This is a genomic window from Shouchella shacheensis (genome assembly GCF_001484965.1).
GTDB lineage: Bacteria > Bacillota > Bacilli > Bacillales > Bacillaceae_D > Shouchella > Shouchella shacheensis.
In genome coordinates this window covers 1-115,343 of record NZ_LLYY01000011.1, presented here as the reverse complement: position 1 = coordinate 115,343, position 115,343 = coordinate 1, and the positions used below count along the sequence as shown (strand labels likewise).

Annotated in this window: 115 protein-coding genes and 2 tRNA genes (1 of these 117 running past the window's edge); 25 read left to right on the top strand and 92 right to left on the bottom strand. The window is 48.0% G+C overall.

The features are described from left to right. The 13 genes from AVZ68_RS13055 to coxB all read right to left on the bottom strand — a co-directional run. Window positions 1–44: the start of an SRPBCC family protein gene (locus AVZ68_RS13055; RefSeq protein ID WP_059105005.1), read on the bottom strand. Its footprint begins 421 nt before the window's first position; only the first 44 of its 465 coding nucleotides appear in the window; the start codon lies at window positions 42–44; its stop codon lies off the left edge, out of view. Window positions 45–113: 69 nt separating this feature from the next. After that, complete coding sequence (locus AVZ68_RS13050) at window positions 114–1,583, bottom strand: phytoene desaturase family protein (RefSeq protein WP_059105004.1); 1,470 nt, start codon at window positions 1,581–1,583, stop codon at window positions 114–116. Next, window positions 1,580–2,689, bottom strand: coding sequence for a glycosyltransferase family 2 protein (locus tag AVZ68_RS13045; protein WP_059105003.1), 1,110 nt, complete (start codon window positions 2,687–2,689; stop codon window positions 1,580–1,582). Before AVZ68_RS13045 ends, AVZ68_RS13050 begins: the two co-directional genes overlap by 4 nt. Continuing rightward, complete coding sequence (locus tag AVZ68_RS13040; RefSeq protein WP_059105002.1) at window positions 2,682–3,410, bottom strand: lysophospholipid acyltransferase family protein; 729 nt, start codon at window positions 3,408–3,410, stop codon at window positions 2,682–2,684. Before AVZ68_RS13040 ends, AVZ68_RS13045 begins: the two co-directional genes overlap by 8 nt. Further along, window positions 3,407–4,180 (bottom strand): carotenoid biosynthesis protein, encoded by a 774-nt coding sequence (locus tag AVZ68_RS13035; protein WP_059105001.1) that lies wholly within the window; start codon window positions 4,178–4,180, stop codon window positions 3,407–3,409. The genes AVZ68_RS13040 and AVZ68_RS13035 overlap by 4 nt, the downstream gene beginning before the upstream one ends. A 53-nt stretch (window positions 4,181–4,233) precedes the next feature. Then, window positions 4,234–5,742 carry a phytoene desaturase family protein gene (locus AVZ68_RS13030; RefSeq protein WP_059105000.1) on the bottom strand — a complete coding sequence of 503 codons (1,509 nt, stop codon included), beginning with the start codon at window positions 5,740–5,742 and terminating at the stop codon, window positions 4,234–4,236. Between the two features lie 17 nt (window positions 5,743–5,759). Beyond that, on the bottom strand, window positions 5,760–6,335 hold the full coding sequence (locus AVZ68_RS13025) for a methyltransferase family protein (protein WP_059104999.1): 576 nt from the start codon (window positions 6,333–6,335) through the stop codon (window positions 5,760–5,762). Between the two features lie 474 nt (window positions 6,336–6,809). Further along, window positions 6,810–7,838, bottom strand: a complete 1,029-nt coding sequence (gene splB, locus AVZ68_RS13020) for a spore photoproduct lyase (RefSeq protein ID WP_059104998.1) — start codon at window positions 7,836–7,838, stop codon at window positions 6,810–6,812. After that, window positions 7,831–8,088 carry a transcriptional regulator SplA domain-containing protein gene (locus tag AVZ68_RS13015; protein WP_059104997.1) on the bottom strand — a complete coding sequence of 86 codons (258 nt, stop codon included), beginning with the start codon at window positions 8,086–8,088 and terminating at the stop codon, window positions 7,831–7,833. Before AVZ68_RS13015 ends, splB begins: the two co-directional genes overlap by 8 nt. Window positions 8,089–8,348: 260 nt before the next feature. Next, window positions 8,349–8,696, bottom strand: a complete 348-nt coding sequence (locus AVZ68_RS13010) for a cytochrome C oxidase subunit IV family protein (RefSeq protein ID WP_059104996.1) — start codon at window positions 8,694–8,696, stop codon at window positions 8,349–8,351. 1 nt (window position 8,697) lies between these two features. Continuing rightward, window positions 8,698–9,321, bottom strand: a complete 624-nt coding sequence (locus AVZ68_RS13005; RefSeq protein ID WP_059104995.1) for a cytochrome (ubi)quinol oxidase subunit III — start codon at window positions 9,319–9,321, stop codon at window positions 8,698–8,700. A gap of 1 nt (window position 9,322) precedes the next feature. Then, window positions 9,323–11,194: a cytochrome c oxidase subunit I gene (gene ctaD, locus AVZ68_RS13000; RefSeq protein WP_059104994.1), complete on the bottom strand. Its 1,872-nt coding sequence runs from the start codon at window positions 11,192–11,194 to the stop codon at window positions 9,323–9,325. 31 nt (window positions 11,195–11,225) lie between these two features. Continuing rightward, entirely contained in the window at window positions 11,226–12,269 is a 1,044-nt protein-coding gene (coxB, locus tag AVZ68_RS12995) for a cytochrome c oxidase subunit II (protein ID WP_059104993.1), read from the bottom strand. 545 nt (window positions 12,270–12,814) lie between these two features. Here coxB and AVZ68_RS12990 point away from each other — a divergent pair. Then, window positions 12,815–13,714 (top strand): COX15/CtaA family protein, encoded by a 900-nt coding sequence (locus AVZ68_RS12990; protein WP_059104992.1) that lies wholly within the window; start codon window positions 12,815–12,817, stop codon window positions 13,712–13,714. Window positions 13,715–14,183: 469 nt separating this feature from the next. On the opposite strand, the gene pyc is transcribed toward AVZ68_RS12990, so the two are convergent. Then, entirely contained in the window at window positions 14,184–17,630 is a 3,447-nt protein-coding gene (gene pyc, locus AVZ68_RS12985) for a pyruvate carboxylase (protein ID WP_059104991.1), read from the bottom strand. A gap of 184 nt (window positions 17,631–17,814) precedes the next feature. Continuing rightward, window positions 17,815–18,081, bottom strand: coding sequence for an Fpa/YlaN family protein (locus AVZ68_RS12980; RefSeq protein WP_157404656.1), 267 nt, complete (start codon window positions 18,079–18,081; stop codon window positions 17,815–17,817). Between the two features lie 265 nt (window positions 18,082–18,346). On the opposite strand from AVZ68_RS12980, the gene AVZ68_RS12975 reads away from it, so the two are divergent. Beyond that, window positions 18,347–18,859: a hypothetical protein gene (locus AVZ68_RS12975; RefSeq protein ID WP_059104989.1), complete on the top strand. Its 513-nt coding sequence runs from the start codon at window positions 18,347–18,349 to the stop codon at window positions 18,857–18,859. Here AVZ68_RS12975 and AVZ68_RS12970 read toward each other — a convergent pair. Beyond that, window positions 18,856–20,193 (bottom strand): PhoH family protein, encoded by a 1,338-nt coding sequence (locus AVZ68_RS12970; RefSeq protein WP_059104988.1) that lies wholly within the window; start codon window positions 20,191–20,193, stop codon window positions 18,856–18,858. The genes AVZ68_RS12975 and AVZ68_RS12970 overlap by 4 nt on opposite strands. 217 nt (window positions 20,194–20,410) lie before the next feature. Between AVZ68_RS12970 and AVZ68_RS19890 the strand changes: the two genes are divergently transcribed. After that, window positions 20,411–20,614 carry a YlaI family protein gene (locus AVZ68_RS19890; RefSeq protein WP_082676587.1) on the top strand — a complete coding sequence of 68 codons (204 nt, stop codon included), beginning with the start codon at window positions 20,411–20,413 and terminating at the stop codon, window positions 20,612–20,614. Between the two features lie 19 nt (window positions 20,615–20,633). Here AVZ68_RS19890 and AVZ68_RS12965 read toward each other — a convergent pair whose 3' ends face one another. Both AVZ68_RS12965 and typA read right to left on the bottom strand, forming a co-directional pair. After that, window positions 20,634–20,975 carry a YlaH-like family protein gene (locus AVZ68_RS12965; RefSeq protein ID WP_059104987.1) on the bottom strand — a complete coding sequence of 114 codons (342 nt, stop codon included), beginning with the start codon at window positions 20,973–20,975 and terminating at the stop codon, window positions 20,634–20,636. 124 nt (window positions 20,976–21,099) lie between these two features. Continuing rightward, a complete protein-coding gene (gene typA, locus AVZ68_RS12960; RefSeq protein WP_059104986.1) occupies window positions 21,100–22,935 on the bottom strand; it encodes a translational GTPase TypA in 1,836 nt (611 codons plus the stop codon). A 217-nt stretch (window positions 22,936–23,152) separates the two neighbouring features. On the opposite strand from typA, the gene AVZ68_RS12955 reads away from it, so the two are divergent. Then, window positions 23,153–23,338, top strand: coding sequence for a DUF5325 family protein (locus tag AVZ68_RS12955; protein WP_059104985.1), 186 nt, complete (start codon window positions 23,153–23,155; stop codon window positions 23,336–23,338). 218 nt (window positions 23,339–23,556) lie between these two features. On the opposite strand, the gene AVZ68_RS12950 is transcribed toward AVZ68_RS12955, so the two are convergent. From AVZ68_RS12950 to AVZ68_RS12940, 3 genes are all read right to left on the bottom strand, one after another. Then, complete coding sequence (locus AVZ68_RS12950; RefSeq protein ID WP_245628139.1) at window positions 23,557–24,450, bottom strand: NAD(P)-dependent oxidoreductase; 894 nt, start codon at window positions 24,448–24,450, stop codon at window positions 23,557–23,559. A gap of 5 nt (window positions 24,451–24,455) precedes the next feature. Then, window positions 24,456–25,253 carry an inositol monophosphatase family protein gene (locus AVZ68_RS12945; protein WP_059104983.1) on the bottom strand — a complete coding sequence of 266 codons (798 nt, stop codon included), beginning with the start codon at window positions 25,251–25,253 and terminating at the stop codon, window positions 24,456–24,458. A gap of 578 nt (window positions 25,254–25,831) precedes the next feature. Further along, complete coding sequence (locus AVZ68_RS12940) at window positions 25,832–26,029, bottom strand: YkzI domain-containing protein (RefSeq protein WP_059104982.1); 198 nt, start codon at window positions 26,027–26,029, stop codon at window positions 25,832–25,834. A gap of 203 nt (window positions 26,030–26,232) precedes the next feature. On the opposite strand from AVZ68_RS12940, the gene AVZ68_RS12935 reads away from it, so the two are divergent. Further along, window positions 26,233–26,850, top strand: coding sequence for a YktB family protein (locus tag AVZ68_RS12935; protein ID WP_059104981.1), 618 nt, complete (start codon window positions 26,233–26,235; stop codon window positions 26,848–26,850). Between the two features lie 112 nt (window positions 26,851–26,962). On the opposite strand, the gene AVZ68_RS12930 is transcribed toward AVZ68_RS12935, so the two are convergent. Together AVZ68_RS12930 and AVZ68_RS12925 are read right to left on the bottom strand one after the other, a co-directional pair. Beyond that, window positions 26,963–27,418, bottom strand: coding sequence for a hypothetical protein (locus AVZ68_RS12930; RefSeq protein WP_059104980.1), 456 nt, complete (start codon window positions 27,416–27,418; stop codon window positions 26,963–26,965). A gap of 241 nt (window positions 27,419–27,659) precedes the next feature. Next, on the bottom strand, window positions 27,660–27,920 hold the full coding sequence (locus AVZ68_RS12925; RefSeq protein WP_059104979.1) for a UPF0223 family protein: 261 nt from the start codon (window positions 27,918–27,920) through the stop codon (window positions 27,660–27,662). Between the two features lie 68 nt (window positions 27,921–27,988). Here AVZ68_RS12925 and AVZ68_RS12920 point away from each other — a divergent pair, with 68 nt between their 5' ends. After that, a complete protein-coding gene (locus AVZ68_RS12920) occupies window positions 27,989–29,467 on the top strand; it encodes an aminotransferase class I/II-fold pyridoxal phosphate-dependent enzyme (RefSeq protein WP_059104978.1) in 1,479 nt (492 codons plus the stop codon). Between the two features lie 114 nt (window positions 29,468–29,581). Here AVZ68_RS12920 and AVZ68_RS19885 read toward each other — a convergent pair whose 3' ends face one another. Next, window positions 29,582–29,713 carry a GapA-binding peptide SR1P gene (locus AVZ68_RS19885; protein WP_082676575.1) on the bottom strand — a complete coding sequence of 44 codons (132 nt, stop codon included), beginning with the start codon at window positions 29,711–29,713 and terminating at the stop codon, window positions 29,582–29,584. Between the two features lie 327 nt (window positions 29,714–30,040). Further along, the gene (locus tag AVZ68_RS12910; RefSeq protein ID WP_059104976.1) at window positions 30,041–30,919 is read right to left on the bottom strand and encodes a polysaccharide deacetylase family protein; all 879 of its coding nucleotides are present in this window, start codon (window positions 30,917–30,919) and stop codon (window positions 30,041–30,043) included. Between the two features lie 291 nt (window positions 30,920–31,210). Between AVZ68_RS12910 and AVZ68_RS12905 the strand changes: the two genes are divergently transcribed. Next, window positions 31,211–32,860, top strand: a complete 1,650-nt coding sequence (locus tag AVZ68_RS12905) for a glycine betaine uptake BCCT transporter (protein ID WP_059104975.1) — start codon at window positions 31,211–31,213, stop codon at window positions 32,858–32,860. Window positions 32,861–33,136: 276 nt separating this feature from the next. Beyond that, the gene (locus AVZ68_RS12900; protein WP_059104974.1) at window positions 33,137–33,556 is read left to right on the top strand and encodes a hypothetical protein; all 420 of its coding nucleotides are present in this window, start codon (window positions 33,137–33,139) and stop codon (window positions 33,554–33,556) included. Window positions 33,557–33,729: 173 nt separating this feature from the next. Here the strand turns inward: AVZ68_RS12900 and lpdA (AVZ68_RS12895) are convergent, their stop codons facing one another. The 5 genes from lpdA (AVZ68_RS12895) to AVZ68_RS12875 form a co-directional block, all read right to left on the bottom strand. Continuing rightward, on the bottom strand, window positions 33,730–35,136 hold the full coding sequence (lpdA, locus tag AVZ68_RS12895) for a dihydrolipoyl dehydrogenase (protein WP_059104973.1): 1,407 nt from the start codon (window positions 35,134–35,136) through the stop codon (window positions 33,730–33,732). A 3-nt stretch (window positions 35,137–35,139) separates the two neighbouring features. Beyond that, the gene (locus tag AVZ68_RS12890; protein WP_059104972.1) at window positions 35,140–36,426 is read right to left on the bottom strand and encodes a dihydrolipoamide acetyltransferase family protein; all 1,287 of its coding nucleotides are present in this window, start codon (window positions 36,424–36,426) and stop codon (window positions 35,140–35,142) included. 149 nt (window positions 36,427–36,575) lie between these two features. Then, window positions 36,576–37,553 carry an alpha-ketoacid dehydrogenase subunit beta gene (locus AVZ68_RS12885; protein WP_059104971.1) on the bottom strand — a complete coding sequence of 326 codons (978 nt, stop codon included), beginning with the start codon at window positions 37,551–37,553 and terminating at the stop codon, window positions 36,576–36,578. Between the two features lie 3 nt (window positions 37,554–37,556). Beyond that, window positions 37,557–38,642 (bottom strand): pyruvate dehydrogenase (acetyl-transferring) E1 component subunit alpha, encoded by a 1,086-nt coding sequence (pdhA, locus tag AVZ68_RS12880; RefSeq protein ID WP_059105015.1) that lies wholly within the window; start codon window positions 38,640–38,642, stop codon window positions 37,557–37,559. 401 nt (window positions 38,643–39,043) lie between these two features. Continuing rightward, window positions 39,044–39,700: a YkyA family protein gene (locus AVZ68_RS12875; RefSeq protein WP_059104970.1), complete on the bottom strand. Its 657-nt coding sequence runs from the start codon at window positions 39,698–39,700 to the stop codon at window positions 39,044–39,046. Between the two features lie 217 nt (window positions 39,701–39,917). Here AVZ68_RS12875 and AVZ68_RS12870 point away from each other — a divergent pair, with 217 nt between their 5' ends. The 4 genes from AVZ68_RS12870 to rnjA all read left to right on the top strand — a co-directional run bounded on the left by AVZ68_RS12870 (window position 39,918) and on the right by rnjA (window position 43,211). Further along, window positions 39,918–40,109 (top strand): YjcZ family sporulation protein, encoded by a 192-nt coding sequence (locus AVZ68_RS12870; RefSeq protein ID WP_059104969.1) that lies wholly within the window; start codon window positions 39,918–39,920, stop codon window positions 40,107–40,109. Window positions 40,110–40,261: 152 nt separating this feature from the next. After that, window positions 40,262–40,813 carry a peptide deformylase gene (gene def, locus AVZ68_RS12865; protein ID WP_059104968.1) on the top strand — a complete coding sequence of 184 codons (552 nt, stop codon included), beginning with the start codon at window positions 40,262–40,264 and terminating at the stop codon, window positions 40,811–40,813. Between the two features lie 519 nt (window positions 40,814–41,332). Further along, a complete protein-coding gene (locus tag AVZ68_RS12860) occupies window positions 41,333–41,542 on the top strand; it encodes a DNA-dependent RNA polymerase subunit epsilon (RefSeq protein ID WP_059104967.1) in 210 nt (69 codons plus the stop codon). A 1-nt stretch (window position 41,543) separates the two neighbouring features. Continuing rightward, window positions 41,544–43,211, top strand: a complete 1,668-nt coding sequence (rnjA, locus tag AVZ68_RS12855; protein WP_059104966.1) for a ribonuclease J1 — start codon at window positions 41,544–41,546, stop codon at window positions 43,209–43,211. Between the two features lie 141 nt (window positions 43,212–43,352). Here the strand turns inward: rnjA and AVZ68_RS12850 are convergent, their stop codons facing one another. Then, complete coding sequence (locus tag AVZ68_RS12850) at window positions 43,353–43,808, bottom strand: redoxin domain-containing protein (protein ID WP_059104965.1); 456 nt, start codon at window positions 43,806–43,808, stop codon at window positions 43,353–43,355. A gap of 273 nt (window positions 43,809–44,081) precedes the next feature. Between AVZ68_RS12850 and AVZ68_RS12845 the strand changes: the two genes are divergently transcribed. Then, window positions 44,082–44,882 (top strand): mechanosensitive ion channel family protein, encoded by an 801-nt coding sequence (locus AVZ68_RS12845; RefSeq protein ID WP_059104964.1) that lies wholly within the window; start codon window positions 44,082–44,084, stop codon window positions 44,880–44,882. Window positions 44,883–45,080: 198 nt separating this feature from the next. On the opposite strand, the gene AVZ68_RS12840 is transcribed toward AVZ68_RS12845, so the two are convergent. The 7 genes from AVZ68_RS12840 to AVZ68_RS12805 all read right to left on the bottom strand — a co-directional run bounded on the left by AVZ68_RS12840 (window position 45,081) and on the right by AVZ68_RS12805 (window position 51,430). Next, the gene (locus AVZ68_RS12840) at window positions 45,081–45,332 is read right to left on the bottom strand and encodes a YkuS family protein (RefSeq protein WP_059104963.1); all 252 of its coding nucleotides are present in this window, start codon (window positions 45,330–45,332) and stop codon (window positions 45,081–45,083) included. Window positions 45,333–45,687: 355 nt separating this feature from the next. Beyond that, window positions 45,688–46,818, bottom strand: a complete 1,131-nt coding sequence (locus AVZ68_RS12830) for an N-acetyldiaminopimelate deacetylase (protein WP_059104961.1) — start codon at window positions 46,816–46,818, stop codon at window positions 45,688–45,690. Beyond that, window positions 46,815–48,026, bottom strand: a complete 1,212-nt coding sequence (locus AVZ68_RS12825; protein WP_059104960.1) for an aspartate aminotransferase family protein — start codon at window positions 48,024–48,026, stop codon at window positions 46,815–46,817. Before AVZ68_RS12825 ends, AVZ68_RS12830 begins: the two co-directional genes overlap by 4 nt. Before the next feature lie 69 nt (window positions 48,027–48,095). Then, a complete protein-coding gene (gene dapD / locus AVZ68_RS12820) occupies window positions 48,096–48,818 on the bottom strand; it encodes a 2,3,4,5-tetrahydropyridine-2,6-dicarboxylate N-acetyltransferase (protein ID WP_059104959.1) in 723 nt (240 codons plus the stop codon). A gap of 62 nt (window positions 48,819–48,880) precedes the next feature. Beyond that, window positions 48,881–49,777: an AEC family transporter gene (locus AVZ68_RS12815; RefSeq protein WP_059104958.1), complete on the bottom strand. Its 897-nt coding sequence runs from the start codon at window positions 49,775–49,777 to the stop codon at window positions 48,881–48,883. A 267-nt stretch (window positions 49,778–50,044) separates the two neighbouring features. Then, entirely contained in the window at window positions 50,045–51,109 is a 1,065-nt protein-coding gene (locus AVZ68_RS12810; RefSeq protein ID WP_245628138.1) for a mechanosensitive ion channel family protein, read from the bottom strand. 96 nt (window positions 51,110–51,205) lie between these two features. Beyond that, window positions 51,206–51,430, bottom strand: coding sequence for a hypothetical protein (locus AVZ68_RS12805; protein ID WP_059104956.1), 225 nt, complete (start codon window positions 51,428–51,430; stop codon window positions 51,206–51,208). An 86-nt stretch (window positions 51,431–51,516) separates the two neighbouring features. Between AVZ68_RS12805 and AVZ68_RS12800 the strand changes: the two genes are divergently transcribed. Both AVZ68_RS12800 and AVZ68_RS12795 read left to right on the top strand, forming a co-directional pair. Further along, on the top strand, window positions 51,517–52,875 hold the full coding sequence (locus AVZ68_RS12800; protein WP_059104955.1) for an MATE family efflux transporter: 1,359 nt from the start codon (window positions 51,517–51,519) through the stop codon (window positions 52,873–52,875). Between the two features lie 95 nt (window positions 52,876–52,970). Then, complete coding sequence (locus tag AVZ68_RS12795; RefSeq protein WP_180316705.1) at window positions 52,971–53,540, top strand: copper resistance CopC family protein; 570 nt, start codon at window positions 52,971–52,973, stop codon at window positions 53,538–53,540. 163 nt (window positions 53,541–53,703) lie between these two features. Here the strand turns inward: AVZ68_RS12795 and AVZ68_RS12790 are convergent, their stop codons facing one another. From AVZ68_RS12790 to AVZ68_RS12700, 19 genes are all read right to left on the bottom strand, one after another. Further along, window positions 53,704–54,153, bottom strand: a complete 450-nt coding sequence (locus AVZ68_RS12790) for a FixH family protein (RefSeq protein WP_059104953.1) — start codon at window positions 54,151–54,153, stop codon at window positions 53,704–53,706. A gap of 302 nt (window positions 54,154–54,455) precedes the next feature. Continuing rightward, window positions 54,456–55,100 carry an SDR family oxidoreductase gene (locus tag AVZ68_RS12785; RefSeq protein WP_059104952.1) on the bottom strand — a complete coding sequence of 215 codons (645 nt, stop codon included), beginning with the start codon at window positions 55,098–55,100 and terminating at the stop codon, window positions 54,456–54,458. 198 nt (window positions 55,101–55,298) lie between these two features. Then, window positions 55,299–55,955, bottom strand: coding sequence for a TVP38/TMEM64 family protein (locus AVZ68_RS12780; RefSeq protein ID WP_059104951.1), 657 nt, complete (start codon window positions 55,953–55,955; stop codon window positions 55,299–55,301). 22 nt (window positions 55,956–55,977) lie between these two features. Next, complete coding sequence (locus AVZ68_RS12775) at window positions 55,978–57,225, bottom strand: M20/M25/M40 family metallo-hydrolase (protein ID WP_059104950.1); 1,248 nt, start codon at window positions 57,223–57,225, stop codon at window positions 55,978–55,980. A gap of 122 nt (window positions 57,226–57,347) precedes the next feature. Further along, on the bottom strand, window positions 57,348–57,734 hold the full coding sequence (locus tag AVZ68_RS12770; RefSeq protein ID WP_059104949.1) for a hypothetical protein: 387 nt from the start codon (window positions 57,732–57,734) through the stop codon (window positions 57,348–57,350). Between the two features lie 170 nt (window positions 57,735–57,904). After that, the gene (locus tag AVZ68_RS12765) at window positions 57,905–59,116 is read right to left on the bottom strand and encodes an MFS transporter (RefSeq protein WP_059104948.1); all 1,212 of its coding nucleotides are present in this window, start codon (window positions 59,114–59,116) and stop codon (window positions 57,905–57,907) included. A 541-nt stretch (window positions 59,117–59,657) separates the two neighbouring features. Next, on the bottom strand, window positions 59,658–60,845 hold the full coding sequence (locus AVZ68_RS12760) for a thiolase family protein (protein WP_059104947.1): 1,188 nt from the start codon (window positions 60,843–60,845) through the stop codon (window positions 59,658–59,660). Window positions 60,846–61,031: 186 nt separating this feature from the next. Continuing rightward, window positions 61,032–61,436 carry a MaoC/PaaZ C-terminal domain-containing protein gene (locus AVZ68_RS12755; protein ID WP_059104946.1) on the bottom strand — a complete coding sequence of 135 codons (405 nt, stop codon included), beginning with the start codon at window positions 61,434–61,436 and terminating at the stop codon, window positions 61,032–61,034. Further along, entirely contained in the window at window positions 61,433–61,882 is a 450-nt protein-coding gene (locus tag AVZ68_RS12750) for a MaoC family dehydratase N-terminal domain-containing protein (protein ID WP_059104945.1), read from the bottom strand. Before AVZ68_RS12750 ends, AVZ68_RS12755 begins: the two co-directional genes overlap by 4 nt. Before the next feature lie 16 nt (window positions 61,883–61,898). Further along, window positions 61,899–62,660 carry a 3-oxoacyl-ACP reductase FabG gene (gene fabG, locus AVZ68_RS12745; RefSeq protein WP_059104944.1) on the bottom strand — a complete coding sequence of 254 codons (762 nt, stop codon included), beginning with the start codon at window positions 62,658–62,660 and terminating at the stop codon, window positions 61,899–61,901. Between the two features lie 28 nt (window positions 62,661–62,688). Further along, entirely contained in the window at window positions 62,689–63,864 is a 1,176-nt protein-coding gene (locus AVZ68_RS12740; protein ID WP_059104943.1) for an acyl-CoA dehydrogenase family protein, read from the bottom strand. Between the two features lie 91 nt (window positions 63,865–63,955). Beyond that, window positions 63,956–64,366, bottom strand: a complete 411-nt coding sequence (locus AVZ68_RS12735) for a PaaI family thioesterase (RefSeq protein WP_059104942.1) — start codon at window positions 64,364–64,366, stop codon at window positions 63,956–63,958. A gap of 20 nt (window positions 64,367–64,386) precedes the next feature. Continuing rightward, window positions 64,387–65,598: an ABC transporter substrate-binding protein gene (locus tag AVZ68_RS12730; RefSeq protein WP_059104941.1), complete on the bottom strand. Its 1,212-nt coding sequence runs from the start codon at window positions 65,596–65,598 to the stop codon at window positions 64,387–64,389. A 34-nt stretch (window positions 65,599–65,632) separates the two neighbouring features. Next, window positions 65,633–66,340 (bottom strand): ABC transporter ATP-binding protein, encoded by a 708-nt coding sequence (locus tag AVZ68_RS12725; protein WP_059104940.1) that lies wholly within the window; start codon window positions 66,338–66,340, stop codon window positions 65,633–65,635. Further along, window positions 66,324–67,103 carry an ABC transporter ATP-binding protein gene (locus AVZ68_RS12720; RefSeq protein ID WP_059104939.1) on the bottom strand — a complete coding sequence of 260 codons (780 nt, stop codon included), beginning with the start codon at window positions 67,101–67,103 and terminating at the stop codon, window positions 66,324–66,326. Before AVZ68_RS12720 ends, AVZ68_RS12725 begins: the two co-directional genes overlap by 17 nt. Then, window positions 67,103–68,101 (bottom strand): branched-chain amino acid ABC transporter permease, encoded by a 999-nt coding sequence (locus AVZ68_RS12715; RefSeq protein WP_059104938.1) that lies wholly within the window; start codon window positions 68,099–68,101, stop codon window positions 67,103–67,105. The genes AVZ68_RS12720 and AVZ68_RS12715 overlap by 1 nt, the downstream gene beginning before the upstream one ends. Before the next feature lies 1 nt (window position 68,102). Further along, a complete protein-coding gene (locus AVZ68_RS12710) occupies window positions 68,103–68,966 on the bottom strand; it encodes a branched-chain amino acid ABC transporter permease (protein WP_059104937.1) in 864 nt (287 codons plus the stop codon). 18 nt (window positions 68,967–68,984) lie between these two features. Beyond that, window positions 68,985–70,553 (bottom strand): long-chain-fatty-acid--CoA ligase, encoded by a 1,569-nt coding sequence (locus tag AVZ68_RS12705; RefSeq protein WP_059104936.1) that lies wholly within the window; start codon window positions 70,551–70,553, stop codon window positions 68,985–68,987. 205 nt (window positions 70,554–70,758) lie between these two features. Beyond that, on the bottom strand, window positions 70,759–72,450 hold the full coding sequence (locus AVZ68_RS12700; protein ID WP_059104935.1) for a sigma-54 interaction domain-containing protein: 1,692 nt from the start codon (window positions 72,448–72,450) through the stop codon (window positions 70,759–70,761). A 245-nt stretch (window positions 72,451–72,695) separates the two neighbouring features. Here AVZ68_RS12700 and AVZ68_RS12695 point away from each other — a divergent pair, with 245 nt between their 5' ends. Continuing rightward, entirely contained in the window at window positions 72,696–73,274 is a 579-nt protein-coding gene (locus AVZ68_RS12695; protein WP_059104934.1) for a DUF2238 domain-containing protein, read from the top strand. Between the two features lie 43 nt (window positions 73,275–73,317). On the opposite strand, the gene AVZ68_RS12690 is transcribed toward AVZ68_RS12695, so the two are convergent. Genes AVZ68_RS12690 through AVZ68_RS12680 form a run of 3 tightly spaced genes read right to left on the bottom strand, consistent with a single transcriptional unit; the run spans window position 73,318 to window position 76,951 of the window. Then, complete coding sequence (locus AVZ68_RS12690; RefSeq protein ID WP_059105014.1) at window positions 73,318–74,526, bottom strand: iron-containing alcohol dehydrogenase; 1,209 nt, start codon at window positions 74,524–74,526, stop codon at window positions 73,318–73,320. A 5-nt stretch (window positions 74,527–74,531) separates the two neighbouring features. Continuing rightward, window positions 74,532–76,070, bottom strand: a complete 1,539-nt coding sequence (locus tag AVZ68_RS12685; protein WP_059104933.1) for an aldehyde dehydrogenase family protein — start codon at window positions 76,068–76,070, stop codon at window positions 74,532–74,534. Between the two features lie 11 nt (window positions 76,071–76,081). After that, entirely contained in the window at window positions 76,082–76,951 is an 870-nt protein-coding gene (locus tag AVZ68_RS12680) for a R2-like ligand-binding oxidase (RefSeq protein WP_059104932.1), read from the bottom strand. A gap of 148 nt (window positions 76,952–77,099) precedes the next feature. Here AVZ68_RS12680 and AVZ68_RS12675 point away from each other — a divergent pair, with 148 nt between their 5' ends. Then, window positions 77,100–77,768 (top strand): helix-turn-helix transcriptional regulator, encoded by a 669-nt coding sequence (locus tag AVZ68_RS12675; protein WP_059104931.1) that lies wholly within the window; start codon window positions 77,100–77,102, stop codon window positions 77,766–77,768. 55 nt (window positions 77,769–77,823) lie between these two features. On the opposite strand, the gene AVZ68_RS12670 is transcribed toward AVZ68_RS12675, so the two are convergent. The 9 genes from AVZ68_RS12670 to AVZ68_RS12630 form a co-directional block, all read right to left on the bottom strand. After that, window positions 77,824–78,990, bottom strand: coding sequence for a lactate 2-monooxygenase (locus AVZ68_RS12670; RefSeq protein WP_059104930.1), 1,167 nt, complete (start codon window positions 78,988–78,990; stop codon window positions 77,824–77,826). A 64-nt stretch (window positions 78,991–79,054) separates the two neighbouring features. After that, window positions 79,055–80,422 carry a hypothetical protein gene (locus AVZ68_RS12665; RefSeq protein WP_059104929.1) on the bottom strand — a complete coding sequence of 456 codons (1,368 nt, stop codon included), beginning with the start codon at window positions 80,420–80,422 and terminating at the stop codon, window positions 79,055–79,057. Between the two features lie 38 nt (window positions 80,423–80,460). Continuing rightward, window positions 80,461–81,675, bottom strand: coding sequence for a dihydrolipoamide acetyltransferase family protein (locus AVZ68_RS12660; protein WP_059104928.1), 1,215 nt, complete (start codon window positions 81,673–81,675; stop codon window positions 80,461–80,463). Window positions 81,676–81,690: 15 nt separating this feature from the next. Further along, window positions 81,691–82,677 (bottom strand): alpha-ketoacid dehydrogenase subunit beta, encoded by a 987-nt coding sequence (locus AVZ68_RS12655; RefSeq protein WP_059104927.1) that lies wholly within the window; start codon window positions 82,675–82,677, stop codon window positions 81,691–81,693. Beyond that, a complete protein-coding gene (pdhA, locus tag AVZ68_RS12650; RefSeq protein WP_059105013.1) occupies window positions 82,674–83,738 on the bottom strand; it encodes a pyruvate dehydrogenase (acetyl-transferring) E1 component subunit alpha in 1,065 nt (354 codons plus the stop codon). The genes AVZ68_RS12655 and pdhA (AVZ68_RS12650) overlap by 4 nt, the downstream gene beginning before the upstream one ends. Before the next feature lie 90 nt (window positions 83,739–83,828). After that, on the bottom strand, window positions 83,829–84,812 hold the full coding sequence (locus AVZ68_RS12645) for a quinone oxidoreductase family protein (RefSeq protein WP_059104926.1): 984 nt from the start codon (window positions 84,810–84,812) through the stop codon (window positions 83,829–83,831). Continuing rightward, entirely contained in the window at window positions 84,812–85,603 is a 792-nt protein-coding gene (locus AVZ68_RS12640) for an enoyl-CoA hydratase/isomerase family protein (protein ID WP_059104925.1), read from the bottom strand. The genes AVZ68_RS12645 and AVZ68_RS12640 overlap by 1 nt, the downstream gene beginning before the upstream one ends. Window positions 85,604–85,633: 30 nt before the next feature. Continuing rightward, window positions 85,634–85,933 (bottom strand): carboxyl transferase domain-containing protein, encoded by a 300-nt coding sequence (locus AVZ68_RS12635; RefSeq protein ID WP_157404654.1) that lies wholly within the window; start codon window positions 85,931–85,933, stop codon window positions 85,634–85,636. A gap of 277 nt (window positions 85,934–86,210) precedes the next feature. Further along, window positions 86,211–87,386: a M20 family metallopeptidase gene (locus AVZ68_RS12630; protein WP_059104923.1), complete on the bottom strand. Its 1,176-nt coding sequence runs from the start codon at window positions 87,384–87,386 to the stop codon at window positions 86,211–86,213. 131 nt (window positions 87,387–87,517) lie between these two features. Between AVZ68_RS12630 and AVZ68_RS12625 the strand changes: the two genes are divergently transcribed. From AVZ68_RS12625 to AVZ68_RS12610, 4 genes are all read left to right on the top strand, one after another. Next, the gene (locus AVZ68_RS12625) at window positions 87,518–88,912 is read left to right on the top strand and encodes a YfcC family protein (protein WP_059104922.1); all 1,395 of its coding nucleotides are present in this window, start codon (window positions 87,518–87,520) and stop codon (window positions 88,910–88,912) included. A gap of 213 nt (window positions 88,913–89,125) precedes the next feature. Then, window positions 89,126–89,383 (top strand): hypothetical protein, encoded by a 258-nt coding sequence (locus tag AVZ68_RS12620; protein WP_059104921.1) that lies wholly within the window; start codon window positions 89,126–89,128, stop codon window positions 89,381–89,383. 287 nt (window positions 89,384–89,670) lie between these two features. Continuing rightward, entirely contained in the window at window positions 89,671–90,246 is a 576-nt protein-coding gene (locus AVZ68_RS12615; RefSeq protein ID WP_059104920.1) for a D-glycero-alpha-D-manno-heptose-1,7-bisphosphate 7-phosphatase, read from the top strand. Window positions 90,247–90,506: 260 nt separating this feature from the next. Then, the gene (locus tag AVZ68_RS12610) at window positions 90,507–91,529 is read left to right on the top strand and encodes a glycoside hydrolase domain-containing protein (RefSeq protein ID WP_245628136.1); all 1,023 of its coding nucleotides are present in this window, start codon (window positions 90,507–90,509) and stop codon (window positions 91,527–91,529) included. A 173-nt stretch (window positions 91,530–91,702) separates the two neighbouring features. On the opposite strand, the gene dinB is transcribed toward AVZ68_RS12610, so the two are convergent. From dinB to AVZ68_RS12595, 3 genes are all read right to left on the bottom strand, one after another. After that, on the bottom strand, window positions 91,703–92,815 hold the full coding sequence (gene dinB, locus AVZ68_RS12605) for a DNA polymerase IV (RefSeq protein ID WP_059105012.1): 1,113 nt from the start codon (window positions 92,813–92,815) through the stop codon (window positions 91,703–91,705). A gap of 8 nt (window positions 92,816–92,823) precedes the next feature. Then, a complete protein-coding gene (locus tag AVZ68_RS12600) occupies window positions 92,824–93,048 on the bottom strand; it encodes a hypothetical protein (RefSeq protein WP_059104919.1) in 225 nt (74 codons plus the stop codon). 295 nt (window positions 93,049–93,343) lie between these two features. After that, window positions 93,344–93,416: transfer RNA gene (locus tag AVZ68_RS12595), tRNA-Val, on the bottom strand. Window positions 93,417–93,572: 156 nt separating this feature from the next. Between AVZ68_RS12595 and AVZ68_RS12590 the strand changes: the two genes are divergently transcribed. Then, complete coding sequence (locus tag AVZ68_RS12590) at window positions 93,573–94,112, top strand: GNAT family N-acetyltransferase (RefSeq protein ID WP_180316704.1); 540 nt, start codon at window positions 93,573–93,575, stop codon at window positions 94,110–94,112. A gap of 76 nt (window positions 94,113–94,188) precedes the next feature. On the opposite strand, the gene copZ is transcribed toward AVZ68_RS12590, so the two are convergent. Together copZ and AVZ68_RS12580 are read right to left on the bottom strand one after the other, a co-directional pair. Beyond that, window positions 94,189–94,395 carry a copper chaperone CopZ gene (gene copZ, locus AVZ68_RS12585; RefSeq protein ID WP_059104917.1) on the bottom strand — a complete coding sequence of 69 codons (207 nt, stop codon included), beginning with the start codon at window positions 94,393–94,395 and terminating at the stop codon, window positions 94,189–94,191. A 131-nt stretch (window positions 94,396–94,526) separates the two neighbouring features. After that, window positions 94,527–94,727, bottom strand: a complete 201-nt coding sequence (locus tag AVZ68_RS12580; protein WP_059104916.1) for a hypothetical protein — start codon at window positions 94,725–94,727, stop codon at window positions 94,527–94,529. Between the two features lie 151 nt (window positions 94,728–94,878). Here AVZ68_RS12580 and AVZ68_RS12575 point away from each other — a divergent pair, with 151 nt between their 5' ends. Both AVZ68_RS12575 and AVZ68_RS20280 read left to right on the top strand, forming a co-directional pair. Further along, window positions 94,879–95,652, top strand: coding sequence for a Cof-type HAD-IIB family hydrolase (locus AVZ68_RS12575; protein ID WP_059105011.1), 774 nt, complete (start codon window positions 94,879–94,881; stop codon window positions 95,650–95,652). Between the two features lie 92 nt (window positions 95,653–95,744). Beyond that, a complete protein-coding gene (locus AVZ68_RS20280) occupies window positions 95,745–95,903 on the top strand; it encodes a hypothetical protein (protein WP_157404653.1) in 159 nt (52 codons plus the stop codon). Here the strand turns inward: AVZ68_RS20280 and AVZ68_RS12570 are convergent. The 11 genes from AVZ68_RS12570 to AVZ68_RS12520 form a co-directional block, all read right to left on the bottom strand. Continuing rightward, window positions 95,885–95,957 (bottom strand) — tRNA-Arg (locus AVZ68_RS12570). The two genes, AVZ68_RS20280 and AVZ68_RS12570, sit on opposite strands and share 19 nt — an antisense overlap. Window positions 95,958–96,032: 75 nt before the next feature. Continuing rightward, window positions 96,033–96,398 (bottom strand): hypothetical protein, encoded by a 366-nt coding sequence (locus AVZ68_RS12565; protein WP_059104915.1) that lies wholly within the window; start codon window positions 96,396–96,398, stop codon window positions 96,033–96,035. A gap of 214 nt (window positions 96,399–96,612) precedes the next feature. Next, window positions 96,613–97,041 carry a BrxA/BrxB family bacilliredoxin gene (locus AVZ68_RS12560; protein ID WP_059104914.1) on the bottom strand — a complete coding sequence of 143 codons (429 nt, stop codon included), beginning with the start codon at window positions 97,039–97,041 and terminating at the stop codon, window positions 96,613–96,615. A gap of 48 nt (window positions 97,042–97,089) precedes the next feature. After that, complete coding sequence (locus AVZ68_RS12555; RefSeq protein ID WP_437182694.1) at window positions 97,090–98,322, bottom strand: coproporphyrinogen III oxidase; 1,233 nt, start codon at window positions 98,320–98,322, stop codon at window positions 97,090–97,092. Then, complete coding sequence (locus tag AVZ68_RS12550; protein ID WP_059104913.1) at window positions 98,316–98,612, bottom strand: hypothetical protein; 297 nt, start codon at window positions 98,610–98,612, stop codon at window positions 98,316–98,318. The genes AVZ68_RS12555 and AVZ68_RS12550 overlap by 7 nt, the downstream gene beginning before the upstream one ends. Window positions 98,613–98,791: 179 nt before the next feature. Next, window positions 98,792–100,099, bottom strand: coding sequence for a dihydrolipoamide acetyltransferase family protein (locus tag AVZ68_RS12545; protein ID WP_059104912.1), 1,308 nt, complete (start codon window positions 100,097–100,099; stop codon window positions 98,792–98,794). 18 nt (window positions 100,100–100,117) lie between these two features. Then, entirely contained in the window at window positions 100,118–101,101 is a 984-nt protein-coding gene (locus tag AVZ68_RS12540; protein WP_059104911.1) for an alpha-ketoacid dehydrogenase subunit beta, read from the bottom strand. Next, complete coding sequence (locus AVZ68_RS12535; RefSeq protein ID WP_059104910.1) at window positions 101,092–102,102, bottom strand: thiamine pyrophosphate-dependent dehydrogenase E1 component subunit alpha; 1,011 nt, start codon at window positions 102,100–102,102, stop codon at window positions 101,092–101,094. The genes AVZ68_RS12540 and AVZ68_RS12535 overlap by 10 nt, the downstream gene beginning before the upstream one ends. 12 nt (window positions 102,103–102,114) lie before the next feature. Next, a complete protein-coding gene (lpdA, locus tag AVZ68_RS12530; RefSeq protein WP_059104909.1) occupies window positions 102,115–103,536 on the bottom strand; it encodes a dihydrolipoyl dehydrogenase in 1,422 nt (473 codons plus the stop codon). Window positions 103,537–103,542: 6 nt separating this feature from the next. Then, a complete protein-coding gene (locus tag AVZ68_RS12525; RefSeq protein ID WP_059104908.1) occupies window positions 103,543–104,637 on the bottom strand; it encodes a Glu/Leu/Phe/Val family dehydrogenase in 1,095 nt (364 codons plus the stop codon). A 157-nt stretch (window positions 104,638–104,794) separates the two neighbouring features. Then, the gene (locus AVZ68_RS12520) at window positions 104,795–106,804 is read right to left on the bottom strand and encodes a sigma-54 interaction domain-containing protein (protein WP_059104907.1); all 2,010 of its coding nucleotides are present in this window, start codon (window positions 106,802–106,804) and stop codon (window positions 104,795–104,797) included. A gap of 539 nt (window positions 106,805–107,343) precedes the next feature. On the opposite strand from AVZ68_RS12520, the gene AVZ68_RS12515 reads away from it, so the two are divergent. Then, window positions 107,344–107,595, top strand: a complete 252-nt coding sequence (locus tag AVZ68_RS12515) for a DUF2627 domain-containing protein (RefSeq protein ID WP_059104906.1) — start codon at window positions 107,344–107,346, stop codon at window positions 107,593–107,595. 18 nt (window positions 107,596–107,613) lie between these two features. Here AVZ68_RS12515 and AVZ68_RS12510 read toward each other — a convergent pair whose 3' ends face one another. The 7 genes from AVZ68_RS12510 to ahrC form a co-directional block, all read right to left on the bottom strand. Beyond that, on the bottom strand, window positions 107,614–108,420 hold the full coding sequence (locus AVZ68_RS12510; protein ID WP_059104905.1) for a hypothetical protein: 807 nt from the start codon (window positions 108,418–108,420) through the stop codon (window positions 107,614–107,616). Beyond that, entirely contained in the window at window positions 108,402–109,082 is a 681-nt protein-coding gene (locus tag AVZ68_RS12505) for a glycosyltransferase family 2 protein (RefSeq protein WP_059104904.1), read from the bottom strand. The genes AVZ68_RS12510 and AVZ68_RS12505 overlap by 19 nt, the downstream gene beginning before the upstream one ends. Further along, window positions 109,048–110,157, bottom strand: a complete 1,110-nt coding sequence (gene steA, locus AVZ68_RS12500) for a putative cytokinetic ring protein SteA (RefSeq protein WP_059104903.1) — start codon at window positions 110,155–110,157, stop codon at window positions 109,048–109,050. The genes AVZ68_RS12505 and steA overlap by 35 nt, the downstream gene beginning before the upstream one ends. A 161-nt stretch (window positions 110,158–110,318) precedes the next feature. Next, window positions 110,319–111,104 (bottom strand): sporulation transcription factor Spo0A, encoded by a 786-nt coding sequence (gene spo0A, locus AVZ68_RS12495; RefSeq protein ID WP_059104902.1) that lies wholly within the window; start codon window positions 111,102–111,104, stop codon window positions 110,319–110,321. 501 nt (window positions 111,105–111,605) lie between these two features. After that, entirely contained in the window at window positions 111,606–112,907 is a 1,302-nt protein-coding gene (gene spoIVB, locus AVZ68_RS12490) for a SpoIVB peptidase (RefSeq protein WP_059104901.1), read from the bottom strand. 110 nt (window positions 112,908–113,017) lie between these two features. Continuing rightward, entirely contained in the window at window positions 113,018–114,745 is a 1,728-nt protein-coding gene (recN, locus tag AVZ68_RS12485; RefSeq protein WP_059104900.1) for a DNA repair protein RecN, read from the bottom strand. Window positions 114,746–114,757: 12 nt separating this feature from the next. Then, window positions 114,758–115,207, bottom strand: a complete 450-nt coding sequence (gene ahrC, locus AVZ68_RS12480; protein ID WP_059104899.1) for a transcriptional regulator AhrC/ArgR — start codon at window positions 115,205–115,207, stop codon at window positions 114,758–114,760. Window positions 115,208–115,343 lie beyond the last annotated feature (136 nt).

The window sequence follows — 115,343 nt, the reverse complement described above, 5'->3', positions numbered from 1 at the left end:
GAGATTGGCAACTGTTGAGTGCTGGTTAATGTGTATAGCTTCATGCTCTTCCTCCTCGTTTAACAGGTCCTCTCAGTGCTCTTCATGGCTATTACTGCCTCTTTAGGAAGAGCTTAGACCTCCTCACCAATCAGTTGAGCGACATTCATCCCGCTCTGTACGACCATTGGAGAGCCTCCTCCTGGGTGAGTAGAGCCACTGGAAAAATAAAGGTTTTGAAGATCTCGGCTTTTATTTGCGGGGCGCAAAAACGCCTGCTGCAAACGATTCGAAGACGCCCCGTACAGTCCCCCGTGAAAAGCATCATAGTCAGCCGCAATGTCGTTGGGTGTCACTACTTTATCCTCGATTAACACCGGACGAATATGAACCCCTTTTTCTTCCAGTTTATCGTAGATAAACGCCTTATACGACTCTGTATCCATGGAGCCCTGCTCCCCTTTAAGTGCGGGGGCATTCACAAGAATGAATAGGTTATCCCCTTCCTCGCTCGCTGTTGGATCGCTCACTGAAGAGTTGCAAATGTAGATGGTTGGGTCACTCGGATAAACTTGGTGGGTAAAAAGCTCTTCAAACTCTTGCTTATAGGAAGGGCTGAAATACACTTGATGATGCATCGTCGCTTCCGTTTTCGCGCTTGTTGCCGCCATAATGACGAAAGCAGAGCTCGAAGGCGTCCGTTGCCACACGGAAGAGCGATTGGGAACAGACGGCCTCGCGCGCTCATCCACGAGACGTGGAAAAACCGTCATGTAGTCACCATTCAGTAAATAGGCATCAAACGAATAACGCCGCCCATCAACGAGTTCGAGTGCAGATACGTTCTTTCTTTCCGTCTCTAGCTTCTTCACTTCGGTCTCCAAGTGGAAACGCACGCCTAGCTCTTCGGCCCTTTTGCGGAACCCTTCAGCCAGCGTCGGGTTCCCCCCCTTTATAAAAAAAACGCCGTCCACCAACTCAAAGTAAGCAATCATTGCGAACGTCGCAGGGGCGTAATACGGCGACGACCCAATATACGTCGCATATCGGTTTAACATTTGCACCACACGCTCGTCTTTAAAAAACCGTCGGTGAAAAGAATCCATTTTCTCCAACGGACGAACTCCAAGAAGCGCCCGTCCAAGCTTGGGCGACACGTATTCCCCCACCGATGCAAACGTCCTCGGAAAAAACTGATCGCTGGCAAGTTCATAGAGACGCGTCACTTCCTCGATGTATGAATGGACACTTGCATTGGATTCGCCAAACTTACGAAAAGCCTTCATTGTTGCGCTCAAGTCGCTTGACGTCGTAAGAGTGGACCCATCAGAGAAATGATTGGCCGTATGCGCTGTTAATGGTTCGATAGAGACATACTCATCAGGATGGACGCCGCTTTGGCGATACACTTCTTTAAAAACCTCAGGCATGGTCAACGTGTTTGGCCCAAAATCAAAACGGGCGCCGCCAAATGCATAGCGCCTCATTTTGCCACCCACATAGTCATGCTTTTCGTACACATCCACTTGATAGCCTTTGGCTCCAAGAAGAATGCTAGCCGCAAGTCCACCAAGACCTGCGCCTATGATCGCTACGTTCTTCATTTATACCGTCTTCCTTTCCACTCAAACCCATCGCCCACTCGTGTACGGTGAATAGACGTTACCAAAATAACTACCAAAACCATCGATGAAAAAGGCATCAACAGGCAAAGGAAGGGATTTTGTTTCGTCCGCAAGTCAACCAGAAGCCTCATCATCCAAGTAATCAGCAGCGGGATTCCCAGTTGATAAGAGCCGCTTAGCACGCCCCATACGGCGAGCGGCAGAGGCAAAATAAAAAAGAACGAATAAAACAAGATGATGCAGCTGGCCACAAGATAGGAACGCCCAATCCCAGCAAAAATATTTTTCAGAAACCCATTCCAGACCTCACGGTTGCTTTCATACATATAGCAGCTCGCAACGTTTGTGATGTTCGCAAGAATAGCGCGCCCCCCAGCTTCCTTTACCGCTCTCGTAATGTGAACGTCTTCCACAAGAGAACTCGCGACGGCTCGATGTCCTTGCACGTTTTCATACGCACAGCGGGAGAAAAACATAAACGATCCATGCGCCGCTGATGCACGGCTCATCATTGTGTGGTTAGCGATAAAAAGCGGCAAATGCACATAAATAATCACATGCTGAAGCGGGACGAGCAGACGTCCAAGCAACGAGTGAACCGGAAAACGGGGAAATCCTGATATTAATCCGGCATTCTTTTTTTGTGAAAGCCTCACCGTTTTTTCCACCGTGTGGCTCCTCAAGCGAATATCCGCATCAAGAAACAAAAGGTACGCTCCTTTCGCTTCCATGCCAAGTTGATAACAAGCATGAACCTTCCCCACCCACCCTTCAGGAAGCGGTGCTCCTTTAATGACACGGCTATGTTCAAGATGCTTCGTTTCCGTTCTTAACAAGTCCAACGTTTGATCTTGAGAGCCATCATCAAGGAAAATAAACTCCATCTTGGGATAGGTGAGTTCCTTCAATGATTCAATGAGTAGGCCAACATTTCGTTCCTCATCACGCAGAGGAACAAGGATCGAGACGAGCGGCGCTGGTTCCACTGGAGGAACGGCCCCTCCCTTTAATCGAGGCATAAACCAGCCGTTCACAAGAACGAAACCGAGAATAGCGAGAAGTGCAAAACTGTAGAGCTCAATCATCTTGCGCTCCGCCTTTACGAAAAAAGGAGAACCAATCACTGACGCTCTTCGTTCCGCGGAGCGTCACTCTGTATTCATCCATCGTTTCTTCCATCACGCAAGCGCGCTGAGCATCTAGCTGCTTGGTGAGGACTTCCTGCAACTGCTTTGTCTTTTCGCTTCTGTCTCCACACAAATCGCTAGCTTGCAAAGAGGTACCAATGTCTACGAATAGACGCGGGCGCTGTTCATGCAAAAACGTATAGTAAAAGGTCACTGGCACAATCGTCGATTCTTGCACTTCTTCCGCTAAGTAGGCGGCGCCACTCGCCAAATGGAGCGGACGCTGCTCAAGGTGACGCTCCTCCCCTTGAGGGAACATCCAAATAGCCTTACGTTCCTTCAGCAAACCCTTCGCGTATCGGAGCGATTTCGCCATCGATAGTGAGCGTTTGGTATCAATGGAAAAAGCACCGAGTCTATGGAAAAACCGAAACGACTGGAGCCCTTCCTCTCCTGTCATCATATAGCAATCATGCATGCAAAACGCATTTCTTGAAAGGTAGAAAGCGGAGAGCCCGTCCCACCAGTTGCTATGATTGGAAAGCACAAGAACGGGCTGCCCTGCTGCTGGCGCTTCTCCTCGTACATGTATATAGGAAAACGAGCGTTTGAACAGCCAATAGGTATTATACAACTGAAAGAGACGCTCGTACGTCCGATTTTTATTGGCATAAATCATGATGACTCTCCTTGCGCCTTCGCATAAAGAAGCAAAATGCCCACGGTTAGCACTCCCGTTAATGCACTTGCACCAAAGATTCCGCCTGCCGCTGCGATCACCATAAACATGCTTATCATAAGCACATACAAAAGAACGATTCGAGGTTGCCAGTATCGATCAGCATTCACATGCCATTGTCGGCTCATCCGAAGTAAGGCATATAACAAAGCATGAAGCACAAACGCAATTAGAAACCAGCCGACAAAGTTGGAAAACGGCACACCATAATAGAATCCTTCGCTTTCCCAAACCCAGTACTCCTGAAGGTTTGCCGCCACCGGATCAATCAATAAGTCCATAACCACCGCAGCGAAGGCTCCTCCTACAACATAAACAACAACTTGTAAGCCGCTGCGGGAAACCATAAACGCAATCGGTTTGACTAAAGCATGAGTCGTCGCCATGACCATCAGCCAGGCAGCGCCAATCGTAAAAGGAACGCCAAATAAGAACAAGCCAAAGTCAGGGTTGTACTCGTAGGCGCCGAAAAGAAACCCGAATTCCGTTCCCAACCACTCTACGAAAATCGTCGAAGCGACAACACCTATAGAGAATAGCCACCCAAGAGTCCCGTACTGTCTAAAAAAGTAGATTCCCCCCAGTAAGCCAGCGGCAATAAGAAATACCGCATTGGCCCACTCTAGCCACGTAGGCAATAAATCAAATCCAACAAGAATAACCCCGCACACATACCAACTGATAAAAAAACGAAAAACGACACGATCCATCAATACAGAAACGCCTCCAGTACCTTAGCCTCACGATTTTTACTATCGAAGCATTATCCGATATGCTTCGAAGTACTCCTCATATCCTCTGCAATGAGGTCCGCGGTCAACTGTCCGGAGAGCGTAACCATTGGGACCCCTCCGCCAGGATGAGTGGAGCCCCCTACAAAGTAGAGGTTCGCGAGTCGGTCACTACGACTTGGCACTTTGAAGCCCCCATTTTTCTTACGATCCGCAACCGTCCCGTAAATCGACCCTCCCGTTGATCCGTAGAGGGATTTCAAATCGTCAGGAGTGAACGTGTATTCAAACTCAATGTAGTCGCGAATATCCTCGAGCCCGTTACGTTCCAACTTTTTAAGCACGGTTTCACGATACGATTCCCTATAAAGTTCCCAGTTCTCCTCTCCGAAAAGAGGTGGTACGTGGGTAAGAACAAAATGATTCTCTTTGCCATCAGGTGCTTGCTCGGGATCGGACTTAGAGGAGATTCCAATATAGACCGTTGGGTCATCCGCTGGCTTCTTGTCTTCAAAGATTTGCTTGAATTCGAGCTCTGGATCCTTAGAGAAAAAGAAGTTATGGTGCCGCAAGTGATCATACGTCCGGTTAATGCCAAGCAAAAGAACTAAACCAGAAACGCTTGGCTCATACTTTTTGACCATTTTCTCTGTAGGTTCCGCTTGTGGAAGCTCACTCAACAAATGCTGGTACGTTGGGATGGCTTCTAGGTTGGAGACAATAACATCGGCATGGACCGTCTTACCGTCCGCAAGCTCAACTCCTCTAGCTTCGCCGTCCTTATAGACAATACGTTCTACTTTTGCATTCGTCTGGATCTCTACACCTAGCTCTTGAAGCAGTCGCTCCATCCCCTGAATGATCTTGTACATCCCCCCTTTGACATAGAAGATCCCTAACCCCATCTGTACATAGGCAAGTTGCGACAGCACAGCCGGTGCCAAATACGGAGAAGAGCCCACATACATAACAAAAAAATTGATCAGCTGTCGTAAGTGCGGGTCCTGTATGAATTTCTTTGTCCCAGCATCGAGGTTTTTGAACGGATCCAGCGCCATGAGCTCCTTGAAATTATGTAAGTTGCGTAAATCGTTCACCCCGGACAAGCTTTTCTTGTAAAAACTTTTTTTGCATAGATCATACATTTTCGCACTGTAGCTTAAATACTCTAGGAAAGGAGCGGCATCTTGCGGAGACAGCTCTTCAATGTCCTTAAGCATCGCGGGCAAATCTCCCTTGACATCAAGGGTCACCCCATCTTCGAAAAAAGTCCTCCACTGCGGCTCGACACGTTCAATGGTCATATAGTCGTTCACATTTCTTCCCGCACTTTCAAACAACTGCTCAAGGACCCAAGGCATTGTTAAAATAGACGGACCTGTGTCAAACGTATAGCCCTTCCCTTCGCGAATATTGCATTTCCCCCCAAGGCGTTCATTTTGTTCAAAGAGCGTTACTTGATGGCCGTCTGCCGCTAACCGAATGCTTGCGGAAAGACCTCCTAGGCCGCCACCAATCACTGCAATGTCCTTTTTCTTCATCCTACTTCCTCCTCCGTTTAATAAATCCACGGGAGTAAAACCCACCGTTGCCGCTTCCATTTCCGGTACCGTTCCTCAAGCTCTGCTGTGAGGAGCTCCTCTTCGATCTGTATGCGCATAAGTAGTGCGGGGACGATTAAAGCGAGTGAGATGAGTAAGCCTCCCCACGTATGCAAATACAATGAAATGCCAACCACACATAGCAGCAGTGCGGTGTAAAGAGGGTGGCGTAGCCGACGATAAGGACCATCACTAACGAGGTCCATAGAGTCTGTGGCGTGCACATTCCTTGTAAAGAAAACCTGTAGCTTCATTATCGCCCAAAACCGAAGAAAAATGCCTACAGCATATATGGCGGTCCCTAGCCACGGCACCCAAGGAACGTCTATAATGGCCCACTGGTTCTCGCGAAAAAGGATGCTCACACCGATTGCGAGCATGATTGCCACCAAGATGAAATAGAAACTGATACTCTCATGTTTTCCCTTTTCATAAGACTCGTCCTTTTCTTTCTTTCCGCGATCTCTGAAAACCACAAATTCAAGGGTCCAAATGATCGTTAGCAATACAAAGACTCCATCAACAAGAGTCACTCTGCGCCCTCCCTCAAGAATTATTGAGTTGTTTCGGTTCTTGATCACAGATTTTCTTACTTCTATAAGCTATACCTTTTTTCCTGTTAACCTAAACGGTTTCTTTATGGCTAAATGAAAGGTGCGCAAAAAATGCGAAGAGGGTAGCTTGAGGCAATAACCATGCTTTAAGCTCAGTCAGTTTCGCTACGGATTCTTACCTGACCCGAGGGATGAAAGGACCGCTATGTAGTTAAGCAGAATGCTCAAAAAGGTAGCAACAGCGATGTAGAACAAAGCCTTGCCTGATTGTTCCTGAACAGCTTAGGGAATTCCTTTATACAAATTTGTAACGGCGACAAGGCACGTTTTCGACCGTATTCAGGAGTTTACGAAGAATTGCTTGTGGCTCTTCTTGGGCTTCGCGCTAAAAAACGTTGCCTCTAAAAAAACTGAAATGAATAAGCACTACCGCTCATTCACTTCAGTTTAAGGTCAAGTAAAATACTCAATTCTGGCATCTGGGAAATGGTTGTCAATAAAGCCGCCAATGGTATCTTTAATATCTTCCTGCTCTTCGTTCGTGTAGACGTACTTGCCGATACCGTAGCGCCCCCATTTCCACTTTCTCTTCGACTCATCTAGTTCAAGTTTTGTCATGGGGTAGTTTTTTTGAATTACACGCTTGGCGGGCTTTGTAAACCGGTGTTGAATCATCTCAAAGGTTAAGTCTTTCTTCGCAAAAGCGGGCAGCGCTTGCTCCAGCTTCTCAAGCATTTCCCCGTAGCCTTCTCTCCACCCTTCATGCAAGTAGATCGGGGCGATAATAAATCCGAGCGGGTAGCCAGCTTCGGCTACTTTAACGGCTGCTTCAATTCTCTCTTGAAGTCTGGACGTCCCCGGTTCGAAGTATTTAATAATGTAGTCACTGTTGATGCTAAAACGAAAACGCGTACGGCCATTGTGTTTCGCATCTAGCAGATGGTCCACGTGGGCAAATTTAGTCACAAATCGTAACTTTCCATGTTCGGATTCGCCAAAGTATTCAATCGCCCTTTTTAAAGAGTGCGTCAAATGGTCCACCCCGACAATGTCGGACGTACAGGAAGCCTCAAAGCGCGTTGGTTCAGGAGCACGTTCTTTCATATACTGATCCGCTGATTCAAAAATCTCATCAAGGTTCACATAGGTGCGGATATACGGTTTGTCTCCCATCGTCGTTTGCAGATAGCAATAATGGCAGTGACCCATACATCCTGTCACAAACGGGATGGCGTATTCTGCTGACGGTTTGGATGTATCAAATTTTAGCGTCTTGCGAACGCCAACCACCAGTGTTGATTTAGCGGTACGATACTTCTGAAAGTGGTTGTCTCCCGGCAAGTTGCGGATTTGATTGTGGGAGGTTGTTTCTCTTATTTCAATTCCCATGTTCTCAAACTTCGGGATTAACTCCTTGGCAAGCGGGTATTCCATGGCACGCGGTTCAACGTAGACGAGTTCAGGAACAAAGGGTCTAACCATGAAAATCTCCTTCCTCTGGCAAGCCGAACGCTTGCTGGTAGGCGTTTTCCGCTTCGTCTTCGGTTTGATACACGGCCACATCGTCTGTTAACGGGTAATAGGTCTCATACAGAAAGAGAGAGAGCTCGCTTGGGTCTTCAGGATTCTGAACAACCGCTGCCTCTTGGACATTTGCAACATCTTGAGCATGAGGGTTTCGAATAATGACATAGACCACTTGCCCTGGTTGGTATGATTCGCTTAAAGACATGTTTTCACCTTACCTTCTTCGTTTACCCGTAGTCTTTCGTAACGGAGGAAGATTATGTTGGAAATGATACCCGCCGGAGCTAGACAATACCGAAAAACCAGGCGGGTTGAACAGAAGCGAGAATTTCGGAGACCTGTCATAAGAAACCCTGTTCTTGGACAACACTTGCCAAGGCGAGAATCTCAAGCTTTTCCCCACCGGAGCTAGACAAAAAAAGAAACCCCGTCACCAGGGTTTCTTCCATTGTCATTCAACACCTTTTAAATCTTATTCACACCAATCAGAAGCATTAGCGTTGCAACGGTCAGGACCGTAACAAAAACCCCCGTTACCATAAAAATCGTTGCCCAAGCATGATCCTTATCTTTCATATGCATGAAAAACAGCAGCTGCAAGAAAAATTGAACGCCTGCCAGGATCAAGATAAACGGGACAGCAAAAGAATGCGTGACAACATCCGTCCCTACTGCAGCGAACGAAAGAACTGTTAGGAACAGCAGAAGAACAAAGACAACGATCTGACTGCGAATTTCTTTTTTCATGTCCCTTTTTTCCATTTCGGACATTGCGCTTTTTTTAAACGGTGTGCTTAAATGTTCGTCGGACATTCTAGTAACCCCCCACTCCCATTAAGTATACGACAGTGAAGATAAAGACCCACACCACGTCGATAAAGTGCCAATACAGGCTTGCTACGTAGAATTTCGGCGCGTTGGTCAGCGTAATACCACTCTTCGCGTAACGGACAAGCAAGATGGTGATCCACCCAAGGCCAAAGAGAACGTGAGCCCCGTGCAGGCCAACAAGTGTATAGAAAGCGGATGAAAAGGCACTTGTTGTAAACCCGAAATCATAATCATGAACATAATGTTGAAACTCATAAATTTCAAGGCCCAAAAAGACAGCGCCTAGAATTACGGTTGCCCACATCCAAGCCATCATTTGCTTGAACTTGTTCTTCTTCATCGCAAACATCGCGAACACGCTCGTCATTGAGCTTGTTAAAAGAATCATCGTCATGATAAAGACGAGAGGAAGCGTGAAGATGTCCGTCGACGCTGGCCCGTCTCCAGTTCCGTTACGAAGGGCGAGGAACGTACCGAAGAACGTTGCGAACATAATCGTTTCGCCACCTAAGAAGAACCAGAACCCAAGAAACTTGTTTTTCCCTTCAAGCGTTGCCCGCTCAGGGTGAGAAGGCAACCCTTTGCTCATATCCACTGTATCTGCCATCTTAGCTGCCCCCTCCCGGTCTCTTCAGATCGGCTTTAACTTTGCTTTTTGGAATGTGGTAGCCGTGGTCTTCTTTAATGGACCGAACCGCCATGGCTCCAAAGGTTAGAATTCCCCCGAAAGCAACGACAATCCAAGGATTGATCACGGGGTTCTGCATTTCAAGCATAATAATGCCGAATCCGCCAAAATAAAGGCCGATCGAAATCACGAGTGGAAGGATGGAACCGTTTGGCATATGGATGTCGCTCACAGGTTCTGCCGGCTTCATCGTTCCATCGCCGTGCACTTTTTCATAGAAAAGCGGATCAAGAGAACGAATTTGCGGCGTTTGCGCAAAGTTGTACTCAGGGACAGGGGTCGGCGTTGCCCACTCAAGTGTACGAGCATCCCATGGATCGTTCTGCCCAATCACACGCTCCCCTTTAAAGGCTGAATAGATGATGTTGATGATTAAAATGATGATCCCAGCGGACATAAAAAACGTTCCAAAGGTACTAATCAAATTATAGGTATCTAACCCTTGCCCGCCTAAGTATGTATAGACGCGTCGCTGCATCCCCATCAAACCAAGGAAATGTTGCACAAAGAACGTTAGGTGAAACCCAATGGTGAAGACCACAAAGAATATGATCCCTAATTTCTCGTTTAACTTATGGTTAAACATCTTTGGATACCAATAGAACAAACCGGCAAATAAGGCTAGCACAATCCCAGCAACGATAATGTAGTGAAAGTGCGCAACAACAAAATACGTGTCGTGATAGAGATACGTTACAGGCGCCATGGCAAGCATAACCCCGGTTACCCCACCAAGCACGAAGGTTGGTACGAAGGAAGAAGCGAATAACATCGCCGTGTTAAACGTAATCTTCCCGCCCCACATCGTGAATAGCCAGTTAAAGATCTTAATCCCCGTTGGCACGGCAATCGTCATGGTCGCAATCGCAAAGATCGAGTTCGCAACAGGCCCCATTCCAACCGTGAACATATGGTGCGCCCAAACCATGAAGCCAAGAAAGGCAATCAGTATCGTCGCAAACACCATCGCCGTGTAGCCAAAGAGGCGTTTGCGTGAGAAGGCAGGAATGACTTCTGAAATAATACCGAAGGCCGGTAATACAAGAATGTATACTTCCGGGTGCCCAAAGATCCAGAAGATGTGCTGCCATATTACGACGTTCCCTCCGGCATCTGGCACGAAGAATTGTGCATCAAAGACTCGCTCTAGCATAAGCAGCGCAAGTCCAGCCGCCAGTGGAGTGAACGCAAATAAGATCAGTGTTGACGTAACGAAAGACGTCCACACAAAGAGCGGTAAGCGCATCATGGTCATGCCTGGTGCACGCATGTTGATAATCGTGACTAGAAAGTTAATCGCAGAGACGAGCGTTCCAATCCCTGATACTTGAAGACCTAGCACGTAGAAATCAATTCCGAGCACATCCTGTGTGGAAAGCGGCGCGTAAGCCGTCCATCCTGCATCCGGTCCACCCCCAAAGAACCAGCTTGTTGAAAGAAGCAAGCCTCCGGAAAGGAAAATCCAAAACCCAAGCGCGTTGACAAATGGAAAGGCTACATCACGCGCTCCAATTTGTAATGGAATAACGAAGTTCATAAATGCAAAGATGATCGGGGTTACCGCCAAAAACAGCATGATCGTCCCGTGCATGGTAAGCAACTCATTATACGTTTGCCCGCTTAAGAAATTGTTTTCTGGGAACGCGAGCTGTATCCGCATAAACACAGCCATGAGCCCAGCTTTGGCGAAAAAAAGCGTACCGGCAATCAAATACATGATCCCGAGTTTCTTATGATCGACCGTTGTTAGCCAATCCCAAACAACGCTTTTATCTTTTTTATGGCTAGCCAATACAAGACCCTCCTTTACCTCATTCTACCTTTTAATAATCTTGGTCGGCTCCACGCACTTCAAGCGTACGCAAGTAAGCAATCAACGCTTCCATATCCTCGTCACTCATATCAGGATAGGCCTGCATCTTATTGCCCTGTTTTAACGACTGAGGATCGCGAATCCAAGCTTCAAGGTTCTCATCGTTATTTTCTAAAACACCGGCAATCATTTGACGGTCCGCAAAGTTTGTGAGCGATGGACCTGCAGCCGTTCCTTGCCCACCAATAGCGTGACAGCCAATACAGCTTTGTTCTTCGAAGACTTCATAACCGTCAGAGGCGAGTGCTTCATCTGGTTGTTCTGCCTCTTCGATGCTTTGCATCTCTTCCACCCAGGCATCATAATCGTCTTGCTCAAGCGCAATTAGCTTAAACTCCATCAGGGCATGCGAGGGTCCGCAAAGCTCAGCACATTTGCCAAAATACACCCCGGGCTCGTCTGCCTCTAGGTACATCGCGTTCTGTATTCCTGGTACTGTGTCTTGTTTACCGCCTAACGCAGGCACCCAGAACGAGTGAATGACATCCTCCGCATTTAGTTCAAATATCACTTCTTGCCCGACAGGAATGTAGACCTCCTGCCCAGCGGTAAACCCTTCTTCCTCATAGTCAAACTGCCACCAATACTGATGTCCCGTTACATTAATATAAAGATTGTCTTCATATTGACTTGGATCGGCATTGACGTGGAACTTAAAGGTCCCTACGATCGTTGGTACAAACAAAATGATCAGCAAGAGGATCGGAATCACCGTCCAGGTAATTTCCATTGCCGTATTCCCGTGTACCTGTCTTGGAAGCTCGTTATCTCCCTCTTTACGACGAAATTTTGCCAAGATAATAAAATAGATGACAAAAACGACGATTGAAACAAAGGCCATCACGTAAAGCGACAGCATCATGTTGTCAAAAATCCACTGGGCAGCCGGCCCTTTAGGATCGAGGGCAGTTAAGTTTTCTTCTCCCATACATCCCGTCAAAAAAAGCATAATCAATGAAAGAGGAAGAAAACGCCATACGTTTTTCCTAAGCATCTTTGTCCCTCACTTTCTTTTTTCAAATAGTCGGTGTTGCTAACACTTGCTTTGCAAGCGATCATGCTAACGATAGGTAGACAACCATAATCTTCGCAACCGTATACATAAGACAATAACAAATGGAGCCTTTTTTAGCTTTAGGCTCAATCGCTTTTTGCTGCTCAGCAAACACAGCTTTTCACATATGTACGCGCATTTTCTTATGTATGCTCCCTTACTAAAAGAAACCACAAAGCCCATTCATCTTATTAATTTTGTTCTCCCCACTCTTCATTGTGTCAAACATAAATCACCCCTACTTAAAATTGCCTTAACACTTACATTAAAACCGGTCCCGTCCATTATAACTCATAATTTGCGGGGTTTCATCATATTCCACATGTTCACATGATCTTCACATTTCTGATCGTCAACAAATGTTCGCAACCAGAAAATTGACTTCAAGCGACAAACTTCTTTAAGATGAAGACGAGGTTATTTTAGCACACACTTGTTACTTTATCATAGTTCTCAACAAGTTTATAGAAAGAAAGGTGAAACGATTGCATAATTGGTTAAAACGATTTGGCGTTATCACCTCACTAGGCGTCCTTTTAGTGCTAATCCAAGGAGCTCTAGTCACCAAAACTGGGTCAGGAGAAGGATGCGGCGCTACTTGGCCCCTTTGTTTTGGAGAGGTTATTCCTACAAATCCAGCAATGGAAACCATTATTGAATATAGTCATAGGCTTGTCTCCGGGATTGTCGGCGCCCTCGTCATCGTAATGGCGATCTGGTCGTGGCGCCAGCTTAGACACATGCGCGAAACCAAATTTCTTTCCATCGTTTCCGTATTCATGATCATCTTTCAAGGATTGCTCGGAGCCGGAGCGGTCGTTTTCGGTCAGTCGGATTTGATCATGGCTCTTCATTTTGGCTTTTCTGCTCTTTCCTTTGCATCCGTTGTTCTTTTAACAAGACTCGCATTTGAGGACAGCAAAACTGGACAGCCTCTCATCCCCCGGGTATCGAAGGCTTTCCGTAATTACGTTCTTATTGTCACTATTTACAGCTACGCCGCGATTTATACAGGTGCGTATGTGAAACATACGGAGGCCTCACTTGCGTGCAACGGTTTCCCGCTTTGTAATGGCCAGCTCTTCCCAGCGCTTCAAGGCCAAGTTGGTGCTCAGGTGCTTCACCGGGCAGCGGCGATGGTTCTTGTCGCGTTGCTCTTGATCTTATGTGTTTGGGTATGGAAACAATACAAACATGAGCGCGTACTTGTTGTCTCTTCCGTGCTTACGATCCTTCTTGTCCTGGGACAAGCGGCAAGCGGAATTTCCATCGTCTTCACATACAATCAAGTCATGTCTGTTGGCATTTTTCATGCGCTGCTTATTTCCCTCCTCTTCACCGTGCTATGCTATATGACAATGATCGTGACGAGAAAGCACAGGTAAAAAGAAAAGCGGAGGCGGGTCGCTTAGAAGCGAGGATTTTGGAAGGCCTGCTTTTGAAATCCCGTCCTTGGATTTCAGAGCAGGTCTGAAAAATCCCGAGCTTCTACCCGCCGCAGCTGGATCAAGAAAAGCGGAGGCGTCCTGAACACGAGCGCCAAGTTCTGGAGCGATGGCAGATCAAGTCTGAACTTGACTTGATCTGGCGGCGTGAAGAAGCCTCGAGCGAGTGGGTGCCGCAGCTAGATCAAGAAAAGCCGAACGTTAGAGTGCTTGCGTTCGGCTTTTTTAGTGTGTTATTTAAAACGAGCATCTTTGCCTTTTCAAAACGGTAGAGCTCTCCCCTCCATCTTAGACGCTTCGCTTTCCCCCGTGAGTTTGCTGTTGCCAAATGGACCGCAGCAGTTCTTGCTCACACCCACTGTCATCAGCAAAAAGCCGGACGCTCTCGCATCCGGCTTTTTGACCTTTCCTATTCCAATTCGATGAGCAAATCACCCGTGGCGATCGCCTCACCGTCTTTAACAAAGACTTCTTTCACCACACCGTTCTCAGCAGCTTGCACAGTTGTTTCCATTTTCATGGCCTCTGTGATCATGAGGTGGTCGCCTTTTTTGACTTCATCTCCTGCAGCGACAAGAGCTTTAATCACGGTTCCCGGCATCGAAGCTCCGATATGACGAGTGTTATTCTTGTCCGCCTTTGGTCGAGTAATCGCCGTTGTTTTCACATTCATGTCTTGAATGTTTACTTCTCGAGGCTGCCCATTAAATTCAAAGTAGACGATGCGCGTGCCGTCCTCTTGAGGGTCAGAAATGGAAATCAACTTCACGATCAGCGTCTTTCCTTGCTCGATCTCTATTTCAATCTCCTCGCCAAGGCGCATCCCATAGAAGAACGTAGCTGTATCCAGAACCGATACATTGCCAAAGCGCTCGTTAAACTGCTCGTATTCCATATACACTTTCGGATAAAGGGCATACGAAAGAAGATCGTGACTGGTGACTTGACGGCCTAGCTCTTTATAGAGTTTTTCACTGAGCGCTTCAAAATCAACAGGCTCCAAGCGTGCTCCCGGGCGGCCTTCAATCGGCTCGCGGCCTTTAAGAATGATCTTCTGTAATTTTTCTGGGAAACCTTTGTATGGCTGACCCAGCTGCCCCTGGAAAAATTCAACGACAGAATCAGGAAAATCAAGATTGTCTCCGCGCTCGTAGACGTCCTCTTCGGTCAAGTCGTTTTGCACCATGTATAAGGCCATATCCCCTACGACTTTGGACGAAGGCGTAACTTTTACAATGTCTCCAAACATGAGGTTTACTGTCCGATACATCTTCTTGACTTCATTCCAACGCTCATACAAGCCGACAGCCTTTGCCTGCTGCTGCAAGTTGCTGTACTGACCTCCTGGCATTTCGTGTTCGTAGACTTCTGTGTGCGGAGCGTTCATGCCGCTTTCAAATCCTTGGTACATGGTTCGTGTGTCATACCAAAACTGATCGAGCTTCTCGTACGCATCAATATTCATCTTCGGCTGGCGGCCATTTTCATGTAGCGCGTAGTATAAACTATTCGCACTTGGCTGTGACGTTAGGCCCGCCATAGAGCTTACAGCGACATCGACAATATCAACCCCAGCATCGATGGCGCGTGCATAAGCGAAGACGCCATTGCCGCTCGTGTCATGCATATGAAGATGAACCGGGATTGAAATGGCATTCTTCAGTTCGCTCACAAGCTGGTACGCGGCTTCTGGCTTCAGGAGTCCGGCCATATCCTTAATCCCAAGAATATGGGCGCCAGACGCCTCTAGCTCTTTTGCCACGTTCTTATAATAGGCAAGGTCGTACTTCGTTTTGCTGCTATCAAGAATATCGCCTGTGTAGCAAACAGCGGCTTCCGCGACTTTTCCGCTTGCTCGCACCGCCTCAACAGCAGGCTTCATCGCCTCTACCCAGTTCAAGCTATCAAAAACACGGAAGACATCGATGCCCGCGTCGGCTGATTGTTGAACGAACTCTTCGATGACATTGTCCGGATAGCTTGTATACCCAACACCATTGGAAGCGCGGAGAAGCATTTGGAACAAGACGTTTGGTGCTTTTTCGCGAAGAACGAGCAGCCGCTCCCACGGGTTCTCATGCAAGAAGCGCATGGCTACATCGAACGTTGCTCCACCCCACATTTCCATAGAAAAGAGATCCGGCAATAGCCGTGCCGTTGGTTCAGCGATCTTCTTCAAATCATTGGTGCGAATTCTTGTCGCTAGCAGCGACTGATGGGCATCGCGGAAGGTTGTGTCGGTTAAGAGTACATCTTTCTCCTGCTTGACCCACTCAGCCAACCCTTCTGGTCCACGCTCATCAAGGATTTGCTTCGTACCTGCTGGAATTGGTGTATCAAAATCTGCGTCCGGTACGATCGGTTGGTGGAAGAGTGGCTTGGTCTGCTTCTCAATTCCTGGATAGCCGTTGACCACTGTTTCTCCAATGAAGGAGAGCATTTTCGTGCCCCGGTCTTTTCGCTTAGGAAAGACGAAAAGCTCCGGCGTCTGATCGATAAAACCTGTATTGTATTCCCCGGATAGGAATTGATGATGCGTTACAACGTTTTCTAAGAAGGCAATGTTTGTCTTAATTCCGCGAATACGGAACTCGCGCAAGTTACGATGCATTTTTTGTGCGGCGCTCTCAAACGAAAGCGCCCATGTGGACACTTTCACAAGCAGAGAATCGTAATGCGGACTAATCACCGCTCCCTGGAACCCATTGCCGGCATCAAGACGCACGCCAAAGCCGCCGCTTGAACGATAAGCATTAATGCGCCCCGTGTCTGGCATGAAGTCATTGGCTGGATCTTCCGTTGTCACCCTTGATTGAATCGCATAGCCAAACGTGGAGATTTCTTTCTGATCCGGAATGGCAATTTCAGTCCCATGAAGGTTCAACCCATCCGCAATCATCAGCTGCGTTTGCACAATGTCAAAACCCGTAATCATTTCTGTAATCGTGTGCTCTACTTGTACACGTGGATTGACTTCAATAAAGTAAAACGTTCCGTCTTCGGTGACAAGAAATTCGACCGTCCCCGCGTTCACATAGTTGACGTTCTTTGCAAGTTGAACGGCCGCATCGCAAATGCGCTCCCGTACCTCATCCGAAAGCGACACACTCGGAGCAATTTCTACCACTTTCTGATGACGTCTTTGAACGGAACAGTCACGCTCATAAAGGTGAACGATATTTTCATGTTTATCTGCTAGGATTTGGACTTCAATATGCTTTGGTCGTTCGACGAATTTTTCCACATAGACCTCGTCGTTGCCAAAGGCTGATTTTGCTTCAGATTTGGCGCGTTCATAGGAATCCTGCAAATCCGATTCAGTACGCACGATGCGCATTCCTCTACCTCCGCCACCGAGAGAGGCTTTAATCATCAACGGATAGCCATGCTCTTTCGCGAACGCTTCGATCTCGTCCAGGCCATTGACGGGGCCATCGCTCCCTGGGATGACCGGAAGGCCGGCTTTCACCGCTTGCTCGCGGGCCTGAATTTTGTCCCCAAACATATGTAGATGTTCAAGCTCTGGACCGACAAAGACGATGCCTTCCTCCGAACAGCGTCTAGCAAACTCTATGTTTTCTGATAAAAACCCGTACCCTGGATGAATCGCATCCACACCGTTTTCTTTTGCGGTCTCAATGATGCCTTCAATATCCAAATAGGCTTCAATCGGCTTCTTTCCTTCACCGACAAGATACGCTTCATCCGCTTTGTATCGGTGGAACGCCCCCGTATCCTCTTTTGAGTAGATAGCCACCGTGCGGACATTCAGCTCCGAACAGGCTCTAAAAATACGAATGGCAATCTCCCCGCGGTTGGCCACAAGAACTTTTCTAATTGTCTGTAACTCGTTCATAGTATCCTCCCTGTCTCCTCCTAGTAAACTACTGTTCATAGCTTGTTATATAGTATGCGCAAAAAGTGAGTGTTTTGCAATGGTTTTTTCGCTCATTCGCCAAGATTTGACACTCGCAATCCGGAAACTCCTTCTAAAAAAGACGTTGCTAAATTGAAGAAAACCGGGCTCATCGCCCGGTTCGTTATTTGCTCATGGATGCTTCATGCAGAAGGGCAAGCTTGCGCTCAAGCTCACTTAAAATGTTTTTCCCTTTTTCTTCCTCTACAAGTCCAAGACGGATTGCAAAATCAATTTCTCTTGATAAGCCAAACATCCGTGTATCTAAAACTTCTTCGTAGAGGGGGCATTGTGGCATAGTCAAATTTTCCAACTGAACTTCAATCAGCCGACGAATCTTTTCCGCGTCCGCTTTAAGAAGGGCATACGCTTTCTCGCCCTGGCTAGTCATTGCGTTCGTTGTCAAGGTGTCCCCTCCTCGCTTCAGTATAGGTTCTCTTGTTATAGTATCTGCAAACGTGTAAAAATGCAATCTTTTTCCCTCTCCCTTCGTCTAGAAGAAGTCAAGAAGTGACAAAACGTTAGCCACGGTTTATACTTCTTTTAGAATCTTTTCCTGGCGAAACGCCTACTTTGCGTTGCTAGAGGCGTTATCATCGTATTTGTCAGCTACCGTAGTAATTCCGATTAAATCTTTTTCTTTTGGAGGGTCACCGGTGCAAGAATTTGTGTTTTTTATTTCAGGCAGAGTAAAGAAAGCGTTAACGATTGACCCAACGGTTTGGATTTTTGATGAGCGCAAGGTTGATCTTGAGACGTTTTTTCAAACCAATAACAAGATCGAAGAGGACGAGCTCACCACCTACACACGAACAATTTCTAAGCAGTGGGACAAGGAAATGACACAGGGGGTTGAGCCGCCGAATCCGAACCGTGATACAAATCGGATTCGCTACGACCGACAAGCGCTCACCAACGGTTCCTTTGGCATGCCATTGAACTCCTTTTTTCGAAACGCTGAACCTGATATAGAAGCGACGGCTGTAGAAATTGAAACAAGCACTGGCGAGACGTTTTGCTTCTCACAAGAGGAGGCTTACCAACTGATCGCCGCTTTTTCAAAGAGTGGAAAACCGTTAAAAGAGGACGGCCCGGTTCATTTGTATTTGGCTGATGGCTCAAACGAAGAGGAGCCTATACGCAATGTCCAGCGTATTGTCTTTGTTTAAAGCAAGTCGGCCGCAAGTTGAGCAAGTGCTGAGCGTTCCCCTTTCACTAGTTTGATATGGCCGCTCAGTGCTTCTTTTTTAAAGGTTTCGACGGCATACGTTAAGCCGTTTGTATATTCATCCAAATACGGGTGATCGATTTGCTCGGGGTCTCCCATGAGCACCACCTTGCTTCTTTCTCCTACCCGCGTCAAGATCGTTTTCACTTCATGCTTCGTTAGGTTTTGGGCTTCATCAATAATGATGTACTGATCCGGTATGCTTCGGCCCCTTATGTACGTGAGCGCCTCCACTTGAATCGAGCCCATCCCCGCCAAGATTCGATCCAGCTCCCCCGACTTTTTTGTGTCAAATAAAAACTCCAGGTTATCGAAAATTGGCTGCATCCACGGCTTTAGCTTCTCGTTCTTCTCTCCCGGCAGGTAGCCGATATCTTTCCCGAGTGGAACCACTGGTCTTGACACGACAAGCTTTTTATAGAGACGAAGGTCTTCGGTCTGAAGCAAACCCGCCGCTAAGGAAAGCAGCGTCTTCCCCGTGCCTGCTTTTCCAACAATCGTGACAAGCGGGAGATCATCGCGCAAGAGAAGCTCTATCGCCATTTTTTGCTGGGCGTTGCGCGGCTTGATTCCCCAAATGTGGTCATGCTCTCCAAGGAGAGGTTTGATTTTTGCTCCAAGGCGGTCCACCTTGCCAAGGGCTGAACTAGAGCTTCCCCCGCGATCCTTAAGAATCACAAATTGGTTGGGGTAGAACGATGTTTTGCCTATAGCTGAGCCATCCACTTCTTGATCTCTATAAAAACCCTCTATGACATCCTGCTCAACATAGCACTCTTGATAGCCCGCGTAGCCTTTGTCATTTTCGATCACTCGGTCGTTCAGGAAATCTTCGGTTGAGAGCCCAAACGCGTCTGCTTTCACGCGAACGAGCGCATCCTTTGAGACGAGCACCACTTTTCGTCCAGCTGCTTTTTCATCCTCCTCCAACTGCAAATTCATCGCCACAGCGATAATGCGATTATCATTCGTCATCCCCGGAAACACATGTTTCAGGTGTTGGAACGAACGGTGATTGAGTTCAACGCGCACGATTCCCCCTCTTTCTAGGCGGACGCCTTCATGCAGCTTCCCTTTTTCTCTAAGCGCATCGATTTTTCTTGCAATCATGCGGGCATTTCTTCCAATTTCATCCACATTTTTCTTTTTGGAATCCACCTCTTCGAGTACGACAGCAGGGATGACAATCTCATGAGGCTGAAATTGGTAGATGGCGTGTGGATCCTGTAAGAGTACATTTGTATCTAGGACAAAAATTTTGTCTGCTTTATTCACGTGACGACGCCTCCTGACATATTCCCTCTACTCGCTAGCTACAAGCGACCTAGGGCAAGCTATGCTTGTGATTATTCTATGAGTGGAAACAATGACTTAGACGAAGGAATTCAGGAAGCAGGCGCTCAAGTTTCATTTTTGACTGGATTGTTTTACAATAGAAAGGAGCAAGGAGGTGAAGGGCTTTAGGCAATGCCCTAGCAGCCGACGCCCAAACATGAGAGTCAAATGCGTACTTTGTGATAAAATTGAGAAGCTAGAAGATTTTGACCCGCTGGCGAAACGATTGCGTAACCGTCCCATTCACACCTATATGTGTGAGAGCTGCGATGATCGTATTGCAGAGAGAACGGTCAAACGAAAAGCATCGGGCCTTTTTACAACCCCAAATCCACAAAAAGAAGAGAGCGACTGGCCATAGGCCGCGCTCTCTTCTTTCATTAGGTGTTGCTTTCGTTTGCTTTTTCTTTTCGGTGAACATGAAGCCTAAATCTGTACGCCCCCAGCACGAGGCCTGAGATCACGAGGACAGCCAACGTCGGTGCACCGAAGACAAACTCCATAAACCACAGCCCGAAACTCCCCATCACCAGCAGCGCGTAGATAATCAGCGTCTTCAAAAGAGGGAGCTTGCGTGCAAACCCAAGGTTAAAAACGATCACTGTTAGAAGCACCGTTAGAACAAACGCCCCGAACCCGTACCACGGATTTATGTCTGTCAACTGCTGGAGCCACGGCAAATCGTCGCGATCAATGGAAGGGGCTTGAGATGCCAAATACATGCGCTCACCAGCCTTTCATCATTTAAGAAATGTCTTACCTCGTCAAGACCCACGCCTCGTTCAATCTGATAAGCGCAGACGGGGAGTCTGCACACGCCTCAACTTCTCTAAATGGCTTTTCCCTTTACTGCGCGGCAACTTTTCTGCGTTTTTCTTCGCGTTCACGTTCGGATTTGTTTAAGATTTTCTTGCGCAAACGAATCGATTCTGGTGTCATTTCGCAGTACTCATCGTCATTCAAATACTCAAGTGCTTCTTCTAACGTCAAAATGCGCGGACGCTTCATCGTGACCGTTTGATCTTTTGTTGCCGAACGGACGTTGGTTTGCTGCTTCAATTTCGTGATATTGACGGTAATGTCATTTTCGCGGGTATGTTCGCCAACAATCATGCCTTCATAAATCTCCGTTCCAGGTTCAACAAAGATCGTGCCGCGGTCTTCAACGCCCATGATTCCGTACTGCGTGGATTTCCCCGATTCCATTGAAACGAGAACCCCTTGACGACGGCCCCCAACCTGTCCGGCAAACACCGGCTTGTAGGAGTCAAACGAGTGGTTGATGATGCCGTAGCCACGCGTTTGTGTTAAGAACTCCGTGGTATAACCAATTAACCCACGAGCTGGAACAAGGAAATCGAGACGCACTTGTCCGCTTCCCGTGTTGCCCATATTGAGCAATTCCCCTTTACGCTCGCCAAGCGACTGCATAACGGCCCCCTGGTACTCTTCAGGCACATCAATCTGTACACGCTCCACCGGCTCCTTCTTCACGCCATCGATCTCACGAATGATTACCTCCGGCTTGGACACCTGTAATTCGTACCCTTCGCGGCGCATGTTTTCAATCAAGATTGATAAGTGCAGTTCACCACGACCAGAAACCACCCAGATATCCGGGGAATCCGTGTTTTCTACACGCAGACTCACGTCGGTCTCAAGCTCTGATTTTAAACGCTCTTCTAGCTTTCGACTGGTTACATATTTTCCTTCACGTCCTGCGAACGGCGAGTTGTTAACAAGGAACGTCATTTGAAGAGTCGGTTCATCAATACGCAGCTGCGGCAAAGCTTCTTGTTGCTCCACAGGGCACACCGTCTCTCCGACGTTAATCTCTTCCATTCCTGATACGGCGATCAAGTCTCCAGCTTTTGCTTCGTTAATTTCCACACGCTTAAGGCCTAGAAATCCAAAGAGCTTCGTTACTCGGAATTGTTTCACCGTGCCATCCAGCTTCATCAACGCCACCTGCTGGCCAACGTTAATCGTGCCGCGAAACACGCGTCCAATACCGATACGACCGACATAGTCATTGTAATCAAGCAAGGTTACTTGGAACTGCAAGCCTTCCTCACTGTTGTCGAAAGGAGCTGGGATCGTCTCTACCACTGTTTCGAGCAATGCCGTCATATTGTCATCTTGTTTCTCCGCATCAAGGCTCGCCGTGCCATTAATGGCAGAGGCGTACACCACGGGAAACTCCAGCTGACCTTCGTCGGCGCCTAGGTCAATAAACAAATCCAGAACCTCGTCGACCACTTCTGCTGGACGCGCCGCGGGCCGGTCAATTTTATTCAGAACAACGATTGGGGTCAGCTTTTGCTCCAAGGCCTTCTTCAGAACAAAGCGCGTCTGCGGCATGCAGCCTTCATACGCGTCGACCACAAGCAAGACACCGTCGACCATCTTCATGATCCGTTCAACTTCTCCACCAAAGTCGGCATGTCCTGGGGTGTCCATAATGTTGATTCGGGTCTCTTTGTAGTTTATCGCTGTATTTTTTGCTAAGATGGTAATGCCACGTTCTTGCTCAAGCGCATTGGAGTCCATCGCTCTCTCTTGAACATTTTCATGCTCTCGGAACGTACCAGACTGCTTTAATAGCTCATCTACAAGCGTCGTCTTGCCATGGTCAACGTGGGCAATGATCGCTATGTTACGTAAATCCGTGCGTACGGTCATTTCTATTCTCTCCTTCACCTTGAGTCTGCAAACAGACTATTCAACTGGTCTAGTATATCACAAATCGCAATGACATCCTATTTTTCGACGGGTTTATTTAAATAAATTCGCGAAAGATGCAAATGTTTTTCGTTTTGTCACAACCTTTGCCTTTTCCTTTTTGGAACTGCGCGTTACACTACATAATAGAATTATCGTTTCAAGGGGGTACGATTTTTTGAAAAAAGAAAACTTGCTATTTTTGCTCCTCTCTATTATCAGCGTGATTTGCATTATGAGTATTGGCGTCGCCGTCGCTGAAAGAAGCGTGCTGATTGCCATTTTTGCGTGCGTCGGTCTCGTCATTGCTATGGGACTCGGGTTCACCCTCAAAAAAAAAGGCCGTGAAAGCAAACAGTATTAAGCGAAAGGCGGAGGCGCCCTGCTCACGAGCGACAAGTTCTGGAGCGACGGCAGTATCAAGCCCGGTTTTAGGCTTGATCTGGCGGCGTGAAGAAACCTCGAGCGAGTGGGCGCCGCAGCTAGACATCATGAAAGGCGGAGGGGGCCTTCCAATAGCGCGGATTTTGGAAGGCCTGACAAGAGCCCTTGAACAGCGATTCGCTAGTCAAGGGCTCTTTGTTATTGTTCGCTATGACGCTTTACGGTTGTGCCTGTCTTCTCTTCAAGTGGTCGAATGATCGCGCTGACATCCTGGTGTCCGTAGCTTTGTTTGGCCTCTGCGACTTTTTTGGCGCCGAGCTTCACTAAATCAAGGGGCATGTTCAACTGCTCTCCAAGCTCAAGAGCGAGGCCGATGTCCTTGTGCAGCAAATCGATAGAAAATCTCGCATCAAACGCCCGGTCGAGAATCGCGTCGACCGCCCAGTCCATGCTCTTGGAGAAGCCTGCGCTTTTCTTAATCACGTCATAAGCAATGGCTGGGTCCACTCCGGCTCTCTCTGCCATTACATAACACTCAGCCAGAGCGGCCTGGTGTACCCCAATGAGCATATTGTTCAAGAGTTTCACGGTGGTACCGCTTCCGGTTTGACCCACATGGACAATGTAGCCGCCGTAGGCTTCCATCACGGGTCGAGCTTTCTCCACGTCCTCCGCTTCGCCCCCGCACATAATCGTTAACTTCCCGGCTTTTGCTCCCATTGGACCGCCACTTACCGGCGCATCAATAAAACCTGCGCCCTTCTCGAGCAGAAGGGCCTTCACTCGCTCATTGGTCGCACGGTCGACCGTTGAATGATCAATGACAATTTTTCCAGGAGAAGCACCGGCAATCAGTCCGTCCTTTCCTTCATAAACGGCCGTAATCGTCTCTGGGAGTGGCAGGCAGGTCATTACAATATCAGCAGCCTCCATCAGTGCCTTTGGACTCTCTGCCTTGATCCCGCCGTGAGCAACTGCCTTTTCAATCGGTCCAAGGCTTCTGCTCGCCACATAGGTCGTATGCCCTGCCTCTATCAAGTGGTAAGTCATCGGGAGACCCATCGTTCCAAGCCCGATAAAACCGACGTTCATCTTCATCACCCTTTCTCGAGATAATCCGCAACAATGGTCGTATGAAGCTCTGGCTTGCAAGCAATCATGGAACCCTTCTCAAGCATCGAAAGCTCCTCGCCATCAAGCCGTGTCGCTTTGCATCCTGCCTCCTCAAGCAAAACCGCTCCTCCCGCATAATCCCAAGGGGAAAGACGGAGACTGATATAGGCATCCAGTCGATCAGCGGCCACGTAAGCCATTTCAATCGCGGCCGACCCGTACGAGCGCGTGCCACGGCAGTCCTGTGCAAGCCTCACCAACCCCTCATGCTCTTGGTGATGATCTTCAACAAGCCAGTTTGCGTTCAACCCTAGGATCGATTCAGAAATTGAACGATCCGTTACCTGCTTGAGGGGACGGTCGTTTAGAAACACGCCTCTATCGCGAACCGCGTGGAAAAGCTCTCCGTTCATGACATCATAAACAAGGCCAACGACGCCCTTCCCCTCTTCGTAGATACCAACGGAAATCGAAAAATTCACCTGCTGATGAACAAAATTCATCGTTCCATCAATCGGATCGACAATCCAAACCGTTCCTTTAAGTGACTGTAGCTCCTTAGCCACCCCTTCCTCACCTAAGAATTGATGATCCGGAAAGTTTTCCTTGATTTTATGATAAAAGAACGCTTCTGTGTTCCGGTCCACTTCTGTAACCAAATCATCTGGGTCTGACTTGGAGTCAATATCGAAAGGGTTTTTTAACGCCTCCTTAATTAGATCCCCAGCCTCGACGATCCACAGTCTAGCCACTCTTTCAAGACTCATCCAACGCTCTGTCATCAAATTCCTCCTATGAGTTCTTTCTTGAGATAATGTATGTAGGTGGCTTTATTATCGCATAATTCAAGCTTAAAGCAAATCGAGACGAACTAAAGAAGGAAAGTCAGACGATTGATCTTTTCTGATCAACAAAACAGACGAGGAGGTGGCAGGTAGACTCACTCAGGAAGCATGTAAAAAAAGGGAAAGGCAGGTATTCAACAGAGGTGGCAGCTAATTTTTTCAAATAGGCAGGTAAATTTGCGATTTCAGCAGGTAATTTTTCTAAATCGGCAGGTAAACGAGTTTTATCCTGAAAAATGATACAAAAAAGAGGCAGGAATGACTCTTCGGTGTTGGAAACCTCTTTAAAAATAGGACGGCAAATGGGACCCCCTTTTTGCGAATCCCTGGAACCACGCACTCGGTCAACTTTTCTCCAACCGAAAAGCGTAGGCGGGTCAAACAGAAGCGCGAATTTTGGAGACCCGATAAAAGAAATCCCGCCCTTGGATTTCGTTATCGGGGCGAAAAATCTCGACGCTTTTACCCGCCGGAGCTAGACAAAGCGAAAGCGCGGCCTGAAAGCCGCGCTTTTGTTAAACGGGTGCTCTTTCTAACTCCAACCATTCTCTACGCAATTTTCTAAGACGCCTCTTGCTCATAATGCTTTTGGCCACGTCTTCTTCAAGCAGTGCATCGTGTAATGTCATTAATTCATAATCAATTTCCAGGCGCAAGACGGACAATTTGTTTTCTGCATCAGGGAGGCTTGTTGAGGGAATCACTTGTTTCATCTGCGACACTCTCCTTTTTATGAAAAAATTCAGTCCACACGCTATCGTTTTAAATTTTCTGATACCTGCATTATAGCATATGTGCAAGGAGAACGGAATGTTTTCAAAAAAGAAAAAATCACTTCCCCGCTCCACCTGGAGTTGCGTATCCACTTTTCGAACGGTATGCTATGAGAAAGCACGTTTTTGAAAGGAGAAAGACGATGGCGTTTAACGGATTTACCGAGCATGATTTTGAGACGTTTTCGATCGACGGTCTTGAAGAACGAATGGAGGCGATTCGTGAGCGAATTCAGCCAAAGTTTAAAGACATTGGGGACGAGCTGGTGAACGAGCTTACAAGTATGACAGGAAGCGAGATGTATCTTCATATTGCCCAGCATGCCCGTCGTACGAAGAATCCGCCTAAGGATACATGGCTCGCGGTCGCTGCCAACAAACGAGGGTATAAACAGCACCCCCATTTCCAAGTCGGGCTCTTTGAGGATCATGTGTTCATTTGGCTTGCCTTTATTTATGAACTTCCCGGTAAGCAGGAAATGGCCAGTACCTTTATCAGCGAAGTAGAGACACTAAGAGAGGTTATCCCAGACGACTATGTCGTTTCCCTCGACCATACGAAAAAAGACTCCACGCCTTTTAGCGATCTCAACTTGGACGCTTCTCTTGAACGGTTCCGTGATGTTAAAAAGTGCGAGTGGCTCGTTGGGCAGCATATTAAGCGTAACGACCCTCTTCTTTCAGATGGCGAGGCATTTATGTCAACCGTGAAAGAAACCGTGGAGACACTGCTCCCGATTTATAAGTTGGCTTACAAATAAGTGCTTGCTAGCCCGCCCTAGAGGCACTGAAACCTCTAGGGCACTATCCAATCCCGATTCATCCAAAAACAAACCGATAATTTTTGAAAATATAAAAAAATCCTTTGAAGGGCTACTCTACTTCCTCAAATATCAGTTCTTCGGAAACATCCTCTCCATTTTCGCTCCAAAAAACCTCAGTAATCCAGTGTTGCTCTAAATAATAACCTCCTTGAACATGGCCGCCCGCGTTTTTTGCAGTATCTGTAAATGGATCATTCTCATCAGGTAAGAACTCCCCTGTTGGTCCGAAATAAGCATCGGGCCCTGAAGTGTCTTCATTATACATCCATTCTGGCCTGTGTTTATAATACACTTCTTGCTCTGTATCCTCGCTATCGCCAGTATAAATAAATGAAAAATTAGCGGCCTCCTCCACCGGATCTTCTCCTTTTATGACAAGTTTCATCTCAGCCTTCCAATGTTCTGACTCAGCAGAAAAGTTTCGGTATTCATCTTCGTTGTTTCCTGTTCCACAAGCTACTAGAAATAAAGGGCACGCTGCGAGCGGTATTACCCTTTTCATCATACATTCTCTCCCCCCTTAAGATTAAGATCATAGCTTATCCTGTTTGAGAAACAAGAGCTGAGCGTTATCTAGATTTTAAAGGAAGTAGATTATTTTGTGTACAGTTTTTATGTAGTTTCGTTCTTTGCTTCATCAGAGGAGGCGTATAAAGCGACATAGGGGGAGGTAAAAGAAGTTACCACCCCATCTAGCCCCCCTCTAGCAACTCAGTCATCCTTCCCGCTTTGGCCACAGCCCTCCCCTACAACTTAATCGTCTTCTTCGATTCACTCTGCGCTGCTTTTATTGCTTTGAAACATGAATGACCCGTTTGTTTATCGACCTGCCTAAAGAGCTGCTTCTCTTCCGCTTTCGAAGGGACGATTGCCTTAAATTCACGGTAAAAGGCGAGCAGCGTCTCCCCTTTCACCCCTTCTTCGTATGCTCGTTCAACGGTGTCAAAAAACTGAGCCACTGCGACTACTTCTTCCTGGCTCCAGTCGTCATTAATTGGAATGTCCATTTTCTTCTTCCTTTCTCCCAGAGTGTGCTATACTCGAACTTGATTTTATTTGTAATGAGGTGACCTCTTTGGCACATAAGCAAGATCAAACGCCATTGTTTTCAGGATTAAAAAAATATGCTGCGAAGAAGCCGCTCCCCTTTCATATACCTGGACATAAACGGGGCCGAGGGATGGATGAGACCTTCCGCGCCTTTATGGGCGAAGATGCCCTTTCGATTGATTTGATTAACCTCGCGCCCCTTGATGATCTGCATCATCCTCATGGCATGATTGATGAGGCACAGCAGCTAGCCGCGCAAGCGTTTGGGGCCGATTATACCTTCTTTTCCGTTCAAGGGACAAGCGGGGCGATTATGACGATGATCCTTTCCATCTGTGGACCTGGCGATAAAATTATTGTTCCGAGAAACGTCCACAAATCCGTTATGTCTGCAATTATTTTTTCTGGGGCTCTGCCAGTGTTCGTTCACCCCGAGTTAGACGAAAAGCTCGGAATTGCCCATGGCATAACGACGGACTCCTTGCAAAGAGCGATTGCCTCTCACCCTGAGGCAAAAGCGGTGTTCGTAATTAACCCGACGTACTTTGGGTTCTCCTGTGACCTTCGTGCCATTGTGGAACTTGCTCATGAAGCGGGGATGCCTGTTCTTGTAGACGAAGCTCACGGCGTTCATATTCATTTCCACTCATCCCTGCCTCCTAGCGCAATGGAGGCCGGTGCAGATCTGGCCGCCACAAGCGTGCACAAGCTAGGCAGCTCTTTGACTCAAAGTTCGGTGTTGAATGTACGAGAAGGGCTAGTGTCGATAGACCGAGTGACCGCGATTTTAAGCATGCTTACAACAACGTCCACCTCGTATTTGCTGCTTGCTTCTCTCGATGTGGCGAGAAAGCATTTAGCGACCCGTGGCCCGTCTCTGATCAATGAAACGATCCAGCTGGCCGAGCAGGCAAGAGTGGAAATCAATGACATCGACGGTCTGTACTGTGTGGGAGAAGAACGACTGCATTCAACCGCCACCTACGCCCTCGATCCCACGAAGCTGCTTATTTCCTTAAAAGGACTGACGATCAACGGCTACGAAGCCGAGGTGTGGTTGCGAAATACGCACAACATCGAAGTGGAACTATCGGATTTATACAATATTCTGTGCATCATCACGATAGGCGATACAAAAAAGGAGCTTACCACGTTGGTCAATGCGTTAGCTGAAATGGCTTCGCTTTACGCAAAGGATGAGCAAGAGAGGGAGAATGTCGACGTGCACGTTCCTGACACGCCTACACTCGCTTTATCGCCGCGGGATGCCTTTTATGCAGCAACAGAAAACGTACCTTTCGATCAATCAAAAGGGCGCATTATCGCCGAATTTATTATGGTCTATCCTCCAGGTATTCCTATTTTAGCCCCTGGGGAATTGATTACCATCGAAAACTTGGACTATGTACGCGAAAATGTGGAAGCCGGGCTGCCCGTTCAAGGACCAGAAGACGCAACGCTTGCCACACTCAAGGTCATTAAAGAACAGCAGCCGATTCGCTAAAATAGAAAAACGCAGGCGGATCGACTTGGAATCCCAAGCTTTCACCTGCTAGAGTTAGACAAAAATCCCCCTGCACTATGGCATCATAGGACAGGGGGTTTCTACATTTCCAGTTTAATTTGAGAGCGGCTCTTCTTCACTTGCTTGACACTTATTGCAGCATGAAGTGGCATACAGCCGCGTCACCTTTTCACCTTCAAAGTGTTCAATCGCCTCGTTACAGTTTTGACACACAAGCGTACCCATCACCGCGTCTCCTCCTTTATAATGTAAGCGTTTTTAGTTACCGGTACACTTATAATAGTATGACTTAATTGATTCGTCAACCCCTATTTAGAATGTCACATTAAAAATGGGCGAAATACCGAAAAGCGAAAACACCTTGCTCATGAGCGACAAGTTCTGGAGCGATCGAGTGAGCGCCGCGGCTGGAACAGGAAAAGCTCCGGTGGGTTGGGCAGAATACCGACCTTGGCTAACGCTTGCCAGGACGGAAAATCTCGAAGCTCCTACCCGCCGAAGCTGGACGCCAAAAAAGGACCCCCCTTGATAGAGAGAATCCTGGATACGATGTTATTTAAGCAATGCCGGGTCAACAAATTCAAATCCTTGATCATTGAGGCCCGTCACGATGTCTTCAAGAGCGTCGGCCGTCCATTCACGGTCATGCATCAGCAGGTTTGCTCCGGATTGTCTTAACTCTGTGTTGACCATAATGTCGGCAATAGCTTCTGCCGTCCGATAATCAGGGTCCCAGTCGTAGCCATACGACCAATTCATGCGTGTCATGCCTTCTTCTTCTACAACGGAATCTGAGTAGTCCGTGTTAGCCCCATGGGGAGCACGGAAAAATCGTGGTCGTTCCCCGATAATCTCCTCCACCCTGTCACTTAGCCCAACGATTTCTTCTCTTTGCTGTTCTTCGTCAATTTGCTGAAGGTTCGGGTGGTTCATCGTATGGTTGCCGATCTCAAATCCCATTTCGTGGATGTCTTTGAGTTGCTCTTCGCCTTCTTCATCGTTTATAAAATGGGCGTTCACGAAGAAAATTGCAGGGGTATCCAATTCTTTAAGTGTTTCGGCCATATCAACACCGCGTGCATCTGGTGTATCGTCAATGGTAAGAAGCATAAATTCTTCAGCAGACTCTTCTTCCATTCCTTCGATCACTTCTACGTTAGACGTGACTGGATTGATTTCATACACGGGCTCCGCCGGTTCCTCCGCTTCGACGATGTCCTCTTCACCCTCTTCACCCTCTTCATTTTCCACGGCTTCTTCTTCCGCGTCATCACTGCTCTCCTGCTCTCCTTCATCTGTGCCTTCGTTTTCTTCGGCTTGTATACCCTCACCTTCATCTTCTTGCTCGTTTATCCCTGTGTTCACATCATCGGCACTACATCCAGCAAGCACTACTACCGCTACCACTGCTGTCGCTATGTATTTTTTCATTCTGCCCTCTCCTTGTAAAAGTTAACTATTTCCTGATCATATCAGATTTCCCCTATTTTCGACACCTTTTTTCACCAAAACGAATGCAAAAACAAGGCTTGGCAACCTACGCACCCTGTGTTATTGTTAAGAAATGTGTTGAAAAAGGCTGATAAATGACGCTTGGGAATGTTAATAGTAAAATAGTGGTTTCATGTGAATCCTAATGGGGTATTTAGAGCTGTCGAATTGTAGCCGTCCAGAATAACCACCTGTGGTGAATTACACTAGAATAGAAAGGAATGATTCATTTTGAACAAGATTACCCAAGTCTTTTACATCTCCGCTTTTATCTCCCTTGCATTTATTGTCTGGGGCGTTGTAAAACCTGATAATATGTCTGCCATTACAACGACTGTTCAAGGGTTTATCTCTTCCGAACTCGGCTGGTTTTACCTGTTGTCCGCTACCTTTTATATTGGTGTAGCGATTTATTTAGTCTTAAGTCCATACGGAAAAATCAAGCTCGGAAAACCTGATGAAGAACCCGAATATAACTACTTAACATGGTTTGCTTTTCTTTTTACAGCCGGAATGGGCATTGGTCTCGTATTTTGGGGTTCGGCGGAGCCGCTGTCTCATTACTTTATTCCGGCAAATGCGGAACCGGGATCCGAGCAAGCTGCTGCTGAAGCGATGCGCTATTCAATGTTTCACTGGGGCATTCATCCGTGGGCAATCTATTCGGTTGTCGCGTTAACGCTTGCTTATTTCCAGTACCGCAAAGACGAGCCCGCCCTTTTTAGTTCAACATTTCGTCCACTTATTGGACATAGGGTGAAGGGGCCGCTTGGAAAAACGATTGACGTCTTTGTTGTGTTTGCGACTGTGTTCGGGACGGCGACATCACTTGGATTCGGGGCGGCACAAATCACAGCTGGATTGCGCTACGTCTTTCCAATTCCAGACGCATTTTCGGAAACTGTGTTTCAACTGATTGTGATCGCCATTGTTACCGTACTATTTTCTATCTCCACTCTCACCGGGATCAATAAAGGAATTCGGATACTCAGTAACCTAAACGTTCGCCTCGCCATTGCTCTAATGGCATTCGTTCTTCTTCTGGGACCCACAAGCCACATCATGGGCGTTTTTACTCAAGGTCTAGGCAGTTACGTACAGAATTTTTTCGGCATGAGCTTTAGCCTTGATGTCTACGATCCAGACACCTCGTGGGTACAGGACTGGACCTTGTTCTACTGGGCCTGGTGGATCTCTTGGTCGCCATTTGTTGGTGCTTTTATTGCCCGTGTCTCAAGAGGGCGGACGATTCGTGAATTCATCCTTGGTGTTATTGCCCTGCCTGCCATATTTGGCGCTTTCTGGTTTAGTGTTTTCGGTGGATCAACGATATTTTTTGAAAATCAAGGAGCTGGCATCTTTGAAGCAATGAGTGGAGGTGATCAGCCGGAAATTGCGTTGTTTTCGCTGCTCGAGCAATTCCCGCTGACTTTCATTGTATCGTTAATCTCCATTTTGTTAATTTCTTCTTTCTTTGTGACGTCTGCCGATTCAGCAACTGTTGTTCTCGGGATGCAAACAACAGGTGGTTTGCTCAATCCACCCAACAAAGTCAAACTCATTTGGGGTCTGATTGTCTCTGGTACAGCCGCTGTTCTTCTAACGAGCGAGGCTGGGCTGACTGCCCTACAAACAGCCTCGATTATCGGCGCCTTTCCGTTCGCCGTCATTATTATTTTAATGCTTGTCTCACTGTTTAAAGCATTACAGACAGAAAAAGTCATTTTGGCCACGGATAAAGAACGTGCACGCCACGAGCGGATGGAATTAAAACGAGAGCGTGAACGTTTAAGACGCGATCAGGAAATTCTTAGACGAGAGCGCCAACTTGAGGAAGCAAAGCAACGGAAGGGTAATAAAAAGGATAAAGATAAATCGTAGTGTCTAGGTGCACTTCTAGAGGATATCCTCTAGAAGTGCTTTTTTTGTCTAGCTGCGACGGGTAGAAACTCTAGCATTTTTCAGCCCTAACAACGATATCCTAAAAATCGTTAATTTTCAAAAAGTTTTTAAGCGGTTGTCATGAGCCTTTTGAATGAATTTACACGAGGTTTGCTATTAAATTACAGTTTCATTACGAACGCTGATCGTTGTTTCATCTGTGTTAGAATGGGTATATTGTAAATATGATAATGGTACCCTGGAAAGGAGGCATGTATGCTATTTCATTTCACGCAAACATTTCGTTCGTCTCTAACAAAAGTAACTGTTATGGTAGCGGTTGTCTTTTTCCTTTCGGGTTGTTCGTTTTTCACATCTTCATCTGCAAGTGCGCCTCTTCATGATGAAGAAGATGGCATGGTGACGATTCTGTTCTCCGATCGGAATTCGATGGAAGAAGAAACGAATTATTATAATGCCCTTCTTGATGTACAAAATCAAAATTCCGAAGTGCCAAGTTTTATCTTATGCGAATCCAGCGATAAAGAAGCCGTAGATTACTATGGGGTCAACGAATACCCAACGATGCTAGTTTTGGATGGAGACCAAGAAAAGCTGCGTGTCGAAGGCGTGCAAAAGCGAGAACTGATTTATCATAAGCTTAGCGCTCTGATTCCAACAAGTATGAATTCTTAAAGGTTTTCACGAACAAAAAAGAGACGACCTAATCGGTCGTCTCTTTTTTGTCTAGCTGCGGCGCCCACTCGCTCGAGGTTTCTTCACGACGGCAGATCAAGTCAAGTGCGGACTTGATCTGTCGTCGCTCCAGAACTTGTCGGTCGTGAGCAGGGCGCCTTCGCTTTTCTATATTACATTGTGTGGACCGGCATTCCGAGGGCTACTTCAGCTGCTTCCATTGTAATTTCACCAAAGGAAGGGTGAGCGTGGATCGTAAGCGCGATGTCCTCAGCAGTCATTCCAGCCTCAATCGCAAGGCCTACTTCAGCAATCATGTCTGAAGCATTCGCTCCGGCAATTTGAGCGCCGATCACAAGCCCGTCTTCCTTGCGCGTAATCAACTTCATGAAGCCGTCTGCGTCGTTAACCGAAAGTGCACGACCATTTGCTGCAAATGGAAACTTCGATGCTTTCACGTCATAGCCCGCTTCTTTGGCTTCTGCGTCGGTGTACCCAACCGTTGCAAGCTCTGGCTCAGAGAAGCAAACAGCCGGGATCGCCAAATAGTCGACTTCAGACGCTTCGCCTGCAATCACTTCAGCTGCTACTTTGGCCTCGTACGAAGCTTTATGGGCAAGTGCAGGGCCTTCAACGATGTCTCCGATCGCGAAGATATGCTTCACGCTTGTACGAAGCTGTTTGTCAACGGTGATCAGGCCTTTATCATTCATCTCAACGCCAATGCTCTCAAGACCGATATCTTCTGTGTTTGGCTTACGGCCAACAGTGACAAGTAAGTAATCAGCCTCAATCACTTGCTCTTCGCCTTTAATTTCAGCTGTTACTTTCACACCTTTGTCTGTTTCCTCCACGCCTTGAGCCATCGCTTCTGTGTGGAAGCTTACTCCGTTATTCTTCAGCTTCTTCTCTACAAGCTTCGCCATTTGCTTTTCAAATCCAGGAAGAATTTGTTTGGTTCCTTCAAGTACAACAACTTCTGAACCTAGATTTGCATATGCTCCTGCCAACTCAATCCCAATGTAGCCTCCGCCGATGACGACCATTTTCTTAGGCACTTCTTTAAGGGCAAGTGCACCCGTGGAGTTGATCACACGGTCCGTGTATTTGAAGTTTGGAAGTTCTATTGCGCTTGAACCCGTTGCGACAATGCAGTTTTTGAATTTATACGTGCTTGAGCTTTTCTCATCCATGATTTTCACAGAATCTTCCCCTGAAAAATAAGCTTCCCCACGAATAATTTCAACCTTATTTCCTTTTAGCAGGCCTTCAACACCGCCTGTAAGCTTCTCAACAACAGAGCCTTTCCATTTTTGAACTTTTTCAAAATCCACGGAAACATTCTCCGCGATGATGCCCATGTCTTCAGAGGCTTTTGCGGTGTGTACGCGGTGCCCCGCTTGAATCAAGGCTTTGGATGGAATACAGCCAACATTTAAGCAAACGCCACCCAAGTTTCCTTTTTCAACGATGGTTACTTTTTGTCCTAGCTGCGCCGCGCGAATCGCCGCGACGTACCCCCCTGGACCTGAACCTATAACGAGTGTATCAACTTCCTGTGCGAAATCTCCAACAACCATTTGTTACCCCTCCATCAACAGTAATTGTGGGTCATTTAGCAAACGTTTAATCTGGTTGAGCGCGCTTTGTGCTGTCACGCCATCAACGAGACGGTGATCATAGCTAAGTGAAAGAGCAAGCATCGTTGCAGGAACAATTTCCCCATTGCGTACAACGGGCTTCTCTTCAATTCGGCCGATTCCAAGAATCATAACTTCCGGGTGGTTAATAACGGGCGTGAACCATTGACCACTTGCAGAACCAAGATTGGAAATCGTTGCCGACCCGCCTTGCATTTCCGCGCTGCTTAATTTTCCGTCACGCGCTTTTGTTGCCAGCTCATTAATTTCATCTGCCAGAGTGAAAATTGATTTACGATCTGCGTCTTTGACTACAGGTACTACAAGACCTTGATCCGTATCTGCAGCGATACCGATGTTAAAGTATTTCTTGTAGACAATTTCCTGCGCATCGTCATCGATGGATGCATTGAGTGCCGGATACTTACGAATGGCCGACGTTAGCGCTTTGACCACATAAGGCAAGTACGTAAGCTTCGTTCCTTGATCAGCAGCCACTTGCTTATACTGCTTGCGATGAGCCACAAGATTCGTTACTTCGATCTCATCAAGATGCGTAACGTGTGGAGCGGTCTGCTTCGACTTGACCATTTGTTTCGCAATCGCTTTACGGATCCCTTTAAGTGGCACACGCTCTTCAAGCTGTTCAGATGAAGCGGCTGGCGCAGAAGAAGATGTTGTTTCTTTTTCCTCTGTTTTCTCATCGACTTGGTCATCCGCTACTTGGTCACCTGAGGCAAACGCGTCCACATCTTCTCGAAGAACACGCCCATTTTTTCCAGAACCTTTGACGGCCTGAATATTCACGCCTTGCTCACGCGCATGTTTCCGAACGGAAGGCATCGCAATCACACGCTTGTCTTCGTCGACCTCTTCTTGTTCAGTAGAGGATGTCGATTCAGACGAGCCTTCTTCGTTTTTCTTGTCTTTCTCGCTTGAAGCCTCTTCTTGCTTGCCTTCATCGCCCGAAGCTTCGTCTTCCTCTTCGCCAGAACCATCATCGATCGTAAGAATGACATCACCGACAACGCTCGTGGTGCCTTCATCCACTTTCACTTCAAGAACGGTTCCATCAACAGGAGAGGGAAGTTCTACAACGGATTTGTCGTTTTGAACCTCGAGTAAAATGTCATCTTCTTTTACTTCGTCTCCTGATTTGACAAACCACTTTACAATTTCGCCTTCGTGAATTCCTTCACCGACTTCTGGCAGTTTATATTTGTAAGCCAAAACTAAGCGCCTCCTTCATTATAACGCTAATATGAGTTGTATAAAAGGAAAAGAACGACACCCCTTGCAAGACTTCGACATCCCGTGCGCATGCGGAAGCGAATGACTTTCAAAAGGGTCCGTTTTCCTTTCTAGCTGTTCGTTGATTGTTAGAAGTTCACGACTTCTTTAGCTCTACTTGCGATGTCCTCATGATCTGGTAACCATGCATCCTCGACCGAAGCAAACGCATAGACGGTGTCCGGTGCTGTAACACGAAGCACGGGCGCTTCTAACGATAGAATCGCTCGCTCTGTAATTTCTGTGACAACCGTTGTCGCAATCCCTGCTTGTTTTTGTGCTTCCTGCACAACAATCGCACGATTGGTTTTTTCAACAGACTTGATTACCGTCTCCACATCAAACGGGCTGACGGTCATAAGGTCAATAACCTCTGCTTCAATGCCTTCTTCTGCTAGTTGATCGGCTGCTTTCAGAGACGCTTGTACCATCGCCCCGTAGGTCACAATCGTTAGGTCTTTGCCTTCACGCTTGATGTCGGCTTTGCCTAGTTCTACCGTGTACTCTTCTTCCGGCACTTCCTGACGGAAAGAGCGGTACAGCTTCATATGTTCAAGGAATACAACGGGGTCGTTGTCACGAATAGCGGAAATAAGTAGACCTTTCGCATCGTATGGGTTGGATGGGATAACGACCTTCAATCCAGGAGTTTGGGCCATCAATCCTTCGAGAGAATCTGAGTGCATCTCCGGTGTTTTTACGCCCCCACCAAACGGCGAACGAACAGTGATTGGCATACTTTGCTTCCCACCCGTACGGTAGCGCCAGCGCGACATTTGCCCGGCAACGGAATCAAACGTTTCAAATACAAACCCAAAGAATTGAATCTCCATAATCGGACGGTGGTCCGTCAAAGCAAGACCAATGGCAAGACCACCAATCCCAGATTCAGCAAGCGGTGTATCAAACACACGATCTTCACCAAACTCTTTTTGCAATCCTTCCGTTACGCGAAACACACCACCGTTTTGACCAACGTCTTCACCAAAAACAAGTACATCATCATTTGTTTTAAGCTCATTACGCATCGCATCCGTAATCGCTTGAGCCATTGTCCAATTACCCATGGGTTACTTCGACTCCTTTGCTGTATATTCTTCCAGCTGCTCGCGAATGTTGACAGGAGCATCTTCAAACATATTGCCTAAGAGGTCAGAGACTTTTTGTTTAGGCGTTTTGTCTGCGTCTTTAATCGCAGCTTTGATTTCTTCTTTGGCTTGCTCGACCACTTCATCTTCCTTCTCTTCGCTCCAAAGATCTTTGCCCTCGAGGAATTTACGGAAGCGAATCAGCGGATCTTTCTTGCCCCACTCATCGTCTTCTTCAGATGTACGGTAGCGCGTCGGATCATCACCAGACGTCGAGTGCGCCCCGTAACGGTACGTTAGCGTCTCAATCAGGGTAGGACCTTCACCGTCAAGAGCACGCTTACGGGCGTCTGCTGTTGTTTTGTAAACGGCGAGAACGTCCATGCCGTCCACTTGAATGCCTTCGATCCCGGCGGCAACAGCTTTTTGAGCAATTGTTTTTGCGGCGGTTTGCTTTTCAACAGGCACAGAAATCGCAAAACGGTTGTTTTGGACAACAAAAACGGCTGGCGCATTGTAAGCACCTGCAAAATTCATGCCTTCATAGAAGTCCCCTTGTGAAGAACCTCCATCTCCTGTGTACGTGATCACGATGTTGTCTTTTTTCTTACGTTTCAGACCTAGAGCTACACCAGCGGTCTGCACGATTTGGGCACCGATAATGATCTGTGGCACCGCAATATTCAAACCTTCCGGGAATTCCCCACCGTGGAAGTGACCACGCGACCAGAGAAACGCTTGGTAAAGCGGCAAACCATGGAAGACAATTTGTGGAATATCACGATATCCCGGGAGGATCCAGTCCTCTTTTTCAAGGGCAAACTGACTTCCAAGCATGGAAGCTTCTTGTCCAGCCATCGGTGCGTAGAAACCTAAGCGCCCCTGACGGTTAAGGGAAATCGCACGTTGATCCCAAATACGTGTATACACCATGCGGCGCATTAGTTCTTGCAGCTGTTCGTCGCTTAGATCAGGCATGGCTGACTCATTAACGACTTCGCCTTCCTCATTTAAAATTTGGAAGGTTTCAAATTGCTCTTCGACTTGTTCAATGGTTTTCGTACTCAATTTGTCCACCAATCCTTTCTTTGTAAAGCGCGGTGTTATGATAAAAGACTTTTTGACCCGACTTTGCGCATTATTCTAGGTTGCCCAATCCTTACAGATACATAACCGACTACTCTTGAAAATAAACCTACGAATGGGCATTCAGGGCCCGAAAACTGAGCGAAGGTTCAACTGTTTCAATCATCATCAAAAATCAGTGATACACCTCACCTTTCTTAGTCATTTTACAGGATAGTCATTCCATCCGTCAATCCATTTACCCCTCTATTTCATGCAAGAAGTGAAGAAGCCCCCTTTATCCAAAAGAATAAAACTGTGTTATACAATATAACGCGAATTCACTAATACAGATCAAACAGATTATGTTCGTTTGCTTTCTCGGTGCACGTTAAAAGAGTGCGCTACTCTTCGTAGCGCACTTCTAGGTCGGAGGCATCATAGAATGCCTTCTTGGCTTCATTATAAGCGTCGGTGTTTTCATTGAACGTGTTCGTGGCGTCGACCACTTCGTCATACTTGGCATTCGTGGCTTCCACCTGTTCCGTTAACGTCTCAGCATCCAGCTCTTCTTCCTTAAGCATCGTATAAATTTCTTCGTCTAAAGCAAGCGACTCTTTATAATGATCGTATAAGACCTGATAGCTTTCGTAACGTTCACTCATTGCTGTCTCCACGGATTCCGCTAGTTCACGGACAGAAGAATCCTCAATGTCTTCAAATTCCGCTAACGCCCCCTCAAACTCACTGTACCCGTCTTCAATGCCTTGCTTTTCTTGCTCGAGCATATCCGCTCGTGCCTGTACAGATTCTAGGGCCTGATCGGAAAGTGAAACAATTTGATCAAATGCCTCCATATCCAGCTTAATCAGCTCCTCATAGAGAGCGGCTTCTTCCTGTTCCGCTTGCTGAAGCGGTTCTTGTTGCTCCTCAAATGCATGCTCTTCCTCTGCCGCAGCTTCAAACTGCGTGTAAACCGTTTCTGTCGCCGACTGGCCACATGCTGTAAGAACCGCCGCAGAGACCCCCAGCATGACCACCCCATATGTACGTTTCAACACGTTCCTTCCCCCTTCAAAAACTTTCTACCACATTTCTCTCTATTACAACAATATCGGACAAGCGGCAGCTTGGCAATAGAAAATGAACAGCTTCTACATAAATAAGTTTAAGCAGATAACCAAACCTGGGCATACGTCCAATCTAATTTGAGGCGCATGCATACTGTAGTATTGAATCACTTAAGTGAAGTGATCAGAACAAAGGAGGCTTCTCACTATGTATGGATATGGTTATGGACATGGTTGTGACCCATGTGCAGGATATGGCTACGGTCCGGTAGCTGGAGCTGGTCACGGTGGCGGAAGAGGCTTCGCGTTGATCGTTGTGCTCTTCATTCTGCTCATTATCGTCGGTGCTTCTTGGGGCTTCGGTGGCGGTGGCTTTGAGCACGGCCCAGGAGGAAAATAAATAAATAGGCCTAAGCCGAGTGAAGCAGAAGGGGCCGCCCTTCTGCTTTTTTAATTGTCTAGCTCAGGCACTTCCGCTTTCCTTCTAGCTTCAGCTTGCGAAATAACCTAGGAATCCTTAAACTAGATATGAAAAATGAGGAGTGATACATTATGATTACAATGGATGAAATCATTCGTGAAGGGAATCCCATCCTCAGGCAAGTAGCCAAGCCTGTTTCGCTTCCCCTTTCCACCGAAGATAAACTAACGCTCCAGGACATGCTCGATTTCATAAAAAATTCACAGGACACGGATATTGCCGAAAAATATGGCCTTCGTCCTGGCGTTGGCCTAGCCGCTCCACAAATCGGTATTTCCAAACGTATGTTCGCCGTTCACGTAACGGATGAGAATGACAAGGTCTACAGCATGGCTCTTGTGAACCCGAAAGTCGTTTCCCATTCCGTTGAACAAAAGGAGCTCGAGAATGGCGAGGGCTGTCTTAGCGTGGATCGGGAGGTTGAAGGCGTGGTTCCACGCTACGCGCGCATTAAACTGAAAGCGACGGACATCAATGGGAAAGAGGTGCTCCTCAGGCTCCGTGGCTATGTGGCGATTGTCTTTCAACATGAGCTTGATCATTTGGATGGTGTGATGTTTTATGACCGTATTGAAGGATTAGATGATAAATTCAAACGTCCACTTCCAGGTTTCGCCATCTAATTTACCAGTAGTCCCCTCGGGTAGAAGCTACGTTTTCACACATGCTAGGGTTAAAACGAGAAGCATACCTTGAAAGGGGTGGAGACGATTGTTAAAAAGATGGCGAGACAAGCTTGTCAAAGGTTGCCGAAATTTGTTGCCTAAAACGCTCTATATGGATGTTTAATCGATACACATTATGGAAAAGCTTATGAGCCAACCCCCACGTACAGGTTGGCTTTTTTGTCTAGCTTCGGCGAGAAGAAGCTCGCCTTCGCTTTTCGGATTTGTCTAGCTACGGCGAGTAAAAGCTCGAGATTTTTCAGTCCTGCACCGAAATCCAAAACCGGGATTTCTAGTCCAGGCCTTCCAAAATTCTCGCTTCTGAGCGACTCGCCTTCGCTTTTCGGATTTGTCTAGCTACGGCGGGGAGAAACTCGAGATTTTGAACACTTACGTTGTGGGCAAAAAACAAAAGATGAAATAGATCAGCAATTCCTTTATAATGAGTAGACAAGACGAAAGAAGGAGAGGAAATATATGGTTTTTAAAGTATACTATCAAAAGGACTTTTCCCAAGCACCTGTTCGCGAAACGACAAACGCTCTATTTATCGAGGGGGAAAGTGAATCTGACGTAAGACGCAAGCTCGCTCCGCGCGAGTACAACATCGAATTCGTGACCCAGCTCTCTGACGCTCATTTGGCTTACGAACAAAAGTACGAAGACTTTAACCTGGAGACACTTTAAAATGAAGCAAGTGAAAAACAACCAAACCGCTGTTTTTGCCCTAGGGGGCCTCGGTGAAATAGGAAAAAATACGTACGGTGTACAATTTCAAGACGAAATCATCTTAATTGATGCCGGCATTATGTTTCCGGAGGACGAGCTTCTCGGCATTGATTATGTGATCCCGGACTACACCTACTTGTTCAAAAACCGCGACAAAGTCAAGGGGCTCTTTGTCACTCACGGACATGAAGACCATATTGGCGGCATTCCTTATCTTCTGCGCGAGCTGAATGTCGATATCTACGGAGGCAAGTTAGCTCTTGGTCTCTTGCGTGGAAAGCTAGAGGAACACGGGTTGCTTCGCACCGCCAAACTGCATGAAATTGATGAGGACGATGTGATCAAGTTTACAAAGACATCGGTTTCCTTTTTCCGAACGACACACAGCATTCCTGATTCCTTCGGCGTCGTCGTGAAAACACCGCCCGGGAGCGTCGTACATACGGGCGACTTTAAGTTTGACTTCACACCCGTAGGTGAGCCCGCAAATTTAACGAAGATGGCCAAAATTGGTGAAGAAGGCGTGCTTTGCCTGCTCTCCGACAGCACCAACAGTGAAATTCCGGATTTCACCATGTCCGAAAGCAAAGTCGGCGAGAGCATTGACAACATTTTCCGTAAAGTGGACGGCCGAATTATTTTTGCCACCTTCGCTTCCAACATTCACCGTTTGCAACAAGTGGTCGAATCGGCGGTGGAATTCGGACGCAAGGTTTGTGTTTTTGGCCGTAGCATGGAGTCTGCTCTCTCGATTGGACAAGAGCTCGGCTACATACGCGCACCGAAGAATACGTTCATTGAACATTCGCAGTTGAACAAGCTTCCGGACAATCAAGTGACGATTCTCTGCACAGGAAGTCAGGGAGAGCCAATGGCGGCCCTTTCGCGGATCGCATTTGGCACACATCGCCAAATACAAATTATCCCTGGCGATACAGTCGTCTTCTCATCGTCCCCGATTCCAGGAAACACTTTAAGTGTCGGGAAAATCATTAACCAGCTGTATCGGGTCGGTGCAGATGTGATCCATGGGCCGCTTAATGACATTCATACGTCAGGGCATGGCGGTCAGGAAGAGCAAAAACTAATGCTCCGTTTAATGAAACCGCAGTACTTCCTTCCGATCCACGGGGAGTACCGGATGCTGCGCACTCATATTTCGCTAGCAACGGACTGTGGCGTCGACGAGGACAACTGCTATGTCATGGACAATGGCGACGTACTCGCGCTTCACCCTGACGAAGCGGGCGTGGTGAGCAAAATTCCTTCAGGTTCTGTCTACGTGGATGGGAACGGAATTGGCGACATCGGCAACATTGTCTTGCGTGATCGCCGCATTCTTTCAGAGGAAGGCCTCGTTATCGTCGTCGTCAGCTTGAACATGAAGGAGTTTACAGTGACCGCAGGACCGGATATCATCTCACGCGGATTCGTCTATATGCGTGAATCCGGGGACTTAATTCACGAAGCACAAAAGCTCCTGGCAAAGCACATGGATGAGGTCATGGCACGAAAAACCAATCAGTGGTCCGAAATTAAAAACGAGATCTCAGACCTCCTTGGTCCGTTCCTCTACGCACGAACCAAGCGTAAGCCAATGGTATTGCCCATTATTATGGAAACGTGAGCAAAGTCCTTATGTAAAAGCCAGCCTTACATTGTCGAGGAACCCACTGTTGTGAACAGGAGGTTCCTCTCTTTGGTTGGCATAAGATCTTTGCTCTCCCCTAAACAAAAAGGCACCGACAACTAGTGCCGATGCTCTCTCTTATTCCTCTTTAATCCCAAGTACACGGTCCACGCGCTTCGTGAGCATTTTCATGCCGCCACCCCCTGCTTGGAAGTGGCGAAGCTGTCCCTCGACATCAAACACATAATATGCGGGAACATGTTCATTTTCAAAGGCGTTGGTGAGCTTGTGCTCGCTGTCAACAAAGATTGGCTGATTGATCCCGTGCTCGGCTGCGACTTGCTTGATCTCCTCAAGATCCATATCTTTTTCTGACCGTGGCAAGTGGACAGCAACAACGTTTAGCTGGTCTATGTATTTGTCGCGAAACTCGTTGACGTCTGGCATCGCTTCTTTGCATAACTCACAGCTAATCGACCAGAAATGAATCAACGTCGGTTTGCCGCCAACGAGGTCTTCTTTTGATACTTGACCGTTGAACCATTCAGTCGCACCTTCTAGTTCAGGCATTGGTGAACGTAGGTTTAAAGCCATCTTTCGCATCCTCCTTTTATCCGCTTTTCATTAACGAAAGCCTAACATCAATGGCTAAGCCCCATAGCTACGCATTCTTTCCATATTTTATTCCTCTATTATAACCTTTGTGTGCATTTCACGCTACTCATACCGGCATTCCTCCCCTTTTTTGAGATTTGCATTCACTTATGCTACTCTCTAGTAGGATGATCGACAAAAATCTTAGGTTTCAAGTTTATACCGAGCCGCAATTGTACATTCTTAGTAGAGTAGGTAGAAGGAGTGATTACCATGGAGTTGTTTCGTGACGTACAGACTGTTCTGGCCAACCCGATCCTTGCCGCTGTCTGGCAGATCCTCATGGCCATCATCGCTTTTTTCATCGCACGAGCGATAGGAAAACGCCTTATAAAATCCTCTTTTTCCAAAATGGAAGCAAAAAAGGAAGGGGCACGAGGACGAACCCAAACCCTTGAAAAGATTTCGATTAGCGTCCTTTCTTACACGCTGATTTTCCTCCTCGTTGCGTTTGTTGCCGAGGCTGTCGGGCTGCCGTTAGGTCCTCTACTTGCCGGAGCCGGGATTGTCGGATTAGCGATTGGCTTCGGGGCCCAGGGGGTTGTCAGTGATGTGGTAACAGGATTCTTCCTGCTGCTTGAAAAACAGCTGGAGGTTGAGGACTATGTGACGGCTTCAGGCATCGACGGCATTGTGGAAGAAGTCGGCTTGCGAACGACGCACATCCGCGGGTTTGACGGAACGTTACACTTTATTCCCAACCGCAACATTGATAACGTCGACAACCATTCTCGCGGGAATATGCGCGCCCTTGTCGATATCGCCCTTCCAGCGGATAAGGACGTGGAACACGTCCTTTCCGTTGTTAAAGAAGCGGTTGAAGGGTTTAGCCACCCTGCTCTAAAAGAAGGCCCTGATGTGCTAGGTGTTCAAAGTGTCGATCTGTACTCCTCGGTTGTGCGTATCATCGCAAGAACAGAAAACATGCAACAATGGGGAGTGGAACGAGAGCTACGTGCCTTGATCAAACATGCCCTTTACGAAAACGCCTCTCAGCAAGACGAAGATGCCTAACTGAAAAATGCAGGCGGGTCGAACAGAGCGAGAATTTTGGAGGGCCTGCACGAGAAACCCCGGTTTTGGTTTTCCGGGCAAGCCTGAAAAAATCTCTACCTCCTACCCGCCGGAGCTTGAGAAAAAAGCGCAGGAGATTCATCTTGAGCTGATACCAAATAAACCGCCGCTTCTTAAGTGAAAGCGGCGGTTTTTTCATTACTGCATATTTTGCATGGTATGATCGACTTGCTGGCATACTTCCTCGGCTGTCCTGCCGCTGGCATTAATTACGCTACCCTGAATGCTTGTACCCTGCATTCCAAGCATGTTTTGATCTTGTCCAGAAATCACACAGCAGTCGCAGCCCTTTGCATCGTCTTCGCTACGCATATCCACCACGTCATATCCTTTGGCTTGCAACTCATCACGCACATCCGTTAGGGATCCTTCAACACCAATTTTCGCCATACATGCCACCTCCAAAATTATTCATGGATAGTATGTGCGACCCTGCCCAATTTTATACAAGAAAAGCGCAGGCGGGTTGAACAGAAGCGAGAATTTTGGAAGGCCTGACAAAGAAATCCCGGTCTTGGATTTCGTGTCAGGACTGAAAAATCTCGAGCTTCTACCCGCCGCAGCTAGATCAAGAAAAGCGCAGGCGCCCTGCTTACGAGCGACAAGTTCTGGAATGACGGCAGCATCAAGCCCGGCTTTGGCTTGATCTGGCGACGTGAAGAAACTCGAGCGAGTGGGCGCCGCAGCTGGATCAAGAAAAACAGGCGGGTCGAACAGAAGCGAGGCAAAGACACACACTACAAAATCAGACCGCGTTTTTCTTCCATGTGAAAAAATCAATCAAGTGGTTGACTGCAAGCTCCAGAGCCTTTTCGTCCGGGGCAAGGCGATTGTCATGTAACCCATAAGGACTAGCAACACCCAGCCAAAACATCAACCCCGGAATTTCCTTTAGAAAATAGCCAAAGTCTTCGCCCGTCATCGCTTCCCCAGCTTCTACATACGTAACCCTCTCAGCGTTTTCGCTAAATCGCTGAAACTCCATCACAAGCTCAGCATTGTTGTTCACCTCACAGTAGTTCGAGCCATAGTCAATCGTTGCTTCACACTCAAACCCAATCTCTACTCCTTTCACTAACGCCTCTAAACGTTGTTTGACGATGTCCATCGATTTCAGCGAACGAGTGCGAACGGTTCCTTCGATTCGCGCACGCTCCGCAATAACGTTTTGCTTCGAGCCTCCCTGAATCACGCCAATGGTCACCACGGCGCCATCAAGCGGGTCAACGTTACGGGAAACGATCGTCTGCAGCTGGGTAATAAAGTGGCTAGCGGTGACAACCATGTCTCTCGTCGTGTGCGGATAAGCAGCATGCCCGCCTTTTCCTACCAAATCTATAAACAGTTCGGAGGTGTTGGCGAAGAGAAGCCCTGGTTTTGTTGAAACTGTGCCAACAGGCAACTCCGGAGCGATATGCAGCGAATAGATCTCGTCAGGGCGCCACTCCCCGAGCACATCCTCTTCAAGAATCGGCTTGGCTCCGCCCGGACCTTCTTCTGCAGGTTGAAAAATAAAAACGAGGTTGAATGTTGGCTGATGGTAAGCAAAATGATGGAGCACGCCAAGAGCAATCGTCATATGAAAATCGTGCCCACAGGCGTGCATTGCCCCTTCGTGGGTGGAGGCAAACTCATAGCCGGTCTGCTCGTGTATCGGCAATGCATCCATATCTGCCCGGTAGCCAATGGTCCTCTTCGGATTCGTCCCCTCAACATGGAGGAAGATCCCCGTTCTCCACGTCCGCACAGTAAGAAACTCTTGAGGAAGCGCCGCAATTTTTTCAAGCAAGTACGCTTGCGTCTTATGCTCTGAAAAACCGAGCTCCGGGATTTGGTGAAGCGCCCGCCGCATCGCGCTTAATTCTTCCGCCTTCATGCGTGCGCCTCCTTTTGCAACACACTTGCCAGCACGCCGCGGAAAAGCCGCAGAAAGGTGTCAATTTCCGTGTGTGTCAGCGTAAGCGGTGGCAATAGGCGAATGATCGTCTGCTGTGTGACGTCCACGAGGATTCCGGCTTCGAGCATATTCCGCTGGATCAGTTTTACCTGTTCCGGAGACAAGTGTGTCTGAATGCCAAGCATCATGCCAAGACCGCGAACCTCACTTAATGCCTCCGGAAATTCTTTCTGAAGTGCTTCCAGCCCATCCGTAAGTGATGCAGCTGTCTCTTTGCTTTCCTTAAGCTGACCATCATGCAATACCCTTAACACCGCCAGGCCAAGAGAGGCACTTAGCGGGGACGGCGCAAACGTCGTTCCGTGATCGCCCGGCTTAAAGAGACCGCTCCACGCTTGCTTGACAATCATCCCGCCGAGTGGCAAGCCGCCGCCGATGCCTTTGGCGAACAGTACAACATCTGGCTGCACACCTGCGTGCATGTAGGCAAACAGCTCCCCGGTCCGTCCGACACCGGTTTGGATCTCGTCCATGCAAAACAGCGCTCCGAATTCTTTGCAGAGAGCGGCTGCTTGCTGAATAAACGAGCGAGACAGAGGAACAACACCCCCGGAACCAAGAACCGGCTCCATGATGAGTGCCGCGGGCTGCTGTTCCTTCAAAATTGCGCGAAGCCCAGCGACATCCTCTGGCTCCACCTCATACACAGGCAAATCGTGCATTGGGAAATCTTGATAGACACCAGGTTGACGCGTCAGTTTGAGAGCACCAAGCGTACGCCCGTGAAAGCTTCGTTTGAGCACAATAACGCCGCGGCGCCCATCTCCGTGTGCAGCACTCCACTTATGCACAAGTTTCACCGCGGCCTCCGTTGCCTCAGCCCCCGAATTCGTAAAGAAAACCTTGCCACCAATGGTTGCTTCGCTTAGTTTCTCAGCAAGTTCTACCGCTGGCTTATTGACGTACAGATTGGAGATATGCAGGAATTTCTCTCCTTGCTCTTTCAGTGCGCGAACAACCTCCGGATGAGAATGACCCAGAAGATTGACAGCCAGCCCAGTAATTAAATCCAAATAGGAGTTTCCATTTTCATCATACAGGTAGTTGCCCTCGCCCCGCTCAACCACAAGGGGGAGACGTCCGTATGTCGCCATAATCGACGTACGATCTCGCTCAAACCAGTCCATGATCTGACCCTTCCTCTCTCGTATGGAAACAGCTTTGCCACAAAAGGCAAAGCTGTTAAGTGTTCCTCTTTAGTTGTCGTCGTTCAAGCGACGAAGCTCTTGCTTGATTTCTGTTTTGCCTTTTGTCCGCTCATCAATTTCCTTAATCACTCGAGCTGGTGTGCCTGCGACCACTGTATTAGCAGGAACGTCTTCTGTGACAATCGCGCCTGCAGCAACCACCGCTCCCTCACACACTCTAACGCCTTCAAGGACAACAACATTCGCTCCGATGACCACACCGTCTTCAATGATCACTGGCTGAGCAGAAGGTGGCTCAATGACGCCCGCAAGCACCGACCCTGCCCCTACGTGACAGTTCTTCCCGACCGTCGCTCGTCCACCAAGGACAGCGTTCATATCAATCATGGTTCCTTCGCCGACAACAGCACCGATATTAATGCTTGCGCCCATCATGATGACCGCGCCTTTGCCAATTTCCACCTGATCCCGGATGATGGCGCCAGGCTCAATTCTAGCCTCGATGCCTTTAAGGTCAAGCAACGGGATTGCTGAATTGCGGCGATCATTTTCCACCACATAGTCGTCAATTCGTTCTTTATTCTCTTCAATAACAGGAGAGATCTCGTTCCACTCCCCAAAAAGAACGCCGGTATCACCGGTAATAAACGCTTTGGTATCCCTGCCAAAGTCAAGCCCTTCAAGCTGACCTTTAATATGTACTTTTACAGGTGTTTTCTTTTCTGCGTTTGAAATAAACGAGATAATTTCGTTTGCATCCATCATTCTCATCTGGATAACCTCCTTCTACTCTCTTCAATATCATAAAGTGAAGCGAAAAAAAATGCAATCCACTAACCAAGAATCCAAAGCAAAAGCGTTAGCGAAAACAAACTGACAATTGTCGTAATGAGCGTAACGCTCGAGACGAGTTTAGGACGTGAATCAAACTGGACAGCATACATCACAATCGTTGCCGCGGATGGCATCGCTGCCGAGACAATTAATACCTTGGCGACTAACGGGTCGAGGGGCAGTATATACACAAGCCCAAAGGCGATCAATGGTGATAAGAACATACGCACAACCACACTGAACGTGACTTTCTCCCACTCAAACCCTTCCCAACGAATCATGGCAAGCTGCATGCCGAGAATGAGCATGACGGTGGGAATCGCCGCCTCCGCTACAATGTCAACCGTCATAAAAAGATTGTCCGGCACTGGAATAGAGACAGCGTTCAGGAAGAGTGCGGCCACCGTTGCATAGGTGGCAGGCATTCGCGCAATCGCGTGGAGGGCGATTTTTACCCCGGCTTTTCCCCTGGCTGCATAATAAACGCCAAAAAGATTCATGATGATGGATTGAAGCACCATGAAAGAGACCGCATAATCAAAGGCGATCGGACCGTAGGCAAATAAAATAATTGGCGTCCCGTAATTTCCAACGTTCATGAAAGCCGTCGAAAGAATCAAACCGCTTTCATCCGCCTGCGTTAGGTTGCGCCACCTCGCATAAATCTTGTTGATGACGATGAGGAGAAACATAAGGAGGAGTGCAAAGATCGTCATGTACGCGTACTGCGCGTTCAGTGGCGACTCATAAAATGTCCGAAACACAAGGCAAGGCGTCATGATGTAGATCGCCACTGTCGAGACGGAGCGGATGTCAATTTTATAAGCTTTCTGAAGAACAAACCCAAACACAAAGATTAAAATGACCGGCAGTACCACTTGAAAGAAAATAGCCAACGAGAACCCTTCTTTTCTAAAAGATAAGAACGTTTTTCGTGCGTAGGCCAACCCGCCTTCGCTTTTCTCTGTCTAGCTGCGGCGGGTAGGAGCTTCGAGATTTTTCGCCCTGACAACGAAATCCTAACCCGGGATTTCTTTTGTCAGGTCTCCAACATTCTCGCTCCTGACCAACCCGCCTTCGCTTTTCTTGTTATCATATCATGCTTTTCTGACGAATTTCAGTGCTTCAAAAGAAAAAAACTTGAAGGGCGCTCCCTCAAGTTTTTAAGAACCTTGTGATCTCACAGGGGTTTTCTCTTCATAAACAAGGCTTGGTGTCGCTACTTGGACTCCTTGTTCTCTAAAAATGTTCATGATTTCAAAGTTAATCTCTTCCTTTACGTCTGCCCATTCTGTCCAAGCGGTCGTTTTTGTAAAGTAGTATAGAAAGATATCAAAACTCGACTCACTGAACTGATCAAAGTGGACCATCACCGTCTCTTTCCTGACGCCCTCATGTTCCTGCAAGAGCGTGCGAATGGCAAGCACGGCTTGTTGCAAGTCCTCACGCGATGTTTCTTGACGAACCCCTACAGAATAAGAGACTTCCCTCATGGTCATTACCGACCAATTGGTGATCGGCTCTTTTGAAATGGTCGCATTAGGAATGACCACAACCGCGTCTGCAAACGTTCGGACTTTCGTGCTTCGGAAGGTGATGTCCTCAACGATCCCTTCCACGGACGGTGTCGCAATCCAGTCCCCTTTTCGAAACGGCCGTTCGGTAATAATTACAACACCGCCAAATAGATTTGCGAGCGTTTCCTGTGCCGCGAGGGCAAAGGCCAGTCCGCCGATCCCAAGCCCAGCAACGAAGGTACCGACCTCTATCCCCCAACTACTAAGGAGGGTGACAAACGCTAAAATGACCACGACAAAACGCAAGATGTTTGATATAAACGGGATGAGAATATGTTCCTTGTCCAACTCCAACTTTTCTTGCGTGAACTTCATGAACGTCCCGTGAGTCGAGACATAGTAGTATAAGCCCCAGAAAAGTATAAGAATCAAGCTCGTCTGGTAGGCGTTATTCAGCACTGGAAACTGGGTAACCTCTATGTCGATGGCTCTAAGGGCCAGAAACGTTCCGAAAATGACCCAGAGCATGCGCAGCGGCTTTTCATACGACAACAGCAACTGTGTGACAAGCGAAGCCTTCGTTTTGCGTGAAAGGCTTAGGATGATTTTGAATATGTAGCGCGTGAAAACTTTGCGAAAAAGCAAGAACAACAGAAAAATCCCCACAGCGATGACATAATCCCACCACGGAACAGACACCGCCCAATCCATGAAGCGTTCTCCTATTCTCGTCATACCGATCTCCTCTTCATCATTCTCTCTTTTAGAAAGAAGTACCTTATGCCAAGCAAAAGGATGCTTCCAGAACTATTCTAACACAAGCCTCAGCAACCTGCCGATCGAAGAGCCTGAATGAATGCCATCCGATTTCCGCCCCTCTCGAGCTGGAAGACCTCCCCACTCTTCCCCGAACTCATAATTAAAGGAGGAAGAGCGGCCTTTCTTTGCTTGATTGCCAGACTCTCGAAAAACAGCTATACTAAGAACGCTCAAAACGAGGAGAAGCAGAAGAAAATTCACTATTTTTGGCATCAGGTGTCCTCCCTTGTCTAGTGATGGTACGGTTAGCTTGTGCGTTTTCTTCATGGCTATCCAGTGAACAGAGAGGAGGACTTGTTATGTATCCTACGGAAACACGAAAAGAAAAACTCAAGCTCATGCTTGCCGTTCTCTGGCCGATTCTTGTTACACAGATTGGCTACAATGCCATGAATGTCGTTGACACGATGATGTCCGGGCGTGCAGGAACGGACGACCTTGCTGGTGTTGCGGTCGGTTCTAGCCTATGGATGCCTGTTATGACAGGGATTGCTGGAGTATTGACCGTTACGCCGATCGTCGGACAAATGCTCGGGAAGCGGAACAATAAAGAGGATATCACTCATTTTGTTATGCAAACCGTCTATTTAGCTGTAGCCCTTTCCCTTCTTATTGTTCTTGCAGGGATTTTTCTTGTTGAACCGCTGTTAACGATTATGGGATTGCAAGAAAATGTCCATACTATAGCAAAGCACTATTTAATTGGCCTATCTCTTGGCATTGTTGCCTTCTTTGCAGCGAGCGTCCTTCGCTACTTTTTTGACGCTCATGGCTACACGCGTGTGGCGATGCTTATCGTCATCATTGCCCTGCCCATTAATGTCCTCTTCAACTACTTATTGATCTTTGGAAAGTTTGGCTTTCCCAGACTTGGCGGCGTTGGCGCCGGTTACACGACGGCGCTCACTTACTGGATCATTTTCATTGCCAGTGTCGTAATGACCTTTAAGATCAAAACCATTCGCCCTTACGCACTGTTCACCTCCTGGGTGAAACCGTCTTGGAAGAAGTGGGAGGAACAGCTTTCGATTGGGCTCCCGATTGGGTTATCGATTTTCTTTGAGGCGAGTATTTTCTCTGTTGTCACGCTGTTCATGGGGGCGATGTTTTCTACGGTCATTGTGGCGGCCCATCAGGCAGCGATTAACTTTGCTTCGCTTCTTTTCATGATTCCACTTAGCATTTCGCTTGCACTGACGATTTTTGTTGCTTACGAGGTTGGTGCAGGTCGATTCAAGGATGCCAAGCAATACGCCCGCTATGGCGTAGGGGGAGCGCTGTTTTTTTCTGTTGTCATCTGCGTTTTTGTATTCTTTACCAGGGACCAAGTGGCACTGCTTTACTCCGAAAATCCGGACGTCATTGCCCTAATCGTTCAATTTATTGTGTTTGCGATTTTCTACCAGTTTTCCGATGCCGCTCAAGCTGCCCTACAGGGGGTGCTTCGGGGGTATAAAGATGTTACACTTCCCTTTTTCATCGCCTTTGTTTCGTACTGGATCATTGGCATTCCCTCCGGTTGGCTTTTGGCACGTTTCACCGAATGGGGACCGTTTGGGTTTTGGATTGGCATCATCATAGGGCTCACATGTGCCTCGATTGGCTTTGCCCTTCGACTTCGAGTTATCGACCGGCGTCTATCAAAGCAGCATTCGTGACAATAATACAAACAAACGCCTTTTCCCATGAATACTTCTGATTTTTTCGTTATACTTATTTGTAGGCAACTTACATTTTAAATGGAGGGATAATGTTGAAACGATTTACACCAATTCTAGCAATTTTTATTCTGATGTTCGCACTTCCAGGGAAAGCATTCGCTCACTCCCATTACGAATCTTCCACGCCTGGTGATGGGGAAGTTATGCAAGAGCCAGTGAATGAGATTAGTATTACATTCGATGGCGGCATTGAGGAAGGAAATGTGGAAGTTACGGGTGAAAATGGCGAGACGATAAGTGTGCGCGACATCGAAGTTGAAAGCCCTGAAATCACGGCAACACTTGAGGAACCCCTTGAAAACGGAGAGTACACGGTTTCCTGGCACCAAATTAGTGCTGACACCCATACGGTTGAAGGAGATTTCACATTCTCGGTAGATGCAGCTGAAGACGAAGGAGCAACGCCTGAAGATGAAGCAGAAGCGGAATCAGAAGCCGCTACTGAAGAACAGCAAGAGGAAGCCAGCGATGAGCAAACGGGGGCTGTCGAAACCGAGCAAACCGAGGAGAACGAATCAGGCTCCGCCATGCTTTGGATCTCCATTATTGCCGCGATCGCTTTTATTGCTGTTCTGGTTGCCTATGCCAAAAAGCGTAAATAAGGAATCAGCAAAGCACCTTGGAACGACGCCAAGGTGCTTTTTTGTCTAGCTCCGGTGGTAGGAGCTTCGAGATTTTTCACCCGATAACGAAACCCGTGACCGGGATTTCTTTTATCGGGGCTCCAAACTTCTCACTCCTGACCAACCCGCCTCCGCTTTTCGTTCAGTCATGATTGTGGTGGGTGCCTTCCTCGACCTCCTCATCGTCCTCTGTGATTTCAGCGTCCCCTGCTGCTACACTTATCACAGGCATCATATGCATATCGCGAGCGGTCACATGAGCCTGGACGCGATAAACGCCATCTTCCTCAAAGGTATAGGGCGCTTCGTAAATGCCGTCCCGCCGGTGAACACCAGGAACAAGCTCCCCGTTTTCTCGATCCTCTCCTTGCCATACTTCAAACTCTACTTCCCGTGCATCTTTGACCATCTCTTCGTCTTGTGTGACCCCTGCCTGAAGTGTAATTTCCTCTCCGACCGGCTGGTTTTCTGTAAGCAAGAGCTCCACCTCAATGACTTCTGGTGTGACTTGATTAGGCTCTTCCTCCGCTTCACAAGCCCCGAGCAAGCTTCCCCCTGCCATCATGGCAGCAAGGAACTTCCAATTTCTCATAGCTATTTCCTTCTTTCTTATGATTACAACTCCGAATTATAAAAAGGTTCGAACTAGGTGCTTAATATACAACCTTAAGTAAACATATATACCCCGATTATACAACCGGCTAATGGTGGGTTCAATACCTCCACTTCAGAAATACAGCTCCTCAGAAAGGTTCATCAATGCACATAGAATTTTCACTTGCTAAACACAGGGGAGGGAGACCAGCTCCAGAGGTTCCACTATGTTTCTCCTTAAGTACTAAAATAAAAAGAGCCGGGCCACCAAAGTTGACCCGACCGCGGTTTTAAAACAACCTACACTTGCTTTATCGCTTCTGCTATTGGTGTTTTCCCACTCGTTAGATCAAAAGATTTGCCAATGGTGCTGTTGTCACTAAGAGCTGCCAGGATGGTCGTTGCCACGTCTTCACGTGGGATCTCGCCTCGCTCAAGGTCAACCGCTGCCTGCACGAGCCCTGTTCCGTCCTCATTCGTGAGACCACCGGGACGAATAATTGTATAGTCAAGCCCACTGCTCTTCAACCATTCATCTGCGTAGTGCTTAGCGGCACTATAATATTTAGCCTTATCCATCCACTTTTCGCGGTGATGAACACCGATGGCACTGACAATGACGAAACGCTTTACACCTTCTTGCTTCGCCGCCTTCATCGTTTTAATCGCCGCATCCAGATCAATCAGCATCGTTTTATCAGCACCTGTATGACCGCCAGATCCAGCTGTGAAAACGACGGCATCCACATCTTTACACGCGGAGGCAAGGTCGTCTATGCTTCCTTCTAAATCAACGAGCGCTGTCTTTGCACCCATCTCTTTGAATGGACCGAGTTGTTCTTCTTTGCGTACCATCGCTACAGCTGTATCATTGCCTGTATCTTGAATCTTACGGACGACCTGTTTGCCGATCTTTCCGTTTGCACCTACGACAAGTATGTTCATCTTGATTCACACCCTTTTCAAAAGTCATTCGCTCTACTGTTTATTAGTACCCGTATTAAAAGAAAAGCAAACAAAGGGAGACACATTACGTTCCAACGTTGCCAAACAATTCGAAAAGCGCAGGCGGGTTGCACAGAAGCGAGAATGTTGGAGACGCTTCTACCCGCCGCAGCTAGAGAAAGCCACGCTAACCTTAAACTAGCGTGGCTGCTTCCTGCTGCGTTTTTGCGTCCGTGCCCTCACACCCATAACGACCCCTCCCGCTACAATCAGAAAGCAGGCCAGCACGAATGCCTCAAGCTCTGCGGAGAAGAGTCCATTGATGACGAAACTTAAAACCAAAAGATAAATCATATTTCCAAGCGCCGTCGCTAAAAAGTAATGCCTGCCAGAGATTGAGCTCGCTCCTGCCACGAGATTAATGAGGCTAGTGGGCATAACCGGTATCAGCCTCGCAAAAAAGACATACAAAAAGCCGTTTTTCTCCATCTTCCGCCGCCACGTTTTGTTAACCTTTGATGAGACAAGAGCAAAGAGCCAGTACCTGTACAAATAAAAAGCCAGTAGACTAGCGGCCATGCTTGTCAGCCAGCTCCAAAGGTAGCCGTACAAAAAACCAAAAAGAAGCACATTTAACACGACAATTAATGCCAGTGGCACAACCGTCGCTAGATTTTGGACCATCATCAACATGAGAGAAGCAAGCATTAGGGCCGGGAATCCCTTTGTCTCGGCGAATTCAACCATCGTCATATTGTCCGAGTTAAGAACCGCAAACCATTCCGAACGCAAAAGCCAGATTAAAAGCGCCAAGGCAAGGGCGAATGAAGCGATTTTTCCAATTGAGGTATTCACAGCCCCCGCCTCCTCGTTTCTCCTAGATCTGTTTGGCAAGTTGTGGTTCAATGTCTAAAGCCCCGACGAGCCCGAGAATGGTCAGAAAAATTCGTTGAGGTCCGAGGTGCCCGTCCGTTGGGTCATACCATTCATCTAGTGAGTGGGTGGCGCCTGTTTCCCCGCCTGCTCCAAGGGTAAGCGCAGGGATGCCAATGCTGATTGGATAGTTGGCGTCCGTGCTGATGGCATCCGCAAGCGAAGGCGTGAGTCCAAGCGCCTTCGTGGCCTGCCACGCTGTTTGCACACAGGAGGCGTCTTTTGGTTGAGCGCCTACTGGGCGGTCCCCTTTTTTCTCGATCAACACCTGCACGCCGTCCTTTTCGCTATAGCCAAAGTGGGCATTCTCTTCCTCAGCCGCTTCCGTAAACAGTTGCCTCACTTGCCCATCCAATGCCTCTAACTCGGCGAGGCCATTGGAGCGGATATCTACATAAAGCGTGCACGATTCAGCGATCGCCGTTGGAATTGTTCCACCTTCAATGACGCCAACATTGAACGTTGTCTTGGGCTCCTTGGGTGGCGTAAGCCCAGCCACCTTGGCCGTCGCACGTCCTGCTGCGTGAACAGCGCTAGGAGTACCAAATGCTTGGAAGCTGTGACCTCCTGGTGCTGAGTAGGTCACTTCGTAGCGATAACTGCCAGTTCCTTTATAGACAATCGCTTCTGGAGAAACCGCATCAATGGAAATGAAGCCATCGACATTAGTTTGTTCGGTGAAAAAGGCTTTAACGCCTCGCAAGTCGCCTGGCCCTTCCTCCCCCACTGTTCCTCCAAACACCAGGTCGCCGTGCGTCTCGATCCCACTTTCATTAAACGCACGGACAATGGAAAGCAGCGCCGCCAATCCACGGGCATCATCTGTGATTCCTGGGCCATAGTAGATCCCATCTCTTTCCGTCACGTTCGTCTCCGTCTCGGCCGAAAAGACGCTATCAATATGCGCACTCACAAAAAGCGTCGGTCCGCTTCCTGTTCCTTTCCGTAGACCGAAGACATTGCCCTGCAAATCTTGCTGAACGTCCTCCAACCCTAGCTCCTGCAACTGGATCTTCAGTTCAGTAGCCCGTACTTCTTCCAAAAACGGGGGCGCGGGAATTTCAGCAAACCGAATTTGTTCACGTAAGGTTTGCTCTGCATCAGCTTCAAGAAAGGAAAGCGCCTTTCTGACCTGCGAATCTTCTGCTAGCTTACGATACGCCGACTGGATTCTTTCATTTGTTATGTACATATAGCTTATCCTCCTCTGCAACAATTCTAAGACCAGTATAGCGCGGTATCGTCAAATGAGTCACGCTTTTCGAAAAGAAAGCCTACTGGAATTTTCTATAGAAGCAACAATCCCTTTGCTCTTCACTCCCTTTTTTGCTTGATCACAATTAGTAAAAATAGAAAGTAACTGGCGATCAACACGGTCCCTCCGCCGATGTAAATGATCAGCGTCAATACGTTTGGCAGTTGTTCCAAAGCTCCAGCTAAATGGACCCACATCCCTAAAACTAAGGAAACGGTACCAATAATCGCCAGACTGCTTTGCCACTTGGCTAGCCCGTCTGACACTTTAAACAGCTGATAATACACACCCCAACTAAACAAAGAGAGCCAACCTACAACGAGCATATGGGCATGCACAGGCCGGAGTGCATACGAGCCAGCTCCAGCCATATGTCCGCCCATCATCGCACCGAAGAGCCCGAAGATGGCAGCGGTTAAAAAGAGCGGTTTGCTATAGCGGTTCATCTAATTCCTCCTTACAGCCATCTTACCATCATGGAAGCTTTGAGGGTAGCAAGAGCCCACAGATAGGGCTTCTAAAACCAGCACAAGCCGCTCCCCTTTTCTTAAGGGATTTTTCTTCTCATTTTATAAAAGCGAGCTTAGCTTTTCCTTCTCGCTCGCTTTCTGAGACATCATACCGTCTTATGTGCTCGTTTTCCGCTTCCCTTTTTCGCCTTACTGGGCTCTTCTTTCCTCTTCCCTAACAGCAGCTTTAAGCCAATAGCCGCAAGAAGGAACAGAAGACCTGAAGCGATAAATACGAATGGAATGCCGAAGCTGCTGGCAATGATACCCCCAGAGACGGGTCCAATGACATTTCCGAGAAAACGAAAGCTTTGGTTGTAGCCCAATACTTCACCTTGCATGGAAACAGGGCAGACCTGACGAATATAGGCAGTGGTGCATGGGATCAAGCCGCCCACCTGTATACCGAAAAGGAAACGCAGTACAATCAGTTGCCACAGTTCAGTCACGAACGCCTGTGGGATGAAAAACAGACCGGAGAGAATAAGCAAAATCAGCATAATCTTCTCATGACCAATGCGGTCGCCAACCTGCCCCCATTTGCGAGTGGCCAGCAGATTGCCAAGCCCAGTCACAGAAAATGCCATTCCCGCAAGGAAGGCCATGTTTTCTGTAGACGTCAACTCATTCACAAAGAGGGCGAGCAGTGGCTGGACGCTAAAGTTAGCTGCTTGCACGATCAGGGAAATGAGCATGATCATCAAAAGCAAAGGGCGCAAGGCGATATGGCGAATGACTTCCTTCCAATGATACGTGCGTCCGCTTTCTCCTTTTTCCTCATAGACCACTTCTTGCACGCCAACAATCACGAGGAGCGTCGCTAGTGTCAATACGGATGAAGTAAGAACAAACGTTAACTGCATCCCAACCGTATCAGCAATCAGTCCACCAAACAAAGGACCGAGCAAACCACCGGAAACGGTGCCCGTCTGCAACGTCCCTAGCGTTTGCCCTGCCGTACGCTTATCGCTTTGTGCGCTAATCAATGCCATTGAAGCAGGAATGAATCCTGTTGCAAGCCCCATAAAGGCCCGCAAGATAAAAAGAGCGGCCACGGATTCAACATACCCCATAAGAAACACGGAAATGGCGATACCAAAACCCGTGCCGATGAGAATTTTCTTACGTCCAAAGCGATCGCCAACCCGCCCCCACAAAGGAGAGACAAAAAAAGCGACGAGAAACGAAACCCCAAAGACGTACCCCGACCAGCGCTGAACTTCTTCCGGGGAGTACTGCCCAAAGGAATCAATATATAAGGACAGAAAAGGCAAGACCATGGTCATGCTTGCACTAACGAATAAATTGGCAAACCACATAATGAGCAAATTTCTTTTTTCGGGTCGGATGAGGATCACCTTCATTTTTTAAGCGTTTTAAGAGGTTTTGCGACCGATGGCCACTGAGGGTTATATAAGAAGCCAAATGGAATTCTCGCATTATTTCGCTTTCCTAAATATATAATGAATGATACCAACCGTCAAATGGGTGAGCGTTCTATTTGGCTAGAGTGAAGACAAAGCAACGAAAGGCAAGCCGAACGATTACTGCCAAACGCCATTTTTAAAAGCATTGTTGGGTTTGAAGAGTCCCTCTTAGGGGGTAGGTATAGAATAGCAGCCGCATTCTAAAGGAGACATTTCATTGATCACCCCGGAGGAGAGGTTTTTATTTCAGAGAGAATTACATCGTCTAGCTGACGAACGTCGCAGGAGTCATGATAGGAAAATCATTGAGCAATTAAACACACAAATCGACCTACTCATGAATATCCTCACTCAACAGATTAACTAGAATAGATCATGACCCGAAGAAACCCTTCACTATAACAGCGAAGGGTTTTGCGTCTTGAGAACATCACTATTGGACCAATTCAATCATCATCGCCATTCCTTGACCTCCGCCAGCACACAAGGTAGCGATCCCTCGCTCTTCTCCTCTTCTGATCATCTCGTGTAAAAGAGTCGTAATGATCCTTGCTCCACTTGCGCCTACCGGATGACCTAGCGCTATGGCGCCGCCATTGACGTTCACCCTGTCCGGATCTAGAGAAAGTTCTCGGATAACCGCCAATGCTTGCGAAGCAAACGCTTCATTTAACTCAATAAATCCAATGTCCTGCATGCGTGTCGATGTTCTTTCTAACAACTTGTTCACGGCAGGGACAGGGCCGATCCCCATGATTTTCGGTGACACTCCAGCCGTCGTCCAATCCATAATGCGTGCAAGCGGTTTGAGACCTAATGCTTGTGCCCGGGATTCCTTCATAATCACCAGGGCTGAGGCGCCGTCGTTCCGGCCACATGCATTTCCAGCTGTGATTGTCCCGTTTTCTTTAAATGCAGGTCGTAATGACTGTAACTTTGCCACGGTCGTTTGCGGGCGGGGATGTTCATCTGTATCCACAACAAACGTTTTCTTTCGTTCCTTTACAACTACAGGAACAATCTCATCCTCAAACCTTCCTGCCCGTATCGCCTCTGCTGCTCGTTTTTGACTCTCAAGAGCAAAAGCATCCTGGTCCTCCCTTGAAATTGCATAGTTTTCGGCAACATTCTCGGCGGTTACTCCCATCCCAAGCGCTGCACCGTACTGTTCATGAGGCTGTTGGCCGGCTTCTGCATTTGAATCGACTAACGTGGGCTTGTCACCACCGAATCTTGAGTTTCTTAGGTAAATCGGAGAACGGCTCATGCCTTCTGTTCCCCCTGCGACCACAATATCCGCTTGATGAAAGGCAATTTGCTGAACCGCTGATGCGACGGCTTGCATGCCCGATGCACATAGACGATTTATCGTATACGCGGTCGCTGATTCAGGGATTCCGGCTCGCAGCGCGGCTACTCTGGCCACATTGGACGACTCCGTTGTTTGCCTGACTTCTCCCATGATTGCCTCATCCACTTGTTCTGGTGCTATCCCGGCCCGATTGATCGATTCTTGCATAACAGTAGAAGCTAAATGGCCTGAACTCACCCCTTTCAACGAGCCGCCGTAGCTCCCAATGGGTGTTCTCACCGCACTGACAATGACTGTAGCTTCTTCCATTTGCTCTCCTCCTCTCTATCATTTCCTTCGCTGACTTAGCTTAAGTTCTCGCCTCTCAAGAAGACCCAAAAGCCAAGTTGAGTTTCTACAACTTGGCTTTGAACAAGACTAATCCCTGACGTATGTTAATCACGACAACCGTCCCATTTGTTTCTACGATACGTTCCGCGCTTCTTCTCCTCTCATTCACTGAAAAAGCGCAAATACCACATCTCCACGAAGTGCCTCTTGCCCGTCTTGCTTTAATGCGGTCACTTGAAACGTAAGGTGTGAGTCGGTTCGTTCGGTCAATTTGGCTTTGAGGGAAATTTCGTCGTTCAGAAAGACCATCCCTTTAAACCGAATTGAATACGTCTCGATGTATCCTTCTTCATAATAAGGAGTGAACAATTTGGAGAGATTGCCCATCGTCCACATGCCGTGCGCAATGATGCCTGGTAGCCCCGCATTCTCTGCTTCTTCATCAATCGTATGAATCGGGTTATAATCCCCTGATGCTCCTGCATACTTGATTAAGTCAAGACGTGAAACGGGCGGCAGTACAACAGGAGAAAGTTCGTCACCCACCTGCTTTGCATGCAATGTACTCATACCGTCATCCCCTTTCGAACCGCCTCTGTTAGAATGATCACTTGCTCTGAGTGAAACACAAGGAGGCCATCCTCATCCTCGCCAAAGTTAGCTACAGTCAGGATACCCATGGTTCCACTTCTTCCCGCTTTTTCCTGATAGTCTTTCACTTCCCCATGGCATGTGATGTCTTCGCCAACGACGAGCGGTCTCGTATAATGATAGGATTGCTCCCCGTGGATCAGCCCTTTGCTCGGCAATTTCAGCCCTTCAATTTCCCCATAACCGAAAACGCGTGGGAAGGTTGGAGGGGCAATATTCGCCCCATATCGAGAGGCCTTCCCTACCTCTTCATCTACATAGATCGGGTGAGGATCACCAATCGATTCTGCAAACGTCCGCACCGCTCCCCGCTCGACCTTGTTGACGACCTTCCTCGATTTGTTTCCAATCGTTTCTCGAAACATCGGTCCCACTCCTTCCTTATGCTTTCGGTCCACCGGCCACATAGATGACTTGCCCGCTGACGAAGGAGGATCGTTCATCGGCGAAAAAGGCGACCGCATTGGCAATGTCTTCAGCCCTTCCACTTCGGCCGACGGGAATCTTTGCGACGCTTGCTTTCACAAGCTCTTCAAACGGAATGCCAATACGTGCAGCCGTTTGTTTGGTCATTTCCGTTTCAATAAAGCCTGGGGCCACGGCATTGGCCGTAATCCCGAACTTCCCTAATTCAATGGAGAGCGTTTTCGTGAATCCTTGAAGTCCAGCTTTTGCTGTCGAATAATTGGCCTGGCCGCGGTTTCCAAGGGCGGATGTAGAAGAAATGTTAACGATCCGCCCGTACTTTTGCTCCACCATATACCGCTGAGCGGCTTTCGTCGCATTGAAAGCTCCGCGCAAATGAACGTCCATAACGGTTTGCCAATCGTCATCCGTCATTTTAAAGAGCATATTGTCTCGAATCACGCCTGCATTATTGACGAGGATGTCAATCGAGCCATAGGTGTCATGTGCTTCGTCCATTGCTGCCTCGACTTCTTCTCGACTGGTGACGTTGGCTGTCTTTGTTAGTACATCATGGCCTTCTCTTGAGAAATACGCCTTTGCTTCTTCAAGAGCCTCTTCATTGATATCAATGATGGCAATTTTGGCTCCCTCATCTGCCAAACGCTTCGCCACTCCTCGCCCAATTCCCCGACTTCCACCGGTCACAAATGCCACTCTGTTTGTAAACGTACTCATTTTTCCACTCCTATTCGTTAGTAAAGGTTTACGCCAACTGGCCTACTTTCACATGCCCTTTTAATAAATTGCGTGCGATAATCATGCGCTGAATTTCATCCGTTCCATCATAAATCCGCCAAAGTCGGGCCTCGCGGTACCATCTTTCGATCGGCAGCTCCCTTGTATACCCCATCCCGCCGTGAATTTGCAGCACTCGGTCTACGACGTTGTTGCCCATCGTCGCGCCGTACAGCTTTGCCATTGAGGCAAGATGGCGGTTGTCCTCCCCGTTATCGAGGGCAAAAGCAGCGTTCAACACAAGCCACTTGGCCGCTTCAATCTCTACAGCTGAATCCGCAATCTGCCATTGAATCGCCTGACGCTGGGCAATTGGCTTTCCAAAGGTCTCCCTCTCTTTGGCATAGTCAATCGCCATTGACAGCAAGCGTTCGCCTGCTCCTACGGCACGTGCGCCAACGATCCAGCGCGCAAAGCCGATCCACTCAAGCCCAAGGTCATACCCTCGATGAAGCTCGCCAAGAATGTTTTCTTCTGGTACACGGACCTGATCAAAAATAAGCGCTGCCGGCCCCCATTCTCCCATTGTGTGAATGTATTCCGACTTCCAGCCCATGTCACGATCGACAATAAAGCAGGTGACGCCGTCTCGCCCCGTCGCCTGGTGCGCCTCTTTATCCGTGATTGCAATCACCATCACGAAATCGGCCTCGTTCCCACCCGTTATGAAGGTTTTCTCGCCATGAAGCACCCACTCGTTTCCGTCTTTCACGGCTGTCATTTTAATGTTTTGCGTATCCGACCCCGCTCCAGGTTCCGTCATGGCAAAGCACGATTTTTTCTCCCCGCTAATCGTTGGAAGCAAATATTTTTCACGCTGCTTTCCATTCGCGCGATAGAGAATGTTGTCAGCCGATCCTCCAAAGCTAAACGGGACAAACGTCTTTGATACTTCCATCAGCACAATCGCCAGCATCATTTGACCAAGTTCCGCTCCCCCGTAGGCAGCAGGGGTATTAATCCCCCAAAACCCTGCTTGCTTCGCTTTTTCCCGCAGTTCTTTTAGTTTTTCGGGAGGAAGGCTTGGTTTTCCTGCAATTTCATTGCGGAGCACCTCGTTTTCTAACGGAATGAGTTCTTTTTCCACGAACTTGCGAATCGTTTTCTGTACCATTTTTTGTTCTTCTGATAAGCGTAAATCCATTCCAATCGCCCCAATCGTTTTTTAGGTTTGCTGGCATAGCCCCTTCATTCGTACAGGAAGACGTAGGCCGTCCAGGCCCACGACTTCCCCTTTATGACTCCGCCCATTCGACCAACTCTTTTTTTGCATGCAATAGCTTAAACGTGCCCATCCCTTTGGCTACAACCGTCCCCGATTGATCGACAATCACTCCTTCAGCGGTCACGAGCTTATAGCTCTGCTTTAAGATCGTTGCGGTCGCGATCAGTTCTCCCTCTGCCACAGGCTCAAAGTAGTGCACGGATAACTGAATGGTTGTACTCGGGACCTCTGTGGCAGCAAAGATCGTCGCCCCAAGAACATTGTCAATCATAGTTGCGTGCACTCCACCGTGGAGCGTGTCTATGCGATTTAAAAGATGGGCATCTACGTTTAATGCAACCGTCACCTTTCCTTCTTCATCCTCGTAAAACCGAAACCCGACATGATCCGAAAAAGTGCCGTTTTTTGCTTTCCTATTCACCTATCAACACCTCGCATTCCTCACTCGACGGCATCCGCGTCCTGGATGATGACTTCCCCATCCTCCACAAAAGCGAATCGTAAAAAGGTATGCATACCTCCATCTTCTTCAACTTCAGTGACCGGGTAAATCTGTTTATTTTCAGGAACATTGTTAACGCCATCGTTTAAAGAAGCATGGATGGCCTCTGCATCGTCCACAGAACCTGCTGCTTTCATCGCTTCTACGAGTGCATAGACAGCATAGTAATGATATCCGGCCTCTGACCCTGGATCGCGATCGTGTTCTTCGGCATAATCAGCAATAAATTCTTGATTCCCTTCACTCTCCGTCTCGACTAGAGGCGCGACACCGGCAGCTCCTTCAAGCATTTCCATTCCACCGAGCACACCGGCCATCTCATCAATTTTCGCCTGATCCATAATGAGCAGGCCGCCTTCAAAGCCAAGCTCCCGTGCCTGCTGAACAACTAGGGCTGTCGGTTCTGAAGCGCCACCGACAAAGAGTACATCGGGGTCCTCTTGCAAGGCATTGGTCACAATCGTAAAGAAATCAGTGTCTTGACTGTAGTCGATCGAGCCATTAAAGACAATCTCTCCTCCCATCTCCTCCCAGGCTGGCTCCAACTCCTCAGCCCAGTCCATCCCGTACTGTGTGGAAGGGGGAAGCATCGCAATTTTTGGACCAAAGCGATCCATGAGGTACGTGGAGAACGGTTCCACATAGCCGTCATACGTTGGTGGGATCCGGAGCGTTAACTCATTTCCTTGTGCCGTAATGTCTGGTTCACTTGAATAGGCTGCAAGTAAAAATCCGTCCTGCTCGTTAAACACTTGCGTCGCAAAAATCCCCCCACTATGAGGAACAAAAATCACCGGTGTATCGTTTTCCTGCACAAGACGTTTGGCATTCGAACCTGTTTCATTAGGAAGATATTGGTCATCGAGAGAAACGAGGTTGAGCTCATATTGTTGACCATCAACTTCAAATCCTCCATCTTCGTTGATATCGTTCACAGCCATCGTTAAGCCACTCAGTGTATTTTCACCGTAATAGGCCGCTGGTCCACTAATCGGACCACTGAACCCGATATTGACAACCTCCGCTTCCCCTGATGTTGGTGTTTCCGTCTCGCTACCCTCTCCCTCAGCCGGTGTTGAACCTGAGTCTAGACACCCCGCCACAACAAGTAAGCCCGCACCACTTAGCAACATCCCCGCTTTTTTGATCATTCCATTCGCCCCCAAATGTTTTAATGGAAAACCGTTATGCACCGATATATGCTTTTCGAATCGCATCGTTTGAGAACAACTCGTCTTTGGTTCCCTCAAGCACGATGCGGCCATCTTCAATGACGTAGCCGCGATCGGCAATTTTAAGTGCAGCATTCGCGTTTTGTTCTGCAAGTAGCACCGTCGTTCCTGCCTCGTTAATGGTCTTGATGACGTCAAACACTTGCTCAACAATAAGTGGTGCCAGACCAATGGAAGGTTCATCAAAAAGGACGAGAGTAGGCTTTGACATCATCGTTCGGCCAATCGCGAGCATTTGTTGTTGCCCCCCGCTTAAAGACCCTGCCTGATTGTTTTTCTTCTCTTCCAATATCGGAAAGAGGGCATAGACTTCCTCCATGGTTTGAGCAAGATCCTTCCCTCTTTTTTTCGTCGAGTACGCCCCCATCCGTAAGTTTTCATAGACCGTCATCTCTGGAAAGAGCTTGCGCCCCTCTGGACAATGCCCAATGCCAAGCGTAACGAGCTTACTAGGTGCCATCCCACCAATGGAATGACCCTTCCATTTGATCTGTCCCCGTACAGGTTTATTCAAGCCACTAATCGTTCGAAATATCGTGCTTTTCCCTGCTCCGTTCGCCCCTAGCAAACAGGCGAGTTCTCCCTGCTTCACGGTCATTGAAATATCCGTCAACGCTTCGTAGGCCCCGTAGCGCACGCTTACATCACTCAGCGTGAGCATGACTTTCACCTCCTCCTCCAAGGTAGGCTTGAATGACGTCCTCGTTTTGCTTAATTTCCTCAGGCGTGCCTTCCGCAATTTTCTTCCCGTAGTTCAGCACCACAATGTGATCGGCCAGCCCCATGATCATTTGCATCTTGTGTTCAATCAAGCAAACTGTCAGCCCGTTATCGACCATTTTACGAATCAGCTCGACAAGGCCGTCGGTTTCCTCTGGGTTAACGCCTGCCGCCGGTTCGTCTAGAAAGACAATGTCAGGGTCTGTGGCCAGGGCGACGGCAAAGGCACAACGCTTCTTAGCTTCTTGAGAAATATCAGACACAAGACGCCTCGCTTGATCGGTAAGTCCGACAAATTCTAGCACTTCATAGGCTTTGTCACGGCATGCTTGCTCCTCCTTCTTTAACCGCTTCGTATGAAAAATCGCGTCAAACAACCCTGACTTTGTCCGGAGCCGATGCCCAATCAGAACATTGTCAAATACGGTCGCCGCCTCAAACAAATTTGTGGTCTGAAACGTCCTTGCTACCCCAAGTCTAGCAATATGATGCGCTTTCTTTTTCGTGATGTCTTCTCCTTTATAGAGAATTTCCCCTGTGGTCGGCGGATGAAAGCCGCTAATCAAATTAAAAAGAGTGGATTTTCCTGCCCCGTTTGGACCGATAATCGCTGTGATTTTCCCTTTTTCAATTTCCACATCAACTTCATCCACAGCGGTCAGTCCTCCGAACGCTTTCGTTAACCCAGTGGTTTGAATGAGCATTACGCCTCCTCCTCCCGACTTTGTGTCACTTTCTCGAGTCTCATTCTATGCTTCTTTTCGGCTCTCTTATGTTTCCATACTAGATACCCACCAACCAGACCTCGCGGATAGAAAATAACGAGCACGACCAAAAGTGGACCAAAGACCAGCATCCGAACGTCTTCTAAGAACTGAAGCGACTGGGTGAGTGTGACAATCAGCAATGTACCGACAAGAGGTCCAAAAAGCGTCCCTATGCCTCCGACGATTAAATACGTCAACATATCAAAGACGACCATGGTATAGGAAATGTCCGGTCCGACAAAGCGAATAAAGGAGGCAAAGAGCGCGCCTGCAAGCCCTGCTAGAAAGGTCGAAACCACAAACGAAACAAGCTTTTGTCTCATCGTTGAGATTCCTAACGTTTGCGCCAATTCTTCGCTATTGCGAATCGCCACATAGGTACGCCCAACGAGGGATTCTGTCACTCTTTTAAAGAGAAAGATGACAAGGACTAAGAACGCAAGCATCAGATAGTAAAGAGAAGCAGGCGTATCGAAGCTCAGTGGACCAATCGCCCCCGGTGCCGGGATGCCAATAATTCCTCGAACGCCATTCGTGAGTTCATCCCACTGATAAATCAGCAAGTAGATGATATAACCGACGCAGAGTGTGTAAATGGCAAAGAAATGTTCCTTTGTCCTTAGCGCCACCAAACCAACGAGCACACCGATAAACGTTGTGACAAGACAAGCAGCTACCAAAGCTAGCCAAAACGGCCATTCAGCCCTCACGGTAAGAAGCGAAAGCGTGTAGGCACCAATCGCGAAAAACCCAGCCTGCGCGAGTGAGAGCTGTCCTGTGTACCCCCCGATTAAATTGAGACCATAAACCGCAATTGTCCAAATAAACGCGAGCGTTAAAATGTGAAGATGGTATTGATTCTGTGTCAGAAGCGGAAAAACAAGGGCAATGAGAAGAACAATAAGAACGACGCCATGACGTTTCAGAAAAGGCATGCTAGTGAGCCCCCTTCACGAAAAGTCCCTTCGGCCGTGCCGTGAGAATAACGACAAGCAAGAGGAAAGCAATTAAATCCTTGTAGTCATTGGAAATAAAGGTCGCTCCCAGACTTTCTGTAAAACCAATAATGTAGCCACCAACGATCGCTCCAGGAATACTCCCCATCCCGCCAATGATGATGATTACAAACGCCTTCAAAATGACGAGGTGGCCCATCCCTGGATAAACAAGGTTAATCGGAGAGGCGATCGACGCAGCAATCGCTGCTAGTGCTCCGGAAATAAAGAAGGTCAACATCGCGACTTTGTTGGCGTTAATGCCGACAAGAAACGCCCCTTCTCGGTTTTGCGACATGGCAACAATCGCTGCCCCCGTCAATGTTTTCTTTAAGAAAAGATGAAGGGCGAGCATAACGACAACCGCGCTTACGATGATCAAAATGCGTTGTGTGGTGACCGTTAACCCTAAAAATGAAACGACTTGACCGAATGGTGACGGCATCGCACGATACTCTGCCCCCCAAAGCAGATGAACCAATGCCTCTAAAAATAGCAGAATGCCAATGGCCGCGATCTTGTCATGAATCGGAGGAGCGTGCCGCAATGGATGAAAAACAAGACGTTCCATCAGAAGTGCCAAGAACCCAACAATTAAAATGGAGACAGCAATGGCGACCACGTAAGGAATGCCCACCATGGTCATCGCCATCAGCGTCACATAGCCCCCCACCATGTACAAAGCGCCATGCGCAAAGTTTGGGATGTGTAAAATTCCGTAGACAAGCGTTAAACCAAGGGCGACGAGACTGTAAACGCTACCAAGTGTAAGACCATTAAAAAGCTGCTGGATGAGTACATCCATGCCTTCACCTTCCTCCCCCTAGTTTGTGGCCTCCATTTTTACTAGCTCTCTTTTCAAAATCTTCCCGACAGCTGTTTTCGGCATTTCCGAAATAAAGGAAACCTTCGTCGGAACTTTATAAGTCGCCATTTTTTCACGGCAAAAGGCGATCACATCTTCTTCCGAGAGATGGGCGCCCTCTCTTCGGACAATGACAGCTTTCACGGTCTCCCCCCTGTAGGAGTCTGGAACACCAATCACAGCAGCTTCCATGACATCCGGATGCCGGTACAACACATCTTCGACCTCAATCGGGTACACATTGAACCCGCTCGCAAGAATAAGGTCTTTTTTACGTCCAACAATAAAGTAGTAGCCGTCTTCGTCCACACGTGCCAAATCCCCTGTATAGAGCCATCCATTTTGAAGGGTTCGCATGGTCTCTTCTGGCATTTTGTAATACCCCTTCATAATTTGCGGCCCGCGTATACGCAATTCGCCCACTTCTCCAACTGCAAGTTCGACATCACCGTTCTCAATATCGACAATACTCGCCTCTGTGTTAGCGATCGTCACACCAATGCTCCCCGCTTTCTGAACGCCATTTACGGGGTTGCGGTGCGTAACGGGAGAAGCTTCAGAAAGTCCGAACCCTTCGGCAACGGTTGTACCAGTAATTGTGTTAAATTGATTCGTCACCTCAACGGGCAGCGGGGCCGATCCACTCGTACAGGAACGAAGGGATGTAAAATCAAGAGAATGTTCCTTGTAATAATGCAGCAAGGCCATATACATGGTCGGAACGCCAGGAAACGTCGTCGGCTTCAGGTTTTCAATAATTTTTGCCACTTCGGCGACTTCAAAGCGAGGAACCAAAATTAAATTCCCCCCAATATGAAACGTAACGTTCATCGCACTTGTCATTCCGTACACATGAAACAAAGGCGAAATCGTCAGCACTCGTTCTTCCCCTAGCTTCGTTTGCTCACTCGCCGTAGCCACTGATTGAAGCGTATTGGCCACTAGATTATAATGAGTGAGCATCGCCCCTTTTGAGCGACCGGTCGTGCCCCCGGTATACTGAATGACCGCAACGTCTTGACGCGGGTCGATCTCAACATCTGGAGCATTTGTTTTTGGGGTCGCTAACAATTGATCAAAATCAGACACTCCTGTTAATGAGACTTGAATCACCGTTTCAAGCACCGTTATTGTTTCAATTGCCTTCAAAACAGGGTAAAGCGTTTCCAAAATAATGATGGCTTTCACTTCTGCGTCCGTTAACACATGCAGCAATTCTTCCGGTTTGTACATCGGATTGATCTGCACGATCGTTGCACCGCATCGCAGGGCAGCATAGTAACTTACCGGGTACTGGGGACAGTTTGGCAACATTAAGGCCACTTTATCGCCTTTGCCAATTCCTCGTTCCACTAGACCGCTCGCCACTTTTTTTACAAGCTCGTCTAGCTCTGCGTACGTAAACGTTTTCTCTGCAAACGTCATGGCCGTGAGTTGCGTATACGTTCGCACGCTTTGGTTTAACATTTCGTTTAAGGACATTTCCGGTATTTCGATGTCAGAATGAACAAACGGATGCTCTGTCATGGAACCACTCCCCTTTCTTATAATCGCTTTCCCTTCCTGCTCTTAATAATGCAAGTTGCGTGCCAACTACTCCCCCCTGGTTCGAGGCCTCTTCCTACCCAGGTCATTCATTTTTAAATGATGAAGCACGTGAATTAGGGGGTTTTTTCCATACAAAAATGAAGTGATCATGCAAAAATGAATGATGCATGATCACTTCATGGAGTCAAGTTGAAGATGGACTTGGCAGGTTGTATTTATTTAGCTTCCTTACAATCGTGGCCTGGCTCGTCTTTAAATGCTCTGCAATTTCATAGGTGGTTTTAAACTCTTGAACGGCTTGCGCAAGCAGCTGGTATTCCGCTTCCTCGACCACCTGCTTTAAAGATTTGATTTCCTTTTTTACGGGAGGACCCCCTTCCCTTTGGTCCCTGTTTCGGTACTCTACCGGTAAATGATGAAGTCCCAGTTCACCCTCTGCGACGGTTAGCACTAACCGTTCCACAAGATTGCCCATCTCTCTTAAATTTCCTGGCCAGTGGTAGTTATACAGAAATTGCTGCAAAGCTGAACTGATTTTCTTTTCGACTTCATATTTTTCATTAAACCGCACGAGCAGCGATTGTAGAATCGGCAAAATATCTTCTCTTCGTTCTCGCAAAGGAGGAATGGTCACTGGCACAATGTACAGTCGATAATACAGATCCTCCCGAAACGTTCCGTCCCCCACCATTTTCTTTAAATCCCGGTTCGTCGCGGCGACAATTTGCACATCAATGTGCCGAGGTTTGACGCTGCCAAGGCGATGAACTTCTTTATCTTGAAGCACCCGGAGAAGTTTCACCTGCAAACCGAGCGGCATCTCAGCAATTTCATCTAGAAAGAGAACGCCTTGATCTGCGAGCTCAACCAAGCCTTTCTTCCCTGTTTTATTGGCCCCTGAAAACGCTCCTCGCTCGTAGCCGAATAATTCGGATTCGAGCAATTCCTTGGGAATGGCTCCGCAGTTCACTTTGACCAACTCACCTGTTTGTGAACGAGGCCCTGCCGCAAACAAGTACTGGGCGAACACATCCTTGCCGACTCCAGTTTCGCCAAGAACCAGAATCGTCGTATTCACTTTCGCAAGCCGCTCCGCCAGTTGGTAAAGTTCAACCATGCGGCGATTTCGAACGATGATGGTTGAATCCCTCAGGGAAAATGCCTTCATTTTTTCCAGCTGTTCTTTGTATTGCTGTGTTAACGTTTGCGCCCTGCTTAGCTCTTCGTGCATTCGGTTCAGCTCTGTTAAATCGCGTAAATTGGTAACGACTTTCTCAATTTCGCCCTCCTCATTAAAAACCGGCGTTCCTGTAAGCAATGTTTGTCTCCCTTGACGGTTTCTTTGCATAAGAGAGACCGTCTTCCCCTCTTTAAGTACTTGATCCGTTACGGACGCTTTCAGGATTCCTCGTTTTTGCAAATAGGAGATGTTCTTCGTGTGATAGTATTCTTTTGGAATCCCGGTAATCCGCTCAATCGCAGAGTTCGTTCGGAGCGTGTTGCCTTTTGCATCCGTTATATAAATCCCATCAAAGGAGTTTTCGATGATCGTGTCGAGTTCTCGATTCGTCATGTTCAACTCTTTCATCCGCTCCAGCAGCCAATCAAAGTCCATTCCTTCACAAAGCAAAGCGAGCGTATATCCATCCTGCCGAGGGACGACATACAAAAGATACGTCTTCGCGTGAATCTTTACATGGTAGAAGTGCTCCCCTCTATTCACAAGCGTCACGAGCCCATGTAAAGGGCGGTGTTCACAAGGAAGGTCAACGATTTCTTTGAATAAGCGATTGGCCTGGATAATTTCTTCTTCTGTATCCATGAGCAATGCTGGTATTGGAAACGTGTGGACGACTTCATTGGATATGCTATTCATTGGTTCGCCTCCGTAACAGGTAGGCACTCTCCCCTCATGCAGGTTGCCCATGGACAAAAACGAAGCGAGTCAAGCAGGGCTTTGAGTAAAGAATGCCTTTTTAGAATGATCCCACTGTTTTTACATTCAACAGAACCACTTGTTTTCCTTTAAAGGATCCATGAAAACCTCTCATGAAATCATGGGGAAATCACATACTAAGAAAAGTACCTAATAGGAAAGATGAAACGGTAAGGGGGACAGATGTGAATCGGAAATTTGTCATTGTATTCAGTTCGCTTTATGTGCTTTTCATGGTCGGTTTGGGTGTTTATTACTATATGCATGAAGAATCCTATAAAGCACTAGTAGCGTTCGGCGGCGTTCTTTGCGGGGCCATCCCCCTTCTCTTAGCCCTTTTTACCAAACTCCAATTCAATTTGCCATTGATTATTTCCTATTTGCTCTTCCTGCTTGGCTCCCAATACTTTGGCTCGATTTTAGGCTGGTATGGGAATGGCTGGTGGGACACCTTCATTCATTTTATCAGTGGCGCTTTGATTGCTTTTGTGGGGATTGCCTTGTATGAACGCTTGGTTCACCGGGAAGCGCGCAACCACATTTCGCCGTGGCTGGTCTTTCTCTTCGTGCTTTCGTTTGCTGTATTTGGGGGCGTCCTATGGGAAATTTATGAGTTTAGCGGCGATCAATTTTTTGATCTTACCTTGCAAGGAGGGGGAAACGAAGACACCATGATCGATTTGATTGCCGACACGTTGGGCGGTCTCGTTGTGGCTATATGGGCTGGCGTGCGGGCAAATTACAAGTTACTGAAAATAAAATAGAACGGCCAGTAATGACCGTTCTTCATAGCTCCATTAGCCTCTATTAAACAGACAGTGGCACGACTCTTTCGCCAATCGCTTGAATTAATTCTTCCGGCATTGGGAAGAACAGCGCGGCTGGATCGGACGCAACGGCTGGCGAGACGCGTTTTAAATCGTCCTCTGAAAGATGATACGCTGAAAAATCAGCTGGCAGCCCAATCGTATCCGAAAGAATCCGTATTTTTTCGATGATCAGCTCAAGCAGTGCTCGAGCGTCTTCATTGTCTGACTTAATAGACAACGCTTCCGCTAGGCCTTTTGCTTTAGGGAGATAATGTTCAGGTATAGATTCCATCACGACCGGTAAAAATACGGCATTGGCCAGACCATGTGGAATCCGGAACATCGCGCCATAGGCATGGGCCAGATTGTGAACAGGGATGGCGTTCAGGGCAAAGCTAAAGGCCGTGATCCCCATTAGACTTGCTTGCAGCATTTCCATTCTGGCGCTTAGATTCCCACCGTCGCTAACGGCTTCAGGCAAGTTTTTCTCAATCAGCCGGATGGTGTGCAGAGCATACGCATCGGTTAGGGCCGTCGCATTTGGTGAAGCAAGCGCTTCGATCGCATGAGTGAGGGCATCCATTCCTGTAAAGGCCGTAATGAAAGGTGGTAGCCCCGTTGTTACGTCCGGGTCCAGAATCGCCATATCCGCACTAAGAAACGGGTTGATGATCGTAGTTTTCAGCTTGATTTCGTCATTGTAGATCACTGCAATTGGTGAAACTTCCGAACCCGTGCCTGCTGTGGTTGGCAACGCGAGGTGCGGTATCGGGATCGGTTGAGCTTGGGGAAACGACTCGGAAACAAACCCGCCTGGTATCGCTTCATTGATGTCTGTCAACCCTTTGAACAAAGCGTATTTCACGCCTTTGACCGTATCAAGCACGCTCCCTCCCCCAACCGCAAGAAGCGCATCTGCCCCCTTCTCTCTCGCGTAGCGTGTCGCTGCATCCACGCTAGTGCTTTCGGCGTCTTGGGCGATATCAAGATAGACTCCAACAAGCTCCGGTCCGGTGCCGTGCGGAGTCAGTTGGAATAGCTCAGCCACTTTAGCAACAATTCCTGCCTCCTCCAATCCTCGATCGCTAAAAAGGACGACCCTTTTCGCCCCCATTCCCCTGAATAAATCTGGCACGAGTGCTCTTGTGTTTGAACCGCTATGGATGGCCGTTCGCAGCCAGTAACTCGATTGTGTCGTTGTAAGCAAATGAATCACCCCTCCCCTTGCTCTGAGTTCGAGAATAGAATTTGATACCAACTGCGCTTATGCAAATCAGGCACCATGGATGTGTGCACATGTTTCACCTGCGTATAGGCGTCCAGTGAGTGCTTTCCCATTTCTCGACCGATGCCACTTTGCTTATAGCCTCCGAACGGCGCATCGTTACGCAACATATGCCAGTCATTGATCCAGACGACGCCTGCACGAAGTTTCCTAGCTACGGCATAGGCTTGGTTGACGTCCTGGGTCCATATACCTGCCGCCAGTCCGTAAATCGTATCATTGGCCAACTCAACGACTTCGTCTACTTCCGAGTAACGAATAACAGAAAGAACAGGGCCAAAGATTTCCTCCCTGGCAATTGTCATCTCATTCGTTACATCCGTAAAGATGGTTGGCTCGATGAAATGTCCCTCTTCACAACCTGGAACGGTGAGTTCTTTCCCCCCGCAAACAAGCGTGGCTCCTTCTTTTTTCCCGGCCTTAATATAGGAAAGGATGCTTTCTTTTTGTTTCTTCGAAATGACGGGACCGATATCGGTGGCTTGATCCAAAGGGTTTCCTGGTTTCAACGTTTTTGTGAGAGCAACAAGCCTTTTCACCACTTCATCATGCAGCTTGTCTGGCACAAATAGGCGGGTGCCTGATTCACACAGCTGTCCCGAATGGAGAAAGACGCCGAATAAGCTTCCTGGGATGGCGAGGTCGAGGTCCGCGTCTTCGAGAATGATGTTTGGCGATTTCCCTCCAAGCTCGAGCGTTGTGTTCTTGATCGTCCCTGAAGCAAGGGACATAATCGTTTTGCCGACTTCTGTTGACCCCGTAAACGCTACTTTGTCTACCTTCGGATGAGAGACAAGTGCTTCGCCTATCTCTTTCCCAGGACCAGTGACGACGTTAATGACGCCAGGGGGAACAACCTTTGAAATAATTTCTGCTAATTTAAGCGTGGATAACGGCGTATAACTGGCTGGTTTGATCACAATGGTATTTCCCATGGCAAGTGCCGGCGCAATTTTCCACGTAGCAATTAACATCGGCATATTCCAAGGCGTAATCGCCGCGCACACCCCAATCGGCTCTCGCCAGACAAAATTATGAGAGGGGCCTGGAAACGGGGCTGATGGAAGCGTTTCTGAAAACGGATAGTCCAGCACGAATTTCGCCATCGTTTTAAACAAATCGACCATTAGCGTTAGGTCATTGGCCGCCGCTCGTCGCACGGTGGCCCCACTTGAGACGGTTTCAAGATAAACTAGCTCTTGTGCGTGAACCTTAATTTCATGGGCGATCGCATGCAGTCGTTTGGCACGCTCTTTCGGGGGCAGCCCTTTCCAATCCGTCTTATCAAACGCGTCTCTGGCGGATTGCACGGCTTTTTCCACGTCCGCCTCTCCTGCTTTTGCTACATTTGCTATTAATTCACCTGTTGCTGGATTCAACACCTCAAATGTCTCCCCACCAGCTGCTGGCTGCCGTTTGCCATCAATAAATAACGGATACGATTGTACCCCAACTTGAACTGTCATCGTCACCCTCCTTAGGCGATTCCGAAATCATCTTCCTTCTGCTTGTAGATTTCCTCCATATTTTTATTGCGAGCTCTTGAAAGAATATCCATTCGAATCATCAGCTGCCTCATTGAGTAGTTCAGCGTGTCTTCATTTTCGTTGCCTAATTCATCGCGGTTAAATTGTATCGCAAAAGGCTTTAACTGTTCCATTTTTCTTGCAACGATGTCGTAAATATGAGGGTGCTCGCTAATCAAACGCTGCAGGAGAAACGTCCCGTAAGCAATGTGACGGGATTCATCTCTTTTTAAATACCCGATGCCTTGAAGCAAAGCCGGCATCGCGTTAATGCTTTCCAATGTTTGATAAAATGAATAGTACCCCGTTTCCGCAAGCACCCCCTCCACAAACATATTGTAGACCGTCGAGGCTTCAGCTACGGCTTCCGGGGAGTGGTCATTAACAAGTCGTTCCATCGCCGTCGGGAGCATCTGATTGAAGATGGCATGATAGGCCTCATCATGATAGTGAGAGAGATCGTCATTTTCCCCAAGCGCATTCAACACAAGCCTAAAAAATTCTGTATGCTTGGCTTCCTCGAATAAGAAAGTGGTTAAGAACATCTCTTCTTCTAAACGCCCTTCTTTGGCAATGATCATCATCAATGGCAGCAGATCTCTCGTTACGGCTTCCTCTCCGCCTTGGAATTGCGCAATCAGCCTCAAGATGCCTTGTTTTTGTTCATCACTAAACGTTTGCCAATCACGGATATCCTGAGTAAAGTCCAATTCAGCTGGGTTCCAGACACCTAACCGTTTCGCTTTCTGAAAAAGTTTAAACGGTAGCGAATCCTCTTGTAGCCCTGTAGCACTTGTAGTTACAAACGTTCGTCTTCCCATCAATATCCTCCTTAGAAAATAAAGTTTAGCCCCATTTCGATGTAAAGGGTCAATCCTAATAGATATTGGTTGTAAGGGCTTTCACTATAGTATAAGATGAAATTATCTGAATAGAAACCACGTAAAATGTAGGGGGGAAAACCGTCGAATGCTGGATCATGCTGTTTATGCTTATATAAAGGAAATGGCCAACGTCACCGATGTGAAGACGAAATCCGAATGGATGATGCACGGTTGCCTGCGCTTCTTTCCAGTCGGACGTGCGTCCTTATTTACCTATTCGCCATTAAGCTACCTGGGCGAAGGCGTTCTTTTAATAGAGGGTGACAGGACGATTGCGTTAACCGACGTGAAAGAAGACGTTCGCCCCATCCCTCCCCTCTACCAAGCGTTAACAAGAAACAGGTCTACTTTCGTGCACAGAGAAACCGTGCTATCCTCCGTTCCACCAAAGTACCGCCAAAGTTTTGAAACATCGCTCGCTATTATACCAATCAGCCTTCGGAATATCATCGTGGCCTTTGTCCTAGTCGATCAAATGATCGAGAAGGGCATTCGAGAAGACGAGTTATCTCTTCTCTCTCAGTATTTCCATTCTTTTTTTCTTCCTAGCCCGAAAAAGAACATGTTAAGCAAAAGAGAAACAGAGGTTCTTCAACATCTAGCCAATGGCTATACGATCAAACAAATGGCCGGGCTGATGGCTTTAAGTGAATTTACCGTCAGAGACTATGTCAGCTCCCTCATGAGAAAACTAGGGGTGAACCACCGTGCGGAAGCTGTCGCTGCTGGAATGAGAAAAGGGATTATCGTCTGAATTACTCATCAACCCGCACCACTCTTAAAGTGGAGCGGGTTTTTGTTTTGAATGTCTATTTCGTTTCTACGAGAATGGATCTCCTTAATTCGCGCACGGATCGTTCTCCGGCCAATGCCATTGTCAGATCCATATCAGCGATCAAGTTTTTCAAAACTTCCTTAACCCCTAGCTCTCCTGCCACGGCCAGCCCATACATGCATGGCCTCCCAACAAGCACAGCACTTGCCCCAAGAGCCATCGCTTTGATCACATCGGAACCACGTCGGATTCCGCTGTCCATAAGCACTGGTACTTGCTCCTTAACGACATCAAGTATTAGAGGAAGTGCCTCAAGAGCTCCTAGAGCGCCATCAACTTGTCGGCCCCCGTGATTAGAAACGATAAGCCCATCGGCGCCGTGTTCCAATGCCAGTTTTGCATCGTCTGGGTGCAGAACTCCTTTTAATAGGATGGGTAGGCTCGTATGCTTTCGCAAAAACGCAATATCCTTCCATGTTAAGCTGGCATTTCCAAATACTTGCGTCCAGTACATGATCGCCGCAGTTGGATCTTCTATTGGCGACTTTTCGAGCTTTGCACAAAAGGCAGGGTCAGACAGATAATTTCCCACACCTTCCCCGGCCAAGAAGGGCAAATACACATGTTTCAAATCATATTCGCGCCAGGCCATCATGGGCGTATCCAAAGTAACGACGATGGCTGAATACCCTGAGTCCTCTGCCCGTTTCAAAAAACTCGCCGTTACATCTGGATCTTTGCTCCAATACAATTGAAACCAGCGAGGCGCCGCACCCATGGCCTTTGCAATCTCTTCCATAGGCACGGACGAGGCAGAACTTGCGATATAGGGAACGCCGATTTCCGCAGAAGCTCTAGCCGAGGCCAGCTCCCCTTCAGGATGAATGATCGATTGCACCCCAATTGGTGCGTGCATGACTGGGAAATCAAAGGTAGTGCCTAATAGGTTTACGGTTAAGTCACGTTCTGAAACATCCCGCAGCATTCTCGGCACAATGTTCCACCGATGAAACGCTCGAAGATTAGCCTGCATCGTCTTCTCTCCACCAGCACCGCCAGCGACATAATAGTAGGGTCCGTCTTCCAACACTTCCTGTGCCCGCTTCTCCCATTCTTCATAAATCACTGGAAGTCTGTTCGGGTCAGGACTCTGCATGGTTTGATAGACGTTGAACTGAACCCGATTGCCGAAATTGGACATGCAAATTACCCCTGCTTTCATTGATTTGACCTTCCACTTTTGAGTTTCGTCCCCTTTTCTCGCGTCACATCACTTTTGGATCTTTGGACGCTTCGTTGGTTTCACTGTTTTTCTCTCGACGGTTCAGTCCCATCATTAAAATGTACATGACGATCCCCGCACCCAGCCCCCATGCCGGTCCTTGAAGGGCGGTTAAGACACCGATGAATAAAGCCATGCCACGTCCCACGTTGGTCGTCACCAATGACATTGCCAGATAGGCGCAGGCGAAGCCGGTCAGCAACAACGTTAACGAGAGGGCGACATCCAGTAAGGGAACAATGAGACTGATGACCGGCATGAAAAACCCTAAAGGCAGAGCAAGAAGATAAAAATTTATTGTCCCTGTAAATATCGAATCCATGACGTTCCTGCCTTGCTTATATCGTTCGATGATATATACTTGCACGCCAGTCCAGAGGGGACCTTGCAAAGGAATGAAGGCTCCGCCGGTAAACAAGTAGCCGAGGTTACGCAATGTTAAGGCATAGTGGGTTCGAGTGTAATTCACATCAATTTTTTCATCCTGTCTTGCCTGATTCGCAGAACGAATCAAGCCGTCCGCCACTAACAAGTCCCCAAACACCAAAATGTAGATGCTCACGCCCAACGGAACAGCCGCTATGAGCATATTCCATGAAGGCAGCCCAACTCCAAATGGTGTCAGCGTCGCAAACATTTCTCCGAATTGCGGAACGAATATTCCCCATTCAATGCTAAATTGAATCTCACCGGCGATGCTCCCAACAACCCCTGCCACAATAAAACCGACCAATAATACGTTCGCTGCCAGTAGCCCCTTGACCTTCAAACTCTTTATCTTTTGAAAAGGAATGGAGTATAGAATGATGAGCACAGCAATCCATGAACTAATCAGCGAAAAGGGTAGTTCCTGCACGCGTTCGAATTCAGACATAAAGGCAGCGATGGCTGCTCCCATAATGATTCCCGCTTTTAACGAGCTTGGCACGAGCCGGTTAAATTTATCCCCCAACCCAGTCACTCCAAAAAACAAGAAGAGTGCCGAAACGACGATCATGATGGCCATCATCGCGTGAACTGCTTCTGTTCCAGGGGTGAAGCCTCCGAGGAAGACAATGACTAAAGGCAAAGCGGGAGTGATCCATCCCGGAGCATGAGGTTCTCCGAATAACATTGTGTGCGACCATACCCAGAAAAGTTGAATGCTCATTGTTGTCCATGCCACCGCAAAACTGACCTCAAAGAATTGCATCATCAGAGGAGCTAAGGAGCCCCCTGTAGCCAATGAAATAATGGCCCCTTGAACAAGCATAGGCCACGATATTCCAACGTGCACGCCCGGAATCCTCATTGTAAACGGTCCCCATTTTACTCCAGGCTGAAGGCCCCCGTATTCTCTTTTTTTACCCATGTCATCACCCTTTCTTCATTATTAAGTCATCTAACTCGTCATTCCTTGCTTTTGAATACGAATAACTCTGGCTTTTCTAAATACGCTTTCAAAGTACTCATGAATTGACCACAATGCTCTCCATCAATGACACGATGATCAAATGTTATGGACGTGCCCATGACGTCGCCAATGGCCAGCTCATTGTCGATCACCACTGGTTTCTTTTTGACTGCGTGGATGCCGAGAATCGCCACCTCGGGTGGGTTAATCATCGGCGTTGCGTAAAATCCACCTCTTTTTCCCGTATTCGAGATAGTGAATGTGCTTCCCGATAGTTCACTTGGCTTCATTTTTTTCGTGCGTGCCCGCGTAGACAGGTCTTCAATGCCAAGAGCAATTTCCTCAATGCTAAGCAGGTCCACCGATCTTAAAACGGGTACTAACAGCCCATCTTCTGTTGCCGTAGCAATCCCTATGTGAATGTCCGTTTGATAGTGAAACAGCATATTCTCTGTATCCACTCTGCCGTTAAACCTCGGGTTCTCCTTTAACGCTAGTGCCACGGCTTTGACGATAAATGGGAGATACGTAAGCGTTCCGTTAGGCGTCTCCCCTTTTAACAAACGCCGGAACTCACTTAACCGACTAACATCCACTTCGTCCATTCCTGTACATTGCGGGATGTCTGTCATGGAACGAGTCATATTTTCAAAGATTTTTTTCCGCAATCCTTTAATCGGTTCGCTAAGATTAGATCCAGGAGATTTAGAATGATTTGGAACTTCGTTATGCGTGTCTTTCTCGCTTTTAGCATGAGAGCGAACATCATCCGCCGTTATCTTCCCACTTTTACCGGTTGGGGTAACTTCAAAGATGGAGACTCCAAGTTCTCTGGCCAGCTTTCTAACCGTTGGTGCCGCCTTTACTCTCGGTTTTAAAGAAGAGTGGTTGCTTGGACTTCCAGAACTAGGCTGGTCATAGATGATTATTTGGGAAGGTTCCTCCTTGCTTTTCTGAACCTCAGCCTTCTCGCTGTCCGTTTCAATGGAAATTAGCGTATCTCCAACTTTGACACTTTCGCCTTCCTCCCCCCCTCGTTCATAGACGGTCCCGGAAAAGGGAGAAGTGATCTCCACAACCGCCTTATCTGTTTGGACTTCCGCAATATTCTCATTTTCTTGGACACGATCTCCTTTATTCACGAACCAAGTTACCACTTCCGCTTCATGCAACCCTTCGCCAATATCGGGAAGCTTGAATTCCTTAATCATCGAACCCCTCCTCAATCAATCTAGCGATAATTCCCACACCTGTTTAACCTGCCGCATGATCCGATCTACAGATGGAATCCACTCATTTTCAATTGACGGGACCGGATAAGGGCTGTCATAGCCGGTGACACGAAGAACGGGTGCAGATAAGTAAAACAATGCTTTTTCGTTAAGAATCGCTGATATTTCCGCCCCCACTCCTGCTGATTTCACCGCTTCATGAACAATGACACACCGACTGGTTTTCATAACTGAATCAATGATCGTCTCTTCATCAAGAGGGACGATGGTACGGAGATCTATGAGTTCAATTGAGTACCCCTTCTCTTCAAGAAGTTGAACAGCTGCCTTGGTTTCAGCCATTGCAGAGCCCCAACTAATAAGGGTGGTGTCCTCCCCTTCTTTCACAACATTCGCTTTCCCTATGTCTATAGTGAAACGTTCTTCTTCCACTTCCTCCCGAAACGCACGGTAGAGCTTCATTGGTTCAAGAAAAAGAACTGGATCTGGGTCTCGAATCGCAGCGCTTAACAACCCTTTGGCATCTTTAGGTGTGGAGGGCATGATGACTTTCAGGCCAGCAGAGTGCATAAAGAGGGCCTCCAAGCTATCCGAGTGAAGTTCTGGCGTCTTCACTCCGCCACTGTAAGGCGCCCGAATAACGAGTGGCACATGAAAACTTCCAGCAGAACGAAAGCGAATGCGCGCGGCCTGTGCGGCGATTTGATCCATGGCTTCATAGATAAATCCTAAAAACTGAATTTCTGCTATGGGCTTCAGACCGCGAATCGCCATTCCGACCGCCGTTCCGATAATGGCCGATTCTGCTAAAGGGGTGTCCACCACTCGTCGTTCCCCAAACGTATCGACAAGCGTATCCGTTGCACGAAACACGCCGCCATTTCGCCCCACATCCTCGCCTAAGATTAGTACGTCTTCGTCTGCATCCATTTCTTGCCTAAGTGTAAAATTGATCGCTTCAATCATATTCATCTCACTCATCGATTCTCCCCCTTTCCTTCCCACTCCAGCCTTTGTTCTATCAGGCGATTTGTCGGTTTTTCATAGACGTACCCAAGCGCATCACCAAGTGAGGCAGGTGCTGTTTCAGAGGCTTCTTTAAATGCTTGCTTCAATTCCTCTTCAATCGAGGCATGTAAATGCTGTTCTTCCTTCTCCGTCCATAACTGCCGGTCTTCAAGCCATTTTCGAAAACGTGAGATTGGGTCTTTCTTTGCCCATGTCTCGCCTTCTTCTTTTCGACGGTACTTGGTTGGATCATCCGAAGTCGTATGTGGCCCCATTCGATGCGTGAGTGCTTCAATCAGTACAGGTTTGCCGTCCCTTGCAAGCGCTCTGGCTTGTTTCATCGTTTCGTAGACAGCCACTGCGTCATTTCCATCGACTTGGACTCCTGTAATCCCGTAAGCCTGCGCTTTTTGAGCAATCGATTTGCTTCTCGTTTGCTTATGGTACGGCACGCTAATCGCCCATTGATTGTTTTGAGCAAAATAAATAACGGGCACTTGAAACACACCGGCAAAATTCAATGCTTCATGAAAATCACCTTGAGAGGTCGCCCCATCGCCGAAATAGGCGACACTCACGGCATCTTTGTTCTTGTACTGATCGGCCCAGGCACTTCCCGTGGCGTGCAAGGCTTGAGCGCCGATAATGATTTGAACAGGGAAGACCCCTTCCTCCTTCAATACACCCCCGTGCAGATGCCCCATCGCATACTTGAAAAACGAGGAAAGCTTCGCCCCTCTCACAAAGCATGCCGCAGCTTCCCGGTAACTTGGAAAGATCCAATCCTTCTCTTCAAGAGCGAGTGCACTACCAACCTGAGCCGCTTCTTGACCTGAAAGTGGAGCATAGGTGCCGATTTTTCCTTGTCGCTGAAATTTAACGGCTAGCTCATCAAAACGTCTTGCCCTCACCATCCACTTGTAAATGGTCAGCTGTTCCTCTTCAGAAAGACTGGTTTCTCCCGTTAACACGCCGTGTTCATTCAGCCGTTGTACGGGTGTTATATCAATGCTGTTCGGTTCTATCCAATTCATGTACAGACCACCAACCCTTTTTATGATGTAGGAAACTTGGACGAGTAAAAAGCCTAACGCAAACCGATCCAAGTTCCCAATGTTCACCATTTACGATTTCCTTGGCGTTAAAACGAGTTTCCCCTTCGTCTGACGTCCTTCCATGATGGAGTGAACATGCGCTGCTTCTTCGAGAAGGAAGGTCTCCCCGATCTGTAACTTGAGGTCTCCTGCCTGTAAGTAGCCAAAAAGCTCTTCCAGACTCGATTTCATTAAATGTGGCTTCCTCATCATTTGCGGAAGGAAGAACCCAATGACGGACTGATTGCGTGCCATCAATTGTCCGGCATTTAACTGGCTTGCCTCCCCACTCGCTGAACCGAAAATAACAAGACGGCCAAAGGTGCCGAGGCAGGACAATGTTTTTTTGAAAACGTCGCCTCCGACCATTTCTAGTGCGACATCCACTCCTTTGCCATTGGTCGCTTCCAACACTTCCTTCTCCCAGTCTTCTTTCGTATAGTCAACAAGTACACCCGCCCCAAGCTCCTTCGCATACGAAAGCTTTTCTTCCGTACTTGCAGTAGCAATGACTTTGCCCGCCCCCATTAATTGAGCGAGCTGTACAGCAATGCCTCCGACACCACCGGCAGCGGCGTGCACGAGGACGGTTTCACCATCGCTCAACCGCCCCATGGTCTTAAGGACGTGATAAGCACTTAAGCCTTGCAAAGGAAGGGCAACGGCGGTTTCAAAGTCGAGAGTATCGTGAATGGGAATAACCGACCGCTCATCCGCTACAGCATACTCCGCATACCCGCCATCATTCATTAATGTGACGATTCGATCCCCCGCTTTAAATCTTGTGACACCTTCCCCTACGTCGGAGATAACCCCTGCTACCTCTGCTCCCGGTATGAACGGAAGAGGGGTCGGGACGACATATTGTCCTCTGCGTCTCGCCGTATCCGCATAGTTGACGCCAATGGCATGGATTTCAATGAGGACTTCTTGCTTCTTTGGAGTCGGTATTTCAGTCTCGACCTCATGCAAAACATCTGGTCCACCGTACTCGTCAAATTGAATCGCTTTCATTACGAGTGCCTCCTGCTGCTTTTAAAGTTTGGTTTTCTCTTTTCTTTGAAAGCGGTGATGCCTTCGATATGATCCTCGGTTGTGACCATCATGGTTTGCGTAATTCTCTCTTGTTCAAGAATTTCTTCGAGTGAGGCGGTCATCGAATGATTGACCAGTTTTTTGATCATGCCATACGCAAGAATAGGTCCGTTTGCCAACTCTTCAGCAATCCTCCCCGCTTCTTCTCTTAACGTTTCCGTAGAAAATAGGTAGTTAATCACTCCAAGCTGATGGAGGCGTTTGGCCGGAATCGGTTCAGCGCTAAAGAAAAATTGCTTGGCTAAGTGGGGGCCGATCAGTTGTGGCAAGAAATAAGAGCCTCCTCCATCGGAAATTAAGCCCACTTGAGAAAAGCTAAGCGCAAATTTGCTGTCCTCGGCGGCCACGATTAAATCGCAGGCAAGTGCCAAGTTAAACCCTGCTCCTGCGCCAAATCCATGAACGACGGCAACGATTGGCTTCTGCGATGCTTGCATCGTGAGTATACAGTCATTCAACTTGCCAATATGTTCATAGACCTCCTGGGCACTTCCTGAGCCCATCGTTTTCACATCACCACCAGCGCTGAACGAGCGCCCTGCTCCAGCAATGACAATGACCCGCACGTCCTCATTCGTTTGCGCCTCTTGAATGGCACTCGTTAACCCGGCAATCATTTCTCCGCTGAAGGCATTCAGGCTTTCCGGTCGGTTCAACGTCAGTGTAAGCACACCTTGGCTTTGGTCTATAAGCAGATCTTCTTTACTCATTTTCTCATCCCCTTGTGATTTAATTAGTCTTTAGAGACTATCCACCGTTTTATCGGTCGCTTCAACCGCTACCTTTCTTCCTCTTACTTTGCCTAATCCGCAAATAAGGCCGTCGCCGCGTGTCTTTTCTTCCAATCCAGGAACATCCGAATGAGTGAAAGTTCCAAATTCAACAAAACTGCCTTCATCCAAACGCAAATCAATCCGCTCTCTCGCTGTTAAACACCCGTTTTTGTGATGGGTTGCGACTTTTTCTTCGCCACTAAGATGCATCGCCTTTTCTTTTCTTGCTACAAAATCGTCTTCGTATTGTTTCGACTCAACTACCACCTCACAGATTTTGTGATCGTTATGATTACGCTTACATATATACTAACCAGTTAGTTAGTATATAGCAACCCTAAAATGAGAATGCGCATCCGTTCTTCTTGTTGTAGCATTGCTGCATCCGAAAAACGCAGGCGGATGGATCAGGCTTAAACCCCGATTCGCCCCAAACGATACGTCTCCCCACATCCGGAAGTTCCTCTCTTACTGAAAAATCTTGAGCTTTACCCGCCAGAGCTAGAAAAATCCGCCCGAGCTCTAAACTCAGGCGGATGTCTCTTCAAGCTTGATGCAATGTCCACTCAGCAAATTCCTTTTTAATTTGACGAAGGAGATCGGCATTGGTGAGAATGTCATAGCCTGTTAAAGCCATCGATTTCGCACCGAGCAATAATCCTTCAAGCCCTTGCTCACTCATTGCCGCTTCTTGAAAGCCATGGGTATGACAAGCTACCCCTTCATCTGTAATTTTCACATAGGGATGGATCGAAGGGACCACTTGACTCACATTTCCCATATCAAGCGACCCTCCTCCTTGCTTTGGATGGATCTCTTCTTTTGCAATGCCAAGCTCGATCGTATTATCCTTATATATAGTTGAGAGCGTTTTATTGGTGTTCATGTCATCATACGAAAACTCGTAAAACGAGGTTTCTAGCTTTGCCCCTGTTGCAAGCGCGGCCCCTTTCGCACAGTTTTTCACCTTTTCTAGAACCGGATCAAGCCCTGCCCTTGTTGCTGCGCGTACATAAAACTGTGCCCGCGCAAAATTAGGGACAATATTGGCCGCTTGTCCGCCTTCTGCAATAATCCCGTGAATGCGCACGTCCGAAGTCATATGCTCCCGTAACGCGTTAATGCTGTTAAACGTCTGAATCACAGCATCCAGTGCGTTGATGCCTTCATGTGGACTCGCTGCAGCATGCGCCGCTTTTCCGTGAAAATCAAATTGGATCGCGTCCATTGCAAGCGAAGAACCGCTCTCTTCATGGCGGTCATAAGGGTGAACCATCATCGCCACGTCTAAATGATCAAACACCCCATTATCTGCCATCGTCACTTTCCCGCCCCGTGTTTCTTCGGCCGGTGTCCCGTACACGTAGACAGTGCCACCTGTTTCGGATAAAGCCTGTGATAAACCGACTCCCGCAGCAACGGCGGTTGTTCCGATTAAATTATGGCCACACGCGTGCCCAAGTTCAGGAAGGGCGTCATATTCAGCCATAAACGCGATCTTCGGCCCTGGCTTTCCACTATCGTAAACCGCTTCAAACGCTGTTTCGAGCCCACATGTCCCGACAGTGACGTTAAAGCCATTCTCTCTCAACTCTTTCGTTAAAGCTTCACACGCCAAGTACTCTTCATGGCCTAGTTCCGGGTTTTTTCCAACATACTGGCTGATTTCATAAAAATTCATTTTTCGGCTATCAATCGTTTCTTGAATGGTCTGCTTCATCAAAATCCCTCCACCGTTAATCGTAAAAATCCTATTGACTTTTCCCTATTATACTTTATATTTGTATAAAGATAAATATTAATTCATATGAATAAATATTCGTTTTATGGTTTGGTTAGGAGGAGAATTTTTTGAAACAGAACGGGCTAGAACCTACAAAGATAGCAAACGTTCCGCACACATACGCAATTTTATTTGCCATGATTATGCTAGCAACGCTCGCTACGTACGTTATCTCACCTGGCGAATTTGAACGTGTTGAACAGGATGGTCAAACGCAACTAGTCGAAAATAGTTACCAGCAAGTGGAGTCAAGTCCTGTCACTCCTTTTGAAATGTTCCAAGCCATTCCCACTGGCATGGCAGAAGCTGCACAAATCATTTTCTATATTTTCCTAGTCGGTGGGACGTTCGGCGTGATTATGAAAACAGGCACGATTGACGCTTCTGTTCATGGGCTTGTCGGCAAATTAAAAAATAAAGGCGTCCTCCTTATTCCCATTATGATGATCGTCTTTTCAATTCCTGGGGCTACCATTGGGATGTCTGAAGAAATTATTATCTTTGTGCCGATTGGAATCGCCGTCGCCAAAGCGCTTGGCTATGACACGATTACAGGGACCGCCATGGTCAGCCTTGGGGCGATGTCTGGATTCGTGGGTGGCATGATGAACCCCTTCACGGTAGGGGTTGCGCAGTCGATTGCCGAAGTACCGCTATTCAGCGGCATTGGCTTCCGTTTCGCTGTCTATCTCTTCTTCTTGGCTTCCGCTATGTTTGTTTTGCTCCGCTATGCCAGTCGTGTGAAAAAGAATCCTGAGCTTAGCTATATGCACGGTCTTGATGAAAAAGGAGCTGGCGGGACTCCTGAAAAAATTGCCTTTGAGTACCGCCACGCTCTTGTTCTGCTCGTTGTGGCCGCTGGGTTTTCGATGAATATGTACGGCGTCTTTCAATGGGATTGGTACTTAACAGAGATGGCCGCGACATTTATCATTATCGGATTCGTTGCAGGGTTTTTTGGTGGCCTGGGTGTGAATGGCATGTTCACAGCCTTTACAGATGGAATGAAAATGGTCGCGTTCGGTGCGCTCGTTGTCGGATTCGCCCGCGCGATCCTCGTGGTTATGGAGCAGGGACAAGTAATGGATACAATGGTGTACTCGCTTTCGAATCTTATCAGTGCTGTACCAAGTGCACTTACGGTCGTTGGGATGTTTGTGCTCCAGCTTATTGTCAACTTCTTCATTCCTTCTGGGAGTGGACAATCGGCTACGACGATGCCCCTGATGACTCCCCTCGCCGATTTGCTCGATATTCAGCGTCAAGTTGCGGTTCTCGCCTTTCAGTACGGGGACGGCATTATGAATCTCATTAATCCTACCTCGGCACCGCTTATGGCTTATTTAGCAATCGCAGGCATTCCTTATACACGCTGGGTTACATTTATTTGGAAAATTGTTGTGGCTTGGATTGTTATTGCTATTATTGCGTTGCTTGTTGCTGTGGCAATTGGGGTTTCTTAACCTTTATAGAAGCAAAAGCTCTTAGCGCGTGAATGCTAAGAGCTTTTCGGGTTGTCTAGCTCCTGCGGGTAGAAGCTCGGGATTTTTCAGTCCTGCCCTGAAATCCAAACCCGGGATTTCTTGTGCAGGCCTTCCAAAGGTTAGGACCGTATATAAACTTCTCTAGTTACGCACAGTAAGGAAGAGTTCAAACCCAAGGAGGAAACGACATTTATGAGAAATAACATTTCCAGTCTTCAAAGACAAAATCAAACGTTCCAAGTGCAGCAATCCCTAGAAAAAGTTCAAGACGCCATAAGTCAAGCTAGGTCCCACCCGACGGAGCAAACAAGGACGGATGCACAGCATTCGATTGAAACCGCTGAGCATTCCTTACAGCAAGCGATGCAGACAGAGAATCAAGAAGCCCTTGAACTCGTCCGCGAGCAATTAGAGCAACAAAAACAGTTGTTACAAGACCTTCCAAATTAATAAATGGACGAACAAAAAGGCTAATCAAAAAGAGCGATTCCTCTCGAAATAGCCTTCTTTTTTATCATCTCCCGAACCAGTCCGCCTTTCCATCCATATGCACAAACGGAAGGTCTGTATCGACCTCGCCTGACAACCGCTCTGTTTTGATGTCTTGACCCTCGAGCCATTTTCCGAAATCAAATTGGAGCGTACTCTTAGAACGTTCATTGTAAAGCCCTTAAAAATTTGTGTATAGGGATCTTGCTTCTTATGAACATCGAACATCCAGTAGGGGGGTGGGAAAGATGAAACAGGCGATATTTTTAGATCGCGACGGAGTCATTAATGAGGTCTTGAGCAGTAAGGTCAAATTTGTAAATCAACCCTCCGATTTTCATTTGCTCCCGGGTGTTGGAGAAGCGATTCGAACACTAAATGAGGAGGGCTTTCTCGTTTTTGTTGTGACGAACCAGGGTGGTATCGGGCTTGGCTATATGCAGGAGCGAATGCTTGAGCGAGTTCATGAGAAGATGCAGCAGGATTTAGTTGCCTTTGACTCCTGGGTAGATGATGTCGCGTATTGTCCTCACAAACCCAAGGCTGGCTGTCGCTGCCGCAAGCCACAAGCTTATATGTTGCAGGAGCTTGCCACCAGACACGAGGTTGACTTACAAGCAAGTGTCATGGTTGGCGATCGGGAGCCTGATATTCTTGCTGGTCAAGCAGCAGGATGCCAGACAGTTCTTATCCACAAAGGGACCAAACGTCGCTTTGGTGCGGATGCCATCTTTCCAGACCTACGCGCGGCACTCCCGTGGATCCTAAAGCAAATCCGAAAAGCAGAGGCGGGTCGATCAAAAGAGAGAATTTTGGAGACCTGACAAAAGAAATCCCGCCCTTGGATTTCGTTGTCAGGCCGAAAAATCTTGAGCTTTTACCCGCCGGAGCTAGACAAAAAGCACTGTTACTCAGTAGGCTTTTTTTCGTCTTCTTTCTTATCGGCCCTAACAGAACAACGTGGCCAAGGGAGCGAATGACTAGCGTTTTCCTAAACGAAAAGGAGACGCTATCGCCCTCCAATCGTACATGCACCCCCTTCATTCGTCTATTTTTCGCACAGGCTCCCCGCGAACGACATAAAATGACCAAAGATCTGCGGGGAGGTAAAACCATTTATCAACGAGGAAAGCCCTTTTTCTTTGTCATCAGTGCGATCTTGATTTTGTTTTCTCTAACCTTATCAATCTATGCGGTTGCTGATCTGGGCAACGGCAATTCATCGGGAAGTAGCTCCGACAATACCCTGAATAATAATGTAGAAAATAATATTGACGCTGAAAACGCCGATGTCGACAACTCCATTGAGAATTCGATCAACAGTGACGAAGTAGGCGACATTGATAATAATGTGACCAATGATATTAACGTTAGCGTGGATGTGAATGTTGCGAACAGTATCTCGAACCATGTCGGATCTAACGACACGAATGGTGATGACGAAAACAGCAACGATAATAATAATGGCGATGACAAACGTAGCGATAATCGCAATGAAAATGATAACGGGGATGACAATGGCAATGGCGATGACAATGACAACGGAGAGAACGGAAATAACCAGATTCCAGACACGGTTTGGGGCATGGACTCTGCAAGCCCCACTACAGAAAATATGTTAGCCTGCGTCACAGAGAATTTCGGCAACCCTAGCGTCTGGGGGCGTTATCTTGGGGACAATGAAGGTGTTTCCGTCGGGTTAACGACAGAAGAAGTCGATTTGCTACAGTCGAATGATATACAAACCCTCGTCATCTGGAATCATACGACCGATATCACTGGCTATGATCACGGGCAAAGCGAGGCAAACGAAGCGATTGAAATGGCACAAGATTTAGGCATCCCTGAAGATGTAGCGCTATTCGCAAATGTGGAACCTATTTACCCGGTCGACGCTGCGTTCCTTTTAGGATGGCATGATACACTCATGGATTCAGAGTATGACTCCGGCGTATATGGAATTTTTGATCCGAGCGAAGAGCTCTATGTCGCTTTTGAAGAAGCAGCCGAAGAAAATAGTGATTTGCTAGACGAGATGTACGTTTGGACCGCGTCCCCCAAACATAGGAATTACGACCGGAGACAATGCACCTGCGTACGATCCTGATTATCCTGAAGAATCTTTGCTTGCTGGGTGGCAATATGGAATTGATGCTGAGACGTGTAACATTGACACTAATCTTTTTGATGGGAACGTCTTAGGAGCATTGTGGTAACTCCTTTTTCTTCCCCCTTCTTCCACCGCCTTTTCTGGTTGGAGAAGGGGTGATTCGTATGCAATCAAAACAGCGGGATTGGCTGATGCTCGATTGGATCTAAATTTGTGATCGTGATGCCAAGCAAGCGTACCCCTTTCTCGATCGTCCCCATTTCCTCCCACAGCTCCACGGCTTGCCCAAGAATGTCTTCAGCATCCTCCACGTAATGAGGAACGCTAATGCGTTTCGTCACTGTTTCAAACGAACGATAACGTACTTTCAATACAACGGTCTTGCCGTGTTTTTGTACTCGGTTTAAGGAAGCGACAACGTTTCGCGCGATTTCCCTTAGCTCATCCACCACTTCGCTATTCGTCGTAAGGCCGTTAAAATATGTGCGCTCCTTCCCAACGGACTTTCTCTCTCGCTTCATACATAGCGGCTTGTTGTCGATGCCTCGAACGCGCTTGTAATAGGAAATTCCCGCCCTGCCGAAATGAGAGATCAAGTCCAACTGTTCCATCTGGTACAAGTCTTCGCCCGTAAATATACGCAAGCGATGCATTTTCTCCGCCGTTTTTGGGCCGATGCCATGAAATTTTTCAATAGGCAATTGCCGTAAAAACTCGACCGCCTGATCTGGTGGAATTACAGTGATACCCGCTGGTTTATTTATGTCTGAAGCAATTTTTGCAATGAATCTGTTGTATGAAACGCCTGCTGAACTCGTTAGTTGCGTTTCTTTCCAAATGTCTCGCTGAATCTGTCTGGCAAGAATAGTTGCGCTAGGGACGTCTTTCTTATTTTTTGTAACATCCAAATACGCTTCATCAATCGACATTGGTTCCACCAACGTCGTATAGCGCTGCATGATCTCTCTGATATGTAAAGAGGCTTCCCTGTATGCCTCATAGTTGCCATCGATAAAAATTCCGTCTGGACACAACTCATAGGCTTTGTAGGCACTCATCGCCGAATGAACACCGAACTTTCTGGCCTCGTAGTTCGCTGTTGAAACAATTCCTTTTCCACCCGTCTTCCTTGGATGCTTGGCAATAATTACTGGCTTTCCTTTTAACGACGGGTTGTCTCGCTCCTCCACAGACGAGAAAAAAGCGTCCATGTCAATATGAATAATTTTACGAGAAGTGTCTTTATAAGGCTCCGGCAATTGAAGTCCCTGGGTCTGGCTCATGTTAGTTTTCATCCCTTCCAGACGGTTTCTCTTCGCTTCACTGGAAATACCGAGAGGATATTCCCCCTCCTAAAGATGCGGGGCTGCCCACGATAATGACAGAACCCCACAACGGTCGTCTCACTCACAGCAAATACTGTTACCTCCCGGTGTGTACAATGGCCGTTGGCATCGAGGTAAATCATCTGTAGCTCTTCATTTCTGTCCACCGTACGTTCGAGTAGCTTTTTCACTCTCTTCACCTCGTTTTCTACAGTTTACCGAACAAACGATCGATAGTCAACAAGGAAGAGAATGAACGTTCGGCAAATAGTGGTGAAGCCTAGCTGATTGCCTTATTATCGCTTTACTAGGTAGATGAGCAGTCAAGTGCCTTCTTTCATAAACCTGTGACGAGACGAGAATAAAGCTGCAAAATGATGCTTTGGCGGGTTCATTCGCTTATTTGCCACTTGTCACTTGTCACTCAAGGACAAAAAAAGCACCCTCCCTCATCCGGAAAGGTGCCATGCTCCTGCTTTTAAGAGATGACCCGTACTGGGCTCGAACCAGTGACCTCTACCCTGTCAAGGTAGCGCTCTCCCAGCTGAGCTAACGGGTCGTGGGAAAAAGTATGTAGATGTCTCTGTCGACATCTATTACTATATCGGAATTAACTTAGAATGTCAACAAAAATTTAAAATGGCGCTAATAGGTACAACCTCTCTATGAGTCGTGGTAAAATGGAAGAAAGTCGAATGAGAGATGGTGAATTTTGGTGGAAGACAAGCGTTTTGAAACGTCACGGCTACTCCTTCGTACGTTATCCGAAGACGACGCGGAGGCTCTCCATATTTTTTGGTCGGACGTTCGCGTGACGCGTTACATGCACATCAATTCTTTAGAGACCATGGAACAAGCAAGAGCGTTCATTGCTAACTTGAACACATTGATGGAACAAAATGAGTTGACCCGATACAGCATTGTCCTGAAGGAAACCAATGAAGTGATTGGTACCTGTGGCTTTGATTCGTTCGTTCCTGAACATCAGACAGCCGAGATTAGTTATGACCTTGGCAAACCTTACTGGGGTCAAGGTTTTGCTTCAGAAGCGCTCCGGATGATCCTTAGCGATGGCTTTGAAGGCAAAGAGCTAAACCGCATTGAAGCAAGAATTGAGCCGGACAACATCCGTTCCATTCACGCGCTGCATAAGCTTGGCTTTATGCAGGAAGGCAAGCTTAGACAGGCGGCTCGAAAAGGGGACCGGTTTACGGACATGCTGATCTTTTCCTTACTGAAGGAAGAGTTCGAATGAGTAGAAGCAAAGGACGCTGTTCCTTTGCTTTTTCTTTTCAAAAAAAGCACACCACATCTCTGCAGTGCGCTCTCTATTACTTCACATCGTAACCTTGATCTTCAATTTCTTCCTTAACCGTCTCAAGCGAGAGCTCTGAGGGGGCATAGGTGACATCAACCGAATGGTTCTCCAGTGACACAGATACACTCTCAACGCCTTGCAGACCGCCTACGGCTTTCTCAATCGATGCAACGCAATGTCCGCATGACATGCCTTCAACATTCAACTTCTCAGTTATCATTGTAAAACACCTACCTTATGATTTGTGTTCAGTGTACCATACCTACCGTGGTATTCATCGTTTATAATTTCGAAAAGTTGCCTGCGCGACTTAAGTTCCGCTTAATCGTTCACCTCACATACTACCGCAATTTATTGATCCGTCGATTCATCAACTTCAACGACCTCGATTCTTTTGACCGTATCGAGATTGATCCTGCTCTCGCTAATACGAATCCACGAGCCTTGTTGTCTCTCAAGCCAGTCGTTAATTCGACTGCGTGGGTCCTCTGTATACGTTATGTCCTCTCTCGTTCCGTCAATAAAACTGAAAATGACTTGATAAGATGCCATTTTTCATCCTCCTTGATCGTTATACTTTTTGTATACCCCTTTTTCAAACGTCTCAAGCACTTCATTTAGATTTCGTTGACACTCTCCTCTATCTAGGATAAAGTTTGGTTGAATCAAGAGAGAAAAAAATCAAAAAGTGAGTGGTGAGAGCTTGAAACGCGCAATGGTATTTTTTGATATTGATGGAACGTTGTTAAACGAAGACAAAGAATTGCCGCTGTCCACGAAACGTGCTGTCAAGTCGCTTAAAAAAGCGGGGCACGAAGTAGCAATTGCTACTGGGCGAGCGCCGTATTTTTTTAAGGATTTGCTTGAGGAGCTACAGATTGAGTCGTACGTATGCTTTAATGGACAGCTCGTTGTCTACAAGGGCGAGACGATTTACCGGAATTCGTTAGATGCAGAAGAGCTTGATCGCTTGGAGAGCTTCGCCTCCAAACAGGAGCATCCGCTTGTCTTTATGAGCGAAGACGGGTTTCAAGCGAACGCAAAAGATCATCCGCATATTCAAGAAAGCATCGAGACACTCAAGATAGACTTGCCGGGCCACGACCCTGACTTCTATAAGTACCAGGAACTGTGTCAATGCTTGCTTTTCTGTACAGAAGATGAGGAGCAGGAGTACCGCCGTCAGTTCACCAAGTTACGCTTCGTGCGCTGGCACCCGCTTTCCACAGATATTCTGCCACATGATGGTTCAAAAGCGAACGGTATTCAGCAGTTTATCGAGAAGGCAGGCGTTTCCAAGGATCAGGTCTATGCTTTTGGTGATCAATTAAACGATATGGAGATGCTTGCGTTTGCCAAGCACGGGGTGGCGATGGGGAACGCGCCTGACGTGGTGAAAGAGAAAGCAAACTATGTGACCAAGCATGTTAATGACGATGGCATTGAGCACGGCTTGAAAATGGTCGGCTTGCTTTAAGAAAAGCGCAGGCGGGTTGGTCAAAAGCGAGAATTTTGGAGACCTGACAAAAGAAATCCCGAGTTTGGATTTCGTTGTCAGGGCGAAAAATCTTGAGCTTTTACCCGCCGAAGCTAGACAAAACAGGGGAGAGAAGAGCGCTCGCTCTTCTCTCCCCTGTTTCCCTGCATCAAGACACAAAAAAACTTGCCGATCGTCCTGAAGACTTGCTCGACAAGCTCGCTACGTATGACGCGCCTAGCAGGATTTGAACCCACAACGCGAGAACCGGAATCTCGTGTGATATCCCATTTCACCATAGGCGCCTATGTGTTTTACGACAGGTATAAATATACCGGATTAAGAGGGAGCTGTCAACCATTTTTCTCCCTCTGCCTGACTTATGCTTCTTTGTTCGTCTGCTCGCCCTCGGCAAACATCTGCTGGAAACGCTCATTGATGTCTTCTTCCGTGTAGCCAGCTTCACCGAGGCGCACCCCGAAATTCTTCGCATACAACTGCAGGCGTTGAGCCATTTTTGCGTACTTCTTCGCTTCTGCACCCTTGGTTTCCTTTTGGCGTCCTTCAGCGTTGGAAATCAAATTCTCGACAACAAAAAGCGCTTTCCATAACTCTGGTTCATCCATGCCTTGGTGAATCGTACTTAGCTCGTCAATCACCTCTTTATAGAATGCTTGAAATTCTTTAAACGAGATTTCTTCATCCATGTTTAAGTAGGTTTGAATTTTATCGTATTGCGCTTGCATAGTTAGACACCCCTTTTTAAACGTCGCCGTTATTATAGCACACAGGCGCAGTGAGTGCTATGGCTAGGCTGATGCGATTATGACAGATGAATGGAGATTGAAGGTTTCCCCTTTTTCTCTCCATGATCAACGCCAGCGTTAGAACAGTGGGAAACAGCTCCTGCTACTCCGTTGATTTAAAGAAAGGGCATGCATCAGATGCACACCCTTGGTTTTATTTGCAGTATGTGTCAAACGCCTGCTCGAGCTTCTGCACGACCTGGATGGGTTCGTGTCCTTCAATTTCGTGACGCTCAATCATCATTTGAATCTCGCCGTCTTTGAGAAGCGCAAAGGAGGGTGAGGAAGGACCGTAACCTTCGAAGTATTCCCGCGCTCGTGCAGTGGCTTCTTTATCCTGACCAGCAAACACGGTCACAAAACGATTGGGCTTTGTTTCATAGTTGCGCATGTACGCTGCTGCCGGGCGAGCAATGCCTCCCGCACATCCACATACCGAGTTCACCATAACGAGAGTCGTTCCTTTCTCTCCTAGAGTCTGCTCCACGTCTTCCATCGACTCTAGCTGTGTATATCCTGCTTCAACCATATCGCGACGTGCCCCATCGACAACGTCATTTATGAACATGTTAAATTCCGCCATATGCTTTGTCCTCCTTTGATTTGCTCTACCAATAGTGTAATGCGCCCGCTATTGTTTGACAAGCGGACTGGCTTGAAACAGTGCTTCCAACCGCTTAATCTTATCGTGGGTGTACTCTTTGTAACGCTCATTATAGGCACGCGGATTTTTCGGATTGGCATGGCGTGTAATTACACCGGTGCCGGACTCAACGAACTTACTTGATGCGCCGCAGCCAAGACCAATAATCGTCTGACATTCTTCCATAATAATGATATTGTAAAGGCTCTCGCGGGCAGGCAACGCATAGCCGACGTTTTCCAAATTGCCAAGAATGTTTTTCTGCCGATAGAGATAGTACGGCGCATAGTTGTGCTCTTCCATCCACCCACTTGTCATCTTCATCATCTGACCAATTTCTTCGCGTCCGGCGACTTTGTATTTTTCCTTGTTTTTCGTCATGTCCGAAGCACGTTTAAAGGACAGCGTGTGTACAGTTAGTGACTCTGGCCCTAGCTTTTTCGTTTCCTTTAATGTGTTCTCCATTTCAGCGACGCCCTCATTCGGAAGACCAATGATGAGGTCCATATTAATATTCCCGAGCCCGTAGGCTTTGGCAAGCTTGAACTTCTCAACCGTTTCCTCAACGGAATGGTGGCGCCCAATCGCTTGCAGCGTTTCATCCGTAAACGACTGTGGATTGATGCTGATGCGGTCAATCTTGTATTTTTTCAATACTTTGAGCTTATCTAGAGTGATCGTGTCTGGTCGTCCAGCTTCGACGGTTAACTCACGCAAAGAGTTCACATTCGGGAAAACGTCGATCATATGAGCGTACAGAGCGTCCATTTGATCAGCGGTGATGCTTGTCGGCGTCCCTCCCCCGTAATAGACGGTCGTCACCGGGATGTTGTGGTCCTTGAGCCATTTTCCCGTCTCTTCCATTTCGTAATGAAGCCCGTCCAGAAAACGTTCCACCGAGCCATCCTTTTCATTGATCGCATAGGCAGGAAATGTGCAATAGGCGCACTTCGTCGGGCAGAATGGGATGCCGATATAAATGCTTACCCCTTGATCAAGCTGGTATAAATCCGGGATGACGGAAAGCTGACGCTCAACAATTCGCTCAAGCAACGCGATTTTCTCGCGTGAGACGGCATAAACCGTGTGCAGCTCTTCGGCGATCTCTTCCTTTGATAAGCCTGCTCTTTTCATTTGGTGCATGAGTTTGGTCGGACGGATGCCGGTAAGCACCCCCCACGGCTGGGTAATGTTAGTGTGCGCGGAGATGAGCTTCAGCAACAGCAAACGGACGGTGCGCTTGCGGGTTTTCGACGGATCGCTGCTGTCATAGATGCTTGATCTCGGGTAGCCCCCGTTCGCTTCTCTACTTGCCCCTCTTTTCCCTTAAGAGTAACGGTAACCGTTTCATTCTCAGCAATGACAACATTGATGGTCAAGTCCGGATCGCCATCGCGTTCATCTTCATCAAAGAGGACCTTTGTCCCTTCGTAAAATAAGGAAACAAGATGGGAGAGCGAATGTTTATAAGATAGGTCGAGCCCGGAAATATGTATAACGTGAGCTGGCATAGACGTTACTCCTTTTTTCTCTGAAAATCACATTAAGTGTACCGAAACAAAGGGGGTGCGGTCAACTAGGGGTGGGGGGATGGTGTTTCAAATGAATTGTTGGGGGGCGATACATATCCAATAAAAACAGCAGTAGGAAGAACCCTATCTCCCTACCGCACTTCTCTTTTGCTTTACGCTCAATATATCGAGGTCTCTTCACCCATCGCTTCCAATTTTGCTTTTACGGAAGCAAGGAAGCGACCGCAGACGAGCCCGTCGAGCACACGATGATCGAGAGAAAGGCAGAGATTGGCCATATGTCGAACAGCAATCACTTCTCCGGCCTCGGTGTCCATCACAACCGGCCGCTTGACGATTGATTCCACGGACATGATGGCCGCTTGGGGGTAATTGATAATTGGCTGTGACAACACAGAGCCAAAGGAACCCGTATTGTTCACCGTGAACGTTCCCCCCTGCATGTCCGAGCCGCCAAGCTTGCCGCTACGCACCTTTCCAGCCAGGTCGTGGATTTCACGAGCCAGGCCCTTCACGGTTTTCTCATCGGCCTGTTTAATCACAGGGACAAACAACGCCTCGTCGGTCGCTACGGCGATGGAAATGTTGATGTCTCGCTTTTGAATGATCGTATCGCCCGCCCACTGAGAGTTGAGCTGTGGGTACTCTTTCAGTGCTTCCACTGTCGCTTTAATGAAAAACGGCAGGAAGGTCAGATTGTAGCCTTCCGTTTGTTTAAAAGCTTCCTTCTTGCTTTGACGTAACTTGACGAGGTTCGTGACATCGACCTCCACCATGGTCCAGGCGTGAGGCGCTTCTCGCTTGCTTTTGACCATATTGGAAGCAATCGCTTTACGCACACCGCTTAGTGGGATTTCTACATCGCCTTCTGCTGTCGTTAAGGAAGGCATGCTCGCCGATTCCTCTTGAGGGGAGGCAGAAGCGGATGGAATCTCCCGCTCGGCAAGAGCCGGGGATGGCGTTGTCTGCCCCCCTTCAGCGATGATCGCTTCAAGGTCCTTGCGGGTAATGCGTCCGCCGCGTCCGCTCCCGCTAACCTCGTTAAGATCGATGTTATGTTCTCCGGCCAGGCGCATGACGGCCGGCGAATAGCGCGTTTTCTGCGAGGTGCCTGCCTGCGGTTTCTGAGCGGCAGGCGCTGGGCTTTTCTCCGAACTCACACTCTTTTCAGAGGAGCGAATCGGTTCTTCCTTCATAGGGGTAGCGGTCTCTGCGGTCTCTCCTCCTTCACCGGTTTCGATCGCACAGATTTCCGTCCCAACAGCGACCGTGTCATCTTCTTGAACGAGAAGCGCTTCAATGGTCCCTGTGTAGGAAGAAGGGATTTCGGCGCTTACCTTATCAGTCAGCACCTCAGCAATCGGATCGTATTTATTCACCTTGTCTCCAGGGTTCACAAGCCATTTAGAGATCGTCCCTTCCGTCACGCTTTCTCCCAGCTGTGGCATCGTCATCTTTGTTGGCATTACGGACCCTCCCTTCTTCTAAAATTCAGCGAGGGAGCGAATCGCCGCCTCGACTTTATCCGGATTGATCATAAATTCTTTTTCAAGTGGCGGGGCATACGGCATTGGCGGCAAATCCGGTCCAGCAAGGCGCTCGATGGGTGCATCGAGATCAAACAAACAGTGCTCCGCAATGATGGCGGAAACCTCGCTCATAACACTGCCTTCTTTCGTGTCTTCTGTAACAAGCACCACCTTGCCCGTGCGGCTAGCCGCTTCCTTGATGGCTTCCTGATCGAGTGGATAGACCGTTCTCAAGTCTAGGATATGGGTGGAAATGCCTTCTTTTTCAAGTCTCTCTGCTGCCTGCAACGCAAAGTGAACGCAGAGCCCGTACGTGATGACGGTGACATCCTCGCCCTCTCTTTTAACATCAGCCGTGCCAATGGGGAGCGTATAATCCTCTTCAGGCACTTCACCTTTAATGAGGCGGTAGGCACGCTTATGTTCAAAAAACAACACCGGGTCCTCAGAACGAATCGCCTCCTTTAAGAGCCCTTTGGTGTCATAAGGGGTGGAAGGCATGACAATTTTTAAACCGGGCGTGTTGGCAAACATCGATTCCACACTTTGTGAATGGTAGAGTGCGCCATGGACGCCGCCTCCATAAGGGGCACGAATCGTGATGGGACAGGTCCAGTCATTGTTGGAGCGGTAGCGAATTTTCGCTGCCTCCGACACAATTTGGTTGACGGCAGGCATGATAAAATCGGCAAACTGCATTTCAGCGACCGGACGCATGCCATACATCGCTGCACCAATCCCGACGCCAGCGATAGCGGATTCCGCAAGAGGCGTATCGATCACGCGCTCCTCCCCGAAAGCCTCGTAAAGCCCAGCAGTAGCCCGAAAGACACCTCCACGCTTGCCGACATCCTCCCCTAGAACGAAGACGCGTCCGTCACGTTCCATTTCCTCATGGAGGGCTGAAGTTATCGCTTCAATGTATGAAATTACAGCCATTTCGCTCCCCCCTGTTCGTACACATAGTTGTAGACGCTCTTGGCCTCGGCGTAGGCGGCTTTTTCCGCGTATTCGGTTGCTTCATTAACGATGGTGGCCACTTCAGATTCCATGCCCTTCATTGCGTCTTCATCGCATATCCTGTTCTCCATCACATAGCGGGCAAAGGTGTGAAGCGGATCTTTTTCTTTTGCCTCCTGTACTTCCTCGCGCGAACGGTAGGCCCGGTCATCGTCATCGCTGGAATGAGGGGTTAGGCGGTACGAAACAGTCTCGATCAGCGATGGTCCTTCTCCCCTGCGAGCGCGATCGGCCGCCGTTTTGACAGCTTCATAGACAGCGAGTGGATCGTTGCCGTCGACGGTGACGCCCGGCATTCCGTAGCCAACCGCTCGGTCAGAAACCTGTTCGCAGGCAAGCTGCTTCTCGATCGGAACGCTGATCGCGTACTTATTATTTTCACAAAGAAAGATGACGGGAAGCTTGTGTACACCAGCAAAGTTGGCGCCTTCGTGAAAGTCGCCTTGGTTGGAAGAGCCTTCACCAAAGGTCGTTAAGGTGACAAACTTCTTCTTCTCTAAGCGACCGGCGAGTGCAATCCCTACGGCATGTGGCACTTGCGTTGTCACCGGGGAAGAACCTGTGACGATGCGGTTTTTGCGCTGTCCAAAATGGCCCGGCATTTGCCTGCCCCCGGAGTTTGGGTCCTCCGCCTTCGCAAAGCCAGAAAGCATTAAGTCTCGAGCGGTCATACCAAACGCTAGCACGACGCCGATGTCTCTGTAATAAGGAAGCGCGTAGTCTTCGTCACGATTCAAGGCAAAGGACGCGCCTACCTGTGCTGCTTCCTGACCCTGACAAGAGATCACAAAAGGAATTTTTCCAGAACGGTTTAAAAGCCACATCCGCTCATCGATTCTCCTGGCCAGAAGCATAATCTTATACATTTCGCGGACGTCATCATTCGTTAAGCCCATCGCTTCATGTCTCGTTTCACTCATTGCTTTGCCTCCTCACATATGAATCGCACGGCGATCCACAGCAAGCGCTGCCTCGCCGATAATCTCGGATAACGTTGGATGGGGATGAATTGTCTCGGCGATTTCAAAGTGGGCCGCATCCACAACTTTGGCAAGCGCCGCTTCAGAAATCAAGTCCGTGGCGTGTGCCCCAATGATGTGAACACCCAGCAAATCATCATTGTCGCTGTCGGCGATCAATTTAACAAACCCCTCCGCTTCCCCTTGAACGAGCGCTTTCCCAATCGCTTGAAATGGAAATTTGCCAACTTTAACAGAATGACCTGCTTCCTTGGCCTGCGCCTCGGTAAAACCAACGCTTGAGGACTCCGGGAAGCTATAGATGCAGGAAGGAACCGTTGCATAATCGAGAGGTTCATGGAAATCTCTTGTCATATGAGCGACAGCGAGCAGCCCTTCATGAGAGGCGACATGCGCCAGCTGCATCCCGCCAATACAGTCGCCAATTGCGTAAATATGCGATTCTTTCGTCTGGTACCATTCATTCACGGCAATACAGCCATTCTTTACCACAATGTCGGTGTTTTCAAGGCCCATCCCCTCAATGTTGGCGACACGTCCAACCGAGACAAGCAGTTTCTCGGCTTCAAGTGAGAGCGGTTCTCCGTTCACTTCAGCAAGAGCCGTTACCCCGTTCTCTTGCTTGTTCACGGACTCCGAGTCAAAGCGGGCATTAAGATGAAACGTAACGCCTCGTTTCTCTAGCTGCCTCATCATTTCCGCGGAAATATCTTCATCTTCGTTTGGCAAAATTCGCTCCCCGTATTCCACAACGGTCACAGAAACACCGAAATCAACAAGCATCGATGTCCATTCAATGCCAATGACTCCGCCACCGATTATAATGATCGAGGATGGAAGCGCTTCAAGACTTAAGGCATTGTCCGAACTGAGAACATGCGTACCGTCAAACGCAAGCCCCGGCAGTGGCCGAGGAGAAGAGCCGGTCGCAATCAAGACATTTGAGCCAATCAGCATTTCATTCTCGCCTTCCGGTAGTTCAACGGAAACCGTGCCTGGCGTTGGCGAAAAAATTGAGGGACCGAGAATTCGCCCTATGCCGTAATAGATGTCAATTTTGCCTTTTTTCATTAATCCTTGCACGCCTTGGTAGAGCGTATCAACAACGGACTGCTTTCGCTTTTGAACGGCTTCAAAATCAAGCGAGACCGCTTCTGTTCGCACGCCAAACTCCGCCGCCCCATTCGCCGTACGCAAGACCTCAGCACTACGAAGCAGCGCTTTGCTTGGGATACAGCCTCTATGTAGACAAGTGCCACCGAGCTTCTCACGTTCAACAATCGCTGTCCTCCATCCGTTTTGAGCGGCACGGATCGCAGCTACATAGCCGCCCGTGCCTCCCCCGACAATCACGAGGTCATAATTTTCAGCCATAAAGGGTCACCTCCGTGATAAGATATGATGTTCGTTTCGCAGGAAGGTCCCACGTGATTGGCGCATTTGTGCGATGCGCTGCTCGGCCATACGATCAGCTGCAGCATGGGTCGAGATGTTCTCCTCCTTCGCGATTTCAAAGACTCTCCAAACATTGTCGTAAATGCCTTCAACTTTTTTAAAGGCGCGGTCCCGGTTGTAGCCGTTTAGCTCATCGGCAACGTTAATCACGCCACCGGCATTAATCACATAATCCGGCGCATAGGCAATACCCATTTCTTTAAGCTTTTCTCCATGGGCGTCGTCCTGTAACTGATTATTGGCCGCACCGGCAATGACGCTTGCTTTCAGCTTGCCGAGCGTATCATCGTTAATGACTCCCCCAAGGGCACAAGGAGCAAAAACATCCGCATTGACGCTGTAAATATCCTCCGTCTCAACGGCTTTGGCACCGAAATCTTCGACGGCTCGATCCACCGAAGGCTTATGGATATCGGTGACAATTAGATGAGCTCCGTCCTCATGCAAGTAGTTGCATAGTTGATAGGCTACATTTCCTACGCCTTGGACGGCAATGGTTTTGCCGGCAAAATCTTCGGACCCAAGCCCTGCCCTTGCCGCCGCCTTCATGCCTACATAAACCCCGTACGCCGTTACCGGTGAAGGATTGCCAGAGGCACCAAACGCTTGTGAAATGCCGGTTACATAGTCCGTTTCCTCGTGAATGGTATCCATGTCTTCCACGGTTGTGCCCACATCCTCAGCCGTAATGTAGCGGCCGTTCAGCCCTTGGATGTAGCGGCCAAACGCGCGAAACATCGCTTCATTTTTGTCTTTGCGCGCATCACCGATAATGACGGCTTTCCCGCCGCCTAAATTCAAACCAGCGGCCGCATTCTTATAGGTCATTCCTCTCGATAGGCGCAGAACATCTTCAAATGCTGCTTCTTCCGAGTCATAGTTCCACATCCGCGTTCCGCCAAGTGCGGGCCCGAGTGTTGTATCGTGAATCGCGATGATCGCTTTAAGTCCTGATTCGTTGTCCTGACAAACGACCAGCTGTTCATAATCGCGTTCAACCATTTTAGAAAACAAATTCATGCTGATATCCTCCTTAAATTGAGCGCGACTTGCCATCCATGGCACTCCCGAAATACCATGCAACAACTATGCCAACGCTTCGGTCCTGATGGATCTCTTGTTTTCAACCTCAACACCCTGAACATTTTTGCACACCTGCATTATTTTGCAGGCAATTTTATTCAAGCTGATAGCGTTCCAACTTGTAATAAAGGGAGCGTACGGAGATGCCTAACCGCTTGGCCGCCTCCGTTTTGACCCCGCCCGCCTTTTGTAGCACAGAAGCCAGATGCTCTTTTTCTTTTTCGGCAAGATACTCATTCAGTTTCTCTGGTCGCTCATCTCCGGCTTCCCTTCTTTCAGAAACACTCGTTTCTTTTGAGGACAGGAGCGGCATTAAAATATCGGCTTCGTTCATCGCCGTGGCACCAGCATCCATATAGATCATCGTTCGTGCCAGAACATTTTCTAGCTCCCTTACGTTCCCAGGCCAATGATACGCCCCTAACTGAGCGAGAGCAAGCGGCAAAACCGTTTGAATATTGTGGCCGTAGTCGTAGTTCAGCTTTTGTAAGAGATGATAGACAAGCGCTTTAAGGTCACTAATCCGTTCGCGCAGTGGAGGGATGGAAATGGGCAATTTGCTGACCCTAAAGTACAGATCTTCACGAAACGTTTTTTGGGCGATGGACGCTTGTAAGTTGGCATTGGTCGCTGCGATCAAGCGAACGTCGATGGAAATGGCCCTCGCCCCTCCAACTTTGACGATTTCCTGTTCTTGGAGCACACGCAACAGCTTCGCTTGCATCGCTGGCGACAGCTCTCCAAGCTCATCTAAAAACAAACTCCCTTTGTCGGCCTCTTCAAACAACCCTCGTTTTCCTCCTCGCTTCGCTCCCGAAAAGGCCCCTGGCTCATAGCCAAACAGCTCACTCTCAAGCAGCGTTTCCGACAAGGCGGCACAGTTAACTCGGATAAACGGCTTTCCACGTCGCTCGCTCTCATTATGTATAGCATGGGCAAACAGCTCTTTGCCCGTCCCCGTTTCCCCAAGAAGGAGAATGGGCAGAGAAGTGGAAGCGGCCATCTTTGCGTGCTCGATCGCTTCCCTCATCCTTTTTGAGTCACCGACAATTTCCTCAAAGGAATATTTTGTCTCAAGGGTCTGAATCCGTAGCTTAGCTTCCTTTAGCTGCTTGGAAAGCAAGCTAAGCTCGGAAACATCATGAATAACCCCGACGCTTCCTTTAAGCTGACCATCCACGATGACCGGGGCTACATTAACAATCACGTCCCGGGCCTGCGCTCCTAACTTGAGCCTTGCTCCACGGACGGGCTTCTTCGTCTCGAGGACTTTCATATGAATACTCTCGCCCTCGGAAATATCCGCGGTCGCTGGTTGTCCGATCACCCGCTCTGGCGGCAGGCCCGTCATTTTTGTGTAGGCAGGGTTAATCATTAGGCCAACGCCATGCTCATCAACAACGGAAATTGCATCATTGGAAGAGTTGATAATTGCCTCAAGCATCGTTTGAATGCTCTTCAAGTCCGTCACTTCTTCCGCAAGACGTGTCGCCTCGGTCACATCCTTGAAAATGGCAATCGCCCCTACGCATATTCCTTTCATAAAAAGAGGAACTCGGGTTGTGACAATCGTTGTTCCGTTCGCAAACGTCTGCATTTGGTTGTACTCAGCCTCTTTAGTTTGAATCACACGCGGCAATCCGCTTGCCTGCAGCAAGTCATTAATTTTCAGCCCGTAGCTTTGCTTTGGGTCAAAGTCCGCCATGATTCCCGCTGCCTCATTAGCAAAGACCACTCTTGCAAAGGCGTCAACCGTGATAATGCCATCATGGATCGCATGAAGCGCTGTTTCATTAAAAACGCCGGAAGAGGAAGCAAGATGCTCAGTAATATAGGCCCACGCCTCCCTCGCGTCGAACCAAATAGCCTGAGACCATTCGGCATGTGAAAAGGGCTCCTCCCCCACTTGAATCACGCCTTCAACAGCCGGAAAGGAGGGTGGATCCTCCTCTGTCCCCCATGGAATCGCGAGCGAAGCAACTTCCTCTTGTAGCGTATGATCTTCAGTTATAACGAAAACAACATCTAGAATGTTCGTTACTGCTAGCACCCTGACCAAACTAAGCGCTTCGTTCCCACTGCCAATGAGGGCCACACGCTTCATTCTTCCTCCCCCTATACCGATACAAATTATGACTAGGTCCTAATCACAGCTCCTAGTTTATGCTTACCGTTAGTATCATACAAATGAAGCAAACTTGCAACCCTTAGAACATATACACGCTCGCTTCTCTAAGGTACAATGGTTATAGCGACCCGTTGAAAAGAAAAGCGCAGGCGGGTTGGTCAGAAGCGAGGATTTTGGAAGGCCTGGACTAGAAATCCCGGTTTTGGATTTCAGGCCAGGCCTGAAAAATCCCGAGCTTCTACCCGCCGCAGCTGGATCAAGAAAAGCGCAGGCGCCCTGCTCACGAGCGACAAGTTCTGGAGCGACGGCAGATCAAGTCCGACCTTGAACTGGCGGCGTGAAGAAACCTCGAGCGAGTGGGCGCCGCAGCTGGATCGATAAAAGCGGAGGCGGGTCGAACAGAAGCGAGGATTTTGGAAGGCCTGGACTAGAAATCCTGGTTTTGGATTTCAGGCCAGGACTGAAAAATCCCGAGCTTCTACCCGCCGCAGCTGGACCAGGAGGTAAAAGACAAAATGGGACGAGCGATTGCCTTAATCATTTTACTCATTCCAATCATCGGCTCAGGCTACGGCATCAAACTGATGAGAGATGCGATATTTCAAGAGGTACTCGCCCCTTATCCAACACTAGGGCTGCAGTTTGCCTTTGGGATGATCTTTTTTCTTGTGGGACTAGCCTTTGTGGCAGGATTTATTTTTCACAGAGACCGAAAACGTGGAAAAGTGGCGCCGAAATGGCGGGAAAATAAAACAAAGCAAACGTAGACCGCGTTTGCTTTGTTCTCATGCGTTTCGCTTGCTAATCCCTAGCGTGTCCAACCAGCGCAGAAAAGAAAAACGCTCGATGACGCCGGAAAACGAGAGACGCTCGGCTAGAAGGGTTAAAAGTGAGAGTATGGCAAAGACACCCAGCTGGAAGCCTGTAGGCTGTCGTTCAACCACCCACACGGCCAGTAGAGCACCCATGCAAAGGGCACCATTATCGCCAAGCATCGCTCTCCTTTCTCCTTCCAGCACATACATAATATAGAAGACACTTACTAAGTAAAGGAGGAAAGCAAAGGAGGGCAATGGCTCGATCATAAGAAAACCTGCCATTGCAACAATCGCCAATTTCCAAAGTCGGAGCGGTCTTGTATCAAATAAATTCGCCACATGTGGCGAAAGAATCAGAATCAGGCCGACCAGCCCATTCATCCACCAGTTCCCGTGCAGGCCCCTCGTGCCAAACGTATACGCAACAGCCGCGAACACAACGAGAAGCGCTTTGATGCTTCCAGCCGTTAAGCGCTGCGAGCGGCGAACGTGATGGATGTGCCCAAGCAAGCCTTTGGGGTCGTGTGTGCCAAAACGATCATCAATGTATCCAGCGATCCAGACAAAACAAACATAAACAAGCGCGCCGTAAGCAAACACCACCGAACCCATTGGCAAATACGCACAAAGCGCCGCATAACTGTATAAGACAAATACTCCAAGGCTATAAGGCACCATTTTTCCTTGGTAGTTGGTCTGGCACCATCCCATATCTCGAAAGGCCCAAGTGCTAAGAATGGCGATAAGCGGCAGTGTTAGAAAAACAAGGACCATCGCCCAAGCTCCCTCTCATACCTTTTAATGTCCCGCCACTGCTTGAAGCGATGATGAAAGGCAGAAGCGGATTTCCCCATCTCTCGGTGCGCCATCTCCGTTTCAACCTCCACCACTTGTGCCCCGGCTCTAAGCATATCCAGCGACATTCCGACCTCAACACTAAAACGATAATAAGAGGTGCTTAAGAGCAATTTCAGCCAGTGCCTATGAAAGGCTCGCTGACCCGAAAGCGGCGCCTCGAGCCAGTGCCCGGTTTGGTTAAAAATGAGCCGCTGTGTTCGTCTTTTAACAAACCCGTAGCCTCCTTGTTGCCTCTTTCGGAACTTAGAAATGGTCATATCAGCTTTTTTTGCCATTAGTGGTTCCAGTAGTCGAACCGCCTCCGCGGCTGACTCCCCTAGGTCTGCATCAAGGCTGACAATGTACATCCCCTTTGTTTCTCTCCATCCATGCTGCAGCGCGTATCCTTTTCCCTCGTTCTGAGAGAGGTGAAATGTCCGATCCGCCTCTTGCTCCGCTACTTCTCCGGTACGATCGCTGCTTCCATCATTGATACAGAGGACTTCAAGATCATACGGCAGTGTGCGTACAGAGTGAATCGTCGCGGCGATCCGATCTTCTTCATTAAGTGCGGGTATAACGACCGATACTTGGCTCATATCGCACTTCTCCTCCCTTTCCAAATCTTCGTTTCCCCCACTTGGCCAACGCTTTTTTCCAAAGAGTGACGAGCGGATGTGGGCGTGTAATCAGCTTATGAATGCCTTTTAAATCCGTAACCTTATCCCCCGTCTTCATGCCGACAAGCAAGCTAGACCCCATCCCTTTCCGGTCTTTCTCCAGAAATTCATTCATCCCACTCCTGTAGCCGACCGTATACAAATGATGCGCCCCCGCCTGATAACAGCCGGACAATGCCATGTCTTCGCTCGTGCCGACATGTTGCATGTACTCATACGTGAGTCCCAGAGCATTCATCCGTTTCCGAGCTGGAACTTCTCCCTTCTCACCCTGATGACAAACGACTTCAGCCCCGCAGAACAGCGCTTCATCGCTGACGGAATCCATGTCTCCAGCGATCACATCTGGCTTCATCCTGTAGGCGAGCAGCGTATCTGCCGCTCCGTCGATCGCGACAACATAGGCCTTCAACTGTCTTATTTTTTTCCGAAGGGCACCGACGTCTTTTTCAAATGTTGGTCCACGAGCAACAAGCAGGACGTGGCGTCCCTTACACGCGGCAAATGCCTCAGGCAATTCCTTTTCAGTTATGAAAGTGGGACAGTCCTTTTCTGCGTGCGAAAGAGAATTACGCATGAATTGCTCAAGCTGAAGTGGGTAGCACTCATCAGCCTGAGCTAGACGTTTGGCAATGAGCGCTTCGTTATAGGGGCAGAGCTCCGCTACAAGAAGGCCATCCTGTGTAAATAGCCTTTCTCCGCGAATAACGACCACAGCCCCACTCCTTAGCAGCTCTTGTCGCCGAACGCTCTCAATGTCATAAACCGCTATCCCACTTGTCAGCAACCGCTCCACCTGATGATGACGATACGTCCCAGATAGAGAGAGGGAGCGATTCACAACCGCTCTTACGTTTCTACGAATGAAAGCCGTGCACGAAAGATCATCGAGATCTCGATGATCGAGGAGCACAATCGCCCCTTCTGGCAGGTGGGGGATCAATGTTTTTGTACGCGTACCGCCATGTAGCGTTCCGCCAATTTCCGGTTCCATTGCCATCGTCCCTTTACGTATTGCTCGTTATCTTATCTACCGCTAGTATGACCGACTGTAGCAAAATTACGCATTTTATGGATAACGAAAAAGGAATGGAGGAGAAAAAACCTCCTACAGAGGCAATAGAGCCACTAAGAGGAGGTGTACAATAGACAATTCTAGCTTACCTTATGCTCAATCCGCAGCTTATCGGCAACCATCGCAATAAATTCCGAATTTGTAGGCTTAGCCTTTGACTGACTGACCGTGTAGCCAAACAGCGTTGCGATGGAGTCAAGGTTTCCCCGGCTCCAGGCAACTTCGATGGCATGACGAATCGCACGCTCGACGCGACTCGCCGTGGTGTTGAATTTCTTCGCAATGTCTGGATAAAGCACTTTCGTTATCGAACCGAGGAGCTCGATGTCCTTATAAACGAGTGTGATTGCCTCACGTAAGTACATGTACCCCTTGATATGTGCAGGAACACCAATTTCATGAATGATGCTCGTAATGCTAGCGTCAAGATTGATTTGGCGGTTTTCCGGTTTTGGCATGGCACCGAATGTTAGACTTCCCTGCTTTGACGTTTGTTGCTTGCCCCCAATTTCACGGATTTTGCCCATTAACGCCTCCATGTCAAACGGTTTAAGCACATAATAAGCCGCGCCAAATTCAACGGCACGTTTCGTCACATTCTCCTGTCCAAAGGCCGTGAGCATGATTACCTGTGGTTTCGCCTGTTGTCCGCTTAAGCGTTCAAGCACAGCAAGGCCATCCAAATGAGGCATGATAATGTCAAGCAGCAGTACATCTGGCCGTTTTTCCTCTACTACTTTCAGGCACTCTTCTCCATTATCCGCTGTCCCAACCACCTGCATATCTTCTTGAGCACTCACATATTCGTTAAGTAAATGAACCAGTTCACGGTTATCATCCGCAATACAAACAGTTACGTTCTTCATAAGTTCCTCCTCTAATTACCATGGGTCTATCTTATCGATTCGACAAAGAGAACCGCATTCCTTTAAAAAATCTTATTTCTGCTGTTTTTTTATAAAAAGAAATGAAATTCTTTCAAATCCTCGCTTTTTCGACTTAATTCGATATACTATGGCTCACCACCCATGATTCACGAAATCCAAGATCAGGATTTTTTGTCAAATCTCTTCTGACCGACCCGCCTTCGCTTTTCTTTGTCTAGCTGCGGCGCCCACTCGCTCGAGGTTTCTTCACGCCGCCAGTTCAAGTCAAGGTCGGACTTGACCTGCCGTCGCTCCAGAACTTGTCGCTCGTGAGCAGGGCGCCTTCGCTTTTCTTTGTCCAGCTGCGGCGGGTAGAAGCTCGGGATTTTTCAGTCCTGACGCGAAATCCAAGACCGGGATTTCTTTGTCAGGCCTTCCAAAATCCTCGCTTCTGTTCGACCCGCCTTCGCTTTTCTACACACAAATAAACCAAAACGAGTGTTAACTCGCTTTGGCTTGATTTAGACCTGTATGGATGCCGGCTTCTTCAAGCATCCAGCCTATATGCCCGCCGTATCCAGAGGTGGGGTCATTAACGAATACATGCGTAACAGCGCCAATGAGTTTATCATTTTGGATAATTGGGCTTCCGCTCATTCCTTGAACAATTCCTCCTGTTGCTTCAAGAAGTTTCGGGTCAGTGACTTTAATAACCATGCCTTTTGTTGCCGGCTGTGTTTGGGTGACTGAACTTACCACTTCCACCTCAAATTCCTCCACGTCTTCCCCATTGACAACGGTGAGAATTTTCGCTGGTCCTTCTTCCACTTCTGAAGCCATGCTAATAGCCATTGGTTCATCAGCAATGTGGTTTTCCAGTTTATCGTTCTTTAGCGTCCCAAAAATGCCATACCTGCTGTTTTTTTCGATGTTCCCGAGCACGTTGTGTTCTTTGGAAATGCTGGCAAGCTTTTCCCCAGGGTCACCGTGCAGTCCCTTTTCAATGGACGTCACCGATGAACGCATAACTTCCCCGTCATGGACAACAATAGGCTTGTGTGTATCCATGTCAGAGATCACATGTCCAAGCGCTCCAAACTTTTTGGATTCCGGTTCGTAAAACGTCATGGTCCCTACGCCTGCCGCCGAATCGCGGATATAGAGGCCAAGACGGTACGAATGTTCACCTTTCGCTTTTTGAGGCTTGAGAATCGTTTGAATGTCCTTTTGGTCCCGTTTCACTTCAATCGACAATTCCTTTTTCTCTTCGCCAGCGTCTTGAACAAGGTCCGTGACATCTCTCATGGATCTCATTGTCACTCCGTTGATCTTGGTGATCATGTCACCGACTTCAATTCCTGCTGATTCTCCAGGAGACTGCTGTCCATTTATGGTCTCAATTAAATGATGACCTACAACAAGGACCCCTTCTGTATTTAGTTTGACACCGATGGATTGTCCACCTGGAACCACCTTAATCTCTGGCAACACTGATACGTCAATGGATTTTAGCGGCAGTCCCCCTGCTTTCACCACGGCTTCACTCGAGCCTCTTTCGTTCGCATTAAGATAAGTGCTATTGCTATTTTTAGCAATGGAAAATGCATGCGAATCCTCAGAGGCAACCGTCGCAAGTGCGCGGAGCGGACCAACACTTGAAAATAAAGCTTCTTGTTCCCCTTCAAAAACGGTTACCGAGGTTGGGATTTGAATAAAATTCTTCACGGTTTGTGAAAAGCCTAGGCTTAGCACAAACGCGAACAGCATGGCTCCAATTACATATCGTACACCCTCTTTTTTCAACTTCCTTCACTCCTCTAACTCCCAACCCACACCTCCATGCTGGCTGTATTACTAATGTTGCCGTGAAAGGCCACATTTATAACTAGGGCCAAAAGAAAAAGCCACCCAATTTAGGTAGCTTTTCTAATTCCCTCTTTATGTTCTCGAGCCATATCAAGGAGTTCTGTTGCATGCTGTCGCGTTAAATCCGTGATTTCCACGCCGGAAAGCATACGTGCAATTTCATTCACTTTCTCCTTCGCTTCTAACGGTTGGACCGAGGTCGTGACCCTGTCAGCACCTTCGTGCTTGGCGATAAACAAATGATGATCGGCCATTGCTGCCACCTGCGGCAAATGGGTGATACAGAGCACTTGTGAGCCAGTCGAGATTTGCTGAATCTTTTCAGCAATTGCTTGAGCGACCCTGCCGCTTACGCCTGTGTCGACTTCATCAAAAATAACAGAGGTAATGCCTTGTTTAAAGGAAAAGATCGATTTAAGCGCAAGCATAATGCGTGAGATCTCCCCGCCGGAAGCAATCTTGGCAAGTGGCTTCATTGGCTCCCCTTGATTGGTCGAAATAAGAAACTCGACTCGGTCCTTTCCTGATTCCGTGTACCCGTGTGCGTGCGCTTGCTGAGGTTTGCTCGGAGGACGGTTTTCAATGGCCACTTGAAAGCGCGTTTTCTCCATATAAAGTGCCTGCAGCTGCTCTTGAATGGAGTCCATCAGTTGGGCGGCCGTTTGTTTCCGTACGTCCGTCAGCGCTTCGGCTTCGAGCTCGATGTCACTCCAGATCGCTTCGAGCTTGTCCTTCAGCTCTGCAACACGATCGTCTTTGTGTTCCATTTCGTGAAGCTGCTCTTCAATCTTCGCGGCATACTCAAGAACAGCCTCAACACTTTCGCCATACTTTCGTTTCAAGCCCTCAATTTCCGCAAGACGGTTCTCAATATCTTTAAGCCTCTCTGGATTGAAATCAATTTGATCCACCGCTTCCCTTAAGGAAAAAGAGGCTTCTTCTAATAAATAGTAACCGCTCGAGACCGACTCATACAGTGGCTTCAGCTCTTCATCAACCGCGACCGCTTCCTCAAGGTGTGAGACCGCCCCGCTAATGAAATCGAGCCCGCGCTCTTCCCCATACAAATGATCATAACTAAGGTTCAGCGCTTCAAAGAGCTTTTCACTGTTCGCCAGCTTGTGGCGCTCTTGACTAAGTTGCTCGTCCTCGTTTGGCGCAAGCTCTGCCTTTTCAATTTCTGAGAGCTGGTACGTATAGAGGTCGATCCGCCGGGCCATCTCCTGCGAATTTTGATTCATTTCCTTACGCTTTGCTTCAAACTTTTGCGCCTGTCTGTATAGCCGCTGATACTCGGCAAGCGTTTCCTTCATTTTTGCGCCCGAAAAACTGTCCAGTAATCGGACATGCTCATCCACCTGCATCAGCGACTGATGCTCATGCTGCCCGTGCACATCAATGAGCGTCTGCCCGACTTCGCGAAGAACGCCGAGTGTGGTCAGTTTTCCGTTAATACGGCAAATGCTTTTCCCTGCTTGCGTAATCTCACGACGCAAAATCAGCATCCCTTCTTCAAGCTCAATGCCAAGCGACTCTAGTTTCACACGAACCGGGTGCTTGTCATCCACAGAAAAAAGCCCATCAATTTCTGCGCGCTTTTCTCCATAGCGCACGAATTCTGCCGAGCCACGACCGCCAAGAAGCAAGCCAATGGCGTCAATGATGATGGACTTTCCTGCCCCCGTTTCTCCTGTTAGCACCGTCAACCCTTTATCAAAAGGAACGGATAACGCATCGATAATCGCAAAGTTTTTAATGGAGAGCTCCATTAGCATGATATCGCCACCTTAAAGCATGTTAAGAAACTGCTCTGAAACCCACTTCCCGTCTGCTTCTGTACGACAGATAATCAAGATCGTATCGTCTCCACATATCGTCCCCATTAGCTGCTGCCAGTCCAAGTTGTCGATAAGTACGGCAATGGCATTGGCATTTCCCGGCATCGCCTTCATCACGACAAGATTTTCCGCCTGATCAATACTAATAAAGCTATCGGTAAGAATGCGTTTTAGCTTCTGTTGAGGGTTAAAACGCTGATCCGCTGGCAGACTGTACTTGTAACGTCCATCCGTCATTGGTACTTTTACAAGATGGAGCTCCTTGATGTCCCGCGAAACCGTCGCCTGGGTGACATTGTAGCCATCATGCCTAAGCGTATCAACCAAATCATCCTGCGTTTCGATTTCTAAGTTCGTAATGATCTCCCTGATCTTAATATGGCGTTGGCCTTTGTTCATGTCATCACCTTACTCTCTAGGTAAAAATCAAGTCCTTTCTTTATTATCCTTTCTTTCCCCCCTTAGGGCAAGGAATATACATAAGGATCAGCTCTGAGGAGTAAACGTTAAGAAAAAATGTACGAAAGGTTATGTC

Coding starts and splice junctions, on each gene's coding strand:
- AVZ68_RS12540 (WP_059104911.1), bottom strand. CDS start 101,101: ATGGCTGTAATTTCATACATTGAAGCGATAACTTCAGCCCTCCATGAG.
- AVZ68_RS12505 (WP_059104904.1), bottom strand. CDS start 109,082: ATGAGCCAAGTATCGGTCGTTATACCCGCACTTAATGAAGAAGATCGG.
- AVZ68_RS13050 (WP_059105004.1), bottom strand. CDS start 1,583: ATGAAGAACGTAGCGATCATAGGCGCAGGTCTTGGTGGACTTGCGGCT.
- def (WP_059104968.1), top strand. CDS start 40,262: ATGATTACAATGGATGAAATCATTCGTGAAGGGAATCCCATCCTCAGG.
- AVZ68_RS12645 (WP_059104926.1), bottom strand. CDS start 84,812: ATGAAAGCGATTCAATTTGACGAGTACGGTGGACCAGATGTTTTGCAT.
- AVZ68_RS12725 (WP_059104940.1), bottom strand. CDS start 66,340: ATGCTCACGCTGAGTGATGTAAGCGTGCGCTACGGGGCCTACGAAGCG.
- AVZ68_RS13010 (WP_059104996.1), bottom strand. CDS start 8,696: ATGTCCGACGAACATTTAAGCACACCGTTTAAAAAAAGCGCAATGTCC.
- copZ (WP_059104917.1), bottom strand. CDS start 94,395: ATGATAACTGAGAAGTTGAATGTTGAAGGCATGTCATGCGGACATTGC.
- fabG (WP_059104944.1), bottom strand. CDS start 62,660: ATGAGTACGTTTACAAACAGAGTGGCATTTGTGACCGGTGGAAGTCGG.
- AVZ68_RS12565 (WP_059104915.1), bottom strand. CDS start 96,398: ATGCAAGCGCAATACGATAAAATTCAAACCTACTTAAACATGGATGAA.
- AVZ68_RS12515 (WP_059104906.1), top strand. CDS start 107,344: ATGGGACGAGCGATTGCCTTAATCATTTTACTCATTCCAATCATCGGC.
- recN (WP_059104900.1), bottom strand. CDS start 114,745: ATGCTAATGGAGCTCTCCATTAAAAACTTTGCGATTATCGATGCGTTA.
- AVZ68_RS12640 (WP_059104925.1), bottom strand. CDS start 85,603: ATGAGTAAAGAAGATCTGCTTATAGACCAAAGCCAAGGTGTGCTTACA.
- lpdA (WP_059104973.1), bottom strand. CDS start 35,136: ATGGTTGTTGGAGATTTCGCACAGGAAGTTGATACACTCGTTATAGGT.
- AVZ68_RS12525 (WP_059104908.1), bottom strand. CDS start 104,637: ATGAATTTGTTTTCTAAAATGGTTGAACGCGATTATGAACAGCTGGTC.
- AVZ68_RS12845 (WP_059104964.1), top strand. CDS start 44,082: ATGGAGTTGTTTCGTGACGTACAGACTGTTCTGGCCAACCCGATCCTT.
- AVZ68_RS12750 (WP_059104945.1), bottom strand. CDS start 61,882: ATGTTTCGAGAAACGATTGGAAACAAATCGAGGAAGGTCGTCAACAAG.
- AVZ68_RS12630 (WP_059104923.1), bottom strand. CDS start 87,386: ATGAAGCAGACCATTCAAGAAACGATTGATAGCCGAAAAATGAATTTT.
- steA (WP_059104903.1), bottom strand. CDS start 110,157: ATGGAACCGGAAATTGGCGGAACGCTACATGGCGGTACGCGTACAAAA.
- AVZ68_RS12940 (WP_059104982.1), bottom strand. CDS start 26,029: ATGAAACAAGTGATTCCCTCAACAAGCCTCCCTGATGCAGAAAACAAA.
- dinB (WP_059105012.1), bottom strand. CDS start 92,815: ATGAGCCAGACCCAGGGACTTCAATTGCCGGAGCCTTATAAAGACACT.
- AVZ68_RS12580 (WP_059104916.1), bottom strand. CDS start 94,727: ATGGCATCTTATCAAGTCATTTTCAGTTTTATTGACGGAACGAGAGAG.
- AVZ68_RS12740 (WP_059104943.1), bottom strand. CDS start 63,864: ATGGATTTACGCTTATCAGAAGAACAAAAAATGGTACAGAAAACGATT.
- AVZ68_RS12615 (WP_059104920.1), top strand. CDS start 89,671: ATGAAACAGGCGATATTTTTAGATCGCGACGGAGTCATTAATGAGGTC.
- AVZ68_RS12810 (WP_245628138.1), bottom strand. CDS start 51,109: ATGGATTGGGCGGTGTCTGTTCCGTGGTGGGATTATGTCATCGCTGTG.
- AVZ68_RS12930 (WP_059104980.1), bottom strand. CDS start 27,418: ATGATGAAAAGGGTAATACCGCTCGCAGCGTGCCCTTTATTTCTAGTA.
- AVZ68_RS12950 (WP_245628139.1), bottom strand. CDS start 24,450: ATGAACGTCGGTTTTATCGGGCTTGGAACGATGGGTCTCCCGATGACT.
- AVZ68_RS12560 (WP_059104914.1), bottom strand. CDS start 97,041: ATGGCGGAATTTAACATGTTCATAAATGACGTTGTCGATGGGGCACGT.
- AVZ68_RS12680 (WP_059104932.1), bottom strand. CDS start 76,951: ATGGGAAGACGAACGTTTGTAACTACAAGTGCTACAGGGCTACAAGAG.
- AVZ68_RS12785 (WP_059104952.1), bottom strand. CDS start 55,100: ATGAACATACTTGTCGTAGGTGCAAACGGAAAGATCGGCAAACAGGTC.
- AVZ68_RS12715 (WP_059104938.1), bottom strand. CDS start 68,101: ATGCCTTTTCTGAAACGTCATGGCGTCGTTCTTATTGTTCTTCTCATT.
- AVZ68_RS12710 (WP_059104937.1), bottom strand. CDS start 68,966: ATGGATGTACTCATCCAGCAGCTTTTTAATGGTCTTACACTTGGTAGC.
- AVZ68_RS13040 (WP_059105002.1), bottom strand. CDS start 3,410: ATGATTTATGCCAATAAAAATCGGACGTACGAGCGTCTCTTTCAGTTG.
- AVZ68_RS12520 (WP_059104907.1), bottom strand. CDS start 106,804: ATGAAGCGTGTGGCCCTCATTGGCAGTGGGAACGAAGCGCTTAGTTTG.
- AVZ68_RS12655 (WP_059104927.1), bottom strand. CDS start 82,677: ATGAGTGAGATGAATATGATTGAAGCGATCAATTTTACACTTAGGCAA.
- AVZ68_RS13015 (WP_059104997.1), bottom strand. CDS start 8,088: ATGTCTTTAAGCGAATCATACCAACCAGGGCAAGTGGTCTATGTCATT.
- AVZ68_RS12775 (WP_059104950.1), bottom strand. CDS start 57,225: ATGTACATAACAAATGAAAGAATCCAGTCGGCGTATCGTAAGCTAGCA.
- AVZ68_RS13045 (WP_059105003.1), bottom strand. CDS start 2,689: ATGATTGAGCTCTACAGTTTTGCACTTCTCGCTATTCTCGGTTTCGTT.
- AVZ68_RS12965 (WP_059104987.1), bottom strand. CDS start 20,975: ATGTATTTGGCATCTCAAGCCCCTTCCATTGATCGCGACGATTTGCCG.
- AVZ68_RS12870 (WP_059104969.1), top strand. CDS start 39,918: ATGTATGGATATGGTTATGGACATGGTTGTGACCCATGTGCAGGATAT.
- AVZ68_RS12840 (WP_059104963.1), bottom strand. CDS start 45,332: ATGGCGAAAATTGGTGTTGAAGGATCCCTAACGGATGTGCGTGATGAG.
- AVZ68_RS12620 (WP_059104921.1), top strand. CDS start 89,126: ATGAGAAATAACATTTCCAGTCTTCAAAGACAAAATCAAACGTTCCAA.
- typA (WP_059104986.1), bottom strand. CDS start 22,935: ATGACCGTACGCACGGATTTACGTAACATAGCGATCATTGCCCACGTT.
- AVZ68_RS12805 (WP_059104956.1), bottom strand. CDS start 51,430: ATGCCAAAAATAGTGAATTTTCTTCTGCTTCTCCTCGTTTTGAGCGTT.
- AVZ68_RS12665 (WP_059104929.1), bottom strand. CDS start 80,422: ATGGGTAAAAAAAGAGAATACGGGGGCCTTCAGCCTGGAGTAAAATGG.
- AVZ68_RS19885 (WP_082676575.1), bottom strand. CDS start 29,713: ATGGGTACGCTTGTGTGTCAAAACTGTAACGAGGCGATTGAACACTTT.
- AVZ68_RS12660 (WP_059104928.1), bottom strand. CDS start 81,675: ATGATTAAGGAATTCAAGCTTCCCGATATTGGCGAAGGGTTGCATGAA.
- AVZ68_RS12730 (WP_059104941.1), bottom strand. CDS start 65,598: ATGATCAAAAAAGCGGGGATGTTGCTAAGTGGTGCGGGCTTACTTGTT.
- AVZ68_RS12860 (WP_059104967.1), top strand. CDS start 41,333: ATGGTTTTTAAAGTATACTATCAAAAGGACTTTTCCCAAGCACCTGTT.
- AVZ68_RS12720 (WP_059104939.1), bottom strand. CDS start 67,103: ATGCTCATTCAAACCACTGGGTTAACGAAAGCGTTCGGAGGACTGACC.
- AVZ68_RS12675 (WP_059104931.1), top strand. CDS start 77,100: ATGCTGGATCATGCTGTTTATGCTTATATAAAGGAAATGGCCAACGTC.
- AVZ68_RS12700 (WP_059104935.1), bottom strand. CDS start 72,450: ATGAATAGCATATCCAATGAAGTCGTCCACACGTTTCCAATACCAGCA.
- spo0A (WP_059104902.1), bottom strand. CDS start 111,104: ATGAAGAACGTAACTGTTTGTATTGCGGATGATAACCGTGAACTGGTT.
- AVZ68_RS12770 (WP_059104949.1), bottom strand. CDS start 57,734: ATGAACCGCTATAGCAAACCGCTCTTTTTAACCGCTGCCATCTTCGGG.
- AVZ68_RS12850 (WP_059104965.1), bottom strand. CDS start 43,808: ATGGCTTTAAACCTACGTTCACCAATGCCTGAACTAGAAGGTGCGACT.
- AVZ68_RS13030 (WP_059105000.1), bottom strand. CDS start 5,742: ATGAAGAAAAAGGACATTGCAGTGATTGGTGGCGGCCTAGGAGGTCTT.
- AVZ68_RS19890 (WP_082676587.1), top strand. CDS start 20,411: ATGAGAGTCAAATGCGTACTTTGTGATAAAATTGAGAAGCTAGAAGAT.
- AVZ68_RS12670 (WP_059104930.1), bottom strand. CDS start 78,990: ATGTCCAATTTCGGCAATCGGGTTCAGTTCAACGTCTATCAAACCATG.
- AVZ68_RS12755 (WP_059104946.1), bottom strand. CDS start 61,436: ATGAGTACATTGCATGCAAAGCAGGTGGGTGACGAACTTTCTCCTGTT.
- AVZ68_RS13035 (WP_059105001.1), bottom strand. CDS start 4,180: ATGGATCGTGTCGTTTTTCGTTTTTTTATCAGTTGGTATGTGTGCGGG.
- AVZ68_RS12550 (WP_059104913.1), bottom strand. CDS start 98,612: ATGCCAGCTCACGTTATACATATTTCCGGGCTCGACCTATCTTATAAA.
- AVZ68_RS12760 (WP_059104947.1), bottom strand. CDS start 60,845: ATGGAAGAAGCTACAGTCATTGTCAGTGCGGTGAGAACACCCATTGGG.
- AVZ68_RS12790 (WP_059104953.1), bottom strand. CDS start 54,153: ATGAGAAATTGGAAGTTCCTTGCTGCCATGATGGCAGGGGGAAGCTTG.
- AVZ68_RS12685 (WP_059104933.1), bottom strand. CDS start 76,070: ATGACAGTTCAAGTTGGGGTACAATCGTATCCGTTATTTATTGATGGC.
- AVZ68_RS12765 (WP_059104948.1), bottom strand. CDS start 59,116: ATGTGGTTTGCCAATTTATTCGTTAGTGCAAGCATGACCATGGTCTTG.
- AVZ68_RS12885 (WP_059104971.1), bottom strand. CDS start 37,553: ATGGGTAATTGGACAATGGCTCAAGCGATTACGGATGCGATGCGTAAT.
- AVZ68_RS12800 (WP_059104955.1), top strand. CDS start 51,517: ATGTATCCTACGGAAACACGAAAAGAAAAACTCAAGCTCATGCTTGCC.
- AVZ68_RS12705 (WP_059104936.1), bottom strand. CDS start 70,553: ATGACAGAGCATCCGTTTGTTCATTCTGACATCGAAATACCGGAAATG.
- AVZ68_RS12945 (WP_059104983.1), bottom strand. CDS start 25,253: ATGACAGAGCGTTGGATGAGTCTTGAAAGAGTGGCTAGACTGTGGATC.
- pyc (WP_059104991.1), bottom strand. CDS start 17,630: ATGAACGAGTTACAGACAATTAGAAAAGTTCTTGTGGCCAACCGCGGG.
- coxB (WP_059104993.1), bottom strand. CDS start 12,269: ATGCTTAGGAAAAACGTATGGCGTTTTCTTCCTCTTTCATTGATTATG.
- AVZ68_RS12900 (WP_059104974.1), top strand. CDS start 33,137: ATGCTATTTCATTTCACGCAAACATTTCGTTCGTCTCTAACAAAAGTA.
- AVZ68_RS12535 (WP_059104910.1), bottom strand. CDS start 102,102: ATGAGTGAAACGAGACATGAAGCGATGGGCTTAACGAATGATGACGTC.
- lpdA (WP_059104909.1), bottom strand. CDS start 103,536: ATGGCTGAAAATTATGACCTCGTGATTGTCGGGGGAGGCACGGGCGGC.
- AVZ68_RS12610 (WP_245628136.1), top strand. CDS start 90,507: ATGACCAAAGATCTGCGGGGAGGTAAAACCATTTATCAACGAGGAAAG.
- AVZ68_RS12925 (WP_059104979.1), bottom strand. CDS start 27,920: ATGGACATTCCAATTAATGACGACTGGAGCCAGGAAGAAGTAGTCGCA.
- dapD (WP_059104959.1), bottom strand. CDS start 48,818: ATGAGAATGATGGATGCAAACGAAATTATCTCGTTTATTTCAAACGCA.
- AVZ68_RS12545 (WP_059104912.1), bottom strand. CDS start 100,099: ATGCCAACAAAGATGACGATGCCACAGCTGGGAGAAAGCGTGACGGAA.
- AVZ68_RS12510 (WP_059104905.1), bottom strand. CDS start 108,420: ATGGTCCTTGTTTTTCTAACACTGCCGCTTATCGCCATTCTTAGCACT.
- AVZ68_RS12910 (WP_059104976.1), bottom strand. CDS start 30,919: ATGAAAAAATACATAGCGACAGCAGTGGTAGCGGTAGTAGTGCTTGCT.
- AVZ68_RS12830 (WP_059104961.1), bottom strand. CDS start 46,818: ATGAAGGCGGAAGAATTAAGCGCGATGCGGCGGGCGCTTCACCAAATC.
- pdhA (WP_059105013.1), bottom strand. CDS start 83,738: ATGAATTGGATAGAACCGAACAGCATTGATATAACACCCGTACAACGG.
- AVZ68_RS12935 (WP_059104981.1), top strand. CDS start 26,233: ATGGCGTTTAACGGATTTACCGAGCATGATTTTGAGACGTTTTCGATC.
- AVZ68_RS13005 (WP_059104995.1), bottom strand. CDS start 9,321: ATGGCAGATACAGTGGATATGAGCAAAGGGTTGCCTTCTCACCCTGAG.
- AVZ68_RS12980 (WP_157404656.1), bottom strand. CDS start 18,081: ATGACTAGCCAGGGCGAGAAAGCGTATGCCCTTCTTAAAGCGGACGCG.
- AVZ68_RS12825 (WP_059104960.1), bottom strand. CDS start 48,026: ATGGACTGGTTTGAGCGAGATCGTACGTCGATTATGGCGACATACGGA.
- splB (WP_059104998.1), bottom strand. CDS start 7,838: ATGGTTAGACCCTTTGTTCCTGAACTCGTCTACGTTGAACCGCGTGCC.
- rnjA (WP_059104966.1), top strand. CDS start 41,544: ATGAAGCAAGTGAAAAACAACCAAACCGCTGTTTTTGCCCTAGGGGGC.
- ahrC (WP_059104899.1), bottom strand. CDS start 115,207: ATGAACAAAGGCCAACGCCATATTAAGATCAGGGAGATCATTACGAAC.